At 63.5% G+C, this 115,343-nt stretch carries 98 protein-coding genes and 1 tRNA gene (2 of these 99 cut by a window edge); 51 read left to right on the top strand and 48 right to left on the bottom strand.

The genetic code is table 11. From position 1 onward, the window contains the following. Together NG898_RS11980 and glpK are read left to right on the top strand one after the other, a co-directional pair. Window positions 1-1,532: the 3' portion of an ABC transporter substrate-binding protein gene (locus tag NG898_RS11980; protein WP_252692486.1), read on the top strand. It extends 205 nt beyond the left edge of the window; the window shows 1,532 of its 1,737 coding nt (coding positions 206-1,737); its start codon lies off the left edge, out of view; its stop codon occupies window positions 1,530-1,532. Window positions 1,533-1,661: 129 nt separating this feature from the next. Continuing rightward, complete coding sequence (glpK, locus tag NG898_RS11975; RefSeq protein WP_232041217.1) at window positions 1,662-3,158, top strand: glycerol kinase GlpK; 1,497 nt, start codon at window positions 1,662-1,664, stop codon at window positions 3,156-3,158. 67 nt (window positions 3,159-3,225) lie between these two features. Here glpK and NG898_RS11970 read toward each other — a convergent pair whose 3' ends face one another. Continuing rightward, window positions 3,226-3,591 (bottom strand): hypothetical protein, encoded by a 366-nt coding sequence (locus tag NG898_RS11970; RefSeq protein ID WP_252692485.1) that lies wholly within the window; start codon window positions 3,589-3,591, stop codon window positions 3,226-3,228. A 192-nt stretch (window positions 3,592-3,783) separates the two neighbouring features. Between NG898_RS11970 and NG898_RS11965 the strand changes: the two genes are divergently transcribed. Next, the gene (locus NG898_RS11965; RefSeq protein WP_252692484.1) at window positions 3,784-4,410 is read left to right on the top strand and encodes a DUF1415 domain-containing protein; all 627 of its coding nucleotides are present in this window, start codon (window positions 3,784-3,786) and stop codon (window positions 4,408-4,410) included. A 283-nt stretch (window positions 4,411-4,693) separates the two neighbouring features. Here the strand turns inward: NG898_RS11965 and NG898_RS11960 are convergent, their stop codons facing one another. Then, on the bottom strand, window positions 4,694-6,307 hold the full coding sequence (locus NG898_RS11960) for an OpgD/OpgG family glucan biosynthesis protein (RefSeq protein WP_252692483.1): 1,614 nt from the start codon (window positions 6,305-6,307) through the stop codon (window positions 4,694-4,696). A 276-nt stretch (window positions 6,308-6,583) separates the two neighbouring features. Here NG898_RS11960 and NG898_RS11955 point away from each other — a divergent pair, with 276 nt between their 5' ends. Together NG898_RS11955 and tcuC are read left to right on the top strand one after the other, a co-directional pair. After that, the gene (locus tag NG898_RS11955) at window positions 6,584-7,822 is read left to right on the top strand and encodes an AGE family epimerase/isomerase (RefSeq protein ID WP_252692482.1); all 1,239 of its coding nucleotides are present in this window, start codon (window positions 6,584-6,586) and stop codon (window positions 7,820-7,822) included. A gap of 8 nt (window positions 7,823-7,830) precedes the next feature. Continuing rightward, window positions 7,831-9,132: an MFS transporter gene (gene tcuC / locus NG898_RS11950; RefSeq protein ID WP_092977082.1), complete on the top strand. Its 1,302-nt coding sequence runs from the start codon at window positions 7,831-7,833 to the stop codon at window positions 9,130-9,132. A gap of 664 nt (window positions 9,133-9,796) precedes the next feature. On the opposite strand, the gene NG898_RS11945 is transcribed toward tcuC, so the two are convergent. After that, complete coding sequence (locus NG898_RS11945) at window positions 9,797-10,888, bottom strand: ABC transporter substrate-binding protein (protein WP_252692481.1); 1,092 nt, start codon at window positions 10,886-10,888, stop codon at window positions 9,797-9,799. Window positions 10,889-11,171: 283 nt separating this feature from the next. Between NG898_RS11945 and NG898_RS11940 the strand changes: the two genes are divergently transcribed. Then, a complete protein-coding gene (locus NG898_RS11940; RefSeq protein ID WP_252692480.1) occupies window positions 11,172-11,969 on the top strand; it encodes an AraC family transcriptional regulator in 798 nt (265 codons plus the stop codon). A gap of 29 nt (window positions 11,970-11,998) precedes the next feature. On the opposite strand, the gene NG898_RS11935 is transcribed toward NG898_RS11940, so the two are convergent. Both NG898_RS11935 and NG898_RS11930 read right to left on the bottom strand, forming a co-directional pair. Further along, window positions 11,999-13,297: an ATP-binding protein gene (locus NG898_RS11935; RefSeq protein WP_252692479.1), complete on the bottom strand. Its 1,299-nt coding sequence runs from the start codon at window positions 13,295-13,297 to the stop codon at window positions 11,999-12,001. 3 nt (window positions 13,298-13,300) lie between these two features. Then, a complete protein-coding gene (locus NG898_RS11930; protein ID WP_252692515.1) occupies window positions 13,301-14,032 on the bottom strand; it encodes a response regulator in 732 nt (243 codons plus the stop codon). Window positions 14,033-14,234: 202 nt separating this feature from the next. Here NG898_RS11930 and NG898_RS11925 point away from each other — a divergent pair, with 202 nt between their 5' ends. Then, the gene (locus NG898_RS11925; protein WP_252692478.1) at window positions 14,235-15,032 is read left to right on the top strand and encodes a MipA/OmpV family protein; all 798 of its coding nucleotides are present in this window, start codon (window positions 14,235-14,237) and stop codon (window positions 15,030-15,032) included. Between the two features lie 12 nt (window positions 15,033-15,044). On the opposite strand, the gene NG898_RS11920 is transcribed toward NG898_RS11925, so the two are convergent. Continuing rightward, entirely contained in the window at window positions 15,045-15,965 is a 921-nt protein-coding gene (locus NG898_RS11920) for an alpha/beta hydrolase family protein (protein ID WP_252692477.1), read from the bottom strand. A 112-nt stretch (window positions 15,966-16,077) separates the two neighbouring features. On the opposite strand from NG898_RS11920, the gene NG898_RS11915 reads away from it, so the two are divergent. Together NG898_RS11915 and NG898_RS11910 are read left to right on the top strand one after the other, a co-directional pair. Further along, the gene (locus NG898_RS11915; protein ID WP_252692476.1) at window positions 16,078-17,028 is read left to right on the top strand and encodes a helix-turn-helix domain-containing protein; all 951 of its coding nucleotides are present in this window, start codon (window positions 16,078-16,080) and stop codon (window positions 17,026-17,028) included. Between the two features lie 89 nt (window positions 17,029-17,117). Then, window positions 17,118-17,894: a PepSY-associated TM helix domain-containing protein gene (locus tag NG898_RS11910; protein WP_252692475.1), complete on the top strand. Its 777-nt coding sequence runs from the start codon at window positions 17,118-17,120 to the stop codon at window positions 17,892-17,894. A gap of 71 nt (window positions 17,895-17,965) precedes the next feature. On the opposite strand, the gene NG898_RS11905 is transcribed toward NG898_RS11910, so the two are convergent. Beyond that, the gene (locus tag NG898_RS11905) at window positions 17,966-18,829 is read right to left on the bottom strand and encodes a MurR/RpiR family transcriptional regulator (RefSeq protein WP_252692474.1); all 864 of its coding nucleotides are present in this window, start codon (window positions 18,827-18,829) and stop codon (window positions 17,966-17,968) included. Window positions 18,830-19,114: 285 nt separating this feature from the next. On the opposite strand from NG898_RS11905, the gene NG898_RS11900 reads away from it, so the two are divergent. After that, entirely contained in the window at window positions 19,115-20,161 is a 1,047-nt protein-coding gene (locus tag NG898_RS11900) for a porin (RefSeq protein WP_252692473.1), read from the top strand. A gap of 272 nt (window positions 20,162-20,433) precedes the next feature. Here the strand turns inward: NG898_RS11900 and NG898_RS11895 are convergent, their stop codons facing one another. Continuing rightward, window positions 20,434-22,698 (bottom strand): mechanosensitive ion channel family protein, encoded by a 2,265-nt coding sequence (locus tag NG898_RS11895; protein WP_252692472.1) that lies wholly within the window; start codon window positions 22,696-22,698, stop codon window positions 20,434-20,436. A gap of 66 nt (window positions 22,699-22,764) precedes the next feature. After that, window positions 22,765-24,018: an MFS transporter gene (locus NG898_RS11890; protein WP_252692471.1), complete on the bottom strand. Its 1,254-nt coding sequence runs from the start codon at window positions 24,016-24,018 to the stop codon at window positions 22,765-22,767. A gap of 119 nt (window positions 24,019-24,137) precedes the next feature. On the opposite strand from NG898_RS11890, the gene NG898_RS11885 reads away from it, so the two are divergent. Then, window positions 24,138-24,854, top strand: coding sequence for a glutathione S-transferase (locus tag NG898_RS11885; protein ID WP_252692470.1), 717 nt, complete (start codon window positions 24,138-24,140; stop codon window positions 24,852-24,854). A gap of 42 nt (window positions 24,855-24,896) precedes the next feature. Here the strand turns inward: NG898_RS11885 and NG898_RS11880 are convergent, their stop codons facing one another. From NG898_RS11880 to NG898_RS11865, 4 genes are all read right to left on the bottom strand, one after another. Continuing rightward, a complete protein-coding gene (locus tag NG898_RS11880; RefSeq protein ID WP_252692469.1) occupies window positions 24,897-25,286 on the bottom strand; it encodes a hypothetical protein in 390 nt (129 codons plus the stop codon). 41 nt (window positions 25,287-25,327) lie between these two features. After that, window positions 25,328-25,750 carry a hypothetical protein gene (locus NG898_RS11875; RefSeq protein ID WP_012436616.1) on the bottom strand — a complete coding sequence of 141 codons (423 nt, stop codon included), beginning with the start codon at window positions 25,748-25,750 and terminating at the stop codon, window positions 25,328-25,330. A 336-nt stretch (window positions 25,751-26,086) separates the two neighbouring features. Next, window positions 26,087-26,314, bottom strand: coding sequence for a hypothetical protein (locus tag NG898_RS11870; RefSeq protein ID WP_252692468.1), 228 nt, complete (start codon window positions 26,312-26,314; stop codon window positions 26,087-26,089). Window positions 26,315-26,356: 42 nt separating this feature from the next. Continuing rightward, entirely contained in the window at window positions 26,357-26,566 is a 210-nt protein-coding gene (locus tag NG898_RS11865; RefSeq protein WP_252692467.1) for a hypothetical protein, read from the bottom strand. A gap of 272 nt (window positions 26,567-26,838) precedes the next feature. Here NG898_RS11865 and NG898_RS11860 point away from each other — a divergent pair, with 272 nt between their 5' ends. Beyond that, entirely contained in the window at window positions 26,839-28,053 is a 1,215-nt protein-coding gene (locus tag NG898_RS11860; protein ID WP_252692466.1) for a hypothetical protein, read from the top strand. Between the two features lie 10 nt (window positions 28,054-28,063). On the opposite strand, the gene NG898_RS11855 is transcribed toward NG898_RS11860, so the two are convergent. Then, window positions 28,064-29,212: a cation diffusion facilitator family transporter gene (locus NG898_RS11855; RefSeq protein ID WP_252692465.1), complete on the bottom strand. Its 1,149-nt coding sequence runs from the start codon at window positions 29,210-29,212 to the stop codon at window positions 28,064-28,066. 240 nt (window positions 29,213-29,452) lie between these two features. Between NG898_RS11855 and NG898_RS11850 the strand changes: the two genes are divergently transcribed. From NG898_RS11850 to NG898_RS11825, 6 genes are all read left to right on the top strand, one after another. Next, on the top strand, window positions 29,453-30,121 hold the full coding sequence (locus NG898_RS11850) for a response regulator (RefSeq protein ID WP_252692464.1): 669 nt from the start codon (window positions 29,453-29,455) through the stop codon (window positions 30,119-30,121). Between the two features lie 4 nt (window positions 30,122-30,125). Further along, entirely contained in the window at window positions 30,126-34,460 is a 4,335-nt protein-coding gene (locus NG898_RS11845; protein ID WP_252692463.1) for an ATP-binding protein, read from the top strand. A 145-nt stretch (window positions 34,461-34,605) separates the two neighbouring features. Then, window positions 34,606-36,228, top strand: coding sequence for a flavin-containing monooxygenase (locus NG898_RS11840; RefSeq protein WP_252692462.1), 1,623 nt, complete (start codon window positions 34,606-34,608; stop codon window positions 36,226-36,228). Between the two features lie 26 nt (window positions 36,229-36,254). Further along, a complete protein-coding gene (locus tag NG898_RS11835) occupies window positions 36,255-37,145 on the top strand; it encodes an SDR family NAD(P)-dependent oxidoreductase (protein ID WP_252692461.1) in 891 nt (296 codons plus the stop codon). 10 nt (window positions 37,146-37,155) lie between these two features. After that, window positions 37,156-38,178, top strand: coding sequence for an alpha/beta fold hydrolase (locus NG898_RS11830; protein ID WP_252692460.1), 1,023 nt, complete (start codon window positions 37,156-37,158; stop codon window positions 38,176-38,178). Further along, window positions 38,175-39,071, top strand: a complete 897-nt coding sequence (locus tag NG898_RS11825) for a metal-dependent hydrolase (protein WP_252692459.1) — start codon at window positions 38,175-38,177, stop codon at window positions 39,069-39,071. Before NG898_RS11830 ends, NG898_RS11825 begins: the two co-directional genes overlap by 4 nt. 91 nt (window positions 39,072-39,162) lie before the next feature. Here NG898_RS11825 and NG898_RS11820 read toward each other — a convergent pair whose 3' ends face one another. Next, window positions 39,163-39,981 carry a MerR family transcriptional regulator gene (locus NG898_RS11820; RefSeq protein ID WP_009239702.1) on the bottom strand — a complete coding sequence of 273 codons (819 nt, stop codon included), beginning with the start codon at window positions 39,979-39,981 and terminating at the stop codon, window positions 39,163-39,165. Window positions 39,982-40,067: 86 nt separating this feature from the next. Here NG898_RS11820 and NG898_RS11815 point away from each other — a divergent pair, with 86 nt between their 5' ends. Continuing rightward, on the top strand, window positions 40,068-41,225 hold the full coding sequence (locus NG898_RS11815) for a hypothetical protein (protein ID WP_252692458.1): 1,158 nt from the start codon (window positions 40,068-40,070) through the stop codon (window positions 41,223-41,225). Then, the gene (locus tag NG898_RS11810) at window positions 41,222-42,295 is read left to right on the top strand and encodes a DUF2993 domain-containing protein (RefSeq protein ID WP_252692457.1); all 1,074 of its coding nucleotides are present in this window, start codon (window positions 41,222-41,224) and stop codon (window positions 42,293-42,295) included. The genes NG898_RS11815 and NG898_RS11810 overlap by 4 nt, the downstream gene beginning before the upstream one ends. A 16-nt stretch (window positions 42,296-42,311) precedes the next feature. On the opposite strand, the gene NG898_RS11805 is transcribed toward NG898_RS11810, so the two are convergent. Together NG898_RS11805 and NG898_RS11800 are read right to left on the bottom strand one after the other, a co-directional pair. After that, window positions 42,312-42,725 (bottom strand): surface-adhesin E family protein, encoded by a 414-nt coding sequence (locus NG898_RS11805; protein ID WP_252692456.1) that lies wholly within the window; start codon window positions 42,723-42,725, stop codon window positions 42,312-42,314. A gap of 175 nt (window positions 42,726-42,900) precedes the next feature. Further along, window positions 42,901-43,794 carry a c-type cytochrome gene (locus NG898_RS11800; RefSeq protein ID WP_252692455.1) on the bottom strand — a complete coding sequence of 298 codons (894 nt, stop codon included), beginning with the start codon at window positions 43,792-43,794 and terminating at the stop codon, window positions 42,901-42,903. Window positions 43,795-44,175: 381 nt separating this feature from the next. On the opposite strand from NG898_RS11800, the gene NG898_RS11795 reads away from it, so the two are divergent. Next, window positions 44,176-44,251, top strand: a tRNA-Arg gene (locus tag NG898_RS11795). Between the two features lie 506 nt (window positions 44,252-44,757). On the opposite strand, the gene NG898_RS11790 is transcribed toward NG898_RS11795, so the two are convergent. The 7 genes from NG898_RS11790 to NG898_RS11760 form a co-directional block, all read right to left on the bottom strand. Continuing rightward, complete coding sequence (locus tag NG898_RS11790; RefSeq protein WP_252692454.1) at window positions 44,758-45,330, bottom strand: DUF4304 domain-containing protein; 573 nt, start codon at window positions 45,328-45,330, stop codon at window positions 44,758-44,760. A 121-nt stretch (window positions 45,331-45,451) separates the two neighbouring features. Then, entirely contained in the window at window positions 45,452-46,123 is a 672-nt protein-coding gene (locus tag NG898_RS11785) for a hypothetical protein (protein WP_252692453.1), read from the bottom strand. A gap of 102 nt (window positions 46,124-46,225) precedes the next feature. Next, window positions 46,226-46,834, bottom strand: a complete 609-nt coding sequence (locus NG898_RS11780; RefSeq protein WP_252692452.1) for a DUF6985 domain-containing protein — start codon at window positions 46,832-46,834, stop codon at window positions 46,226-46,228. A 45-nt stretch (window positions 46,835-46,879) separates the two neighbouring features. After that, window positions 46,880-47,476 (bottom strand): hypothetical protein, encoded by a 597-nt coding sequence (locus tag NG898_RS11775; RefSeq protein ID WP_252692451.1) that lies wholly within the window; start codon window positions 47,474-47,476, stop codon window positions 46,880-46,882. A 56-nt stretch (window positions 47,477-47,532) separates the two neighbouring features. Then, complete coding sequence (locus tag NG898_RS11770) at window positions 47,533-47,877, bottom strand: hypothetical protein (RefSeq protein WP_252692450.1); 345 nt, start codon at window positions 47,875-47,877, stop codon at window positions 47,533-47,535. A gap of 54 nt (window positions 47,878-47,931) precedes the next feature. After that, window positions 47,932-48,837, bottom strand: a complete 906-nt coding sequence (locus NG898_RS11765; protein ID WP_252692449.1) for a PDDEXK family nuclease — start codon at window positions 48,835-48,837, stop codon at window positions 47,932-47,934. A gap of 288 nt (window positions 48,838-49,125) precedes the next feature. Continuing rightward, the gene (locus NG898_RS11760; RefSeq protein ID WP_252692448.1) at window positions 49,126-50,826 is read right to left on the bottom strand and encodes a DUF4236 domain-containing protein; all 1,701 of its coding nucleotides are present in this window, start codon (window positions 50,824-50,826) and stop codon (window positions 49,126-49,128) included. A 460-nt stretch (window positions 50,827-51,286) separates the two neighbouring features. On the opposite strand from NG898_RS11760, the gene NG898_RS11755 reads away from it, so the two are divergent. The 5 genes from NG898_RS11755 to NG898_RS11735 all read left to right on the top strand — a co-directional run bounded on the left by NG898_RS11755 (window position 51,287) and on the right by NG898_RS11735 (window position 64,765). Then, window positions 51,287-61,513, top strand: a complete 10,227-nt coding sequence (locus NG898_RS11755) for a hemagglutinin repeat-containing protein (RefSeq protein WP_252692447.1) — start codon at window positions 51,287-51,289, stop codon at window positions 61,511-61,513. Beyond that, on the top strand, window positions 61,510-61,761 hold the full coding sequence (locus NG898_RS11750; RefSeq protein ID WP_252692446.1) for a hypothetical protein: 252 nt from the start codon (window positions 61,510-61,512) through the stop codon (window positions 61,759-61,761). The genes NG898_RS11755 and NG898_RS11750 overlap by 4 nt, the downstream gene beginning before the upstream one ends. Before the next feature lie 295 nt (window positions 61,762-62,056). Further along, a complete protein-coding gene (locus tag NG898_RS11745; RefSeq protein ID WP_252692445.1) occupies window positions 62,057-62,401 on the top strand; it encodes a hypothetical protein in 345 nt (114 codons plus the stop codon). 39 nt (window positions 62,402-62,440) lie between these two features. Beyond that, window positions 62,441-64,135 carry a ShlB/FhaC/HecB family hemolysin secretion/activation protein gene (locus NG898_RS11740; RefSeq protein ID WP_252692444.1) on the top strand — a complete coding sequence of 565 codons (1,695 nt, stop codon included), beginning with the start codon at window positions 62,441-62,443 and terminating at the stop codon, window positions 64,133-64,135. Window positions 64,136-64,150: 15 nt separating this feature from the next. Next, window positions 64,151-64,765 (top strand): DUF6037 family protein, encoded by a 615-nt coding sequence (locus tag NG898_RS11735; protein ID WP_252692443.1) that lies wholly within the window; start codon window positions 64,151-64,153, stop codon window positions 64,763-64,765. Window positions 64,766-64,963: 198 nt separating this feature from the next. Here NG898_RS11735 and NG898_RS11730 read toward each other — a convergent pair whose 3' ends face one another. The 13 genes from NG898_RS11730 to NG898_RS11670 form a co-directional block, all read right to left on the bottom strand. Then, window positions 64,964-65,629, bottom strand: a complete 666-nt coding sequence (locus NG898_RS11730) for a DUF5677 domain-containing protein (protein ID WP_252692442.1) — start codon at window positions 65,627-65,629, stop codon at window positions 64,964-64,966. 82 nt (window positions 65,630-65,711) lie between these two features. Further along, window positions 65,712-66,092: a PHA-granule associated protein 4 gene (locus tag NG898_RS11725; RefSeq protein WP_252692441.1), complete on the bottom strand. Its 381-nt coding sequence runs from the start codon at window positions 66,090-66,092 to the stop codon at window positions 65,712-65,714. Window positions 66,093-66,735: 643 nt separating this feature from the next. Then, the gene (locus NG898_RS11720; protein WP_252692440.1) at window positions 66,736-66,951 is read right to left on the bottom strand and encodes a hypothetical protein; all 216 of its coding nucleotides are present in this window, start codon (window positions 66,949-66,951) and stop codon (window positions 66,736-66,738) included. Further along, a complete protein-coding gene (locus NG898_RS11715) occupies window positions 66,948-68,450 on the bottom strand; it encodes a S8 family serine peptidase (RefSeq protein ID WP_252692439.1) in 1,503 nt (500 codons plus the stop codon). Before NG898_RS11715 ends, NG898_RS11720 begins: the two co-directional genes overlap by 4 nt. 26 nt (window positions 68,451-68,476) lie before the next feature. Beyond that, window positions 68,477-71,086 carry a S8 family peptidase gene (locus NG898_RS11710; RefSeq protein WP_252692438.1) on the bottom strand — a complete coding sequence of 870 codons (2,610 nt, stop codon included), beginning with the start codon at window positions 71,084-71,086 and terminating at the stop codon, window positions 68,477-68,479. 18 nt (window positions 71,087-71,104) lie between these two features. Then, the gene (locus tag NG898_RS26185) at window positions 71,105-72,265 is read right to left on the bottom strand and encodes an AAA family ATPase (RefSeq protein WP_252692437.1); all 1,161 of its coding nucleotides are present in this window, start codon (window positions 72,263-72,265) and stop codon (window positions 71,105-71,107) included. 100 nt (window positions 72,266-72,365) lie between these two features. After that, a complete protein-coding gene (locus tag NG898_RS11700; RefSeq protein WP_252692436.1) occupies window positions 72,366-73,112 on the bottom strand; it encodes a hypothetical protein in 747 nt (248 codons plus the stop codon). A gap of 49 nt (window positions 73,113-73,161) precedes the next feature. Further along, on the bottom strand, window positions 73,162-74,523 hold the full coding sequence (locus NG898_RS11695; protein WP_252692435.1) for a ThiF family adenylyltransferase: 1,362 nt from the start codon (window positions 74,521-74,523) through the stop codon (window positions 73,162-73,164). 9 nt (window positions 74,524-74,532) lie between these two features. Further along, on the bottom strand, window positions 74,533-75,048 hold the full coding sequence (locus NG898_RS11690) for a Mov34/MPN/PAD-1 family protein (RefSeq protein WP_252692434.1): 516 nt from the start codon (window positions 75,046-75,048) through the stop codon (window positions 74,533-74,535). Further along, complete coding sequence (locus NG898_RS11685; protein ID WP_252692433.1) at window positions 74,996-75,484, bottom strand: DUF7665 family protein; 489 nt, start codon at window positions 75,482-75,484, stop codon at window positions 74,996-74,998. The genes NG898_RS11690 and NG898_RS11685 overlap by 53 nt, the downstream gene beginning before the upstream one ends. Before the next feature lie 3 nt (window positions 75,485-75,487). Beyond that, window positions 75,488-75,961: a hypothetical protein gene (locus NG898_RS11680; RefSeq protein ID WP_252692432.1), complete on the bottom strand. Its 474-nt coding sequence runs from the start codon at window positions 75,959-75,961 to the stop codon at window positions 75,488-75,490. Between the two features lie 451 nt (window positions 75,962-76,412). Beyond that, entirely contained in the window at window positions 76,413-77,039 is a 627-nt protein-coding gene (locus NG898_RS11675) for a hypothetical protein (protein ID WP_252692431.1), read from the bottom strand. Window positions 77,040-77,043: 4 nt separating this feature from the next. After that, a complete protein-coding gene (locus NG898_RS11670; protein WP_252692430.1) occupies window positions 77,044-77,805 on the bottom strand; it encodes a hypothetical protein in 762 nt (253 codons plus the stop codon). 530 nt (window positions 77,806-78,335) lie between these two features. On the opposite strand from NG898_RS11670, the gene hisC reads away from it, so the two are divergent. From hisC to kdpE, 3 genes are all read left to right on the top strand, one after another. Then, window positions 78,336-79,403 carry a histidinol-phosphate transaminase gene (hisC, locus tag NG898_RS11665; protein ID WP_252692429.1) on the top strand — a complete coding sequence of 356 codons (1,068 nt, stop codon included), beginning with the start codon at window positions 78,336-78,338 and terminating at the stop codon, window positions 79,401-79,403. 324 nt (window positions 79,404-79,727) lie between these two features. Continuing rightward, complete coding sequence (locus NG898_RS11660; RefSeq protein ID WP_027680422.1) at window positions 79,728-80,039, top strand: high-potential iron-sulfur protein; 312 nt, start codon at window positions 79,728-79,730, stop codon at window positions 80,037-80,039. Between the two features lie 70 nt (window positions 80,040-80,109). Further along, complete coding sequence (kdpE, locus tag NG898_RS11655) at window positions 80,110-80,814, top strand: two-component system response regulator KdpE (protein ID WP_024977386.1); 705 nt, start codon at window positions 80,110-80,112, stop codon at window positions 80,812-80,814. 6 nt (window positions 80,815-80,820) lie between these two features. On the opposite strand, the gene NG898_RS11650 is transcribed toward kdpE, so the two are convergent. Together NG898_RS11650 and NG898_RS11645 are read right to left on the bottom strand one after the other, a co-directional pair. Beyond that, window positions 80,821-81,819, bottom strand: coding sequence for a Bug family tripartite tricarboxylate transporter substrate binding protein (locus NG898_RS11650; RefSeq protein ID WP_252692428.1), 999 nt, complete (start codon window positions 81,817-81,819; stop codon window positions 80,821-80,823). 144 nt (window positions 81,820-81,963) lie between these two features. Further along, complete coding sequence (locus tag NG898_RS11645; protein WP_045206630.1) at window positions 81,964-83,094, bottom strand: porin; 1,131 nt, start codon at window positions 83,092-83,094, stop codon at window positions 81,964-81,966. A gap of 498 nt (window positions 83,095-83,592) precedes the next feature. Here NG898_RS11645 and NG898_RS11640 point away from each other — a divergent pair, with 498 nt between their 5' ends. Further along, a complete protein-coding gene (locus tag NG898_RS11640) occupies window positions 83,593-83,877 on the top strand; it encodes a hypothetical protein (protein ID WP_024977383.1) in 285 nt (94 codons plus the stop codon). A 135-nt stretch (window positions 83,878-84,012) separates the two neighbouring features. Here NG898_RS11640 and NG898_RS11635 read toward each other — a convergent pair whose 3' ends face one another. The 4 genes from NG898_RS11635 to NG898_RS11620 all read right to left on the bottom strand — a co-directional run bounded on the left by NG898_RS11635 (window position 84,013) and on the right by NG898_RS11620 (window position 89,445). Then, entirely contained in the window at window positions 84,013-86,211 is a 2,199-nt protein-coding gene (locus tag NG898_RS11635) for a xanthine dehydrogenase family protein molybdopterin-binding subunit (RefSeq protein WP_252692427.1), read from the bottom strand. Then, complete coding sequence (locus NG898_RS11630; protein WP_252692426.1) at window positions 86,208-87,221, bottom strand: FAD binding domain-containing protein; 1,014 nt, start codon at window positions 87,219-87,221, stop codon at window positions 86,208-86,210. The genes NG898_RS11635 and NG898_RS11630 overlap by 4 nt, the downstream gene beginning before the upstream one ends. A gap of 9 nt (window positions 87,222-87,230) precedes the next feature. After that, window positions 87,231-87,971, bottom strand: a complete 741-nt coding sequence (locus NG898_RS11625) for a 2Fe-2S iron-sulfur cluster-binding protein (RefSeq protein WP_252692425.1) — start codon at window positions 87,969-87,971, stop codon at window positions 87,231-87,233. A gap of 163 nt (window positions 87,972-88,134) precedes the next feature. Then, entirely contained in the window at window positions 88,135-89,445 is a 1,311-nt protein-coding gene (locus NG898_RS11620; RefSeq protein WP_252692424.1) for a M20/M25/M40 family metallo-hydrolase, read from the bottom strand. 183 nt (window positions 89,446-89,628) lie between these two features. On the opposite strand from NG898_RS11620, the gene NG898_RS11615 reads away from it, so the two are divergent. Beyond that, window positions 89,629-90,423 carry a DUF1835 domain-containing protein gene (locus NG898_RS11615; protein ID WP_252692423.1) on the top strand — a complete coding sequence of 265 codons (795 nt, stop codon included), beginning with the start codon at window positions 89,629-89,631 and terminating at the stop codon, window positions 90,421-90,423. A gap of 99 nt (window positions 90,424-90,522) precedes the next feature. Here the strand turns inward: NG898_RS11615 and kefC are convergent, their stop codons facing one another. Together kefC and kefF are read right to left on the bottom strand one after the other, a co-directional pair. Further along, window positions 90,523-92,463, bottom strand: coding sequence for a glutathione-regulated potassium-efflux system protein KefC (gene kefC / locus NG898_RS11610; RefSeq protein ID WP_252692422.1), 1,941 nt, complete (start codon window positions 92,461-92,463; stop codon window positions 90,523-90,525). A gap of 23 nt (window positions 92,464-92,486) precedes the next feature. Continuing rightward, window positions 92,487-93,044 carry a glutathione-regulated potassium-efflux system oxidoreductase KefF gene (kefF, locus tag NG898_RS11605; protein ID WP_252692421.1) on the bottom strand — a complete coding sequence of 186 codons (558 nt, stop codon included), beginning with the start codon at window positions 93,042-93,044 and terminating at the stop codon, window positions 92,487-92,489. Between the two features lie 399 nt (window positions 93,045-93,443). On the opposite strand from kefF, the gene NG898_RS11600 reads away from it, so the two are divergent. The 8 genes from NG898_RS11600 (at window position 93,444) to NG898_RS11565 (ending at window position 99,970) form a co-directional block, all read left to right on the top strand. Next, a complete protein-coding gene (locus tag NG898_RS11600) occupies window positions 93,444-94,139 on the top strand; it encodes a GNAT family N-acetyltransferase (protein ID WP_027680412.1) in 696 nt (231 codons plus the stop codon). A gap of 257 nt (window positions 94,140-94,396) precedes the next feature. Continuing rightward, window positions 94,397-96,031: a methyl-accepting chemotaxis protein gene (locus tag NG898_RS11595; protein ID WP_252692420.1), complete on the top strand. Its 1,635-nt coding sequence runs from the start codon at window positions 94,397-94,399 to the stop codon at window positions 96,029-96,031. A gap of 16 nt (window positions 96,032-96,047) precedes the next feature. Further along, window positions 96,048-96,692 carry an adenylyl-sulfate kinase gene (cysC, locus tag NG898_RS11590; RefSeq protein WP_252692419.1) on the top strand — a complete coding sequence of 215 codons (645 nt, stop codon included), beginning with the start codon at window positions 96,048-96,050 and terminating at the stop codon, window positions 96,690-96,692. Continuing rightward, window positions 96,689-97,795, top strand: a complete 1,107-nt coding sequence (locus NG898_RS11585; protein ID WP_252692418.1) for a sulfotransferase family protein — start codon at window positions 96,689-96,691, stop codon at window positions 97,793-97,795. The genes cysC and NG898_RS11585 overlap by 4 nt, the downstream gene beginning before the upstream one ends. Before the next feature lie 141 nt (window positions 97,796-97,936). Further along, window positions 97,937-98,680 carry a LysM peptidoglycan-binding domain-containing protein gene (locus NG898_RS11580; protein ID WP_252692417.1) on the top strand — a complete coding sequence of 248 codons (744 nt, stop codon included), beginning with the start codon at window positions 97,937-97,939 and terminating at the stop codon, window positions 98,678-98,680. Then, complete coding sequence (locus NG898_RS11575; protein ID WP_252692416.1) at window positions 98,671-99,084, top strand: hypothetical protein; 414 nt, start codon at window positions 98,671-98,673, stop codon at window positions 99,082-99,084. The genes NG898_RS11580 and NG898_RS11575 overlap by 10 nt, the downstream gene beginning before the upstream one ends. Before the next feature lie 21 nt (window positions 99,085-99,105). Continuing rightward, a complete protein-coding gene (locus tag NG898_RS11570) occupies window positions 99,106-99,543 on the top strand; it encodes a hypothetical protein (protein ID WP_252692415.1) in 438 nt (145 codons plus the stop codon). A 37-nt stretch (window positions 99,544-99,580) separates the two neighbouring features. Beyond that, window positions 99,581-99,970 (top strand): SgcJ/EcaC family oxidoreductase, encoded by a 390-nt coding sequence (locus tag NG898_RS11565; RefSeq protein ID WP_252692414.1) that lies wholly within the window; start codon window positions 99,581-99,583, stop codon window positions 99,968-99,970. Window positions 99,971-100,448: 478 nt separating this feature from the next. On the opposite strand, the gene NG898_RS11560 is transcribed toward NG898_RS11565, so the two are convergent. Then, window positions 100,449-100,937, bottom strand: a complete 489-nt coding sequence (locus tag NG898_RS11560; protein WP_027680403.1) for an Lrp/AsnC family transcriptional regulator — start codon at window positions 100,935-100,937, stop codon at window positions 100,449-100,451. Window positions 100,938-101,092: 155 nt separating this feature from the next. Between NG898_RS11560 and hppD the strand changes: the two genes are divergently transcribed. Beyond that, window positions 101,093-102,199, top strand: coding sequence for a 4-hydroxyphenylpyruvate dioxygenase (hppD, locus tag NG898_RS11555; RefSeq protein WP_252692413.1), 1,107 nt, complete (start codon window positions 101,093-101,095; stop codon window positions 102,197-102,199). Window positions 102,200-102,418: 219 nt separating this feature from the next. Here the strand turns inward: hppD and NG898_RS11550 are convergent, their stop codons facing one another. Beyond that, window positions 102,419-103,033: an EF-hand domain-containing protein gene (locus tag NG898_RS11550; RefSeq protein ID WP_252692412.1), complete on the bottom strand. Its 615-nt coding sequence runs from the start codon at window positions 103,031-103,033 to the stop codon at window positions 102,419-102,421. A 138-nt stretch (window positions 103,034-103,171) separates the two neighbouring features. Then, window positions 103,172-103,855, bottom strand: a complete 684-nt coding sequence (locus tag NG898_RS11545) for a type II secretion system protein N (protein WP_252692411.1) — start codon at window positions 103,853-103,855, stop codon at window positions 103,172-103,174. Window positions 103,856-104,030: 175 nt separating this feature from the next. Here NG898_RS11545 and gspG point away from each other — a divergent pair, with 175 nt between their 5' ends. From gspG to gspF, 11 genes are all read left to right on the top strand, one after another. Beyond that, window positions 104,031-104,501: a type II secretion system major pseudopilin GspG gene (gspG, locus tag NG898_RS11540; protein WP_092976368.1), complete on the top strand. Its 471-nt coding sequence runs from the start codon at window positions 104,031-104,033 to the stop codon at window positions 104,499-104,501. A 32-nt stretch (window positions 104,502-104,533) separates the two neighbouring features. Continuing rightward, window positions 104,534-105,025 carry a GspH/FimT family pseudopilin gene (locus tag NG898_RS11535; protein ID WP_252692410.1) on the top strand — a complete coding sequence of 164 codons (492 nt, stop codon included), beginning with the start codon at window positions 104,534-104,536 and terminating at the stop codon, window positions 105,023-105,025. After that, on the top strand, window positions 105,022-105,420 hold the full coding sequence (gene gspI, locus NG898_RS11530; RefSeq protein ID WP_045206679.1) for a type II secretion system minor pseudopilin GspI: 399 nt from the start codon (window positions 105,022-105,024) through the stop codon (window positions 105,418-105,420). Before NG898_RS11535 ends, gspI begins: the two co-directional genes overlap by 4 nt. Then, window positions 105,401-106,132, top strand: a complete 732-nt coding sequence (locus NG898_RS11525) for a PulJ/GspJ family protein (RefSeq protein WP_252692409.1) — start codon at window positions 105,401-105,403, stop codon at window positions 106,130-106,132. The genes gspI and NG898_RS11525 overlap by 20 nt, the downstream gene beginning before the upstream one ends. Window position 106,133: 1 nt before the next feature. Further along, a complete protein-coding gene (gene gspK, locus NG898_RS11520; RefSeq protein WP_252692408.1) occupies window positions 106,134-107,222 on the top strand; it encodes a type II secretion system minor pseudopilin GspK in 1,089 nt (362 codons plus the stop codon). 161 nt (window positions 107,223-107,383) lie between these two features. Continuing rightward, window positions 107,384-108,826: a type II secretion system protein GspL gene (gspL, locus tag NG898_RS11515; protein WP_252692407.1), complete on the top strand. Its 1,443-nt coding sequence runs from the start codon at window positions 107,384-107,386 to the stop codon at window positions 108,824-108,826. A 10-nt stretch (window positions 108,827-108,836) separates the two neighbouring features. Further along, complete coding sequence (gene gspM / locus NG898_RS11510) at window positions 108,837-109,403, top strand: type II secretion system protein GspM (protein WP_252692406.1); 567 nt, start codon at window positions 108,837-108,839, stop codon at window positions 109,401-109,403. Between the two features lie 17 nt (window positions 109,404-109,420). Then, window positions 109,421-110,263: a type II secretion system protein N gene (locus NG898_RS11505; RefSeq protein WP_252692405.1), complete on the top strand. Its 843-nt coding sequence runs from the start codon at window positions 109,421-109,423 to the stop codon at window positions 110,261-110,263. 37 nt (window positions 110,264-110,300) lie between these two features. Continuing rightward, window positions 110,301-112,721, top strand: a complete 2,421-nt coding sequence (gspD, locus tag NG898_RS11500) for a type II secretion system secretin GspD (protein ID WP_252692404.1) — start codon at window positions 110,301-110,303, stop codon at window positions 112,719-112,721. 16 nt (window positions 112,722-112,737) lie between these two features. Further along, window positions 112,738-114,294, top strand: coding sequence for a type II secretion system ATPase GspE (gene gspE, locus NG898_RS11495; protein ID WP_252692403.1), 1,557 nt, complete (start codon window positions 112,738-112,740; stop codon window positions 114,292-114,294). Window positions 114,295-114,316: 22 nt separating this feature from the next. Next, window positions 114,317-115,343, top strand: the 5' portion of a protein-coding gene (gene gspF, locus NG898_RS11490; RefSeq protein WP_252692402.1) for a type II secretion system inner membrane protein GspF. It continues 185 nt past the right edge of the window; 1,027 of the gene's 1,212 nt are visible here — the first part of the coding sequence; the start codon lies at window positions 114,317-114,319; the stop codon falls past the right edge of the window.

Here is a 115,343-nt window from a genome sequence, read left to right as displayed (position 1 = left end):
TGACCGAGATCCACGTCGTGTCGGAAACGCTCGACACACACGCGTATGAATCGAAGACGCTGGCCAAGGCCTTCGAAGAAATCACCGGCATCAAGGTCAAGCACGACATCATGCAGGAAGGCGATGTCGTCGAAAAACTGCAGACCTCGATGCAGTCGGGCAAGAGCATCTATGACGGCTGGATTTCCGACTCCGACCTGATCGGCACGCACTACCGCTATGGCGTGGTGATGCCGCTGTCGGACTACATGGCCGGCGAAGGCAAGGAATTCACCAACCCGGGCCTGGACCTGAAGGATTTCATCGGCACAAGCTTCACCACCGCGTCGGACGGCAAGCTGTATCAGCTGCCCGACCAGCAGTTCGCCAACCTGTACTGGTTCCGCGCCGACTGGTTCGCCCGCAAGGACCTGCAGGACAAGTTCAAGGCCAAGTACGGCTACGACCTCGGCGTGCCCGTCAACTGGACGGCCTATGAAGACATCGCCAACTTCTTCACGAACGACGTGAAGGAACTGGACGGCAAGCGCGTCTACGGCCACATGGATTACGGCAAGAAGGATCCGTCGCTGGGCTGGCGCTTTACCGATGCGTGGCTGTCGATGGCCGGCTCCGCCGACAAGGGCATCCCGAACGGCCTGCCGGTCGACGAATGGGGCATCCGCGTGGAAGGCTGCGCTCCGGTAGGCGCCTCGATGTCGCGCGGTGGTGCCACCAACAGCCCGGCTGCGGTGTACGCCCTCACCAAGTACATTGACTGGATGAAGAAATTTGCCCCGCCCGAGGCGACCGGCATGACCTTCAACGAAGCCGGCCCGGTGCCCGCACAAGGCCACATCGCCCAGCAGGTGTTCTGGTACAGCGCCTTCACCGCGCCGATGACCAAGCCGGGCCCGGTCGTCAACGCCGACGGCTCGCCGAAGTGGCGCATGGCCCCGTCGCCGCACGGCCCGTACTGGAAGGACGGCATGCAGAACGGCTACCAGGACGTCGGCTCGTGGACGTTCTTCAAGTCCACCCCGTTTGAGCGCCGCTCGGCCGCGTGGCTGTACGCGCAGTTCGTCACGTCGAAGACCGTGTCGCTCAAGAAGTCGATCACCGGCCTCACGTTCATTCGTGACTCCGATATCCACAGCGACTACTTCACCAAGAACGCAGCCAAGTACGGCGGCCTGATCGAGTTCTACCGCAGCCCGGCTCGCGTGGCCTGGACGCCGACCGGCAACAATGTGCCCGACTATCCGAAGCTGGCACAGCTCTGGTGGAAGAACGTCGCCACGGCCGTCACGGGCGAGAAGACCCCGCAGGGCGCGATGGACAACCTGGCCAAGGAAATGGACCAGGTGATGGGTCGCCTGCAGCGCGCCGGCATGAAGAACTGCGCGCCGAAGCTGAACCCGGAAAGCGATCCGTCGAAGTGGCTGTCGACCGAACACGCCCCGTGGAAGAAGCTCGACAACGAGCGTCCGAAGGGTGAGACGGTGGCCTACGACAAGCTGCTCGCCGCATGGAAGGCTGGCAAGGTGCGCTGATCACGCGCAGCCCGCGGGGCGCCGGTCTTTGACGACGGCCACCCGCGGGCTACCATGCTTGTTTCCGTTTCATCCACTGTCGGGCAGGCCACACCCTGACCGTGTCCGACAGTCATCAGACTCTGCCTTATGGAATATCTCCTCGCGCTCGACCAGGGCACGTCCAGCTCACGCGCCATCGTCTTCAACCGCGCCGGCCAGATCGTCGCCAGCGCCCAGCAGGAGTTTCCCCAGCATTTTCCGCAGCCCGGCTGGGTCGAGCACGATCCGTTCGACATCTGGAACAGCCAGCTCGCCACCTGCCGCGCCGCACTCGAACAAGCCAAGCTCTCCGCCGCCGACATGGCGGCGCTTGGCATCACCAACCAGCGCGAAACCACGATGGTGTGGGAACGCGCCACGGGCAAACCGATCTTCAACGCCATCGTCTGGCAGGACCGCCGCACGGAAGCCATCTGCGAACGCCTGCGCGCCGAGGGCCTGGAAGACGAGGTGCGCAAGCGCACCGGCCTGATCATCGATCCGTATTTTTCAGCCACCAAGCTGCGCTGGATTCTCGACCACGTGGATGGCGCCCGCGAGCGCGCCGCACGTGGCGAACTCGCCTTCGGCACCATCGACAGCTGGCTGGTGTGGCAACTCACGCGCGGCCGCCTGCATGTGACCGACGTATCGAACGCTTCCCGCACGATGCTGTGGAACATCCACACCGGCGAGTGGGATGCTGACCTGATGCGCGCGCTCGACATCCACCCGAGCCTGTTGCCCGAGGTGCATCCGTCTGCGTATCAATTTGGGCAGACCGATGCCGACTGGCTCGGCGCCTCGCTCACCATCGGCGGCATTGCCGGTGACCAGCAATCCGCCCTCTTCGGCCAAGCGTGCTTCAAGCCCGGCATGGCCAAGAACACCTACGGCACCGGCTGCTTCATGCTGCTCAACACGGGCGACAAGGCGGTCCAGTCGCACAACGGGCTGATCAGCACGGCGGCCTGTCAGAGCGGCCCGAAACGCAGCTACGCGCTCGAAGGCAGCGTGTTCGTGGGCGGCGCGGTGGTGCAGTGGCTGCGCGACGGGCTGCGCGCCATCCAGCGCTCCGCCGACGTCGAAGGCCTGGCCGCCTCGGTGCCCGATTCTGGCGGCGTGGTGTTCGTGCCGTCGTTCACGGGCCTCGGTGCGCCGTACTGGGATCCAACCGCACAAGGCGCCATCGTGGGCCTCTCGCGCGGCACGACCATCGGCCACATCGCCCGAGCCGCACTGGAGTCGATTGCCTTCCAAAGCACCGCGCTGCTGCAAGCCATGACGCGCGATGCCGTTTCCACCATCTCGGAACTGCGCGTCGATGGCGGCGCATCGGCCAACAACCTGCTGCTGCAGTTCCAGGCGGATTTGCTCGGCATTCCGGTCGTGCGCCCCGAGATCATCGAAACCACTGCGCTCGGCGCGGCTTACCTGGCTGGCATCGCCACCGGCTTCTATCAGGGGGAGGACGAAGTCGCCCAGCAATGGCGTGCTTCGCGTACCTTCCACCCCGTGATCAGCCGCGACGAGGCGGCGCATCGCATCGCCCAGTGGGAAATGGCCGTCGCGCAGGTCCGTCTTCCGACAACACGCGGGCACTGACGGCGGACGCAACAGGCAGAAAAAAAGGCGACCCTCGGATCGCCTTTTTTCATGTTCGGCCGGCGGCTTACTTGCCTTCGCTGCTCGGCGTCTGGGCAGGGCCGCCTTGTTCGCTCATGGCTTCCTTGCGCTTGGCGCGGGCTTCCTTCTTCTCGGCCTTGCGGTTGGCCTTGGCGGCCTTCTTCTCTTCCCTGTACGCGGCCTTGGCGTCGGACTTGCGGGCCTTGTATTCGTCGCTGGCAGCCTTGTCGTCAATGCGCTTCTGCACCAGCGGGTCAGACGACGAGGTGGCCGGCCCGCCTTGTGGGGCGGCCTGCACGGTGCCGGTGGTCTGCGGAGAAGTCTGCGGTGCCGGCGTCATCTGTGCGAAAGCAGCCGACGCAGCAAACGTGGCGGCCACGGCGAGGGCGGTTTTCAGGCGCAGTTCAATCATGGTTGAGCTCCTTCTTTTACAAAAACACGGAATGGACTGACCACATAAGCGGCGCGCAAAGCACCCGAAGTGATCTCGGCGCACATCAAGGGCGCGCGCCGGACGTTGCAAATCACAACACCCATTCCGTCGCAAGAAGCGCTCCCACACCATCGACTACACTGCGCGCTGGCTCATCCCTCCCCGCACGCCGTGTCCAATCACGCCCTCGATTTCGTCTTGCTCGATCCACCCGCCGATGTCCTCAACTTGGACGCGGATGCCGCCGCCCGTCATGTCGCGACCGTGCAGCGCTGGCTGGAAGATGCCGTCATCGGCCTGAACCTGTGCCCCTTCGCCAAGGCCGTGCACGTCAAGCGGCAGGTTCGATACGCCGTCAGCCGCGCCACGATGGACGGCGACGTGCTCGACCACCTGCGTGCCGAAGCCGACCTGCTGCACGCCACGCCCGCCGCACAGATCGACACCACGCTGCTGATCGTCCCCGCCCTGACCGACTTCCTCGATTTCCACTCGCTCACGGAACGCGCCGAATCGCTGCTCGCTAAAGCCGGCTACGAAGGCGAATTGCAACTGGCCAGCTTCCACCCCCACTTCGTCTTCGCCGATGCCGACCCAGACGACATCGCCAACGCCACCAACCGCGCGCCCGTCCCCATCCTGCACCTGCTGCGCGAAGACAGCATCGCCCGCGCCGCCGCAGCCGTACCCGACGCAGCGGACATCTACGAACGCAATATCGCGACGATGGAAAAGCTGGGCCCGGAAGGCTGGGCAGAAATGGCAAAGAAGTTCGGCAAGATAGCGCCCCGCGACTAACCAACTGACCAAAGGCAGCGACGGTTTGGCCGTTGATGCCCTAGATGGCGCCTTGAATTTCTGTTGCAGGGAGGAAAAAGAAGGGAGGCCTGTCTGAGCGCAGCGAGTTTGCCTCCCTTCCCTCCCTGCGACATAAATTCAAGGAATCTTTCGCCATCTCGGGCGCGCCTTTCTTTGCTTACTTTCTTTGGCAAGACAAAGAAAGTGAGTCGCCCCCGGCAGGGGGTGAAACAAGGGATAGACCGGCACCAGCCATAAAAGCCGACGCCCCAAGAAACCAGTCTCACACGCCCCGATCCACCGGCGGCGTCCACTGATACGCCCAAGTCTCAGACAGCAACCTCTCCCCCGACTGCAACGTCAGCAACAACTCGATCGGCGCATTGCTGGCATCCGGCACCACATCAAACATCGCCCGGACACCGTCAATGCTCGCCAGCGGCCGCGCCGATGCAATCTCTACCCGTCCACGCGAGGCTCGGATGACCGGCTCCACGGTGGAGCCCGCGGTGCTGCGCCCCAGCCGCGACAGCTCGCCGCCCGCAAAATCCACCACGAACCGCCAGGAGAAGTATTTGCGCGCCTGCCCCACCACGCCGCCAATGCCCGTGCGCGTGGCTACCACCCGCGCCAGCGGTGAGGCCGCTGCAGGCTGCGCGCCCCACGTCAGCCGATAGCCGAACGCCAGCTCCTGCCCCGCATGCGGCGCCACGGCCGGTCTCCAGAACGCGACGATGTTGTCGAAGGTTTCATCGTTGGCCGACAGTTCCACCAATTCGACCGCGCCCTCACCCCAGTCGTGCGTGGGCTCCACCCACACACTTGGGCGCTTCTCGTAGAACACGCCGTCATCCTGGTAATGATCGGGATTGCGGTCACGCTGCAGCAGGCCGAAGCCGCGCGGGCTGTCGTCGGCAAAGCGCTGGCTGCGCAGCATCGGCGGATTGGCCAGCGGCCGCCAGACCCACTCGCCGGAGCCGCGCCAGATGGCCAGACCGTCGGAATCATGGATTTCCGGGCGCCAGTCTGATGCCCGCCATCGGCGCGCGGCGCTGTGGCGATCCCCGGCACGGTCGGTGCGGTCGTTTTCGCCGTAGAGGAACATGCTGGTCAGTGGCGCGATGCCAAGGCGCTCGATGGGCTTGCGCACGTAAAGCGTGGCGGCCACGTCCATCACCAGCGTGTCGCCGGGGCGGATGTCGAAGCGGTAAATGCCGGCCACGCTGGGGGAATCGAGCAACGCGTAGACGCGCAACGTATCGGCGTCGGCGGCCGGGCGCACCAGCCAGAATTCGGTGAAGTCCGGAAACTCTTCTGCGCGGGGCAGGCCGGTATCGATCGCCAGCCCCCGCGCTGACATGCCGTACTGCCACTGCCCCCCGACGGCACGAAAGTAGCTTGCCCCCAGGAAGGCGGCCACATCGCGCGTCGGGTCCGCCTTGGTGGTCAGCCGAAAGCCGGCAAAGCCGAGACCGGCCGGCAACGCCTGGTGATCCAGCCCGCTCTTGCCGTAATCGAACATGGCGGGGTCGTAGGCAATTAAGCGAGCTTGGCCGTCGACCACCTCGTGCATCTGCACGGCCGATTTGAAGAACAGCCCCAGATGGAAGAACTTGGCCTCGAACGGCAAGTGCTGTCCGGCCCACAAGGCGTGGTCAGGGCGATAGCCGATGGACTGGTAGCCGTCCCAGTCCAGTGCGGCCAGCGGCTTGGGCAACTGCGTGCTTCGGGGCCGGTACGGCCCTGCAGCCAAGGCTCGGGCACGCGCCAGCAGGCGCGCTTCGTCGAAGGGTTCGGCAGCGCCAGCGGCGGAGCCGGGCGCGGCACTGCGAGACAAACCAGGAGCCAGGGCAAGCAGCCCGGCGGCCAACTGCTTGAGCAGGTCGCGACGGTGCATGGATCGGGGCAGGACCAGGGGGTGAGCCAGGGATGATTCATCTTCGCACAACCCACGCCCGGGCAGCATCCGGTAAAAACCTTTCATTGGACCCACAACCCTGCGCCATGACCGGGATTGCGCCCGTTGTGCGTGGCGCAGGGCAGCTAGTTGGAGCACAATCCCGGGTCTGTTCACATGTACAACGCAAGTACGTCGCCTATGGTGAACAGAACAGATCCGAGCAATCGGCCTGGTTGAAACGGGTCGACGCCCGCCACGATCATCACGGCGCACATGCTTTCACAATCCTCCACGCCCCCGCTGCCCGATACGGCCACCGAACTGTCCGCTGACATTGCGGCTGCCCTGGAATCATTCGGCCGCTATTACGACGACGTTCTGCTGCCCATGTGGCTCGGCCCGGGCTGGAACGCGCAGGCCGGTCTCTGCTATGAGGCGCTCGTCGTCGACAACGGCGCGCTGGTGCCGGCGTCAACCGCGCGCTATCGGGCGATGGCATGTGCGCGGCAGCTGTATACCTTCGCGCGCGCCACACAGCTCTCCAAGCGCCACCGCGATCTCTGCGCCGAACGTGCCGCCGCGCTGTGCCATGCACTGGACACGCGCTTTCGCGACACGATTCACGGCGGCTGGCTGTTTGCGATCGACAGCGCGCTGGCCCCGCACGACGCGACCAAGGATCTGTACACACACGCCTTCGTGCTGTTTGCCGCTGCACATTGGCTGGCCTTGAGCGAAGACCCGCGTGCCGCCGCGCTGATGCACGACGCGCACGACGTGATCGCGCGCAGCTTCGCGCGGGCCGGGGCCAAACCGCTGCCGGTCGCATCCATGGACGGCACGTTCAGCACCACGCTGACCGGTGTCGCGCAGAACCCCGTGATGCATCTGACCGAGGCCTACCTGGCCGCCGCCGCGCTGGACGAACCGCCCGCCTGGGCCGAGGCCGGCGTGCACACGCTGGCTGAAGGCATCCTCGCGCGCTTCATCGACACGCGCACGGGCAGCATCGCCGAGTTGCCGGTTGACGAGGCCAGCACCGACAACCGCATCGAACCCGGTCACCAGTTCGAATGGTTTTATCTCGTACGCGCACACGCCGACGTCTTTATGCGCTCCGAAGCCGGCCGCCATCTGGCCGAAAGCCTCGCCCGCGCGGTGGACGCGGCCTGCGCCGACGGCGTGGATGCCGACACCCAGGGCGTGTGCCTGTCACTCAATCTGGACGGCACGATGCGCGACGCCAGCCAGCGCATCTGGGCACAGACCGAATACGGCCGCGCCCTCGCGCTGTGCACGGAAACGCAAGGTGCCATGCTCGCGCGCCTGCTGCCGGCGTGGTCGGCGCGCTTCCTGCACGCACAAGGCTGGAACGAGGTGATCGACCCCGCCGGCCAGCGCCTGCGCGCCGACATGCCGTCGAGCACGCCGTACCACATCACCACCTTTTACGAGGCGGCCTGCAGTTCGCTGTCCGGCTCGCCCGCACGTTGTACCCAAGCTGTTGAGTGAGACCCATCATGCATACCTCCAACCCCAACGAATCCAAGGCCCGCACCGTCTTCCGGGTGGTCAGCGGCAACTTCCTGGAGATGTACGACTTCATGGTCTACGGCTATTACGCCAAGGCCATTGCCGACACCTTCTTCCCCGCCGGCAACGAGTTCCTCTCGCTGATGCTGTCGCTGGTGACTTTTGGCGCCGGCTTCCTGATGCGCCCGCTGGGCGCGATCTTCCTGGGCGCGTACATCGACCGTCACGGCCGCCGCACGGGCCTGATCGTCACGCTCGCGCTCATGGCCTGCGGCACGCTGCTGATCGCGCTGGTGCCCGGCTACGCCACCATCGGGCTGGCGGCGCCGCTGCTGGTGCTGATCGGCCGGTTGCTGCAGGGCTTCTCGGCCGGCGTGGAGCTGGGCGGCGTATCGGTTTACCTGGCCGAAATCGCCACCCCGGGCAAGAAGGGCTTCTTTGTGAGCTGGCAATCGGCCAGTCAACAAGTGGCCGTCATGTTTGCCGCGCTCTTGGGCGTGCTGATGTCGTACCTGCTGCCGCCGTCTGAGATGAGCGCATGGGGCTGGCGCGTGCCGTTCCTGATCGGCTGCCTGATCGTGCCGTTCCTGTTCATCATCCGCCGCTCGCTGCAAGAAACGGAAGAGTTCCAGAAGCGCAAGCACCGTCCGGACCTGGCCGCCGTGTTCCGCTCGATGGGCCAGAACTGGCGCCTGGTGGGCGCGGGCACGCTGATGGTCGTGATGACCACGGTGTCGTTCTACCTGATCACCGCCTACACGCCGACCTTCGGCAAGAGCGTGCTGCATCTGTCGGACATGGACAGCCTGATCGTCACGCTGTGCGTGGGCGCCTCGAACTTCTTCTGGCTGCCGGTGATGGGCGCCGTGTCTGACCGCGTCGGCCGCCGCCCGCTGTTGATCCTCTTTACCGTCCTGATGCTGGTGACGGCGTACCCGGCCATGCAGTGGCTGGTTGCCGCACCGTCGTTCGCCCGCATGCTGACCGTGCTGCTGTGGCTGTCGTTCCTGTATGGCAGCTACAACGGCGCGATGGTCGTCACGCTGACCGAGATCATGCCGCCGGAAGTCCGCACCACGGGCTTCTCGCTGGCGTACAGCCTGGCCACGGCCATCTTCGGCGGCTTCACTCCCGCGATTGCCACATGGCTGATCCACGAGACGGGCAACAAGGCCATGCCTGGCGTGTGGGTGTCGTTTGCCGCGCTGTGCGGGTTGATTGCCACGCTGGCGATCGTCAAGCCGGCGGGCAGGCATGAGCATGGGGCGGGCACGGCGCCTGTGGCCTGACCGACATCGTGGATGAATGAACGCCTCTCGGAGTGGAATCTCTGAGAGGCGTTTTGCTTTGTGCTTTTTGGCTTTCTGCGGGGATTTTTTTGTTGGTGGTCCATCCCCCTTTCGTTCCCTGCCGGGACCGACTCACTTTTCTTTGTCTTGCCAAAGAAAAGTAAGCAAAAGAAAGGCGCGCCCGAGATGGCGACTTCCCCTTGAATTTGTGTGACCGTGCGGGGAAGGAGGCAAACTCGCTGCGCTCAGACAAGCCTCCTTCCTTGATCCGCCCGCTCACAAAAATTCAAAGCGCCATCAAGGGCTCAACGTCAAAAGAGAAAGGCCAACCCATCGCGCGGTTGGCCTTTGTCGTTCTGCGAGTGCTCAGACGGTTTGGCTGTTGTCCTTTGACTTTCCTGCCCTAGATGGCGCCTTGAATTTCTGTTGCAGGGAGGAAAAAGGAAGGGAAACTGTCTGAGCGAAGCGAGTTTTTCCCTTCCCCTCCCTGCGACATAAATTCAAGGAATCTTTCGCCATCTCGGGCGCGCCTTTCTTTGCTTACTTTTCTTTGGCAAGACAAAGAAAGTGAGTCAGCCCCGGCAGGGGATGAAACAAGGGATGCACCACCAACAAAGACCCCCCGCTCCTTCCCACTTCCAACCCCATCATCGCAGCGCGGGCGTTACTGAATCACCAGCCCATTCGGCCCCACCACGCCCAGCTCCACATAGTGCGAGCCCGGCCGCGTGCGGTCGGAAAAGTCCACCATAAAGCCGCCACCCACATCGAAATTGCGCAAGTGGGCCAGCTCGCGGCGCACTTGGTCGCGCGTGGGCTTGGGGCCGGCACGGCGCACGGCTTCGGCCAGCACCTTGGCTGCCACAAAGCCTTCCACCGCCCGGAATGAAAGTTCGACATCTCTGGCACCCACGGCGGCGCGTGCGCGGTTGAACTCTCGGATGACGGGGTTGACGCTCTTGCCCGGGTTCGGCATGACAAGCGCGAGGGAATAGCCGCGCACCGCATCGATGCCGGCCACCTTGAGCAGGATGCCCGGATCGATGGACGACAGCCCCAGGATCTGCGCACCACCACCGCGCGCGCGGTATTGCTTGATGAACTGTGCGGCGGGCTCTGCCGTGGCGCCCAGGAAAATGGCTTGCACATCGGTGCCGAGCAGCTTGTCGACAGCGGCGCTCACCGAGGCCGTATTGCGCGGGTACGAGGCGGTGGCTGCAATCGTCAGCTTGTGGGGCTTGAGCGTGCGCTCCACGCCCGCCAGCACTTCCCTGCCCAGCGCATCGTCCTGATACAACACCCCGATACGCGTAACGCCGATGGTGACGAGCGCGCCTACCATCTTGTCCATCTCCTGCTGGTAGCTGGCCTTGATGGGGAAGACCAGCGGATCGCCGGTCATGCTGGAGGCACCCGTGGCGGGCCCGACCAGCGGCAGATTGGCTTCGGCCAGCACGCCGCTGCGCATGAGCGCTTCCACATTGGCAGTGCCGACCACGGTGAGCGCCGCCACGGGGTTGTCGATCTTGGCCATGTCGCGCACGTTGCGCAGGGTCTGCTCGACCTTCTGCTCGTCGTCGCGGGCGACCAGGCGGATGGTCTCGCCATTGATGCCGCCGTCGAGATTGAGCCAGTCGAAATACAGCCGTGCCCCGGCATTGAGCGCCCGCCCCGTCGCGGCTTGCGTGCCCGACAGCGGCAATGATTGGATGATGCTGATGTCGGCGCGGGCGGCCGGCGCTGTCAGCGCAGCCATGCATGCCACACACGTGGCAAGCGCGGCCCACGGCCGCAACCATCCCATCGCCCCGCGCGCCCCCCGGCTACGCGTGTGATTTCCCGTTTGCATTGTTCGCACCCATGTCGCCGCGTGCCTCGTGGGCAACGGCGTTTTTTGTCGAGACCGCTTGAGCGATCCGCTTTGTTGTGTGGCGCCAGATATCTCCAGCGCCGGGCGATAGCCTGCCATCGACATCTGGCTTCGACAAGTCCTGTCGGCGCATTTACACTGGCCCGACCATTTCTGTCGCAAACCCGCCATGCCACAGCGCATCCTGCCCACCGATATCGAAGGCCGCACACCGCCCTCAGCGGCGCATCCGGTGCGGCTCTACACGCGGCAGATGGAAGCCAATACGCGGTTCCCGCGCCACACGCATCCATGGGCGCAGGTGGCGTATAGCCACAACAGTGTGCTGCGCGTGCAGGCCGGCGACACCGCCTGGGTGGTACCGCCCTCGCGAGCGATCTGGATTCCGCCCGGCATCGAGCATGAGGTGTGGGTGGTCGAGGCCGCTTTCCTGCGTACGCTGTATGCCGACCCGTCCGTGGTGACGGGCACGCTCGCGCAGTGCCGCGTGATGGAGGTGTCGCCGCTGCTGCGCGAGCTGATTGCCGCGATGGACGTGCGCCAGCCGCTGCCGGCCGCGCGCGAGCAGGCGCTGGCCATGCTCATCCTCGACGAGCTGCGCCGCAGCGCCCCGCTGCCGCTCGATCTGCCCATGCCCGCCGACAAGCGCCTGCGCGCCCTGTGCGAACGCGTGATGGCCGACCCTGGCACCTCTCTCACCTTCGACGCACTCGCCAGCGATGTCGGCGCCAGCGCCCGCACGCTGGCGCGGCGCTTCCGGGACGAGCTGGGCGTGAGCTTTTCGCAGTGGCGCCAGCAGGCCGTGCTCGCCAGCGCCATCCCGATGATGTCGCAGGGGATGCCGTTATCGCGCGTGGCACAGGAGCTGGGCTACAACAGCCAGAGCGCGTTCTCGGCGATGTTCCGCCGGGCGTTCGGCAGCAGCCCGAGCGCGTTTCTGCATCGACCGGGCGGCGACGACGCCTAGCCCCCAAAGTGGAGGCGATCCTGCCGCACCTACAGCGGCGGAATTTCCATCGCAGGCAGCAGCACCGCAAAGCGCGCACCGCCGGCCGTTGCGGCATCCAGACGGACGTCGCCGCCATGCACCAGCGCAATACGCCGCACGATCGCCAGCCCTAGGCCGAAGCCTCCGGTGTGGCGGTCACGGCTGGCGTCCAGGCGCAGGAACGGCTCGAACACGCGCGCGCGGTCCGGCTCGGGAATGCCAGGGCCATCGTCTTCCACCGTCAGGCGCAGCGCACCGGCGGGGCCCGCTTCGGCGCGGATGGTGATCGTGTTGCTGGCATAGCGCGCGGCATTGCGGATCAGGTTGAGCAGCGCACGCGCCAGCAGTCGCGGGTCGCACACGTGATGCGCGGGGGCGGCATCGGCATGCACGGCCAGGGTGAGCTGGCGATCGGCCACGTCGTTGGCGACGCTGGCGACCACGCTGTCGAGCCATTCACCCACGGCCACGCGCATCAGCACGAGGTGCATGGCGCCCTGCTCCAGGCGGCTCAACGCCAGCAGCTCGCTCACCAGTTCATCAAGTTCGCGCACATCGCGGCGCAGCGCATCGAGCCGCACGTTGCGCTGTGCTTCCGACACCGGCGACTGCAGCAGCGCAATGCCGAATTCCAGCCGTGCAATCGGCGTCTTCAGCTCGTGCGAGATGCCGTTCATCATCTCGCGCTGGTGCTGGATCGAGCCCTGGATGCGCTCGGCCATCTCGTCGAACTGGCGCGCCAGCGCATACACGTTCGAGCGCTTGCGCAAATTGGCGCGTGTCGCCAGCTTGCCAGCGCCGAAGCCGCGCGCGGCGTCTTCCAGCACGCGCAGGTCGCGCCAATGCATCCAGACCCAGAGCAGCAGCGGCAGGAGCGCGGCAATGGCGATCAGCGAATAGGCGATCAACTGGATACCGAGGTAGTCCATGTCCTCGCTGTGGGCGTGCAACACGCTGCCGTCGCGCAGTGGCAGGTAGTAATCCTTGCCGTTGGTCATCAGCACGAGCTTGTGCTCAGCCAGATCACGCCGCTGCTGCGCCGAGAAATCCGGCACGGTATCCGCGTCGATGATGTCGAATTTCTCCCACGCATTCTTGTTCAAACGCGCGATGGCGGCATCGCGCCCGTCGGAGCCCGCGTGATCCAGGTAGTCCTGCAGCACGAAGGCGTAACCCTTGCGCACCTCGCGCTCGCCGTGGGTGAGTGTGTCGTGGAACAGCCAGACGAACGACTTATTGACGCCGATAAGCGCCAGCGCCGCGGCCACCACGACCATTGCGTACAGCTTCAGTAACGACTTGAGCACGGCTCAGTCCTCCCACGCCGACGGGCTGAACAGATAGCCGCGTCCCCAGATCGTCTTGATCTTGTGCGGCTCGGGCGAGGCATCGCCAAAGCGGCGGCGCAGGCGTGAGATGCCGGAGTCGACGGTACGGTCCAGTCCGTCGAACTCGATGCCGCGCAACTGCTTGAGGATGTCGTCGCGGCTGAGCACGGTGCCGGCCGCACGCGCCAGGATCAGCAACAGGTTGAACTCCGCCGTCTTGAGGTCGACCGGCTGGCCGCGCCACGTGACGGTGCGGTTGGGCGGCGAGATGGCAAGTTCGCCAAAGACGAGCGTGTCGTCGCGCGGCGCCACCGGCTCGGAGGTCGACATGACCGGCGTCGAACGGCGCAGCAGCGCGCGGGCCCGGGCGACGAGCAGGCGCGGCTCGATGGGCTTGAGCACGTAGTCGTCGGCGCCGATTTCCAGCCCGGCCACCTGGTCGTACGTGTCGACACGCGCGGTCAGGATCAGCACCGGCACGCGCGAGAACGCGCGGATGCGCCGGCACACTTCCATGCCGTCCATGTGCGGCAGCATCAGGTCGAGGATCACCAGCGCGGGCTGGTGTTCACGCACGGCGGCCACGGCAATGTCGCCGCGGCGCACGACTTCAACTGCAAATTCATAGTTGCCCAGGTATTCGCTAACGAGCTGTGCGAGACGGTCGTCGTCTTCGATCAGCAACACCTTGGTCTTGAGCGGCGCGTCGGTCATCGCGTTCATCGCCCGTACCCCCGTTTCTTCTTGTGTTGGCGCGCAGTGTACGGCGCCCGCCTTGCGAGCGGATGGGCCGGAGAAACTTGCAGACACTCGCGCACAATTGCGCACAACTTCCCGGCAATTTCCAGACAGACGTGCGTGTGGCACCTCGCCAGACTGCGGGCTCTCTCTCAAGAGGTCCAACAAGAGGTCCTACATGCTCAATCGTCTCTCCCCGCGGTTTTCCTTCGTTTATCTGGCCGTGCTCTCTGGCATGTGGCTGCCGCCGTCTTCGGTGTATGCCGATGAATCGTCGTATTCGCTGTCGCTCAACGCGGGCGTGGCGCCACGCTATCAGGGCAGCAAGGAGTACACCGTAACGGCCGGCCCGGGCTTCCGGGCAGATTTCGGCAACGGCTGGTTCATCGACCCGACCCAGGGCGGCGCGGGTTATGCCATCCGCTTCCTGAACGGCATGTTCGCTTCGGCCGCGCTGTCGTACGACCCGGGCCGCTCCGACACCAACCGTTACGGCCGCCCCGGCTCGGATCACCTCAAGGGCATGGGCACCGTCAAGGGCTCGCTGCTGGGCGTGTTCACGGTGGGCGGCAAACTCATCGGCGACACCACGGGCAGCGCCACGCTGGAAGTGCCCATCACCCACCGCGAGCGCGGCTGGTCGGGCCACATTGACGTGGCGGCGCCGGTCGTGAGCTGGGGCAGCGACAAGATCACCGTGAGCCCCAGCCTGCATTTCGGCTCCAGCAAGTACATGCAGACGTACTTCGGGGTGACGCCGCAGCAGTCGGCCAACAGCGGCTTCGCCGAGTACAGCGCGAGCAGCGGCCTGCAAGCGGCCACGCTCACGGTGGCCTGGACGCATACGTTCTCCCGCCACTGGGCGGTGCAGACGGCGGTGGGCACCTCACGCCTGCTGGGCAACGCGGCCAAGAGCCCCATCGTGCAGAACAAGCAGAGCTACTTTGGCGGCACGGGCCTCGTCTACACCTTCTGAGCGGGCCCTCAATCAAGCGAGAGCATCGAGCCACGCCACGGTTTCGCGCCACCACGGCGCGCCGGACGATGCCCGGAAGAAGCCCATGTGGCCGACACCCTTGGCGCCCAGCGCAGCGCCGCTCACCTGGCGGCGCGTGACGCGGGTGGCAGGAAACTGCGCGATGAGCGCGTCGACGGCGCTGGCCGGCGCCATCGGATCATCGTCAAACCCCCAGGCGAGGAGCGGCACGGCAAGCCTCGGATAGCGCGAGGTATCCAGCCCGGCACGCGGCCCGAAGATGTAGCCGCGCCAGCGGGCAAAGCGCGCCCAATCACCCAGGATGGCAGCCGGAATCGACATCGGCCCCATGCCGACGGCCGCCAGCGGCAGCATGCCGCCGCGCACGCGCGCCACCGCCAAGGGAATCCGCACACGCAGCAGCCAGGCAAAGTGCGGACGGGCCAGCGGCCCGCGCCACGGCCACAACCGCGCATCTGCCAGCGGGACCGCCACGTGCACCAATGCATCGGCATGCACGATGTGTGGCGCCAACCCCGCCAGTTGCCCGCCCGCGCTGTGACCGAGCACCACCAGCCTGCGGCCGCCGCAGCCCTCGGGGACGAGCGTGTCGTGCACCCATTTCAGCACGGCGTCGATGTCCTGCCGGCCCCAATCGGCAAAGCGCGGCGTGCCCGGGCCGGTCGCCACTGCCTCACCAATGCCGCGGTAGTCGAACGTCACCACACGCCAGCCCGCCAGGCACAGCCCGCGCGCAAAGGCCGCGTAGAACTGGCGTGGCACGCCCAGCGCCGAGCAGATCACCACCGTGCCGTGCGCGCCTAGCCCAGGGCTGGTGACCGTCACGGGCAGCGTCCAGCCGTCGGCTGTGCGAACGTGGTCGTCGCGGGTGGGAAGGGCATCGGCGGGGTAGTCGATCGGTTCGCGCTGCATGGGCACTCCGCTCGGGGGGTCGGGATGGAGCCAGTATTGGCGCCGCCGGAGACGGTCACAATTACGCGGCAGGTAATCGCCGCAGCTACCCGACTCTGCTTCAATAGGTGACATGACGCCCACCAAGCCCGCCTCCGCCTCGTCCATCGACGACACCCTCATGCTTGAAGACGCCCATGCCTCCCATGGCGCCCAAGTGGCGATCGAGCCGCCTGAAGCGGCGCTCTCGCGCTTCCCGCAGTTGCTGCGCTTCTGGCGCACGCGGCGCGGCTATAGCCAGCTGGCGTTGGCCCTGGCGGCGGGTGTGTCACAACGGCACGTGAGCTTTCTGGAATCGGCCCGCGCGGCGCCCAGCCGGAACATGATCCTGCAACTGGCCGAGGAGCTGAACGTGCCGCTGCGCCATCGCAACCAGATGCTGCTGGCGGCCGGTTTCGCGCCCGCCTATTCCGAGCAGGGCCTCGCGACGCCGGCCGATGAGGCCTCGCCGATGATGCAGGCGGTGCGCCAGGCGGTGAAGCTGATCCTTGATAAGCAGGCGCCATATCCAGCCATCGTGCTCGACCGCTTCTGGCATGTGCTCGACGCCAATGCCGCGCATCGCCGCCTGATGCGCTGGGCCATCGGCGACGACCGATCCGAAGGCGCGCCGGGCGCCGTGAACATGATGAAACTGGTATTCGACCCGACCGCGCTGTGGTCGGCCATCGCCAACCGCGATGTCGTCGGCCGCTACCTGGCCCGGCGCGTGCGGCAGGAACTGGCGCTGCAAGCCATCGACCCTGCCACGCAGCGGCTGCTGCACGACATCCGCGCGATGCAGCCGGCGCTGTTCGATGCGGCCGATGCGCCGGCAGCCCACGCTGCGCCCGCGCACGATGCCGGCGATCCGCCGCCGTTCCTGCCCATTTCGCTGCAGCGCGACGGCGTGACGATCTCGCTGTTCTCCACGCTCACCACGCTGGGCACACCGCGCGATGCGGGGCTGCAGGAGATGCGCATCGAGTGTTTCTATCCCGCGGACGAAGCGTCGCGGCGGGCGTTGGAGCGTATTACGCTGTAATTGCACCTGATTGCAACGAGAATCATTCTCATCTATATTGGCCGGTCGATTTGCCTCCGTCCGGCGACCCTTGCGCCGCCTTGTGCTTCATGACCGACCTGTCCCATCCCCCGCTTTCGGCTGAGCCGGCCGCCAAACCGGCCGCCCATGCTCGCCCGGCCAAGGCCAAATCCGAACACCCCGCCAACCGTCGCGCCACGATCGTCCGGTGGCTACGCAAGACGCACGGCTGGTTCGGTCTGTGGGGCGCGGTGATGGGGCTGATCTTTGGCGTGTCGGGCATCTGGCTGAACCACCGCGCGGTGTTGAAGCTGCCCGTGGCGCAACAGCGCATCAATACGCAGATCGCCCTGCCCGACCCCGTGCCCGCAACGCCTGAAGCGATGGCCGCGTGGCTGCAGCAGACGCTGAACACACCGGAGCCGGCCACTCGCACACGCGTGGAAAAGGCCAAGCCGGTGGCCTGGGCCGAGCGCCCGGCCAAGGGCGAAGGCGCCAAGGACGACAAGAACACCGACGCACCGCGCGAACCCGCTGCCAAGCCGCTGATGCAGCCCGAGCAATGGACCTTCAACTTTGGCAGCGCCACCACGCAAATCCAAGCTGAATACTGGGCCGGCAACCGCTCGGTATCGATCCGCCAGACTGACAACGGCTTCCTCGGCACGCTGATGAGCCTGCACAAGGGCGTCGGCATGACGGTGCCATGGATTCTGCTGGTGGATACGCTGGCCGGCTGTCTGATCTTCCTGTCGATCTCGGGCCTGTGGCTGTGGGTGATGATCACCAAGCGCCGCACGGTCGGCTGGACGATCTTCGGGCTGGGGAGTCTGCTGGCGATCGGGCTGGCGATCTCGCGGCTTTGAGTGCCGCATGTGTGGTGGATGGCGCCCGCGTGGCGCCATTTTTTTCGCCTTCGCGGCTTCGTTGCCGTCGCTTACGGGCGGTCGACGCTGCGCTCGGTGAGCAGCCGCTGGATTGCCCGCATGCGCGAGCGCACCATCTCATCGCGGCGCTGCGCCACGCAGGTCATCAGGATCTCGATGACGGTCAGATGCACGAGATACGCCTCGGTGCCGACCCGCATCACCGCATCTTCCGGCACGTCCACCGTCAGCGCGATCTGCGCGCGCTCGGCCAGCGGCGTGCCCGCCTGGGTGATGGCGATCACGCACGCGCCCTGCTCGGCCGCATAGGCGATCGACTCGAGCAGATACGGCATGCGCCCCACGTGCGAGAACGCCACCACGACATCGGACGCGCCCAGCATAGCGGCCGACACGAGCTGCAGATGCGCATCAAAGTAAGCATTGGATGGCAGCCCCAGCCGCATCAGCCGCGCTTGCATGTCGTTCGCCATGAACGATGAGGCCGCGCCGGCCGCATAGCAATCGACGCGGCGGGCGCGGGCGATGCGCTCGGCGGCGGCGTCGACTTGTGTGGTGGACAGCGATTCACGCAGCATGGCCAGCGCACGCGTGGCGCCATCGATGACCTTGCTGGCGACCAGCGCCGGCGGATCCGCCCGGCCGACATGACCCGGTAGCGTCGGCTGCGCGTGCGCCAGTTCAGCGGCCAGCGTGGCCTTGAACTCGCGCAAGCCTTCGAAGCCGAGCGCCTGGCACATCCGCACAATGGTCGGCATCGACACGCCGGCGCGCACGGCCAGCGTCTCGACGGATTGCTCGAGCGACAGCTCCGGCGCCTCCAGAATCAACCGCGCTACGGCCTGCTGCGCCGGCGAGAGCGCGGGCAGCTTGTCACGCAGGGCGTTGAGCAGGGGAACGGAGAACGAGGGCATGAGTACGTGGGCGGCAAACGGAAATCAGCGTCGCCAGTGTAGCGGCAGCCCTGCACCACGCCGCCTGCCCGAGGGAAAACCCCCAAGAATCTGTAAGCCGGCGGTTTACGCTCAATGCCCCTTCAGCGGGCAACGCCCCACCCGGCGCGACGTGTGCGGCGCTTTGCCGGTGCATGCGTAACTTCAACCCTTACAGCGCAGACTTGCCTGAGAGTCGGCCCCCGAGCCAGGCCGGAAATCCCATTCCGGCCGACACAACAGTCGTCACGACAACAAGGGAGCCACATGACCATTTCGATCCGTTCCATTCCGCTATCGGCCGTTGCACTGTCGGCGCTGCTTGCCTGCGGCGCGGCGCACGCCCAATCGAGCGTCACGCTGTACGGCGTGATGGAAACCGGCCTGCGCTACAGCACCAACAACGACGCCGACGGCCACGGCAAGGCCGAGATGGCGGGCGGTTACTACAGCGGCAGCCGCTTCGGCATTCGCGGCTCGGAAGACCTGGGTAACGGGCTGAAGGCCGTGTTCCACCTGGTCAGCGGTTTCGCGCCGGACACGGGCGTGGGCTCCACCAACGACATGGGCTTGGGCGGCTACAAACCCACCACGCCCGCAACGTCGCGCCTGTTCGGGCGCCAGGCGTATGTCGGCTTGGAAGGCGGATTCGGCTCGCTGACGTTCGGCCGGCAAGAGAACCTCGTCTTCAACACGGCCGGCCAGTACGACGCACTCTCCATCGGCAACCTCGGCGCAACGGCGTGGCACGTGACCGCCACCGGCGTGCGCATCGACAACTCGGTCAAGTACGTGGGTGATTTCAACGGCTGGCGCCCGGGCGTGATGGTTGGCATGGGCGAGCAGGCGGGCGCGTTCTCCGCAGGCAACTACAGCGCGCTGTCACTCAACTACGCCAGCGGCCCGTTCGCCTTCGGCGGCGCGTGGGAGCAGCAAAAAGACCTGCAATCGGTCGGCACCCGCACGTGGACGACCGGCGGCAGCGTACAGGTCGGCCCCGCCAAACTGATGCTCGGCTACATCAACTACCGCGACGGCACGCCCACCAAGAACGACCTTATCCTCGGCGGCGTGAAATACGACTTCAGCGGCCAGTACAACCTGGTGGTGGGCGGCATGGCCACACGCCAGCGCGACCCCGGCGGCCTGCGCTACACCGCATACGCGATCATGAATTACGTGGTCAGCAAGCGCACGTGGCTGTACGTCGGCATGGACTACACCCACCAGAAGGACGCCGGTACCGTGCTCGCAGCCGCGCTACCCAAAGCCTCGCAGACCGGCGTCATGGTCGGCATGCGCCACGGCTTCTAAAACGAAGCACAAGGCCTGGGCGCCAACACCGGCGCCCAGACGGTTTGGCCGTACCCTGCCCTAGATGGCGCCTTGGATTTGTGTCGCGGGGAGGAAAAAGAGGGGAGGCCTGTCTGAGCGCAGCGAGTTTGCCTCTCCTCCCTCCCGTGACACAAATCCAAGGAGTCTTTCGCCATCTCGGGCGCGCCTTTCTTTGCTTACTTTCTTTGGCAAGACAAAGAAAGTGAGTCGGTCCCAGCAGGGGACGAAACAGCAGCAAACCACCAACGCCCTTACGCTGGCGCCGCGGCAGGTGGTTCATTGGAAGCCGACGCCCCTTTCTCCTGCCCACCCCGCGTCATCCACGCCTCAAACGCCGCAGAAGTCCGCAACACCGTCCCCGGCGCCGCCAGCGGCACGTGCGCCTTGTCGAACGCATCCTTCAGCACAACGTTGAACGCCCGCAGCACATCCGCCTGCTTCTGCGGACGCGTCTTGAACCGCCCCTTGACGATCATCGCGCCACCTTCGAAGCGGTCCAGCCCGAAAATCTCCGCACCGCCGAGCAGCGTGTAAGCAAAGCGCGGCTCACCAGCAATCTGATCAGCCGCCGTGCGCACGAGATCGATCGCCTGCTGCGGCTCTGCCTCCATCGACACGCGCACTTCAAAATCGGCAAACGAGTAATCGCGCGAGAGATTGCGCACGGTCTTGATCTGGCTGAACGGAATCGACAGCACCGCGCCTGTGCCATCGCGCAGCCGCACCGTGCGGATGGTCAGGTTGATGACAGAGCCCGTGGCCACCCCCACGTCCACCGTATCGCCCACGCTGATGGTGTCTTCCATCAGGATGAAGATGCCGGTGATGAAATCCTGCGCCAGCGACTGCGCACCAAAGCCCACCGCCAGGCCGATCACGCCGGCGCCGGCCACCAGCGGCGTCACGTTGACGCCCAGGTTGGCCAGCACGCCAATGCTGGCCGTCACCACCAGCGTCACCTTCAGGCCATTGCGCAGCAGCGGCAGGATGGTCAGCGCGCGCGTACTGGGCTGCGCCCGCGCCGAGGCCGGCGACAGCGCCCGCAAGATCGCCGTGTCGAGCAGGATCCAGACGAGCCAGGTGGCAAAGACGGTGCCGATCAGGCCCACCATGGCATCGGCGATGCGCTTGCCGTTGACGGAGCTATGCGCAACCTCCACCAGCGTGTGGCCCCACACGCGCAGCACCAGTTCCAGGAAGGCGATCCAGATGACGAGCTTGATCAGCGCGCCAACGAAATGCTTGAGCCTCTCCACATAAGGCGAGCTGCGCGCCAGGCGCAGTTGCGAGCGCCAGTTCGCGCGGGGGCGAATCAGCGCCGACAGAAAAAACGCCGCCACCAGCAGCAGCGACGTCATCACCGCGCGGCGCGCAACGGCGTCAACGTTGTCGGGCGTCGTCAGCGTGGCCACAACGGTGGCGCTCGCCAGCACCACCACCGGCACCGGCCAGAACGCAGCCAGCAGACGGCGGACCTGGTTGCCCGCGTGTTCGCCGCTGCGCAGTTCCAACGGGCGATTGGCGATCAACTGCCCGATCGGCCGGCGCGCCCACAACGCGCCCACCGCCAGCATCAATGACGCCACCACGTTGCACACCGTGGCCAACAGCAGACTGAGCGAGCCGCCCAGCACCAACGCAACGCGCGGATCGACCAGCGCATCGCCGCAAGCACCCAGACTGGCGGTCAGAAAGATTGGCCACATGCCGTGCTTGAACAGGTATTCCACTGCCACGCGCCGGTGCGCGCTGCCGGAAAAGAGCGAGAACAGCATCGCCACGCCCGCCGTGATGATCGCGCCCCAGACGATGGCGTAGGCCAGCACCAGCGCCAGGACAAAGCCGGGCGAGGCATCGCGCTCCAGCCGCATGATGACGGCAAAGGAGATGGCCCATGGCCCGATCTTGCGCAGCGCGTCGATCAACAGCGCGCGCGTGGTCGGATGCGGCCCGAGGCCCGCGGTGAGGCCAAACACACGGCGGATCAACCAGCCCAGGCCGAGCAGGCCACCGGCAATGGCGGCCCAGATGCCAACGGTGCTGGCAAAGTCGGCGGCCAGCGGCATGCGTTTGTCGGGCGAGAAAAGCAGGCTCGCATTGCCGCTGGCGGCCTCGATGCGGCGCAGCCAGTAGCGCGGCGCCCCGGCTTCCACATCGGCCTGCAAGGAGCCGTTCTCGATGAGGGACGCCACCGCACCCAACAGACCAGGCGCCTGTTCGGCCTGCACCTTCTGCTGCGCGCTCATGCCGTCGCGCAACTGCTTCAGTTCATTGACGAGGGCCGTGCGCTGCTGGTCGTTGTTGAGCAGCGTGATGACGGTGTCGAGCGACTGGCGCGTCTGCGCGGGGTCCGCCGCAGGCGCCGATGCGCTGGCGGTGGAGGTTGGCAGCCCGGCCAGCTTGGAAAACGACATCGGGGCCGCGTCGGCCAGGTTGGCGACGCACGCCATCAGCAAAAGCAGTACCGATGCAAGCGGCCACAGTCGCCGCGTCAGGAAGAGAGAGTGAGTACGCATGACAGGAAAAGCGATCGTCCGGACATCGACCACGGCACGATACGCGAATTCCCCGGGCGCACAACCTCAGCGCTTGGCGCCCGGTGGCAGCGGCGCCCGCTGCCAGAGCCAGGCGGCCGTGCCGAGCGCACATGCCATGCATGCCATCACCAGGGCCACCACCCCGGGCCAGCCCCACGGTGCGTAGAGCTTGCCGCCTGTCGTGCCGATCAGGCTGGAGCCCAGGTAATACGCGAGCAGATACAGCGCAGCAGCTTGCCCCTTGGCACGCTGCGCACGGCGCCCAACCCAGCCGCTGGCGACCGCATGCGCGCCGAAAAAGCCGAAGGTCAGCAACGCGATGCCGCCAATCACCAGCGCCAGCGGCCTCGCCAAGGTCAGCAGCACGCCCACCGACATCAGCACCGTGCCCGCCAGCAGCATGCGGCCCCGGCCATGGCGATCCGCCCATCGCCCAAACCATGCCGAAGCGCCAATACCCAGCAGGTACACCATAAAGATGCCGCCCACCGCCGTCTGGCTGAGGGCATACGGCGCATCGAGCAAGTGGAAGCTGGCGTAGTTGTAAATGGTGACGAAGCCGCCCATCAGCAGAAAGCCCATGGCGAATAGCGCGCGCAGGCCCGGCTCGCGCAGATGCGCGCCCAGCGTGTCGAACAGATCGCCCAGCGCCACGCCCTTGCGCGGCACAAAACGGCGCGACGGCGGCAGCAGCCACAGGAAGGCCAGCGCCGCGAGCAAACCCAGCATGCCGGTAAAGCCCATGGCGGCACGCCAGCCGAAGTGGTCGGCCACGGCGCCGGTCAGCACCCGCCCGGCCATGCCGCCAAAGGCCGTCCCACCGATGTACAAGCCCATGGCCATGCCGAGCCCTTGCGGATGCACCTCTTCGGCCAGATACGCCATCGCCACCGCCGGCACACCGCCCAGCACCACACCCAGCAAGGCCCGCGTGGCCAGCAACCCGTGCCAGCCCGGCAGCACCGCCGCCGCCAGCGTAAGCACCGACGAGAGCACCAGCGACACGCCCATCAGCGTCTTGCGATGAATCGACTCCGACAGCAGGCCTGCAAACAGGATCGCGAAGGCCAGCAGCAGCGTCGATGCGGACAGCACGAGGCTTGTCTGCGCGGGCGTGAGGCCAAAGTCGTGCGCCAGCATCGGCATGAGCGGCTGCACACAATACAGCAGCGAGAACGTGGAGAAGCCCGCCGCGAACAGCGCCAGATTGGCGCGCAGATAACCGGGGTGGCCGCGGAGCAGCCAGCGCGAAGGATCAGCGGGTTCGATGGCGGGCGGGGAAGAAAGCGGAGCGTTCACGGCGGGCGGGTTGAAACAAGCGCAGGGGCAAGCGCCTATTATCGTTCGCAGGCACTGTTCCCGCTGCGCTGCGGCATTGCTCTTGCTGCGCAGCCCCCACCACGTTTATCCGCCCGACCATGGAAACCACGCTCTACTACTGGCCCGAAATCCAGGGCCGCGGCGAATTCGTCCGGCTGGCGCTGGAGCAGGCCGCCGTGCCTTATACCGACCTCGGCCGCGAAGATGAATCCGCCATCGAAGCGTTTCTCGACGATGCCGGCATTCCGACGCCGCCGTTCGCGCCGCCGTTCCTGCTGGCCGGCCAGTTGGTGATCGCCCAGACGGCCAACATCCTGCTCTACCTTGGTCAGCATTACGGCCTGGCTCCGCACGACGAAGCCGGCGGCCTGTGGACGCACGGCCTGCAACTGACGATTGCCGATTTCGTGGTGGAGATTCATGACACGCACCACCCCATCGCGTCGTGCGAGTACTACGAAGACCAGCGGCCCGAAGCAAAGCGCCGAACACAGGATTTTTTGGACAATCGCGCGCCCAAGTTCCTGCATTACTTCGAGCGCGTGCTCGACCGCAATCCCGCTGGCCCGACATGGGCCGTGCGCGATGCACTGACGTATGTAGATTTGTCGCTATTCCAGATCGTGGCGGGGCTGCGCTACGCGTTTCCGCACCACATGCAGCGATATGAGCGCGAGCTGCCGCATCTGGCGGCGCTGCATGATCGTGTGGCCGCGCAGCCGAACATCGCGGCGTATCTGGAATCGCCGCGGCGCATTCCGTTCAACACGATGGGCATCTTCCGCCACTACCCCGAGCTCGATGCGCTGAAATGACAAAACCCGGCACAGGCCGGGTTCGCATGGAGGTTCAATCGTTCAGGCCGCTAACGGCGTATCGGGCAACCGGCGGCGAATGTCTTCCAACGCCGCGGGCCAGCTTTCGATGGCCGCCAAGTCGTGGATGTCCTGCAGATCGATCAGCAGATCCACCACCTGATCGTCGTCGACATTCACGCCGGAGCAGCGCAGCGCACACGCCAGCGGATCGTCGCTCGGCACACGCAGCAGGCTCACGCCTAGGCGCTCGATGGCGCTGCAATAGAACGCATCGTCGATGAGAATGCCGACCCCGCACCGGCGGTTGTCGAGGCCGCGGTAGCGCGGCTCGCCGTCGGCGTCTTCAGAGCGGCATTGCTGTGCGAGCAGGTGTGCGCGCACGCGTTCAAAAATGTCCTCGATGGCGAGGAACGTCCCCTTCCCTTTCATGGCGTCACCTTCTTTAGGGTGATCTGTGACCGGCCGGTCGGTCAGAATGTATCGACAAGAGCGCCGCTCAGGCCGAATTGGCGTGCGATCGACTGCAGGCGCTCCTTCCACTCCCACGTGCCGAACACGTCATGCGCGTTCTGCAGCTTGGAGAGCAGCTCGACGGTGTCGCGGTCGTCCACGTCGATGCGTGCGCGCTTGAGCGCACGGCGCAAAGCGATGACACCAGCGTCCATGTAACGCGGGATCTCGTTGGTGGGCTTGAGGATGTAGCGCACCGGCACGCTTTCCATCGACGTCGTGTAGTCGCGCACGCCGATCAGGTTGCCGATCGGGCAGCAACGGCCGCCCTGGCCGTGGTACGCCGCACCGCCGCGCGGCAGGATGGCAGCACCGCCCTGACCGAACAGATGGCGGACTGCGCCGTCGTAGATTTCTTGTTTGCTGAGATATTGCGTTTTCATGTTGTTTCCCCTGACCCCAGAGTGCAGGCGTCGCCGATTCGATTCACTTCCGACTTCCGGCCTGACGTTGCGTCCGACGTCGCACAATCTGCCATCCGTGCGATCTATCTTGATTCAGGATGCACCAGAACCATGGGCCGAAAAAGGACCGGAATGTAAGTCATTTTTACCGTTTGCTTTTTGGCAACGGATTGCCCGCAAAGGTGCGTCAGTCAACGCTTTGCGGGTGCTCCAGACACCACGCGATCGGGCCGTTTTGGCATGCCCTGATGCGCGTTCGCAACAGCATGTGCGCATGACTGCGCGCACGTGGTGCATGCGTCGTAGGCGCGGCGCTTACATCCCGATGATCTGGTCTGCGTGGCCGAGACAGAAGCCGCGTCGGTCATGGTGCCCGCAGGTGGGCATCACCTCGTAGCCGGCGGCGCGAAGCAATACAGCGCGCGCGGCCACTTCCACCGGAGGCAGCGGTTGCCCCGAGTCTTCATCGCGCAACAGCCGGCCGAGTTGGGCAAACGGCTGGCGCAGCAGATGGTCCAGATCAAGCGATCCGCAGTACCGCATCACATCACCTTCTTGAAAACAGCGGCGGCACCGGGCACACCGTTACATCGATTCGTCTGCCAGCTCAGGACACGCAACCAGCGTCCGGCGCACACGCGCATAAGCGGCACGCTGAGCCCAGATCGCGTCGGTCAGGGCCGCGATCAGCGCGTCGCGCGGCAGGCCTTGCGGTGCCACGCCGAACTGCGCCTCCACGGTACGTAGAGCCTCCGTCACTTCGCTTCGCCATCGGGCGTCGAGTCGCTGGGTCATGTTGTTCTCTTGGGTCGGTTCTGGCGCGGTGGGCGGCGGGCTTGTGCCCACTCTGGCCGCGCTGGGAAGGGATTGGCGGAATGGGTTCCGCTCTTGTTTGTGAAGAACGGCACACGGGACTGAAACTTGATCGCCTCGGCGGGGGGTAAACCAGCGCCTCCGCCATGCTTGGCGACATCCGGCGACTCCGCCAAACGGGCTCCCCCATTCGCGCAGCAACTTCGGCGGGCGCCCGTGGCCCAATCGGTTCTAAAACCGCCACCGAGCCACCAATGAAGATGGAGCGTCACGTGTCCCGACTGTCTTTCCTGCGCCGTACCGTGCTGGCCGTTGCCTGCGTGCTGGCCGTGCCCGCCGTTGCGACGGCCGGCGCGTCCGACCCACGTCAATACATGCATGGCATCAGCGCGGTGCCTGGCGCAACAGCCAACACTTTCAACGTGTTCTTCAGCAGCTCGGGGCTGCCCCCGCGCGGCGCCGATCGCAGCGGCAGCTGGCCGCATGATGTCTATGTCGCGCAATGGCATGCCGACACGGGCGTGCTCGATGCCCCACGCATCTTCATCCAGAAGCCCGAAGCGCAGGAGCCCGTGACGGTGGCCCGCAACCGCGCGGGCCAGGTGATGGTGTCGTTTGAAGACGGGTGGAATGCGCCGGAAAACGTCAACCAGCGCTTCGGCATCTACGACACCGCGCTGCGGCCCATCAAGCCGTATCCGCAACTGGTGGAATCCGGTAGCCACTCGGGCCATATCACGGCCGTGGGCGACCGCTTCGTGGTGTTCTATTCCGACGGCTGGATCACCGGCGGCGGCGTCGACAACCTCGGCAGCGGCAACGGCGTCTACCTGAAGGTCTACGACGGGCGAGGCCGTCGCCTGCACAACGTCGATGTTGCCGATGGCCGGCGCGAATGGTGGCCCATGGTGGCAGGCGGCAGCACCAATGCGCTGCTGGCGTGGCAGCAGTTCGTGCCAGGCCAGACCGAAGCCAATCTGAAGATCGCCGTGTTCGATCCCGTCAGCGGACGCGTGACGGGCGAGCAGCTTCTGCACAAGCATCTGCAGTACTACACCTACAGCGTCACGTGGATGCCGGCGATCGAGCGGTACTTGCTGGTGGGCGTGGCCAAGGGCAACGGCTTTGCCGACCTGATCGACGCCACGGGCAAGGTGCGTGCGTCCATTCCGTGCATGCCGGCAACGGTGCGCGAAGCGGGCATCACCGTGAACCAGAACACCGCCTACACGCCCGCCGTCGATGGCCGCCTGCTGCAGTTGCAGGCGGGGCCGGATTCGCTCACGCTATCTGCCACGCTGATGAACACCGACGGCAAGCGCGTGCAATGGCGCCCGGTGGGCAGCACCGGTTTGCTGCGCACGTCGGGCGCAATCGATTGGATGTCGTTGACGGAAAAGGGGCTGGAGCAGCTGCATTTCGACCCCGCCAAGACGCAGCCGGCCAACGCGGTCGATCAGTGCCGCTAGCGCGACCGACTCAGACGTCGGTCACGAGCACGCGCAGGCGTACCAGACCATCCCACCTGGTGTGGATGGCATCGGCAATGCGGGCGATTTCGGCAGCCAGTGCCGGCGGCAGGACTAGGTCGACCTCCACTGCGCCATCGACGTAATGCAGCACGCAGTGGCGCGCGTCCAGCGGCGTGCCGGTCGGCAGCAGCTGTACCAGCGCGGCATGCAGCGCATCGCGGTCGGGCAGCGGCACGGGGTCGGTCGCAATGTGCTCGCGCGGGTCGACGTGAATCTGCACGTCGAGCACGGCCATGGCCGTATGCGCCGTCAGCACGTTGGTGCGAGCCCGCACGGCAATCGCATGGCCCTCGCTCACGGAGACACGCGGGTCGACCTCGATATGCGCATCCACCAATGCCTGGTCGCCTGTCACACGCGTACGCAGATCGTGCACGTTGATCACGCCCGGCGTGGCTTCCAGGCTGGCGCGAATGGCCTCCACCTGCACGGGCGGCAAGGCCCGGTCCATCAGGTCATTGAGCGCTTCCCACCCAAAGCGCACGCCCACACGGCCGATCATCAATCCGACGACGCACGCCGCCACCGGGTCGAGCCAGTGATAGCCCATCAGGTTGCCCGCCACGCCAATCGCCGCCACCAACGACGACACCGCATCGGAACGCGCATGCCACGCATTCGCAATCAGCATGCGTGAGTTGATGCGCTTGGCCACGGCCAGCATGTAGCGGAAAAGCCCTTCTTTGGCCGCCAGCGCGATCAACGCCACCACCAGCGCCAGACCATGCACCGGCGTCGGCCCCTGCGGCGAGCGCAGGCTCTCCACGGCGGCCCAGATCATGCCCGCGCCCGCCCCGATCAGCAGCAGCCCGAGCCCCAGCGACGCGGCGTTCTCATAGCGCGCGTGGCCGTATTGGTGGTCTTCGTCCGGCCCCTTGTGGCTGTTGCGGTTGGCAATGAAAACAATGCCATCGGCGATCAGGTCGGACAGCGTATGCAGCCCGTCGGCCACCAGACCCTGCGAATGCGACCACAACCCCGCCGCAATCTGCCCCGCCGAGAGCAGGCAATTGACGCCTGCACTCACCAAGGTTGAGCGTTCGGCGCTCTGCTGGCGCGCGGCCGCTGAAGGTGCTGTCGAGGATGTTGGCGTCATGGGAAATCGGTGCGATCAAGCGTGCGAGGCAATCGCGAGCATTGTGCCACGCAGCGGCGCACCGCCCTGGTCCGAAATCATGGCTGCGATGACAACACGCAGCCACAAATCTGCACCAGAAAAGCGCAGATCGGGGTGTGCGAATAGGACTTTTCCGATGTTCCGCCCTAGAGGCTTCGGCGATTCTCAGCAATGCGGCAAACACATTGCCACACGTTACACGCTCGGAGACACGTCGACATGCAGACCCCAGTCCAACTCGTCATTGCAGATGATCACCCTGGCGTGGTGGCGGCCCTGCGGCGCCTCGTCTCGGCGGTCGACGGTTTCGAGGTCGTGGGCGAAGCCACCAACGCCGATGAGCTGCTCGCCGTGCTTGGCCGCGTGCGCTGCGACCTCGTCATCACCGACTACGCCATGCCCGGCAGCCGTTATGGCGACGGCATCATCCTGCTCGAATTCCTCGTGCGCCGTCACCCGGACCTGCGCGTGATGGTGCTCACGATGCTCGAGACCCGTGCGTTGATGAGCAACATCCTGCGCGCGGGCATCAAGGTCATCGTGAGCAAATCCGACGAGCCGCAGCACATCCTCGAAGGCATGCACGCAGCGGTGGCTGGTCGCATCTATCTCTCGCCGCTGCTCAATGCCAAGCTGCTTTGCCGCAACGGCGAGCCGCAGCCCGCCGAGGACGACCCCGTCACCAAGCTCGGCAAGCGCGAGCTGGAAGTGCTGCGCATGTACGTGACCGGCAAGACGGTCAGCGAGATCGCCGTGCAGCTCAACCGCAGCGTCAAGACCATCAGCTCGCAGAAGCAGACGGCCATGCGCAAGCTCGAGCTTGGCACCGAGGCAGCGCTGTTCGACTTTGCCGTGCGCCACGGACTGCTTGGCAGCGGTGAGGCCTGAGACGATGGCCCGCGCCACACGCTCGGCCTCTGCCCGCCTGCGCCTCGGTATCGGCGCAGGGTTGCTTGCTTGCGCGGTCGCGCTGGGCTGGGCGAGTGGCACGCGCGATGCCGACGCGGAGGATGCGGCGCAGGCCGTTCAGCGCCTCACACAGTTTCCATCCAAGGTGACCGTGGGCGTCATCAGCGATGCCATGGCGCCGCTGGAAGGCGTCGAAGCCGACCGGCTCAGCGGCTTCTCCGGCGATCTGCTCATGCATCTGATTCCGCAGGATCAGGTACGCGTCATCCCGCACGTCTTCGCGCGGCGTGACGACCTGCTCAAGGCGGCTTGCCGGGGCGAGGTCGACATCATCATGAGCGTGGCACCACGCTCGCAATACGACGAGTGCCTCATCTATTCGGCGCCATACCTGGAACGCCCCACCGCTGTGGTCGCGCGCGTCGACAACACACAGGTCGCGCAGAATCCTTTCGCTGCTGGCATGCGCATCGCCGTCGAGCAAGGCTCTTCGCTCGAAGAAGAGCTGGCGGGGCAATACCCCAGCATCCGGCTCATCAGCACGCCCACGGCGGCCGACGCCCTCGACGCCGTGCTGCATGACTTGGCAGACGCTTACGTGGGCGTGACCTATCCGACGCGTGAGTTGATGTCGCAGCCGCGCTACCGGCGGCTGTCGATCGTGCAGCTTGTGAACCAGCAGGTCGATGCATTGCACTTTGCAGCGCCGCGCGCCCAGGCGATGTTGATCCGTTATCTGGACCGCCATCTTGCCCAGTTGCCCGACGCGACGATGAGCGAGCTGCGCGCGCGGTGGATCACGCAAGGGGGCGGGTGGTCCGTGGGCCTGCAGTTGTCGGACGACGAGCGGGCCATGCTGGCGTCGCTGCCGCCGCTGCGCTACGCCGCCGACCCCGACTACATGCCGTACACCTTCAACGGGTCGGGCGGCGGGATGCTCGGCATCTTTCCCGAATACCAGAACTTCCTGTCACGCACGCTCGGACTGCGCTTCGAACGCGTGACGGTGCGCGACTGGGCCGACGCGCTCGCCAAGGCACGCAGCGGCCAGATCGACATCCTGCTGGGCATGTCCGACCAGGATTCCCGCCCGCCCGGCTTTACGCTCACGCAGCCGATCGACGCCACGCCGATGGTGATCGTCGGGCGCAGCGACGCGCTCACGGTGGCGGCGCTGCCCGAACTTTCCGGCAAGACGGTCGCGCTGCCCGCGAGCGATACGCTGACCACCCTGCTGCACGAAAACGTGCCGAAGATCCGCATCCTGCCCGCCGGGTCCGTCAACGACGCGTTGTCCATGGTGGCGGCGGGCGAGGCCAATTTCACCATCGTCAATCTGCCGGTGGCCGACGCGCTGATCCGCCACCACTTTCCGGGCGAACTGAAGGTCACGGGCTCAGCCAACACGATCGAGAGCCTTGGTGTGGGCGTGTCGGCGCGGTATGCAGCGCTGGTGCCGCTCATCAATCGCGCGCTCTTTGCCATGCCAGAAGGTGAGCAGGTGAGCATCCGCAACAAGTGGCTGTCGGTCAGCTACCAGCTCGGTCCATCGGCGTCGGCGGTGCTCGGCAAGTTTGGTCCGGTTGCCGCGCTGGTGCTGGCGGCGCTCGTAGCGCTATTCATCAAGCAGATGCAACTGCGCCGCGAAAACCATCAGCGCCGCCGCGCCGAAGAAACCCTTGCCCGCCAGCTGAGCTTTCAGCGCGCGCTGATGGAAGCCGTGCCGTTCCCGCTCGTCGCCAAAGACGCCGCGCAACGTTACGTTGCCGTGAATGCGGCGTTCTGCAACATGTTTGGCCAAACACGCGCGTCGCTGCTCGGGCGCACGCCGCAGGAGCTGGGGCTGTATTCGGTCAGTAATACGTTGCCGCTGTCCGATATCAACCAACGCGCGGTGGAGATCAGCGAAAGCACGCGCGAAGAACTCGTCATCGACACGCCAGACGGGCAATCACGCAACGTGCTGTACTGGATCGAGCCGTTCCATCTGCCGGATGGGCAACCTGCGGGCACCGTCGCCTCGCTGGTCGACATCAGTGAGATCCGCGAAGCGCAGGCGCGGGCCGAACGCCTTGAGCAGCGCCTGCGCGAAGTCAATGAATCGCTGCCGGCGCTCGTCTATCAGTTCGAGCTGCGGACAGGCCAAGCAGCGGGACGCATGACCTACGTGGCTGGCAAGGCGCACGAAACGCTAGGCGTCGAGCCCGAGGATTTGCTGGGTTACCTGTCAACGCCCGAGCTGCTTATTTTCCAGGACGACCGGGAACGCATTCTCGAGAGCGTGCTGACCTCCGCGCGAGAGCTGACGCCGTTCGATCAGCGCTTTCGCCATGTCAGCCCAGACGGTTCGGTGCGCTGGCTGCACGCGCGCTCGATTCCGCACCGCGAAGCTGACGGCCGCACGGTCTGGAACGGTTACCTGAGCGATGTCACCACGGAGCGCGAGCAGGCCGATGCGCTGGAAGCTGCCAAGAACGCAGCGGAATCGGCGTTGCACGCGAAAGACCGTTTCCTGGCCATGATGAGCCACGAAATCCGCACGCCCATGAACGGCGTGCTCGGGCTGGTCGAGCTGCTGCAGCAGACGAAGCTCGAAGGCGAGCAGAAACAGATGGTCTCGATGGTGCAGGATTCGGGGCGCGCCCTGCTGCACATCCTCGATGACATCCTCGATTACGCAAAGGTCGAGGCCGGCCGGCTGGACATCTCGCCGTCGCCCACAGACTTGCGCGAGGTCTTTGACGGCACGGTCGGCCTGCTGGCAAGCCGCGCCCACGAGAAGGCGCTCGCCGTGCACGTGGACGTGGCCGCCAACGTACCGGCCAGCGTCTCGGTCGACAGCATTCGTCTACGGCAAATCCTGTTCAACCTGCTTTCCAACGCCATCAAGTTCACCGATACGGGCAGCGTGCAGCTTTCGGCAGAATGCACGCGCGTGACGGACGACACGGCGCACCTCGCCATCTGCGTCTCCGATACGGGCATCGGCATCTCGCCGGAGGTTCAGGCCACGCTGTTTGCGCCGTTCGTGCAGGCCGAGCGCTCGACCACGCGGCGCTACGGCGGCACCGGCTTGGGCCTGGCGATCTCTCGCCAGCTTGCCGGCCTGATGGGCGGCAAGCTCGTCATGGAGAGTGTTCCGGGGCACGGCACGGCGGTCACGCTGCATTTGGCCGTGCCGATGCTTAAGGCGCGGTATGCGTTGCCGCAACTGGCGGGCTGCAGCGTTGCCATTGTTGTGGATGACCCGGCCGTGCGGCACAGCCTCACGCAATTCGCGATCGCGGCCGGGCTGCAAGCGGGCCCCGCCGCCAACGCCGACATCCTCTTGGGCTCGACCGCCCAGGCGGATGCGCGCGCCATCCGCATCACCCCGGAAACGTGTTATTCCGGACCCGGCAACACGCTGAGCATCAATCCGCTGAACTGGCACGCATTTGTGCAGGCGTGCGAGCGCGCGCTCCCCCCATCTGATCATGTGCAGGCGACCAGCGTGGCTGTACATGCGCTGCCGGCAGCAACACCCTGTGATGCGCCGGGCGCGCACATCCTCGTGGCGGAAGACCATCCAATCAACCGCGAACTGATCGCCAAGCAGCTCCGCCTGCTGGGTTATCGAGTCACGCTCGCCGAAGATGGCGTCGTCGCGCTCGAGCGCCTGCACGAACACCGGTTCGACGCGTTGCTCACGGACTGCCATATGCCGCGCATGGACGGCTTCGATTTGGCGCGGCACATCCGCCAGGAGGAGCGCGCGGGCGGCCCGCGCCTGCCCATCATCGCCATCACGGCAACCACGCTCGCCGAGGAGCACGCGCGATGCCGCGCCGTGGGCATGGACGCGAGCCTGCTGAAGCCCACCACGCTTGTCACGCTGCAGGAAGCGCTGGCTGCGCTGTGGAGCCACGAAGCCGCCGCAAGCGCAGATGCGCCCCCGGAGGCGCCCTTCGCCCTGTCGCTCGACGATCTGCACGCCGCGCTGGGGGCCGACCCCGCAGCAGCCGGGCTGGCGCAGGTCTTCCTGTCGTCGCTGGCCGACGACGCGCTGCGGCTCCAGCCGCTGCTGGACGCGATGGACCGCCCTGGGCTGCGCCAGTGGGCCCATCGCACTGGAGGCGCGTTGGCGCTGCTTCACAACCCGAGCGTCGACGCCACGTTGGAAGCCTTCCGCCGTGCCGTGCAAGACGGCAGTGAGCGCGACGTCCGCACGGTCGCAGGAAGCGCTATGCGGCTCCTTGTGCACATTAATACGCTGCTGAATGCCTTTACCCCGGCGCCGGCATCCGTTGTGCAGTGCACGCAAGTGACGGATTCATAAGGGAAAACCGTTTCAAGCGATCGATGCATCGCTTTTAGATGAACCGTTCCAATCGGCCGATTGACTCGGTCTAGGCAGCCTCCTACGATGACATCGACCAATGTCACATTAAGAGGCGCCCAAGTGGTGCCCACGGAGACACCACGTGAACGCACGGACCGACTTTCCGCGCGCCGACGCCTTTGCATCGGCACCACACAGCGCTGACACCCCGCTCCTGATCGATGCCGCCATCATCGGGACGGGCTTTGCTGGCCTGGGCATGGCGATCCAGCTCAAGCAGCACGGCATCGACAACTTCCTCGTCTTCGAAAAGGCGGGCTCCGTCGGGGGCACGTGGCGCGACAATCATTACCCCGGCTGCGCGTGCGATGTGCAATCGCACCTGTATTCGTTTTCGTTCGCGCCCAATCCGGACTGGTCGCGCATGTATTCGCCGCAGCCGGAAATTCGCGCGTATCTGGAGCGCTGCACCGATGAATTTGGCGTGCGCCCGCACGTGCGCTTCCATCACGAACTGACGCGCGCCACGTTTGACGAAGCCGCCGGTGCGTGGAATCTGGAAATGGCCGATGGCCGCCGCTACCGCACCCGCACGCTGATCTCCGGCATGGGCGGCCTGAGCCGTCCGGCCTGGCCGAACATTCCCGGCATCGAAAACTTCCAGGGCAAGGCTTTCCACTCGCAACTGTGGGAGCACGACTACGACCTGCGCGGCAAGCGCGTGGCCGTGATCGGCACGGGTGCCTCGGCCATCCAATTCGTGCCGCAGATTGCGCCGAAGGTCGGCCGCCTCGACCTGTATCAGCGCACGCCGCCGTGGATCCTGCCCAAGCCCGACCGCAAGGTGTCGCGCGCGGAGCATTGGCTGTTCCGCCACCTGCCGTTCACGCAAAAGCTGATGCGTACCGGCATCTACTGGATGCTGGAGTCGCGCGTGCTGGGCTTTGTGATCCACCCGAAGCTGATGAAGGCGGTGGAGCGCATGGCGCGCGGCCACATCAAGCGCCGCATTGCCGACCCCGTGCTGCGCGAGAAGGTCACGCCGAACTACACCATCGGCTGCAAGCGCATCCTGATCTCGAACGACTACTACCCCGCGCTCACGCGCGAGAACGTCGACGTCATCACCACCGGCATCGCACGCGTCGAATCCAACGCCATCGTCACCACCGACGGCACGCGGCGCGAAGTCGATTGCCTGATCTTCGGCACGGGCTTTCATGCAACGGACCCGTTCCCGCGTGGCGTGCTGCTGGGCAGCCAAGGCGTGGACATTGTCGACGCGTGGGACAAGCACGGCGCTGAGGCCTACCTGGGCACCACCGTGTCGGGCTTTCCGAATTTCTTCATGGTGGTGGGCCCGAACACGGGGCTCGGCCACTCGTCGATGGTGTTCATGATCGAGTCGCAGGTGGCGTACATCGTCGATGCGCTGAAGTCGATGCGTGCGCACAACGTGGCGGCCATCGACGTACGCCCCGACGTGCAGCGCCGCTTCAACGACAGCATCCAGAAACGGCTGTCGAATGCGATCTGGTCTGCCGGCGGCTGCGTGAGCTGGTACCTCGACCCGAAGACCGGCAAGAACACGACGCTGTGGCCGGGATTCACGTGGCAGTTCCGCCGCGCGACCGCGCATTTCCGGCTGGCGGATTACCGCACGCGCCCAATGACCGTACCGAAGGGCGTGCCGTTGCGCGTGCCCGCCCGCACGGTGCCCGCCGCTCAGAACACCCCCAACGAAGAAGCGCTCGACCGCGTCTGACGCGCTCGCCCCACGGAGACCACGCCATGAAGTCATTCAATAACCAGGTTGCCGCCATCACGGGTGCCGCGTCGGGCATGGGCCGCTCGCTGGCGCTGCAGCTGGCACGCGAAGGCTGCCACCTCGCGCTGGCCGATCGCAATGAAGCTGCGCTCGCGCAGACGCTGCAACTGGTGCGCGCGCATGAAGGCGACCGCATCCGCGTGACCACGCATGCCGTGGACGTAGCCGATCGCGCCGCCGTGTACCGCTGGGCCGAAGAAGCGGCCGCCGCGCACGGCAAGGTCAACCTGATCTTCAACAACGCGGGTGTGGCGCTGTCCAGCACGATCGAAGGCATGGAAGACGACGAGCTGGCCTGGATCATGAACATCAACTTCTGGGGCGTCGTGCACGGCACCAAGGCGTTTCTGCCGCTGCTCAAGGCAACGGGCAACGGCCACATCATCAATACGTCGAGCATCTTCGGCATCTTCGCGCAGCCCGGCATGGGTGCCTACAACGCCAGCAAGTACGCCGTGCGCGGCTACACCGAGGCACTGCGGCAAGAACTGGATCTGATGAACTGCGGCGTGTCGGCCACATGCGTCCATCCGGGCGGCATCAAGACCAACATTGCCAAGTCGAGTCGCGTCTCGCCGAGCATGAACGGCTTCCTGGTGCGCGACGAACAGCAGGGCAAGGCGGAGTTCGAGAAGTTCTTCATCACCTCGGCCGACAAGGCTGCGGAGGTGATTCTGGACGGCGTGCGCAAGAACAAGCGTCGTGTGCTGATCGGCCCCGACGCCCACGCCGCCGATGTGATGGCCCGCTTGCTGCCCGCCGCATACCAGGCGCTGGTCGTGCGCGAAGCCCGCCGCACGCGCAAAAAGGCGCTGCGCGACAATACGGCGCCGGCCACCGCCCGCGCAAAGTAGGAGGCAGCCGATGAACACGGCCACCACCGGAGAACTGTTCGCCAGCCCCCCGCGCGCGAACCTGCTCAACGTTGCACGCGCCATGCTGCGCCCGGGCCGCATCGGCCTGCGCAGCATCGGGCGCGACGTGCTGATCGCGCGCTACGCCAAGCCCCAATCGCGCTACCTGCCGCTGATGGGCACGCGCGTGCATTACACCGACGAAGGCGCCGCCAACTCGGAAGGGACGTTGCTGCTGATCCACGGCTTTGGCGCATCGCTGCATACGTGGGACGGCGTGTTGCCGCAGCTCACGCGGCGCTATCGCGTGATCCGGCTCGACCTGCCGCCGTTCGGCATCACCGGCCCGCTGCGCGACGCACAAGGCCGCCCGCGCACGATGGAGCTGCCGCTGTACCGCGACTTCATCGACGCGTTTGTCGATACGTTGGGCTTGTCGAAACTCACGCTGATCGGCAACTCGCTCGGCGGCATGGTGTCGTGGGACTTTGCCGTGCGGCACCCCGGCCGCGTCGAGAAGCTCGTGCTGATCGACTCGGCAGGCTTTCCGATGAAGCTGCCGATCTACATCGATCTGTTCAATCACCTGGGCGTGCGGCTGACGTCGCCGTGGATGCTGCCCGAGGGGATCATCCGCGCCGCCACGCGCGATGTGTATGGCGACCCGTCGCGCGTGTCCGAACCCACGCTGCGCCGCTACGCCGATTTCTTCTATGCCGACGGTGCACGACAGGCCATCGGCAAGATGGTGCCGAAGTTCCGCTTTGACGATGTCGATACCAGCGGGCTGGCCTCGATCCGAGTGCCCACGCTCATCCTCTGGGGCCAGCGCGACCGGTGGATCCCGCCCGCGCACGCCGGCGAATTCGCCCGCCGTATTCCCGGCGCCACGCTGCGCATGTATCCGGCACTCGGCCATATCCCGATGGAGGAAGACCCCGTACGCGTGGGGACCGACCTCTGTGCATTCCTAGATCAAGGGCGCGCATCGACGCGCCTTTCAGAAACCACATTCCAGGAGAACCGTCCATGATGCCAGTCCGCCGCGACGTGCATCCTCACCTGCCGGCTGATCGCATCAGCAACTGGCACGAGCGAGGCCCGCACGTGACCCACTTCCTGAACGCGCTGTCGATCTTCTTCCCGACCGGCGAGCGCTTCTTCATGGACAGCGTGCGCAACTACCGCCATCTGGTGACCGACCCCGAACTCAAGCAGGCCGTGGCCGGTTTCATTGGCCAGGAAGCCATGCACACGCGCGAGCACGTGCTGTACAACGACCTGCTCGACCGGGCCGGCCTGCCTGCCACGCGCATCGACCGCTTTATTGGCAAGTTCCTGAACGTGCTGCGCAAGTACACGCCCAAGTCGCACCAGCTGGCCGTGACCGTGGCGCTCGAGCATTACACCGCCATGCTGGCCGGCCAGGTGCTTTCACATGAAGACGGCCTGGGCCGCAATTCGGAACCCGGCTACCGGCAGGTCTGGCTGTGGCACGCCATGGAAGAGACCGAGCACAAGGCCGTCAGCTACGACGTATGGAACCTGGCCATCAAGCCGGGCGTGGGCCGCTACCTCACACGCACGCTGACGATGTTGGTGACGACCGTTACCTTCTGGGCGATGGTCTTCTACGTGCACTTGCGGCTGATCTTTGCGGATCGCACCTGCAAGAACAAGTTCTTCGGTCTGGGCAAGGCGTTCCACTTCCTGTGGATTCACCCGGCGCCGCTGCGCAAGATCATCCCGGAGTTCTTCGACTTCTTCCGGCCCTCATTCCACCCGTGGGATGAAGACAACCGTGACGCACTTGCACGCCTGCCCAAGCTGATCTCGGAAATCGAAGCCTATGCGGCAGCGAATGGCGAAGCACCGTCGCCGTCGATCCGCCGCAAGCTCTCGACGGCCGGTGCAGCAGGATCTTGAGCAGGCATTCAAAACGCCTGCAGCACCCATCGTATCGGGATCAAACTAGAAATAGATAAGGCGCGCCCCACGCAAGGGCGCGCCGGAGACACTAGCCTTTGTCCGGCCCGGGCGCGCTGCCCGGCGGTTCATGCATGTGCTCGATGACCTGCGCCACGCGGTCGCCCAGGTATTTGTTGGCGGCCGTCTCAAGCGCACGCATCAGTTCGGCTTCGACCGCCACCAGCGCCAGCGGACGGATGCGCCAGATCACGTCGACCAGACGCGGCACGTCTTCGACCGGCGGCAGATCGCTGCCGTACTTGTCGAGTTCGCGCACGACCATGGAGACGAGATCGTCGGCCACCGCCTGCGTATGCGGCCGAGCACGCTCGATGATGTCGAGCACTTCGACGAGCGGGAAACCGGCCTTTGCCATCTGCGCGCCGGCCAGCAGTGCTTTGGGGCTGCGCGCCAGATAGCCGAGGCCATCGGGTTCAAGCAGGCCAAGCGAGATGGCCCGTGCCAGCGCCTGACGCGACATGGCGCGGCCAAACAGCTTGGCAAGCGCCAGAAGCGAGTAATGCTTGGGCGACTCGTCCGACCACGGGCTGGCGATGGCCGATTCGAGCCCGAGGATGGAGCGCAGGTCATGGCCTTCGACGATGGCCTTGAGCAGCTCCTGGATGTTGGAGAGCGTGTAGCCGCGCCCGAGCAGGTGGTTGATGAGCTTGAGCCGCCCCAGATGCGCCTGCGTGTAGATGCCCACGCGGCCGCGCCGCTCGGGCGGATCGATGAGGCCGCGGTCCTGATACGAGCGAACGTTGCGGACAGTGGTTTCAGCCGCGCGCGCCAGTTCGTCGATAGTGAACTCGCGGGCGGGCGGAGTGGCAGGCGGACCGGCGTCGCCGGTTGGTTTGCGGGCAGGCATGCAAAAAATTCTACACGAGCGCGGCGACAGACCGCGTCGGTGACCGGAACGTTTCCGGTGCGTTTCTCACGACGAGGAGACCGTCGATGTGGGACTTGACCTTGCGTCATCGTAATAGCGCGCTCCGGGCTGCGGGGGCGGTGGTTGCAGCGCTGCTGCTGCAAAGCTGCGCCACCGCCGGCGATGGCCACGGCGCCATCGAAGCCGAAAAAGCGAAACAGCTTGAAGACGCCCGGGCCCAGGCGCGCGCGCCGTTCCAGTCAGGCAACCTCGCCACACGCGAGGTGCGGCCCGCCACGCTGCGCGATTCCGGCCAGCCCGACGCGATCTCGTATCTGCGTCATGTCGATTTTCGTTTCGATGGCGGCGTGGGCTTCCTGGTCGATCAGCTCGCACTGCGCATGGTGCCGCGTGCACCGGGCGACCCGGTGTGGCTCGACGATGTGTCGTCGTACACGCTGCAACCGGTGAATGGTTTGGTGCGCGTCACGGCCGAGAGCATGGCTGCGCTGTTCAATACCGTGGTCTTTGCGCGCGGACCGGGCGAAGACCCTCCGCTGCGCAACTTCAGCTTCGCGCTCGACGACGGCACGCTCGACATGCGCGCCGAGATGCGCCGTCGCGGCGCCTGGGTGCCGATCGAACTACGCGGCCCGCTCGTGCTTCGCGATCCGCAGACCATCGTGTTTCGCCCCAACGTGGTCAAGGTGCGCGGGCAGGACGCCGGCGCGCTGATGGGCGCGGCGCATATCGAACTGGCCGATCTGCTGCCGGTGTCGACGCCGGCCGTGCAATTGGCCGGCAGCGAAATCGTCATGCAGGTGCCCAAGCTGTTTCCGCCGCCCGCGCTGGAGTTGAAGCTCTCCGCCATCCGCGTCGCGCGCGACGGGCTCCTCATGCAGATCGGCGATGGCAACCCGCAGATGCCGCCGCTGGCCAACGCCGCTGACGCGCAGCGCCCGTACATCCTCTTTCGCGGCGGTGACATCCGGTTCATGCGCTCGATGCCGATGAATGCGCGCATCGATATTGTCGTGGCCGACCCGGCCAAGCCTTTCGTATTCAACCTGTACCGCTATCGCGATCAGCTTGTGGCAGGGTCGCTGCGCTTCTCGCCCGACGGCGGCATCCGCGTGCTGATGCCCTCGTTCGACTCGATCGCCGCTGCCAAGCCCGCGAAAGCAACTGCCGTCGCCAAAGCGGGCAAGCCTGCCCTGCAACTCGCCAAGAGGACCGCGCCATGATCGCCCCCGCCTTCGCTCTCGCCGCTCTGATGTTGCGCCTGGCGTTGGTGGCGCTCGGCTTGGCCGGCCTCGTGGCCAGCGCGCTCGCCCGCGCGGCCGAGCCGCCGATGGCCAGCGCGCAACGCAAGGAATTGACCACGGTGCGCCAGCAATGGGCGCAGCGCTGCGATCCGTCCTCGGGCGCGCCCAACGCCAGCGGCCCGGCCGCGGCGCGCGACTCCGGCACCGCACCGCCCGTCGTGCAGATGCGCGATGTGGATTTCCGCATCACCGGCGACATCGGTTTCCACGTGCATCAACTGACCGCGCAGCTCGTGGCGCACAAGCCGGGGCAGCCCGTCGACATGGACGATCCGGGCCAGTTCGACATCCGCATCCTCGGCGGCGAAGTGACGGTGCCCAAGGAGTCGCTCGACGCGCTGTTCAACCGGTATCTGCTCGACTATTCGCCGCGCTCGCTCAATGCGCTATCGCTCACGCCGGGCGACGGCGTGCTCGACGTCTCGGGCGGGCTCAAGCTGCGCAACCATTTTCCCGGCGTGTGGCTGCCGTTCGGCATGCGCGGCACATTGGCGCTCAAGGAATCGCGCTACCTCGTCTATACGCCCACCGAGGCCCGCGTGATGGGCATCCAGACGCTGGCGCTGCTCAAGGGAATGGGGCTGGAGTTGTCGCAGCTTGCGCCGCTCAATCGCGACGGGGCCAAGCTGGACGGCAATGACATGGTGCTGGATCAATACACGGTCTTCCCGCCGCCGCGACTGATCGGTCAGATGAAAACGGCGCGCGTCACGCCCGAAGGGCTGGTGCTCGGGTTCGGCCCCGCGCCCGCGATGTGTGGGTCTGCACCAACCGACGCGGCCAGCCGCATCTGGATCCAGTCCGGCGACTTGAAGATGTACAACGTGCTGGTCACCAACAGCCGCATTCTCGTGACCGATACATCAACCCGCGGGCCGCTGCGCTTCGACCTGTACCACTACCGCGAGGCCGCCGCACGTGGCACCACGCGCATGGACACGGACGGCACGCTGCGTGTCGACCTGGCGCCGGCAGCAACCGTCCAGTAACGCCATCGTCAGCGCGCTATTTTTGGCAAACGGCGTGCAGAATCGCCTCACCCTCTGAGCGCGGCACGACGGCTTCCCAGCGGGGGCCGTCGATGTTCTTGGTGAGCACCGTGGCGTGCTGGCCATCCTGGATCAGCGCGCTGACCGGCAGGATGCGCCCCTCCTTGCAGTCATAGACGGACGTGCGCGTGTCGTACTGGTACGCCCTACCGTCGGAGAGCTTGCGCGGGGCGTCATAAGCGTCGCGCGTCGTGGCGCGCACGGTCCCATCCTTGTTGTGCTCGATGGAGTCTTTGTCCAGATAGAGCGAGCCGCCGTTGTCGGCCAGCGGGGCCAGCTTGACCCAGTTGTCGGCCGCCATGGCCGTCGAGCTACCGATTGCCAGCACGGCAGCCACCCAGTAGATCAGCGTCGTTCGTTCCATTCGCATCGCAACCTCCGTTTGCCTCATCGCACAGACGTACGCGGAGCGAAGCAGCAGGGCTGCCTCGTTCTCCGCACATTCGAACTAGGCGTAGCAAACGGCATGCCCCAAGTGTGACGCTGCCGCGGCAGGCAACAAAAAAGCCCGCACGGGGCGGGCTTCTTCGGGAAGGCAGGACGGCTTACTTGGCGGCAGCGGCCATGTAGTCGACGGCGGCTTTCACGTCGTCATCGGAGCCGGCATAAGTGCCCTTGGGCGGCATCGCGCCCTTGCCGTGCAGCGCGATGTCATACATCTTGGCCTTGCCTTCGGCAATGCGCGGCGCCCAGGCGGCCTTGTCGCCAAATTTGGGCGCGCCGGCCACACCGGCGGCGTGGCACATCTGGCAAGTCGAATCGTAGACCTTCTTGCCGACCTCGCCTGCGGAGGCTTGCGGTGCCGCAGCAGCAGCCGGCACGGCCGGAGCTGCTGCAGGTGCCGGCGCAGCAGCGGCCGGAGGAGGAGCAGCAGCCGGTGCCGATGCTTCCGGTGCCGATGCAGCAGCCGGTGCCGCAGCCGCGCCCGCCGGAGCAGGCGGCTCCTGCAGCTTGCCGCCAGCGGAGTTGGCCATGTAGACGATGGCGCGTTCAATTTCGTAGTCGCTAACGTCATCCGGCGACGTGCCGCCGCGCGCGGGCATGCCGCCCTTGCCGGCCAGCGCCACCTTCGTCAGGCCATCCAGGCCCTGCGGCAGGCGCGGACCCCAGCTTGCCGCGTCGCCAAATTTGGGCGCGCCAGCCACGCCTGCTGCGTGACAAGTCGCGCAGACTTCCTTGTAGAGCTGCTCGCCCGTCTTGAAAACGTGCGGTGCGTTCGGGTCTTTCAGTTCGAGCTGCGCAACGGGCTTGATGCGATCGTTGACGGCCTCTTCCGACATGCCGGAACCGCCCGCGCCTTCCCTGGCGCCAAGGCCAACGTAATTGGCCAGCAGGATGATGATGAGAATGGGAACGACAAAGGCGGCGATCACCGCGATGATCAGCTGCTTGGGGGTCTTGATCAGAGGCTCGTGTTCGTCGTGTTGCGCGTCGCTCATGCTCAACTCTCAGGATGGTGGAACCGCTCTTGGAGCCCTCAGAGCGCCGCCGGCAAGGTCACGAGCATCGCCGGCAGGGCGTGGGGGCCGCATTGGATCGCGATGAGGGCAGGAAGACCATGGCGATTCAATCGCCGCGTCGGCCCAGACAGACCTGTCCCCGTCTTTCTTCTGGCAAATAACGCGCGATTATATCCGTAATGCTTTGGCCTTTGACACGCGGGACAGCCCTAGGCGCCGCTTTTCGACCTGCGTCAAAAACCCAACGAAACGTTGCAGCAGCAGGCCTCGTACCCAGGGGTTCACGGGCGTGCGATGGACGCTTGGGCCCAAATGCGCTATCCTGCGGGGCTTCTCTTTCGGTGCGTTCTGTGCCGATATGCGCCCGTAGCTCAATGGATAGAGTACTGCCCTCCGAAGGCAGGGGTTGCTGGTTCGATCCCAGCCGGGCGCGCCAAAAATCAAAGATTTACGCAACTTGTACGGTTTTGTGGAGTTACCCTACTGTTGTCGCAAACGACACGAGTAGGTACTCCTAGGCTGGAATCCCCTCGTTTGGACAGAGCCGCAAAGCAAGACGCCGCGCGGTGGACCCGGCGCGGCGCCTGTTTTGGCGTTTAAGTCCTAGCGGCCGGCCTCCCGCCCCCGCGCTTCAGGACGCCAACTACCTCCATCGTCTTGTGCTGGGCTCGCTGAAGGTCTCCGTAGCGGTATGAACCGGCACCCCTAGCAGCCATGGCCCTAGCAACCTTCCGGCGGGAAGGATAGATGCCCCGGTCAAGTAGCACGGAGCTTTCCTCACGGTAGGCCTGGTCAAAGGCATCTCGCTTAGCCTTCAAAGCGAGTTGCCTCGATTGAATGCCTCGCGCGACAATTTCCTCGCAAACCTCCGGGGCGACCCGCCTAACGAATTTCTCCGAAACATCCAGGAGAGTCGCAAATTCGCGGACTGTCGTAATCCAGCTACACGCAGCAAGTGCCTGCAGACGCGGGAACAGTACATCGCTCGGTAGCTGCGATGGCGGCCTTCAGCCTGTTGGCAGCCTCTTCTCGACTGCCAGTGACCCAGGCCGAGCAAACGGACAGCAGTGACGGCGTGTCTTTAAGAGCAGCTGAAATTTGCCAGTTCTCTGTATGAGCATTCAGCCACGGCAGACCGAACAACTGCATCTTCTCCATGACGTCTGCAGAGATGGCGTTCAAATCCGAGTCCGGTGTGACGCTCCACCAGCGGTCTTCACCGTGGGCGAGCACACCAAGCCGTTTACGAACCGTTGACTCGTATTCCTTGGGCTTCCCCTCAAGGGGCTTCTGGCCAGCCAGAGCGGCAATAGCTGTCGCGTAGACACCAAGATTGATGGCGAACTTCCCTTCGTTCCCCATATTCCCTTGACTGGCTTGCACGTTGACGATTAGCCAATTGTCACCTTGGCTCTTGTGCCAGTTACGCCCACTCTTCTTGAAGCCGTGCGCCTTCATCCAATCGGCCAGGCCAAGCCGAATTACCTCATCGATGCTTTGAGCAATCTGACTCATATGGCGGGTGTGTAACTCTGAGATAGCGAGCAATGGTGCTGGGCGACCGCTGCTGGCCGGGAGCAGCCGCCTAGTCGCTCCGTTGGTGCAACCGTAGCTGCCGCAATCGCTGCTTGTGGATTTAGCCCTGCCGAGTCTGAATGGCGGCGAGCGCCATCTTTCCGGCTCTGGATGCCTGCGGATGCCTATGCTGAGCGCACAGTTCGGCAATCTCCGTAAGCTGAAGGGTTGGACGAGCAGAGATTTCCAGCGCGACTGATTCGGCAATAAAGAAGTCTTCGTCACCGGCCAATTCGCGGAGCAACAGGCTATCACTCAGGTCAAGTGAAGGCACGAATGGCGGCACAAGCTCGTCCCTGTTTTCTAAGGTGAGCAGTTGCCGTATCCACGTACTGAGGCCGGCTTGGTCAGCAGCAATGGGTGAACGCGGTGGATGTTCCTCTTCAAGCCATTGCCCCTCGCTTCTGGCGCGAATCGCAGCCGAAAGAAACTCCGCAAGCGACGCATAGACGATGCGACTGTCGCCATTGTGGCAAAGGAAAAACACAGCGCCCTTCAATGGGCCCGCATTCACATAGATGTGATGGTTGCTTGTTTCTACGTCGTCCAGGACAACGCCATCAAGGGCGTCCACAATGGGATGGCCTCTGACCGACCTGGTCCACTGCACCGCCTGTTCCGCAGTCAGCACGTACTGCGAACGCAGCGGGGGCGTATGCATGCCGCCCTCCGCCGCTTGTTCAAAGAAACGCACGAGTTCATCTGGAAGAGACTGGAGTTCAGGTTCCGCCATTTGTGGCTGTGCTGCGCGCGCGGCCGGCTTTATTCCCAGTGACGCTATCACCCAGGAGAATAGCTTTCGCATAATCGTACGCATGGCCTCACTGTGGCTCAATTATTGACGGCTATCCTCGTACTTCCGCACGTCAACGTCGTAGTGTCCAAGGCCAACAGGTTCGCCGTTGCGGATGACCACTGTGACACCGTGTTCCTCTTCCCACGCGGGCAGGCAATCGAGAAGAGCAAACCGACCTTCCACACAACCATTCTCAATCTCGTTGATGCGAATGCCCACCCATTCAATCTTCCGTTCTACGTCTTCTACGCCATTCTCAAAATAGCACGGGTGCCTGGGGTCATCTGCGGCAAATGGTACAAAGCGGAATGGTTCACGTCGTTTGAACAGCCGAGCGAAGAGTCCAGAAGAAGTGGCCGGCGTCGATGCGGCCGGGTCCCCAAATTCGACCTCATCGCGCGCACGCAAAGCGTCTCCATAAAGCATAGACCTGATGCGCTCACGGGCGCTGTGAGGCAAGGTGGCCAAGTCATTGAGTGTGGTGACCGTCTTGTCCGAAATAGCGGCACGACCGTCTGCCAGCCAGATTTCAACCGGTAACGTGTGCCCGTAGCATGGAACGGCAAGCTCCATGCGTCCATGTAGTTCCCCTTGCTCACTGGCCAAAGTCAGTGTGGCTTCGATTTTGTCTCGCCCCAAGGTGTTCATCGGTCTTGCTCCAAAGCAGTCATTCGGTGCGGCCGCAACGCGAGGTCAAACAACACGGCCGGCACGCGGCTTCCAGATGTTCGTACGTGGCACGTATTTCTCATATCCCGTTCCGTCATCAACGCCGACGACTCGATGGCCGAAACACTCAACCAGCGCAACAAGACTGCCGGTACCGCCAAATGGGTAACCATGCGGGTTGAACTCTAACGCATGCTGTGTTGCTCGCGGTCGGATTGCAATGAGGTCGTAGTCCCCATTCCAGAATGCATCAAGCATGGAAGCGAAGTCCCACTGCGGCGTCAGCATCTCAGGGGAATGTCGCTTCGGAAGCGGAGTGGAGAACCAATATTCGTTCCACTCGGCTATTTCTTCCGCAGTCAGGTTCGAAAAATAGGAACGTTCACCATCGGTCAGATAAGCCGATAGTTGTGACTCGTCGGCGGGCTCATCGCTATCCTTCGCGGCCTTCACGAGGTCAAAGAATTCCGTCAGCCGCTGTAAAGCCTTCTCGCCATTCGATTCGAATACAACGCAGCAGTAAACCTGGCTGCCTGGAGCGGCCGCAGCCTCTACGACCTTTTCTGAGGGTGGGGCGGGGTGTGCTGGCGAGGCCGCCGCGCGCTTTTTGAAGGGCCACATATATGGTTCGAATCAGTTGAATGACAGGCGCACGGACCGGTCGTGGCCGAACTGAGTCAAAGCTCGCCCCGCTGGCGGGCCGCCTCCAAAAGCGCGTCAACGTCCACGATGGCATCTTCAGCCTTGACCTGTTCCCAAGGGGGAATCGGGCAGCCGGGCTCTTGTACTAAGATGAACAGTCGACCACCTTCACACAAGCAGTCGACGTAGAAGCCTTCGGCGACGCAGGCGGCAATCTCGGCCTCGACCTCTCTGGCGTCAACGTCCTTGGCGTTCGGCTTGTCGACGCCCGCGTAGTGCACAAGCCGGCACGACGATGTGGAAGGGGCCGAAGACCTGAACGTCGCAATCGCTTGCTGGCAATTTCCATCCGGTTCGATGTGCTCAAGGTCGTCTGGCATCAGCATCCGGCAAAGGTTGATGAATGTCTGGTCGTGGCCGGAAACCGACTGCGGCTAGCCCCCGACCAGGAACGATTTCAGCGTAGTGTCATCCACGTCTCGGTCATAGGCAATTTCGACAAGGCGAACGCCGTTCTTTTGGCACAGCTCCCGCTTACGGTTGTCTCGCTCTTGTCCGTTCTTGAATGCCGCTTCTCCGCCGAAATAGTCAACCGCTCGGTAGTGTTGGACACCGTGGTACTCGACGGCGACATTGAGGCCGGGAATCCAGATATCGAGGTGCTGGCGCCCCAGCCACCTCGGTTGCCCGTGAGCGATGACTTCCATGTTCGGAAGCAGCTGTCGAACTCGATACAGTAACTCCGTTTCGGAGACCCAGGCCTCGCCGATGGCAGGTACCCCCACGGACTGCCGTACATCATTCTCAGCTTGCCGAACAAGAGAGAACAACGTCTTGCTGAAATCGGGCGTGGCATCTAGTCGCCGCAACCAAGCACGAGCTTGAGCCTTTTCTTGGCCGAATTTTCGAAGCCGGTCGGGCAGTAGCTCCCGGATGAACTTCTCGTAGCCTGCCAGCGTCTGCAAGCGCTTCTCGCTAGGGTCTTTGGTAGCCGCGTCCTTGTAGCGTTGGAGGGTCTTAGCGACCTTCGCCTCCAGCTCTTCCTTCGCTTCAAGCAACCCCTCTCGAATGCGTTCCCGTCCGTCAAACCATCGTATGGCGGGAACCTCAATGGGGCTCCAAATGCCACGTTCGGCGTCGAAGTATTGGGTTTTGCCGGGGTAGCCGTGACGTCTACAGTCTTCCTTCGACATCCCGGCTTCCAGCTCCAGTTTGGGAAGGGCATGTCGCCGGAGAAGCTCCCAACGAGCGTGAGGTTGTAGCGCCTCTTGAATCTCAGTTGCGTGCTTCGCGTAGAAGTCGGTAGAAGGCATGCTGTACAGCGCGGGAATTCGATACATTTCCCACGCCTCAGGAGGCCGTTCGCATGCGTACGCCACGGACCAGTGAGCTTCAAGTTGATGGCTTCCCAGAGGGGCAGTACCAGGTGCGCTCGCTTGCCGCCGCATTGCGGCTAGGAACTCAAGTAGGTCACTTTTAGTCATCGAGGCTCTTGAGGCGGACATGCCGCGGGGATGCACATCGGCGGAGATATTGGTTACGACCCCGGGGCAGCCTGTTGCGGCCTGACTTCAGGCTCACACCAAAAGGCATTGCAATCTAGGTGCGGGCCCCGCGGTCCCAACAGATTACTGCGCGGCGGTATCCCCCGTATTTGCAATTTCGGAAAGAACCACCCTTTGGTCCGCGTACCAACGGGCCACGCACTCTCGGTCGTGACATTGCCGTTCCCGGTAGTTCCATTGGGCCCGCGTCCGCTCTTTGAACGCGATGGGGTCTGTGGCAGCAGCCTTGGCTTTGGTGTAGATGCCCGCGAGCTGCACATCAGCCGCGGCCAGTTCCGGGTCGCTGCAGATGATGTGCTCCGCATCCGAGCGAGCCTTTGTGCAGTCGAAGCTCGTCTGTTGGAAAGATGCAGGTGGTGCCGTGACCTGGGTGTCGATATTCGCTCCGCTCTGTCGCGCCCAATTGGCCAGCGGGGTCTTGTCAATCGGAAGACCCGGCCATTGGTACGTTCTGACGACTGCGCTGCTTGATGAGCCAGGCGTCTCGATGATGACGAAATCCCCCTTGCCCGTCGCCTCGCTGATTGCAAATGCCGCTTTTTCCGAACTGCACGCGTGGGCCATGCAGCCAGACCCAACCAGATACCCATCCTTTGATTGGATGCCGGCGGCATCGGTCACCGTCAGACGCTCTGAGATTTTTGCCCAATCTGCGCGTGAGATGCTCTTAAAGGCCGCCCGGAAACGGCGGTCATTGACGACGTCTGACGGATACTTGCCTACGAGCCAACTGAATGCCCCATCTGACCGACCAGTGCTGAGAGTAGGTGCGGTTGCCGCCGTCGGCGCGTCCGAGGATGCCACTGACTGGACGGATGCTCCACTCTGGTTGGTCGATTGGTGTGAGGGCACGAGTAGAGCGTAGGCACTGGCGACCAGAATCGCTGCTGCAGCTCCAATGACTTTTAGGGGCACAAAGTCGTTTCTGACCTTGAGGGCGGGCCGCGGTGTGACTTCAACCTTGAGCAAGGAATCAAACCATTGATTGGCATTGTCAATCGCCGCCGCGATGACCTCTTTCCTTCGTGTGAACGTCACGGCGTTGTAGCCGCCATACACGAGCGCCGCAGCCACAAGAAGCAACCCAGCGGGCACGCTGTGCGCGAGGATGAAACACCCAACCAGCCCCACCACAAGCGGCGCCATCAATGCCGGCGGTTTCGGCCAAGTGCGAACGGTACTCAGGAGCGTGGTTGATGCAGTTCCTAGGTCGCCAAGCGCGCCCTGATGCTCAGCGCACTTGCGCTCTATTTCGTACACGGCGGGCATGGCTTTCTCTTTCTCCGCGAGCGAAATCGAGCCGATGTCGAGCGCCAGTCTGATGGCCTTTGTGGTGACCTCAAACTCTCGCGATAGGGTCTCGAGAAAGGGTTGGTGCTCCTCCAGGGTGACGGCTTCGCCGAGGTCGTCTGCCACCACATGCACACCGTGGGAGATGAAATACCGAACCAATGCGGAGGACGTCCGGTTCTGGACCATCAAAACGAAGTCCAGGGTGGCCTGCTCCCGTTTCGACAAGCGCTCCGTGTTTGCGGAGTCGATACGGCTGCTACCGGCAACGACGGAACTAATGGGGCGAGAGGTCCTTTGAGAATGGAGTTGCTGTGTAAAGCGAATTCCCGTGCCAGGAATGCTAGCCGTGACGCGTCCACGCGTGTTGTAGGTAAGCCCCTTTACGCCAATTGATGTGCTTATTCCGCTTTTGCTGAAATTCACACGAATTCCGGGCGCTATCTTGACGCTTCTTCTAAAACTCCAGCCCATTGTCCCGCCCCTTTTTAGATTTTGGTCGTGAATTATCTATATCCGCTTTTTTACGGAAATCACGCCAAATCCCTTTGCTCTGGTATTCAACGAGCATAGCGTAGCCGAACGGCACCGATATGCGCCTCACCCCCTACGAAAGAGGGGGCATGGTTGCTTGCGCACCAAGCGTAGGTCAGCGCCACAACTCTTGCGCGGGAAGGTGCGGGTCAATGACAGTTTTCTTTTCTTAACAAGTCCACGACCAGCTCACCCATCAACTGAATCGCACCAATTTGGAGCACCAATTAGTTCGACGGGATTACCCCTTCGGTAGGGATTTGTTATGAAATAAGATATTCTTAATTCTGATTAAAAAATAGCGATTCTCAAATATTGAAAATGTGGGCCGTTACAACACATTGTGAGGAAGTTGCCGCCTAAAATCCGGCCTTCGTAAAAATTACAACGCCGGATTGTCATGAACGCGAAGTGCTACCGAACCGTCTTCAATGCCGCACGCGGCATGTTGGTTGCAGTTGAGGAATCGGCGAGGAGCACAGGCAAGGGGCGCAGTTCGGGAAGCCGAGCCAGTCGCCGGGCATCCGCGCTGGCGTTGACCACCGTGGCAGCACTGGCTGCGCCGGGTCTGAACGCGCAATCACTGACGCCCGACCGCAATGTTCCCGGCCCGCACCCCGTGGTGGGTGTCGCGGCGAATGGCACACCGGTGGTCAATATCAACGCCCCCTCTGCCGGTGGCGTCAGCTCCAACTCATTCACGAATTACAACGTTGGCCAGGCCGGCGTTGTGCTCAACAACAGCGGGCAGAACTCGCAGACACAGATTGCCGGTTGGGTGCAGGGCAACCCGTTCCTGGGCAATACCGCTGCGCGCGTCATCCTGAACCAGGTCACCAGCGGCAATCCTTCGACGTTGGCTGGCCCCACGGAAATCGCGGGCAACCAAGCCAGCCTTATCGTCGCCAACCCTGCGGGCATTACGTGTGCCGGTTGTTCGTTCATTCAGGCGCCTCGGGTGACGCTGACCACCGGCACGCCGAACTTCGATGCGCTGGGTAACATCTCCAGCATCTCGGTCCAGCAAGGGCAAATCACGGTCAATGGCGCAGGGCTCGATGCACGCGGCGCGCAGCTCGACCTGTTGTCCCGTGCGATGGCCATCAACGGTCAAGTGTGGGCTGAGCGTCTCAATGCGGTGGCAGGTGCCAACAACGTTGACTATGGCAGCGTCACGCCCACAGCGATTGCAGGCGTCGGCCCGGCGCCGCAAGTCGCTATCGACGTCGGCCAATTGGGCAGCATGTATGGCGGTGGTGCCACACGGCTGATTGGCACAGAGCAAGGGCTGGGCGTCAACATTAGCGGCAACCTGGCTGCGCTCACCGGCAGCCTGAGTCTTGCCGCCAACGGCGATGTCACCATCACGCCGACAGGGCGCGTGCAGAGTGCAGCGGATGCCAGCATTTCTGCACCGAATGTCAGCAACCAGGGCGTCATCACCAGCCCTGGCAACGTGACCGTGTCGGGTAGTACGACCAACACCGGCACCTTGGTTGCCGGCGGCAATGCAACCATCACCGGGCCGCAAATCGCCAACAGCGGCACGATTGGTGCGGGCGTCGATACGAACGGTAATGTCACTCAGCCTGGCGCAGTGGCACTGAACGCAACGGGTGCGGTGCGCAACAGCGGCAATCTGCTGGCGGGTCAGAGCATTGGCGTGACCGGCGCCAGCATTGACGCGAGCAACGGCAATGTCGCGACACAAGGTACGGTCTCGCTGTCCGCCACGGGCGATGTGGCCACGCGTAGTGCGACCATCTCCGGGGGCAGCGTGACGGTCCAAGCCGCCGGCATGCTGGACAACACAGCGGGCAGCCTCTCGTCGAATGGCACGCTGCAGGTTAGTGCTCAGCGCGTCGTCAACCAGAATGGCCTGCTGGCTTCCGCCGGCAACACGAGCATCACCACTGGTTCGCTCGACAACACCTCCGGTGCACTCGGCTCCAATAGCGGCAGCCTCACCGTCAACAGCATCGGTGACATCACCAACGCCAAGGGCAAGCTGGTCGCTGCGCAAGATGTCTCCATCATTGGCGGCAGCTTAGGCAACCAGGGCGGCATGGTGTCGGCCCAGAACCTCTCGTTGAACACAGGGACCGGCGCAGTCGACAACACCGGCGGTACGGTTTCCGCCACGGGCACGGCAAACGTCGCGGCCGGTCGCCTCGTCAACCAAGGCGGCACGCTTGCCGCAGCCGGAAACGTTTCTGCTCACGTGGCCAGCCTGGACAACACCTCGGGCGTACTCGGCTCCAGCAGCGGCGCCTTGAGCGTTAACAGCAGTGGCGCCATCACGAACGCGGGCGGCAAGTTGGTGGCTGCGCAGGATGTGACGCTCGCGGGTGCGAGCCTTGGCAATCAGGGCGGCGCGGTTTCAGCACGCAATCTGACGCTCAACACGGGTACGGGTGCCGTAGACAATACGGGCGGCTCGATGGCGGCCTCCGGTACGGTCAACGTCCAGGCTGGGAGCCTCGTCAACCGGGGCGGCACACTTGCGTCTGCGGCGGACTTGAACGCGACGGTCGCCAGCGCGGACAACACCGGCGGTGCGCTGGGCTCCAATACTGGCAACCTGACCATCAACAGCACGGGTTCGATTGCGAACGCGAGCGGTGGCAAGCTCGTCGCTGCGCAGGATGTCACCCTGAATACAGCTGCCATTGGCAACCAGACGGGCATCGTCTCTGGCCGCAATCTGTCACTCAACGCCGGAACCGGAACCGTCGACAACACCAACGGCACGGTATCGGCATCGGGCGTGGCCAACGTTCAGGCTGGCAACCTGGTCAACCAGGGCGGCACACTTGCCGCCAATGGCAACGTGCACGCCACCGTCGCGAGCCTGGACAACACCTCGGGCGTGCTTGGCTCCAGCACGGGCAATCTGAAGGTCGACAGCAGCGGCGCCATTACGAGCACGAACGGCAAACTGATTGCCGCACAGGACGCGACATTCAACGCCGCCAGCCTGAGCAACCAAGGTGGCGCCATCTCGGCACGCAACCTGTCGGTGAACACAGGTTCTGGCACCGTCGACAACACCAATGGTCAAGTCTCCGCCTCCGGCGCGGCAGACCTGACGGCGGGCAGCCTCATCAACCGGGGCGGTACGCTCGCTTCTGCCGGGGACATGACGGCTACGGTGGCGAGTGTGGCCAATACCGGTGGCGCACTCGGCTCCAGCGGCAACAACCTCGTCATCAACAGCGCAGGCAACATCGCCAGCGCGAACGGCAAGCTCATTGCCGGCCAGGATGCGACCCTCAACGCGACGGCGCTGGGTAACCAAGGCGGCACCGTCTCCGCACGCAATCTCACGGTCAATATCGGTACGGGAACGGTCGATAACACCAGCGGTACGGTGTCTGCGTCTGGTGTGACCAATGTGACAGCCGGCAGCTTGGTGAATCAGTTGGGTACGCTGGCTGGTGCAGGCAATGTCACCGCAAATGTGGCGAGCCTTGATAACACCTCCGGCGTACTGGGTTCCAGCGCTGGCACCCTGAGCGTGACCAGCACGGGCAACATCGGTAACGCGGGCGGCAAGCTGCTCGCAGCCCAAGATGCTACGCTCGCGGCAGCCAGCATGGGCAACCAGGCCGGTACGGTGTCTGGTCAGAGCGTCACCCTTAACACGGGTACGGGCGCACTCGATAACACGGCAGGCAAGGTTTCCGCCGCGAACGCGTTGCAATTGACCGCCGGCGCGGTAACCAACCAAGGCGGTACGCTGGCCGCGACTGGCGATGTGCACGCCACGGTGGCGAGTCTTGATAACACCGCCGGTGGCATCCTCGGTTCCGGTCAGGGTGGGCTGACCCTCACCAGCACTGGCAACGTCGCCAATGCCGGCGGCAAGCTCCTTGCCACGCAAGATATTCAGCTTCAGGCGGCAAGCCTGGGCAATCAGGCCGGCACGGTGTCGGGGCGCAATGTGACCGTCAACACAGGCACCGGAGCGCTGGAAAACACCGGTGGCGCCATCGCCTCCACGGCTGCGCTCGATACAACGGCGGGCGACATCACGAACGCCAACGGCGGCGTGATGCAAGCCGGCACGACGCTGACGACCCATAGCCAATCGCTGGCCAATGCCAAGGGCGCGGTGATTGGCAATGCCGTCTCGGTCAACGCCAATACGTTGACGAACCAGCAGGGCACGATTTCGTCGAACACCACGCTGGACGTGCAAAGCCAGACCTTGACCAACGACCAAGGCAAGCTGGTTTCCAACGGTGCGCTGACGGTCAATACCGGCACGCTCACCAATGCCGGAGGTCAGGTCGCCTCCAACAGCGATGTGACGGTGAATGGCACGACCGTCGACAACTCCGCCGGCCTGATGCATGCCGGCGGCACGCTGACCGTGTCCGGTGCCAACCTGCTCAACAAGAACACCAATACGGCCACGACCGGCCTGGAGGGCGCAAATGTTGCGCTCACCGCCACAACGTCGCTCGACAACACAGCCGGTGTCATCCGCTCGGACCTCAACACACAGCTCACGGCACCGTCCATCAACAACACGCAGGGCTCGATTCAGTCGGCGGGGACAGTGGGTGCCAAGGCTGCCGCAGCGCTGACGAACACTCAGGGCAACCTGAACGGCACCAAGAGCGTGGGCGTGACGGCCGGCCGGATGAGCGGTGACGGTACCGTGCAGTCGCAAGGCAGCGTCTCTCTGAACCTGCAGTCGGACTACAACAACAGCGGCACGCTCGCTGCCGGACAAGACGTTTCCGTGACGACCACGGGTAACGTCACCAACTCGGGCACGATGTCCGCTGGTCGCAACCTGGCGGTGTCGGCCAACAACATCACCAACACGCAGAGCGGCCAGCTGACTGGCACGGTATCCAACACGCTGACCGCGCAGGGCACGCTGTCCAACGATGGCCTTATCGACGGTGGCGCGACCGTCGTGCGTGCGAACAATGTTGTCAACACAGGCCGCCTGTATGGGGATTCGGTTTCGATTGCTGCCAACACGCTGACGAACACCGTCAACGGCAGTGGCGTGGCGGGCGTCATCGCCAGCCGGGGTGACATGGACCTGGGCGTGCAGACGCTCAACAACCAGGAGCATGCGCTTATCTACGCGATAGGCAACATGCGTATTGGCGGTGCGCTCGATGCCGCCAACCACGCGACCGGCTCGGCTCAGAACGTGACCAATGGCTCGGCGACCATCAACGCGGATGGCAATCTGACCATTGCCGCCAGCCAAATCAACAACCAGAACAATCACTTCAGTACGACCGACCAGACGTCGCCGGGCACGCACGTCATCTCGTATCGGCTGAATGGTTCGACGCAGGACATCGACCCGACCACGGTCATGTTCATGCAGACAGGCAACGGCAACAGCGTGCCTGGCACGGATTGGCAGTGGCTAGGCGACTCGCGTTTAGGTGTCATGGTGTTGCCGTCCACACAATATCCGTTCACCCGCTTCGGCCCGCCGTTCACCTACAGCAACGGCACGGGCGGTGGCGGTGTCGGTATGGCCTACGTGCCAGAAATGCCCTGCAGTGCGGATTCCTGCACGGTGTCGAGCTATCCGGAACAGTTCCTTTATCAAACGACGGATGCCATCTGGGGCGTGTTCGGTATCACGCCGCCGCAAGCCATTGGGACGCAACCAGACCCAAGCACGTACCAGCCCAGTCAGTATCCGCAGTATCAAGCGGACCAGGCCGCGTGGCAGCAGCGGCATGACGCCGCCGTTGCGCAATACCAAGTGCTGAACAACGCCATCACGGCGTTCAATACCGACCTTCGCAACCGCCAGGTCGATACCTTCACCATCTACGACGGCACGCAGCAGACTACCCGCACGGTGGTCACGCAAAGCGACCCGGGGATGATTACGTCCGGCGGCAACATGACGTTGAATGCCGGCGTGGTGAACAACGTAGCCAGCCAGATGGTGGCGGGCGGCGACCTGACCGGCAGCAACGTGATTGGCACTCGGCCGGTCAACGTGGGGATGCAAGGCACGCAAACCGTCACGACAACCGGAACCGCGCTATATACCTCTGTCGGCGGGGGCGGCTCCTTCTCGTCCGACCACCGCCAGTACAACAGTTCGCCGTGGCAAGGGCAGACCATCCAGACCAACTACCAACTGGATGTGAGCCCCACCAACGGCACGGGTCCGAACAGCCAGTCCACCGTCAAATCCGTTGCAGTGACGACCAAGGCGGGCGTCGGCAACGGCAATGGCACCGCCGTTGCCGACCACATGACCATCGCAACCGACCCGGTCCAGCCTGGTGCCGCATCGGTGACGGTGCCAAACAGCGGCATCCTGCATATCCAGACATCGTCCGTTGCCACACCCGCTGGCGGCTCCGTCAGTGCCGCGCCGACTTCCGTGACGCTGCCCGGCAACGTGGTCATCCGTACCGTGATGCCGAACCTGACGCTGCCGAACAATGCCCTCTACCGCATCATCAGCGACCCGGGCAGCAGCGTGCTGGTGGAAACCGACCCGCGTTTCACCAACTTCCGCCAGTGGACGTCGAGCGACACCATGCTGTCGCAGTTCCGCAATGACCCGGGTGCCACGCTCAAGCGCATTGGTGACGGCTTCTACGAGCAGCAACTGATTCAGCAGCAAATCATCCGCGCCACGGGGCAGCGCTTCATTGGCGACTACACCAGCAATGAAGACGAGTACAAGGCACTGCTGGCCAATGGTGCTGCCGCAGGCAAGGCGTTTGGCCTGAACGTTGGCACGGCACTGACCGAAGCCCAGATGGCGCAGCTCACGAGCGACATCGTCTGGATGGTCAAGCAGACCGTGACGCTTGCAGATGGAAGCAAGCAGGATGTGCTGGTGCCCCAGGTCTACCTGCGTGCCAAGGACACCGACATCACCGGTGGCGGTACGTTGATGGCGGGTAACAACGTCAGCTTTAACGCCAAGGGTGACGCCACCAATAGCGGCACCATCGCCAGCCGCAACGTAACTGTGGTGACAGCGGACAACATCGTCAACACCGGCACGCTGGCGGGCAGCACGCTGCTCGCGCAAGCCACGCAGGACATCAACAACCTCGGTGGCCATATTCAGGGCGACCAAGTGTTGCTGGCGGCTGGCCGTGACGTGAACCTGACCAGCACGACGGTCCAAACGAAGAACATCACGACCACGGGTACGAACATCAACCAGGTGGCGAGCATTGATGCAGGTGCACTGTCCATCCAGGCCGGTCGCGACGCCAACTTGGCGGCCGTCGCCATCAATACGGCGGGCAATGCCACCATTACCGCGAACCGCGATGTCAACCTGACTGCGGTGCGACAGTCGAACGAAGAACACGTCGTCTGGGGGGATAAGAACCGTTCGGACCGTTCGTCGTATGCCGATGCGGGTGCGCAAATCCAGACCGGCGGCAATCTCGCCATTGGTGCGGGCCAGGATGTGAACGCTACGGCCACGTACGCCAACGCTACCGGCGGTATCCAGGTGGCAGCAGGGCGTGATGTGAACCTCAATGCGGGCCAGAGCCACCAGGACGTCCGCGACGAGCACTATCAGAAGGAAACTGGGTTCCTGTCGTCCAAAACGACACACACCATTGATTCAGCGGGGCAGACAAACGCCGTTGGCACAACGCTCTCCGGCGATACGGTGACTGTGGCTGCAGGCCGTGACATTACTGCGAAGGCCGCGACTGTTGCAGGTACGGGCGACGTGAATCTGGCCGCAGGCCGTGACCTGACCATTACCACGGCAGACACCGCCACCAGCGAATCTCACTTCAAGGACGTGAAGAAGAGCGGTCTGGGCAGCGCTGGCGCTGGCATTTCGTATGGGACGAACCAGACGACCGATACCACCAACGACACCGTGCGCGGGTCGCAAGGCAGCCTCATCGGCAGCACAGACGGCAGCGTGAATATGCAGGCCGGCCGTAATCTGCACATCACGGGTTCGGACGTGGTTGCTGGCCAGAACGTGACTGGCATTGGTCAGAACGTGACCATCGACGCGGCGACCACAGACCGTCACCACGACGAGACGCATGAAACCAAGAGCTCGGGCTTTACGCTGGCAGTGAAGTCGCCGATTCTCGACGCCATCCAGAACGTCCAGCAGCAAGCTGAGGCGGCGGGCAACAGCCAGGACAAGCGAGCAGCGGCACTACATGGAATTGCAGCAGCAAGTGCGGTTGCTGATGTCGGCGCAGCCGCTGGCGCCATGGCGGCCAAGCCCGAAGCCAAGATTGAGTTGAGCTGGGGCTCGCAGTCGAGCAAGACCACCCAGACCGAAGACAGCACCCAGCACAACGGCAGCACCATCAAGGCGGGCGGCACGGCAGCCTTTGTGGCGACCGGTGACGGCACGCCGGGCAGCGGTAACGTCAACATCGTCGGCTCCGACGTCAACGCAAAGAATGTGCTGCTGCAGGCCAACAATCAGGTCAACCTGACGGGTAGCACTGACACCGACAGCACGCGCAGTACCAACGAATCCAAGAGCGCGAGCTTTGGTGTGTCGTACGGTACGGGCGGCTTTGGGGTGTCAGCCTCGATGTCGAAGGCACACGGTGATGCGAACTCGGATGCACAGACGCAGAACAACACCCACATCAACGCGAGCGACACCGTCACCATCGTGAGTGGTGGCGACACCAACATCGTTGGCGCCAACGTCAACGCCAACAAGGTGCTGGCCGACATTGGGGGCAATCTCAACATCGCCAGCACGCAGGACACCAGCCACAGCACGTCACACCAAGAGAGCACGAGCGGCGGCTTCAGCATCAGCCAGGGCGGCGGGAGCGCCAGCTTCAGCCACAGCAGCGGCAGCGCCAATGGCAGCTATGCGGGCGTGAACGAGCAGTCGGGCATCCAGGCCGGCTCGGGCGGCTTCGACATCAACGTCAAGGGCAACACGGACCTTAAGGGTGCGGTCATTGCTAGCACGGCAACGCCTGACAAGAACCAACTGACCACGGGCACGCTGACTTTCTCGGACCTCCAGAACCACTCGGACTACAACGCGAGCAGCAGTGGCTTCAGTTTGAGCGGGTCACTGGGCAACGGTGGCGAGAACTACAAGCGGGCGGAAGATAGAAAAACCAGCAACGTCGGCGGTGGTGCGCCGATGCTGAGTCAGAACGACAGCGGCAGCGAGAGCGCCACGACACGCAGTGCTATCTCGCAAGGCACACTCACCATTACCGACAAGGCGACCCAGAAGCAGGACGTCGCCAGCCTGAGCCGCGATACAACCAATGCAAATGGCACGGTCAGCAAGACACCGGACCTGCAGAACCTCCTGAACAACCAGGCCGACATGATGTCGGCCGCGCAGGCGGCGGGCCAGGCAGTGGCACAGCGCATTGGCGACTATGCGGACGGCAAGAAGAAGGAAGCCGAGGGTCGTCTGGTTCAGGCTCAGGATGCCTATAAGAACGACCCATCTGATGCGAATCAGGCGGCAATCAACGCAGCGCAAGCGGACATCAACGGTTGGAAGGAGGGCGGCCTAACTCGTGCAGGCATGCAGGCTGCAGGCGCTGCTGCTGTGGCTGGGTTGGGCGGGGGCAACGCACTCGCTGCTGGTGCGGGCGCTGGGCTGAGCTCACTCGCGGCGGGCAAGCTCAATGAGTTGTCGAGCGCCATTGCTGGCTCCAGCCCGACTGGCAACAAGAACGTGGACGAGGCACTGGGCAACATTGTGTCCAATGCTTTGGCGACTACGGTGGGTGGTGTGGTAGGCGGTAACGCAGGTGCGTTTTCTGGCTACAACGTGGACCGCTACAACCGCCAATTGCATCAGCAAGATAAGGACCTCGCCAAGAAGGTGGTGGCTGCCAGCGGTGGCAGGTACACCCTTGCCCAAGTTGAGGACCAGATGCGGCTGTCTGATTTGGTCGACATGAACGGTCAAGTAGTAGAGTCGGGCAAAGGAGACCTAATAAATACCGCAACGACAAAGATTAAAGATGATGGTGCCAAGTGGGAGCCTGTGCCGGGTACCACGTACATCGTTCAGAAGCTTCCCCAAGCTGACCCAGACATCATCTCGTTGATTGCGACCGTTCAGAAGCAGACGACGGGAGATGTGCCTTACTCAGCGCGGCAAGACTATGGAAGCGTTCCTGGTGCTACGGCGGCAGTCACGCCAACGGTCACGGCTCGCTGCGGCGGGCTGCAAGCGGATTGCCTAGCGGGGTTGCCACCGCAAATGACGGATGCTGAGTTGAGCGCGCGCCGTACAGGTATTGCCGACGTTGCGAACAACTTTGGTACGCAGGCCGGTCGCGTAAGCGCAACTGCAGGTGCAGTAGCCTATGCAAATTCTGCGAATCCTATAATCGGTCTCCCTGCAGGAGCCATATCGTTGGGCTTCGGTGCCGTCAACGTTGTAGCTGGTGGTATCGAGCAAATCGCACGACCCGACATTGGGCAGTATAGCTATGAGAATGCTTTGGGCCTTGGCGTTAAGGTTGTAAGTGACCGATTCCCAGTATTCTCGCCGGCCATTAATGAGGCTGGGGAGGCGATTAAATCATCGCAAACCTCTTCGGACATCAAGAGCTGGATAAATAATCAGTGGAATTCGATGTTTGGTGATAGCAGGAAGGGAGCAAGGCAATGAAGCTAATTCGTGACGGAAATTTTTCTGGAACCGTCAGGGTTCTGTTGTTTCTTCTCGGTATCGGTATCGGCTATGTGGCGCTTGCTTGGGAAGTAGCACCAAGTGCCATCCGAATCATTCTTTTCATGAGTGCTGTAGTGCTGTGCGCCCTAGGCGGATACAGCTCTTGGGCACATATGCTTGGGGTGCAACCATTTGGGGAATCCTCTTGGCGAAAGGCCAAGAAGACATATAAAGACGATGCGTAAAGCCCACCGGCGCTAACGATATTTTCATCATCTTGGTCTCCTCACTGTGTAGCGGTGAGACCTGAGCAAAACACATATGCACGCCAGATTTCACCTCATGGTTTGGGCAACACTCCTAACCACCGCCTGCACCGTTCTCCCGCAGCCGACTCACGATGTCACTGTCGAGAACCCAACCTACGACCCTGCCGCCTCCGCCCGCGTCCGTTTTCTGTCTAGTAACGGTGGCGCTGGCGCATCGTTCCGTCCGGGCGAGGGTTGCTACAAGGAGGTCTATGTCGAGGACGACAAGCGTGTGAGCGTCATCGACGGTTTTTGGGCCGCCTGGAAATATTCATCCCGCAGCGTGACGATTGGCATGCCCGAAAGCCCGCGCCCAAACATGCGCGTAGAGGGCTTGCAGTTCAAGGATTTCATCAAGGAATACGTCGTCCCCGCAGCGAGACCGTTCACGGTGACGCTGCTGGCTTCTTCATGCACGCCACCTGCGGTCACGTTCGTGCCGGAGCCTGGTAAGGACTACGACATCTTCATGCAATCCGACAGCAGGCGCTGCTGGGTTTCCGTTAAGCGTATTGACGACAAGGGCACGGACGAACCCGTACCTTTGGACCGTGCGCCGAAATGCACGGCATCTTGAAGCGGCCCCCTCGTTTAGACATTCGTTCGCTGGTCTTCCATGTTGCATCATCGTCTGCGCGTAGTCGCGCTCCTGCTTGGGGCGGCTTCTACAACTGCGCTTGCCCAAGTTTCCCCGCCGCCCATTACTGGCCCAGGCCCCGAAGTTCAGCGCTTGCAAGAACAGCAGGCCGAGCAAGCGCGTGAGCGTGCCAATGCCCGTCCAGACGTTTTCACGCCACCCGCGCCCGCGCAGGCCATCTCTCTGTCCGCGCTGCCGAAGGAAACGCCATGCTTCCAAATCCAGGGAGTGGTGCTGGAGGACAACGTGTTCCCGTGGCTGGCGGACCTGCTCAAACCGGTCAGTGGCCAGTGTGTTGGCAAGCAAGGGCTTGAAGCCATCGAACTGCAGGCGAACAACGCCTTGATTGAGCGCGGCTATGTCACCTCGCGCGTGCTTGTCCCGAAGCAGAACTTGGCCAGCGGTACGTTTCAGCTCAAAGTGCTGCCGGGGCGCATCGGGGCCATCCGCAATGCCTCGGATGACAACATCGGGTGGGCACGGATGGTGTTGCTCGTCGGCCCCGGAGACTTGCTGAACCAGCGCGACTTGGACCAGGCGCTGGAGAGCATTCGTCGCCTGCCAGGTCAGTCGCAGACGAGCTTCGACATCGTTCCTGGTGAACGTGTTGGCGAATCGGACATCGTGCTCAAGCCGGGTACGGACAAGCGCTGGCACGCGTCGCTGTCAGCGGACAACACGGGTCTGAAGTCTACCGGCAAGTACCAGATGAGTGGCTCGCTGGTCATCGACTCGCCGCTGCACCTCTACGACCAACTGTCGATTTCGGCGACTTCCAATACGGACCGAGGTTCGACCGCTGCGGGTACGCGCTCCTACTCCATCAACTGGAGCGTGCCGGTCGGCTATGCCACGCTCTTCGTCGGCGCCAATCGCTCGCGCTACAACCAAACGGTGGCGGGGTTCGAAGAGCCCATCGTCTACAGCGGCAGTAGCTCCGAGGTGAACGCCGGCATCAGCGGTGTCTTGCACCGTGATGCGACGTCTCGTACTGGAGCGCAGTTCAAGCTCTTCCGAAAAATCAACCGCAACTACCTGGAAGACACTGAGATTGCCGTCCAGCGTCGCGACGTGGTTGGCTACGAAGCCTCGATGTCGCACCGCCACTATCTTGGCCCGGTGGTGCTCGATGGCAGCTTTGCGTGGCGAGAAACACTGCCTGACCATTCCAACGTGCCGGGGGTGGTCGTGGGTGACCCTGGCTACGGCGGGCGTTCACAAGTTGAGACGGCCAACGCGAGCCTGTACTGGCCGTTCAAGCTGGCCAGCCAGGTGTTCGAGTACACGAGCAACTGGTCTATTCAGCATGCCCGCACGCGCGTGCTGCCCAGTGACTATTTCACCATCGGCAACCGCTACACCGTGCGCGGTTTCGATGGCCAACTGACGCTGGCGGCTGAGGACGGATGGTTCTGGCGAAATGAATTGGCTTGGCGTGTAGCTGGCCAAGCAGTCTATGCGGGGGTCGATATGGGTAAGGTGCACGGCCCCAGCGCGGAGTTCTTGCTGGGCGACAAGTTGGTCGGGGCTGTGGTTGGCGTACGCGGTCGTGTGCCGTCTGGAGCATACATGGCGTTCAACTACGACGTGTCGTTCGGCTGGCCGCTGTACAAACCGGCCGGTTTCCGCAGTCAGCAGCCAGCGGTGATGGCACAGGTCGGCGTGGAGTTCTAAGGTGCACCTATGTTCATGAGAAACCTTAAAAGCCTGCGCGAAAGCATGCTCAACACTCAAACTGAGCAAGGCGGCCCAATTGAGCTCCAGCGCTTCCGTAGCACTCATGGTGCAGTGACGTTTGAGTGTATTTTTTCCACGGGGGAAACCCCATACAAGCTCTCGCTGACCTCGAGGGGGACGGAGACACATCCCACGCCCGGATTTTTTCTCTTTGAGGTCTCTGAGACGTACGAAATCGTCGCGTATCTCGGTGAAATGTACGGACGCCTCGTGGCCACGCTCAGCACCAAGGACGGCGCATCCGGGAACAAGCTCAAGCCTCTCGAGTTCCTAAGTGAACTGGACGCTCACGTTCCAGCGAGAGCAACAGTCGCAGCTATTCCGAGCCCGGCTGAAGTCCTGAACGATAGGCAAGATATTACTTACGAGCGGGACAAGCCATATTGGAGCCACTGGTCGAACCCTCGCAGCAAAGCAGATGGTTCTCCAGGAGAAGTCTCAGAGCAGAATCGACAAAAAACCGCCGCCCTAATGGGTTCCGCTGCGTTGGCGTATAGCGACGAATTGCGCATTTCATCTTGCTGGAGTGCCGTGCCGACGCGGGCGGACTGGCGCCCCAAAGCCTAGTGCCTGGCGGGCGGGGCTAAGCGGCCTGGATAGCCAATGCTTTCCTCGTGGCTAATCACAATTCGCGTGTTGCCGCATTGGAGGCAGAAGGTCATCAAGATGTCGACGAGCTAGGAATTTCACGCACCGTCATCACCATCGTGCTTTATACCGCACCAGTCAATATTGGCTTGCGAACATCCCTATCGGAGGCAACCTTTAGGGGTTGCGTATATCGGCGGGAATCGCCAGTGAGTCACAGGCTCGCTCGAACGCATCCCATCCGTACAACTGCGCCTGGATTTGCAAAATTAATCGCTTCTCATATGAACCAGCGTCGCTCGGACGATTGACAAGGTAAGAGCTCGGGTGAACCAACTTAGAATATAATTTAAAAAATGCCTGATGCTCGTCCTCTTGGCCAACCACCTTTGCGACGTCCACGGGGCCACTGGGGCGCTTCACCTCTGGTAATTGATGCCTTGAGCGCATCTGGGACAACCGTTCCATCTCGCCTAGCAGGATAACTCTCTGCTTGCGCGCATCGCCCTCCGTGTCAAGAGCAAGCATTCCTTCCAGAACTTGGATATTGTCCGTAATAGCTTCTGATAGCCAAAGCATAAGCTTGTCTTCGCCCATCAGAACATATCGAATATGCAAGTTGTTTTCGTATAAGGACCGAGCGCAGAGAGCGAGAACCGAAATATCCGCCTCGAGGTTGTCCGCGAGTAATTTCAGATAGCTGCCCGATGATTTTACTAAGTTCAATAGCGCGTCAGATAGGTTTGACCTCACCCCATGCAAACTATGCCAACCGCACACCGAATGGAAGTGCGACGACATGGAAATCAGTTTGTCGCGAACACTCTCGATAGAGTCGTTCACCAATTTATCGCCAAGCCTAGTCATATATCTGAGTATGAGTTTCAATGATGGGACCAAAGCCCCCATCGCTAAGGGCATTGAGCTACTCGCACCAGACCGCATCGACCTCTCGCTGCAGGTGCCCACCCAGAATGTAGTCGCCAAGCTTTGCAGCCTTGACCTCGAGCTGTTCCAGTTGGCCCGCGGGCAATAAGTCCAAGTCGAACTGGCAGTAAAGGTTCCGCTGCCGAAAAGTGGCTTTTGCACGCCCAAGACCCGCAACCAGTGCGGCGGGTGATTTGACGGCGATGCTTTCGTGGCCGCGGTACTCCACGCGGACTCCGACTGCTCGGCCGAGCCGGCCAAGCTCAACAGCGTCTTGCCAACCAGACTCGTAGTCCAACTCGACGACTGCGACACCTCCCGACCCCACCAGCCGTAGCGCCTCCTCCTTGCTAGCGGCACGCGCAGTGGCTGTCGCCATGTGGTCGTTCCCCGGGATTCGCGACGGCATGCGTACCACCTGTCCTGTTTGCATCATCTTGGTCCGAGCGAGCTCATGTGGGCGCTCCCTGCTAAACGTGGTTGAGTTGACCAATGCCGGCCGCCACCTGGACGGGAAGTCATCAGCGCTTGTCAGGCCTTCCTGGAGGCGTAGCCGCCACATCGAGACGGCTCTCATTGCCGGGATACCTCCGGACGCAAATACTGGATAAATATACAGTAGTTTTCGGCATGACAATACGTGACTTTCCCTCCTCAGTAACGCAGCGAAAGAAGCTCTCCTCGGCGGAGCTTCGTGCCATATGGCAACGCAACCTACAGAGGATGTGCGCGATTTGTTGGGGGAAATCTATCGCCTGCAGGACATCGCTAGGCAAGCGAACGACGTTGTCACGTTAGCCCGCATGTGGGGTATCGATAAGCCGTTTCTGGCTAGGCTGGACGCGTTCGACGCAGCATTCCTTGCCGAACCATGTTTGTGGGAGCGACCACTGGCTGGTCGACAGAAGAAGAGCAGGCGCTGAAGCGCCTGTCGCGCAACCGCACGAACCCTCACCGGGTCCAGTCCGGGAACAAGAAAGCCCGCCAATACGCGCGGCGGGCTTCCATTCATGTATTTCGAATCAGGCGAGCCTGTAGGTTCGTTGCTCGCTCGCCACCCAATGCTTCAATTTCCTGACGTCTGCCAGCAAATCGCCAGCCGGCCCGTCCACCTCAAGCACTACTGCTTTCGACGGACGTGTATCGACAATCCGCACACCGGCGTGCTCGCAAATCAAGCGAAGCTCGTCCTGCGGAATCTCTCCGACACCTCTGAACACCAGAACAAAGCGACTCATGACGTTCCTCCACCCATGTGAGGCAACCCCTTACCAACGTCAGGCGCCCCGAAACCAAGCAATTTGCACTGCTTGTATAGCAACGCCTTCAAAACTGCCAAGCGCTCGGGGCCACGAGGCCGACCCTTCAATTCTGGTGACATAGCCAGCAACCTAGCAGCCAAGCCCGAGACTACAGGGCACGCCATTGAGGTGCCATCTTGCGCAGCATATCCCGCTGTTCCGACAGTCGAAATGACGGCGACGCCCGGAGCCGCAAGGTCAACTTTTCCCCAGTTCGAGAAGTCGGGAACATAGTCAGCGTTATCGTCGCCAACCGCACGAGGTTTGTGCTCCGCATGGACAGAAGACGCAGGAAACGTTCCACGGCGCCCCAGAGCAGCAACCGCGACAACGCTGGGGTAGACAGCGGGGTATTGAGGGACGTCGCTTCCATCGTTTCCTGAAGCAGCTACAACCAATATACCTGCTGCCTCAGCATCTTCAATGGCAACCTGCAGGACCGCATCTTCGTACTCTTGCCCGAGGCTGAGGTTAATGACGTCGACGCCTGCATCGATAGCCGCCTTGATTCCGTCGTATACGTACGTGGTGTCGGTTAAGCCGGAGTTGCGTTCGAAGACGCGGAAGCTTAGGATTTCTGCGTTCGGTGCCAATCCTCTCGCCACTCCGTTGGCGCCGATAATCCCGGCAACGTGCGTCCCGTGCCCTGTACCGTTGTCGCCTAGGTCATCATCTTCGTCAGCCTGCGTGAAAGATGTGCGCTCGGTCACATTGGCTAGGTCACGGTGCTCGTCTATGCCGGTATCGATGACGGCGACTTTGATTTTCAGTGGTTCCGGCTGGCCGCTGTCAGGGCAAAGGGCTTGCGAGCAGTGATACTTCAAACAATCGGCCGTGGCCGGCGTCAAGCTCTGCAGCGAAAAACTGACCGCGCCCCTTGCTGAGGTAATGCCTCTTCGCAGTTCCGCCCAATAGTCAGAGAACGGGGCGACACGGATGTACTCTGCCTGCCCAGTTGCTGAGGCAATCGTCGTGCGCCCTCGGCTGTTCGTCTCAGCTACGCGAAGGTCGTCAATGCCCGGTTCCTTCAGCGTGACTGGCACGCCAGCTATCGGCCTCCCGTTCGAATCGCATACCTTGATTTTGAACGGTCTACCGGATGTCCCGGTGACACCCCCAAAATCAAACGGCGCACCTGCTGCGAGGACCCTGTCCAAGTCGACAGCGGCAAGGCGATAGGTGCGGACAGGATGGAGGGGAACGCTGACGTTCGCTGCCTCGAAGGCGCTAACCTGTTTATCGGTCAACTCCAGCACCGCCATGCCTTCATCGACGGGCGAAGACGTCACAGCAATCTGCGCCCCCATCGGGAAGGCCTTGTGCAGCAAAGATTGCAAGACACCTTGCTTGCGCGCTGATTGCGCAAAAGGCCCCACAAATTCTGTCTCCTCGACGGTCCGCGTCAAAACGATATATCGATTGCGTTGTTCGGGCATTTCTACTTGCTTTTTTTAAATTCCTATTACTGCGCTTGCGCGCGAATACGCATCGCAGCGCGAATATCGCTCATCCTTACCGCCGAAGTGGCTACCAGTTCTTGCGCGAGGTCTCCGTAAACGTTGGCTGCTCCCTCCGGGTCAGCAATTGTCAATACGACCGCGAAGGGAATGCCATCTTTGGGATACTCGACCTGGTCTCTCATAACGTAGTTCACGCTCAGCCGCCATTCCGGTGAACGCCCAATACCTTTGAAATTACCTTCGAGAACCTTCACTGGACTCCACTTCAACCCGTCCACAAGCAATGCCGCCTCTCTAGAGGTTCGCTTGATTCCGTGCGCGTGAACCGGCTTCGCCCGGCCAATCCAGCCGACCTTGTCCCCGTCTTCGTCATAGTCGAAATCGTCATCCTCCTCGTCTTCAGAGGTGGCTTTGATATTACGCTGACGGAGCGCTGGGTCGAGATTGATGCGCGCAACTTCTGCGCCATACTTGAAATCGAGCGGAGGCGAATAGACGAGCGTGAGCCTTGCGTTACCGCGGCAGCGTCCCTCTAAATCAACAAGCTCTTTCGGCCATCTGAAATCGATGATTGTGTTCTCGTTGACATGTAAGTTGTCGTGAACGACAACGCCGAACGTATGCCTATCGAATGTGAGCGATTGATGGCTTGCTCGGGGATAATCGAAGCCAATCAAGCTTCGGCCAATACGCCGAGCTTGCTGACTTAGGAACGGTTTTTCGAAATAGGTATTGTGCAAAAAGAGCGCTTGCACAACTTCACGAGGGGCCACGCCTCCAAGTTCCATATCCAGCGTGGCGAGAGTTTTTGCAACCAAGGGGACGGCCATACTGGTGCCCTTCACCGATGCCAACATCCCATGCTCCGAGACACTAGAAAGGCCCGAGAGCTCATCCTTCCCATCGGCACCACCGATGTGGCAGACGTCCGGCTTCACTGAACCGCGTACACCGGGGCCACGCCTACTGTACCGCGCTGGCACATCCGGGATGCAGTCTTTGACCCCTGCACCATTCATGGCGCCGACGGCGATATTCAACAATGAGTCGGCTGGCCCCCACAGGGTATCCGACTTGCTCTCAATCAACTGAGATGCTGCGACTGTTATGCGCTTGTCCCATTCCGGTCGTTTTTCCTCATCGCCGATATTCCCAGCCGAGATGACAAAGAACACATCGTGGTCACGGGCAATTTTGTCCAGTCGCGTCGCTTCCTCGCTGAAACCGCTGTGTATCACCTCGTCCCTGTTGTTGAGGCTGAAATTGAATACGCGCACTCCATACTTCTTTCTACAGTCCTCAACAATCCGCTCCAGCTCATCCATGAACTTAGCGGACCCGTTGCCGTAATACTTTGCGAAGTATGCGTCCTTCGCGTGAAGCGCGACGTCAATCAACCAGCACCCGTTCTCCTCAAGCCGCGGGCCGTATTCAGGATTAAAACTTCTCGCTCCGACGAGCAGCCCTGCGATATTGGTTGCGTGGTCAAGGTCTCGATGACCGGCAGGTATATTTCCGTACCGCGCTTTGACCCAAGCGTTGAACTTGTCCGAAATTCCTCCATCAACGACCGCGACCATCGGATACGCAACGTGCGCATCCGGTTCGGGAATACTCGCTGGCGTGACCGAGATGACAGTCGACTTGCGCTGAACCCGTTGCGCAACGGCTGACGCATTCAGGATTGGTGTCCGGTCGGATGAAAGGATGCGGGGCACTGCGACCGTGCGGACATTGGGATGCGCCCCAAGCAACGATAGTAATTTGCGGTGAGAGTCGTCCGAGTAATCACCATCCGCCGCCAACTGGTCCCCAAGCGCAGAGAGTTCGGAAACGCTGCGGATGACGGCAAAGCCAGGTGAATCCGTTAGCCCTATATAGGCAAGGTGAATCATCGGGAGCATTTCGTCGAGGACAACATATATCCCCAGCGTCTTCGACAGCTCCTTCAGCGAGTGAACAAAAGAATCAGCTAAGTTATCCCTAAAAACCTCGCCCTTTTTTTGGGCATTCAATTTTTCTAGAGAGGTGGCAATTGGCTCGAAGAGGCGCACCGCGTACATCGGTGCCAGACCTGTTTCGGCGAACGTCACCACAGCGTACTCGGCGTCCGGAAGGCGCCGGTCAGCGGCGGACCACAACCGCAGGCTTTCAAGGGCACCGACTTCGGAACGCTCGCGATTCGGATTTACAACCCACTTCCCATGCTTGTCACGTCGCCAAGTAGTAGTATCGTCGGCACGTCCAACGCTTTCGATAACTCGCCCCAGTCCAAGGGCAGTGGTCTGGACGATAAGCTCACCAATATCATCCCCCCCAACAACAGGCGCGCTCTCTTGTGTGAAGAGCTTCTTCACGGGCCGATGAGTTTTCGCCCAAGCCTTTTCTTGAAGTCGAACCTTGACGAACCCTGAGGAACAGAAACGAGCGGCATTCTGCCGCAGTTGCCCCTGGATTGCCTTCAGACTTGAGGTCACCTCCGCCCGAAGCTCTGCGAATGCAGCATCGCGGTCAGCGAAGAAGTCCGTCTTATTGTTACCTGGATTAACCTTACGGGGTTGCCGCAGGACCGTCGGATTTTGTACGTATAAAAGCGGATAATCCCCAGACATCACTCTCCCCAAACCGGGTCAAGTGACCCAGCGACTTATGGTCGTTCTGTTGACGCCAAAAACTTCCCCAAGCTCTGCAGACGTAAACGCATAACGCCCCACAAATTCGCGGGCAAGCTCTCGCAACGGCAAATTAAGTATGCCACTGGCGTCAGCGGGCACCCGAGCAGCGTGGATGCCCAAGACGGTTTGTAATCTTTCAGCAAAGGATAGCTTCGGACCATCCAAAATCCAACTCTTTTTCAGTGATTTGACGACGTCCTGAATTTCTGCACCCGATGCTCCCTCAAGAAGCACGGCCAATAATTTTGCTTGGCTGCAACCAAATTTGAGTGGCTCTGCGTAGCGCTCGATTATCTCGATTCTCGCATTCAGCTCGGGCTTCGGTAGCTCGACTTGCAGTTCAAATCGCCGCCAGACCGCCGGGTCAAGCAGTTGCGGGTGGTTGGTAATCCCTATCGTGAGCCCTCGCTCGGCCCGCTCGTCGAGCTTCTGAAGCAGTGTGTTAACCACGCGCTTAATCTCGCCGACCTCGTTTGGGTCGTCGCGTAATTTTGCAATTGCATCGAACTCATCTAGGACAAGCAGTGCCCGATGGCGATTCGCGAAATCAAAGAGGTTGCCGATGTTTCTCGACGTCGTCCCGAGGAACGAAGACATCAGTCCGTCCAGGCGCGCAAGAATGACGGGTAGTCCTAGCTGCCCTGAGAGCCAGAGCGCGAGCTGGGTCTTTCCCGTGCCCGGTTCGCCGAACAAAACGCAACTCCGGGCGGGCTCGATGCCTACCTTGATGAGTTCCTCAGCGCGTCGCCACTCGGCAATCCATGAGTCGATGCTCGCGGCAAGCCTCGATGGGAGGATTGGACCCTCAATAGGTAGGGACTTGCTAACGACAATGCTCGCCAGCGGTGCCGATGTTTCCCTGTCGACAGGAATGCGAGAGTTCCGCGTCAGTTCGTCTCCTGACAGGTGCACTATGCGGTTGGAGGCTGGTCTCCCTTTTTCCGAGCGCGGCAGGGTGGAAACCAGGTCTCGAATTGCCTGTGCGCCGGCTGCGTCACCGGATTGCCCCAACGCATCAGCAGCCTGGAGCACAAGCTCCGGGTCTGCGGCCTTTCGGAGTGCGAACTCACATAGCTGCACAAAAGTGCTAGAAAGGTGCAACTTTGAAGGCTTCACGTGCAGTCTTCCGCAAAAATGTGCGTATGAGACTATATCGCGAACAGCCAGTCAACCTGTCTGCGGGGTCGGCCTTCGCGCCGACCCGCAGTACAGACAATTAGACGACGGCCGCCCGAATCGACTCTTGGAGCCATGCCCAAGCCGCAATAGCCTTCCCGGAGGCAAAGAACGCTGCACCGCCCAAGAGCAGCACTTGTGTGACAACGTGCCGGCGGGGGGAATTGCGCCACGTCAGTTTCCACAGCCACTCGAACCAGCCGTAGTTCGTCGTGGCGAAGGTCCGGAGCCCGGCCAGTGCGTTGGAGACAGTTGCCATCAACACCAACACAATCGCAACGCTGCTCTGCAAGACAACTTGGTGGCCATATTGGGTCAGGCTCCGCCAGAACTGAATGGCCGGACCGGACGCAGCAAGAGTCTCGATTTCCTTCGGAATGTTGTCCCCAATCACTAGGAGCATCAGGTAACCCGCAAGGGCGAAAACAACCGCGGGAAACGTCGACATCGCTGCCGGCTGTGCATCCTCGTCCCTGATGAATGCGATGAGCGCCGCGACAAGGCTGGGTACCACGGCCAACGCGGTTGCGTGCTGCATCGCGGACATCAACTGCTCGTAGTGCCGAAAGAACTGCCAGACCGCCAGAGCGCCGAAGAGCGCGGCAGCCGGCAACGCGCTGTCCGTGCCGCCTCCGTTACGCGGAGGCTCACGATACATGTTCGTGACCTGATTGTAGTTATGGTTATGACTATTGTTGTTCGTGACCTTGTTAGTGACGCTTACCTTGTCACCGACGTGATTCCCCTTGCCGGTGACGCTCACCATCGTATTGTTGAAGTTACTCATGATTCGATTCTTTCCTATGTTTTGCAGCTTGGAGACTAAGAGTGGGTTATCAGACCGCGATAAACCCGGGGTTGAGTGCGGTGAAGTCGTGTTCATTGACGACCACGCTGCGGAACTTGAGAGCGAACATGTCGACATCGAGCATCTCGCACGGGGGGCTCGCGTGGAGGACGCGTAGCGCCTCAGAAACGCAAAGGGCAGCGGCAAACGCACCGACGAATGCGGCGCCAACAGCCTTTCCAGCAAGCTCCACGACGCCGCAACGGCCAAGCTCGCCCTTTTCGAGGAGGTCGGCGTAGAGACCCTCAATAGCAGGCTCCCCCTGCAGCTTTTGCGGCCATGTTTGAACCGCTGTGCGCCGCGCAGGGAAGGTGTGGATGCGCACGCTCTGGAAGTCATCGTGACGGCTTCCTAAGCCTGCTTCAATGATGAAGCTGGCGCCCGCGCTATCGAGTGCTCGGCGTGCCTCCAGGTTATCAACACCACAGAACAACAACGACGGCTCATCTCGCCCTGTGCGCGTCTCGCCATCGAAATAGCGCTCGACGATGGCGGTCGAGAACCCGCGTTTTTCGAGCCACTCTGCTACCACGCGCGTCTTCTTTCGCCTGTTGTCGTTTTTTGTGGTTAGCACGGATGTGCTCTCCGTCGACACGCCGACGCGGTCGACGTCCTGCAGCAGAACATGAGGGGGTTCGAGCGCATCCTTTGGGTATGGCAGCAGGCTCAAGCACCATGCGAATGCTTGTCCGAGATGGCCTAAACCGAGCAGCCAGACGGACGACGGCAGCACTTGCAGAGCCGGCCCGTCGCAATCGCGAGACTCCCAGGCAGCCTGCGCCGGAGCCCACAACGAGATGCCCACGGGCTCATAGCCGGTCAGCGCGGCGTCGCTCACATGATGGAACGCCTGGCTAACAGCAAGGGCCGCTGCAGCGACGGCGGTCAGCGGCATCACGTATCCATCGGCCTCTTCGTCGCAGCTGTGGCGCTCGTCAACAGGTGCCGTTCCGGCTCGCCATCCCGACATGAGCAGACGCACGTGGAAGGGCGCATTGCGCTCGCGGACCCCGCCGACTGTAATCGTAGGACGTCCCGGCACCGCATCGGCGAGTGTCGCACCCGCTTCGCGCAGCGCATCGGCTAGCGATTGGCTGCTACCCAGCATCGGATGCAAAGTTGCGTCGCCGCACCCTGACACCGATACGCCACCGAGAAATGAACGCCGGCCGAGTATGACGACAGCAAAGGCTGCAACCTGCTCGTGAAAATCTTCTGGCTCCGTCAGCTCGAGTTGGAGGTGATACCTCTCGGCAATCTCGTGCGCTTCTGCGAAGGACTTCGCCTGACCACTGTCGATTAGCCGTTTGACGGTTCGATGCAGCGCGTCGGCATCATATTGAGATGACATACGTTCCTCTCACAGACCAATGAAAAAGAAGCTCGGCTTGCGGGCTTTACCAATCGTTTCCCATTCGTGGGCACCGTGATAAACGTAGATGCCCATGTTCGAGCGCGAGAACTTGCGAGCAGCGAAGTACGGCAGGATGAGTCCGATATGTCCCCTTACGGCGACCATCGGGTTCTTCCTGTCGATATCGCTTTGGCCGTAGCCGCCAGGATGGGTATGGATATCTGCGACGACGGTCAACTTCTGTTCGCGGCATATTTCCCACAGTCGTCCCATGTGCCGTCCGTCGACGTGCACATAGCCGGACTTGAGCGCGTTAGGGTCCAGGTCGTCGTAAAGAACGTACGCCGTAATCGTACGAACGTCCTCCACGCAACACCCCAGCAGAAATGCACCGCTTTCGCGGACGCCGGCACTCCGCACGCGCAGTTCCTCCACTAGCTCACGCCACAGTTGCGCCGAGCAAGCCAACTTATGCTGGGGTGACAAGAGCCGGCGCAAAGTCTTGCGAATTGAGAAGGACATGAATTTCCTCGAGATACTGGACAATTGAGCCGCCCGGTTTCCACAACCTGGCGGGCATCTGCGTTACCCAATTCTGGTGTCCCTGGATGGTGAGCCGGTCGCACGCCAAATAGAGCGCAGAACCACCCATCCAGTCAGTACGGAAGACGTCTTTGACCCGGCCGCCTCTGCTCCGCGGCCACTTGTCGTGAACGAGAGGGCCATTCAGAGCTGCGTCCCAAGGCTGCGCAGTGGGAGACTGGGCAGGAAAGCCGGAGAGTTCGAAGCGAAACGCGAACGCACCGACAGCCGCCGAGACCTCGATGACCGCATGCGGCCAATCGAGCGCCAGGAGGCGCCACTTGCCGTCGGCCACCCCCATCTGAAACAGCGGACCTTCGATATCTGCTTGAAAAGCACGAGCGTCGGGGGTCGCCAGTTGTTGAGCGGCGCTCATGGTTCAGCCCTGGAAGCGTTCGTTGGGCACGAGGTCGAAAGACACGTGACATTCGTGCTTCTGCGTAAGCGTGCCTAGGTGAACCGAGCCGGCTGGACGCTCAGTCGTACCACTCAACTGCAGCACATGCTCCGGCGCATGGGCGGCATCGATATCGAACTTGTCGTCTGCCCACTGCTTCAGACGGTGAATCGTCATGGAGGGCGGTGCTGTACGGCTAATCTCGCGGCCGTTGAAGTGCACCGTCACCTTGAGTTCGTGATGACGGTGGAAGTGCAGCTTCGGGTGCGGCTTGGACCGCAGAACCTCGACGAGCATCTCCTCGGTGAGCGCGATATCCCCGTCCTCCTCGAAGACCTTGATATCTACGTCCACACCGCCAGCGACCAAGCGAACAATCTCAACAAGAGCAATGTGCCCAGTGGCTTCCAAGGTATGAACTTGGCGCGAATCTTCTTTCTGATAAAAAATCGGCATGATGATTTGCATTCCTAGTTGGCCCTCGCAGCGGATGCAGCTCGCGGCCCTATTTACATATGGCAGGCTCAGTCAAAAACCGGCAATGCATTCGCAATCTTTTTTCCGTACTACACGCACCAGCGGATAGCAGCATCGACGAGCCCTTCAATAGAGATATGGCAGCGACCGCGAGAAACCGGCAATGTTCGCAAAAAAAAATTCTGAAGCGGTAAGACACGGCCGCCGAAATATGATGACCGCGAGGACTCTTGGAGAGAGGTGGAAGGGGGGGCGGATGTAATGAGTAGCTGAGTCAGCCAGCCCAAAAAAAAGGCCACTGAAACGTTGTGCACCAACGCGTCAGCGGCCGACATCACGTGCAAATTATTGGGAACGACAAAAATTCCAAGGGGAGCGTGATAGCTTCATCGGATTGGGACCGAATACTCAAACTCGGTCTAATTAAATTTCACTCCGAAAATCGCTTTATCGTTTCAGACACCTGCTCTGGAGAAAGATGTGCTGACGTCAATGCCTCCTCGAAAGACTCTTGTCGAATCTCCCCCGACTCCCCCGGGCTCAACGATGACGTTGTCAGTCTTGCCATCTGAGGTTTCGCCATTAGATGCATGACGACAACCTCTCTCGCCACCCCCAGAATAGAGGCCAACGCATCTATTAGGCGCGTCGGCACTGACGCAAATCGAATTTTCCTGTCTCGGATTTTTGCCACAACCCTCTTGGGCAACTGCAATTTTTCGGCAAGCTGCCCGAACTCTCCTTTGGAAAGTCGAGAGATAGGGTTATCAGCCTTCGCTGATGCAGCAGGAATTCCGCGTTTTGCGTACTCGTAACGCAAATTCTGAAACTGGCTGATGCCGCGTTGTGCCGCTGCCTCGCTAGTCTCAGTTTCCACTGGTTCACCGTGAAACTGGTCCTCGACGAGAGAGGCCGCAAATTCAATAAGTTCTGCTTTGAACTCGGGGAATTCCGTGATGTAACGCTGCAGTTGGCCCGGCGTGGGAATATCTTGCTCAACAGCAAATTGCATGAGGACTTCGTCAACTTCCGGCCTATTCTGCTTAGTATTGGACATTCTGCTACTCCTTGAAGTTTGCGAGCTTCTGCACGAGTTCGTCTTGGCGATACTGAATCGCGCGGCGCTTGATTTGACATATCGTGGCAATCGTCGTCTCGCTTGGGTCAGTCGATTCCTTTGGCACGCCTAGCGCAAGTAGCACGGCTACGTCCCGCAATGGCTTCGGTAACTCACTCAGCGCCGAGAGAAGCTGCCCGGTGAAGGCTTCACGCTCGGGGGCCGACAAGTGCTGGGACAGACTGTCGACATCGACGAATGCATCGGTATCGTCTGCGCCCGAGTCCTCGACGTCCTCCGCCGGGGTCGTTGAGACATATCGACGACGCCTGCTAATCTCTCGCCGCACCTCGCTGTGGATGAAACCACCAACAGCGTTCGAGAAAGATGCCTCGAAGAAATCAAGGCTTTCGCTGTGCGTCGCAATATCCTCGGCAAGTGCGCCGCTAAACGCGCTCACTACGTTGTCCAACGCCTCTTCCGAAAAAGCGTTGCGGCTCCTGAGCTTGTGCGCAGCAACACTGGAGAAACGGCTGATGATTCGAGCAATAAGCTCGTTCAGCACGCGGTCAGGCTGACCGTCACGAAGAAGAGCCACCATTGCCTCGGGGCTGCAGCGCCCCTTCCCCCGCCCCGAAGAACCACGAATACGTTGAATCAGCTCTGCCTGTCCCAGCCTGCGCAGCTCAGCCAGTTCTTCTTCTACCTGCGGACGCCGCACCATGGATGGGCCCGCAAGCGTTTTTTTCGTCAACTTTCGGGCCATGTGGCCTCCCCTGGAACGCCTGATACTTACTAATGGCAGTGACTTCGGAAAACCGGCAAAAAATTTTTCGGAAATTTGTAACAAGGGGCACCCGCTCGAGTGCATCGATTTCACAAGTTCGGAGCCCACACGGCCTGAGCGGTTGCCTTTCGCAGGGCCAGCCATGCCCCACGATGCCGGTAATTCCAAATAAAATCAGTCGGTTAGAAGAGTTCCGGCTAGGATGAAGGTCAGTCCAACTTGCGACATCTGTAGGGTGCACTGAACCGGAATGTGACACGAGTAGGGTGAACTCGCGGGATAATGCGAGCCCCCCGCTGAGGCAAAAAGCGGGAAAAACGACAAGGGTGGGGTGCACTACGCGACATCGGTAGGGTAACGCCACAGGTTTTCCGACGCCAGAACCGCGCTTCTGCCGCAACGTGCAGGCCTGCCTATTCCCGAACCTTTTCAGCTTCTCTGCCTTTTTCGATTCGTCGATCGCGCTGCGAGCACGCTTAGAAAATAGTCACCTCATCAGGAGTCGAGTCGTGAGCCGTTACTGGAGCGATATCGTTCAGCAACTCGTGCCCTATGTCCCGGGCGAACAGCCGGCCATCGCGCGGCCCATCAAGCTGAACACCAACGAAAACCCGTACCCGCCGTCGCCGCGCGTGGTGGCCGCGATCTCTGCAGAGCTGGGAGAGACGGGAGAGAACCTGCGCCGCTACCCCGATCCGCTGTCGCGCCGGCTGCGCGAGACGGTGGCCGCGCAGGTGGGCCTCCAGCCCGAGCAGGTTTTTGCGGGCAACGGGTCGGACGAAGTCTTGGCGCACGTCTTCCAGGCACTGCTCAAACACGACAAGCCGCTGCGCTTTCCGGACATCTCGTACAGCTTCTATCCGACCTACGCGCGGCTTTACGGCGTGCAGTGCGAAGTGGTGCCGCTGGCGGACGACTTCTCCATCCGCGCCGATGACTATCTGGGCGACGCAGGCGGCGTGCTGTTCCCAAACCCCAACGCGCCGACCGGCCACGCGTTGCCGCTGGCGGAGATCGAACGGATCGTCGCAGCGAACCCGTCGTCGGTCGTCGTCGTGGATGAGGCCTATGTGGATTTCGGGGCCGAGTCCGCCATTGCGCTCATTGACCGCTATCCGAATCTGCTGGTTGTGCACACGACGTCGAAGTCGCGCTCGCTGGCGGGCATGCGCGTGGGCTTCGCGTTTGGGCACGCGGCGCTCATCGAAGCACTCAATCGCGTGAAGGACAGCTTCAATTCGTATCCGCTGGATCGCCTCGCGCAGGCGGCCGCCCAGGCGGCATACGAAGACGATGCGTACTTTCGCGCCACGTGCGCACGCGTGATGGCAAGCCGCGCGCGGCTGACGCAATCGCTGCAGTCGCTGGGGTTCGAGGTCGTGCCATCGATGGCGAACTTCGTGTTCGCGCGGCATCCGGCCCACGATGCCGCAACGCTGACAGCACGGCTGAAGGAGCAAGCCATCTTCGTGCGCCACTTCAAGCTTGCGCGCATCGACCAGCATCTGCGCATCACGGTCGGCTCCGATGATGAATGCGACGCATTCTTAAAGGCGCTGCGGGGTCTGCTGGCGTAAGCACGTACGCGTCTGCGGCAAATTGCCACCGGGGTGGACCGGCCATTTGGAGGACTGCGCCCGCGCAGGCAACCGCAACCCTCGACCACACGGTGCATCCACGACATTGCGCAGTGTGGATCGAAGGCCACGAAAGCAACCCATTGCTGCGCTCAGGTATGTGGAACATTGACCGTACGCAGATGCTGACGGCCGATTGCTGTGCCAGAATGCACGAGCGGGTAAACGGCGCGCCGACGCCGTCCGCTGTCCCCTAGGGCGAGCCTGAGCACTGCGCGGGCGGCACGGGGCGCCACACAACACACTCCCACAAAAGGAATCAGCATGTCCAATCGTCGTCAATTCCTGAAGAGCATCCCCATCGTGGCCGCCGCGGGCGCCGTCATGTCGATGTCGGACCTGGCACTGGCTGCACCGATGGTGGCGGAAAGCGACCCGCAAGCCAAGGCGCTGGGCTACGTGGCTGACACCACCAAGGCCGACAAGGCCAAGTTCCCGAAGCACACGCCGGATCAGCACTGCGGCAACTGCGCCCTGTACCAGGGTGGTGCGGCTGCGCAAGGCGGTTGCCCGCTGTTCGCCGGCAAGGACGTCGCCAACAAGGGCTGGTGCAGCGCCTGGGCAAAGAAGGCTTGAGCGAAGCGGTATCGCGCGCAAGCAAAACGGACCCTGTGGGGTCCGTTTTTTTATGGGCGCGCCCTCTACAATGCGTGCCATGCCGTTCACATTCACACCCACCGTCCTCGTCATCGACGACGAGCCGCACATCCGACGCTTCGTCCGCGCTGCATTGGAAGAGGAAGGCTGCGAAGTTCATGAAGCCGACCGCGTCGAGCGCGGCTTGATCGAAGCCGGCACGCGTCAGCCGGATGCGGTGATCCTCGATCTCGGCCTGCCCGATGGCGATGGCATGCAGTTGATTCGCGAATTGCGCACCTGGACGGAAGTGCCGGTGCTCGTGCTTTCGGCTCGCGTGGATGAGCGCGACAAGATCGACGCGCTCGATGCCGGCGCAGATGATTACCTGACGAAACCCTTCGGCGTGGGCGAACTGGTCGCGCGCTTGCGCGTGCTACTGCGGCGACATGCCAAGCGCGGCGAAGACGGCGGCAGCATCATCCGCTTCGGCGAGGTGGAAGTCGACCTGGCGCGCCGCCTGGTCAGCCGCAATGGCCAAGCCGTGCATCTCACGCCGATCGAATACCGGCTGCTGGCGGTGCTGCTTGGCCGCCGCGGCACCGTGATGACGCACCGCGAACTGCTGCGCGAAGTCTGGGGCCCCGCGCATTCCGACAGCAGCCACTATCTGCGCATCTACATGGGCCACCTGCGCCACAAGCTTGAGCGCGATCCGGCGCGGCCCGAGCACCTGCTGACCGAAGTCGGCGTCGGGTACCGCTTCACGGCGTAAGCCGGTTCACTGCTCCTTGATGCCGGCGGCGCGCACGATGCGGCCGTTGCTGTCGTATTCCGCGCGGATGGCCGCAGCAAACTGCTCTGCCGTGCCGCCGGCCGGCACCACGGCGGCCTGCGTGAGGCGCTCGCGCAGATCAGGCGCAGCCAGCGCCTTGTTGATCTCGGCGTTCAATCGGGCAATCACGGGGGCAGGCGTCTTGGCAGGCGCAAACACGCCGAAGGTCGATGCCATGTTCGCCTTGGCATAACCCAGCTCGGTGAAGGTCGGCACATTCGGCAGCGCATCGAGCCGGTGCGGCGCACCCACCGCGAGCGGGCGCAGCTTGCCGCTGGTGATGTGTTGCATCAGGGTCGGGCCGACGTTGGTCGACATGACTTCCACCTGGCCGCCCAGCGCATCCGTCAATTGCTGGCCACCGCCCTTGTACGGAATGAGCGTGATATCCACGCGCGCCTGCGACTTGATCTGCTCCAGCGCGAGATGTCCCACCGTACCCAGGCCCGATGTCGACCAGCGGATCGAGCCCGGCTTGGTGCGCGACTGGCTCAGCATGTCGGCAAAGCTCTTGCCCGTGAACGACGGCGTACCGAGCAGGATCATCGGCGCGTACATGACATTCGCCACGGGCGCGATGTCTTTCTGCGGGTCATACGGCAGCTTGCCGAAATGCGGATTGAGCGTAAGCGGACTGACCGACGAGAAACCCAGCGTGTAGCCATCTGGCGCCGCCTTGGCCACGGCGTCCATGCCGATGCTGCCGCCGGCACCGGCGCGGTTTTCCACCACCACCGGCTGGCCCAGTTGCGCCGACAGCTTCTCGCCCAGCGCACGCGCCACGTTGTCCGAAATGCCACCGGTCGGGTACGCGACGATGATGCGGATCGTTTTGGCCGGATAGTCCTGCGCTTGCGCAGGCACAGTGGCAAGCAGCGGCAGGCCGGCGCACAGCAGCACGGCAGAGGCAATCAGACGGCGGCGGGCAGTACGTGCGGAAGTCATGGCGCAATGTCAGATGAACGAAACAGGAATCAACATTGTAGGCGGATGCCCAGGCAGCCTTGTCCGACGACATACAAAAACTGCAGGCAAAAGAAAAGGCGCCCGAAGGCGCCTTTTCCGTTCCCAATCGAGTGACAGCGTCGATTAGAAGATGTGGCGGATACCCACGCCAACGCTGGTCTGGTTCGACTTGCCAGTGCCGGTTGCGTTGCCGCCACCCGACAGTTCCGGCAGAGCTGCGTCCTTGACCTTGTTGTAGTCGACCGTGCCATACACTTGCGTGCGCTTGGACAGGGCGTACTCAGCCAGCAGAACGCCGGTGTAGCGCTTGCCGTCGTTGCCGGCGGTCAGAGCAGCGTTCTTGATGCTGTCGTAGTAGAACGCGCCCGTCAGAGCCAGCGCCGGGGTGATGTTGTACGTCACGCCCAGGATGCCGACGTGGTCACGACGCTTCGTGGCGCCCGGGGTCAGGCCAGCGCCCGAGGTGGCGTTGCCGTAGATGTTCAGGCCGAAAGCGCTGCCGCCGACGCAGTTTGCCGAGCTGTTCACGCAACCCGTGGCGTCGCTGCTGTCGATGTAGCCTGCGAACAGCTTGGCTGCAGCGATCGTGTAGTTACCGCCGATACCCCACACGGTTTGCTTGTTGCCAGCAACGTCCTTGTGCTGTTGAGCGAAGGCGCCGATGTAGGCCGGGCCGAATTCATAGGCCACCGTGCCGCCAACGTACGAGTTCTGGCTTGCAGCGCCAGCCACTTCGCCAAAGCCGTAGGCCAGGCCGACCGACAGGCCGTTCCACTTGCCTTCGTACTTCAGCATGTTGGATTCACGCAGACCGGTCAGGCCGTAGTACATCCACGAGTTGCCGTCGTAGTTACCCACGCCCAGCGGGTCGAAGTTGCCACCGGTCGTGAAGCCGAAGTTGTATTGACGGCCCAGCGTGATGGTGCCCAGGTCCTTGTTGGACAGGCCCACGAACGATTGACGGTTGAACAGCGTACCCGAGCTGCTCATCTTGCCCGAGTCCGAGTTGAAGCCGCTTTCCAGCACGAACAGTGCCTTGTTGCCGCCACCCAGGTCTTCCGAGCCCTTCAGGCCCCAGCGGCTGTTCGACACAGCACCGCTTTCCATCTGGGTCACGCTGTTGCCAGCTTGGTTGGCGTTGTTGATGTAGTGAATGCTGGTATCGACAATACCGTACAGCGTCACGCTCGATTGGGCGTAGGCAGAACCTGCGAACAGGGCGCCAACTGCAACCAGAATGGCAGACTTTTTCATGTGGGCTCGTAATAAAAGAGTTGTCTCAAACCGCCCGACCCCGTGTGCATGAGGTTGGGCTCCTCCGTTTCCTTAACTTCCGTGTCGGAAGTGCCGCGCAAATTTAACAAAAGCCCATATGCCCGGCAAAGTAATTCACGGAATCGTTCTACCAAGTGTGGTACGCGCGCATCGCTCTTAATGCGCCGCACCAAATCGGCCTACGACAAGGCTTGCCAGCGCGTTGTGCCCTGCTGTGGTGCACCAAGGCGGACCGCAGTCTTTGAACCGCTCTCTTGATTAGACAAAAAGGTTGGGAGATTGCCTGGCGCGTTACGCCATTGGCGCGCTTTTCAGCGCGGTTCACGCTGACTTGCATCATTTCAGCGCCGACAACAAACCGTTCGTCGCACCACCGTGGATAGGGCATGCCCCCTGACCTAGGCTGTAGACCGTGGCAGGACATCAAATGACCACGCCTAAAACAGCACCGAAAATCAGTTGAAGAAGGAGTTCGCCATGCGACTCAAGCAAATGGGGTTGGCCGCCATGCTGGCGGTCGGGGCCCTCGCGGCTGGCAGCGCTTGGGCACAAGCCAGCCGCGTGGAAGTGTTCGGCCAGAATGCACGGGCCGAACGGTTTGACGTCTACAGCGACGGTGCCCGCACCGGACGCTTCGACACGTATACAGAAGGCGCGCGCAGCGGCCGCTTCGATCCGTATTCGGACGGCATGCGCAGCGACCCGGCCGGCCGCTCCCGCGACGGCGGCGGTACGGTCTACGGGTACCCGGTTCCGAATTGATGCGCTGATCGGCATTCACCGCGTTCATCGCGCATTGATCAATTACGGGCCGGTCTCCAGGCATCCTCCGTTTTCCGCCTCTTGGCCCACTCTGGCCCCGCTGGTGATGCGCCAGCGGGGCTTTTTCATGGGCGCTCAGATGAGCTTGTCGAGCGTGATCGGGAGTTCGCGCACGCGCCGGCCGGTGGCGTGATAGACGGCGTTGGCAATGGCCGCCGGCACGCCGGTGATGCCGATCTCGCCGATGCCCTTGGCGCCCAGCGGGTTGATGTGTGGGTCTGCCTCGTCGAGCACCAGGATGTCGATGTCGGGCACATCGGCGTTCACGGGCACGTGGTACTCCGCCAGGTTGTTATTGACGATGCGACCGTAACGCGGGTCGAACAGGCTCTCTTCGAACAGCGCCATGCCCATGCCCCAGACGATGCCGCCCATGAGCTGGCTGCGACCGGTCTTGGCGTTGAGCAACCGCCCCACGCCGTAGCTCCCTACGATGCGCGAGACCCGGATCACACCCAGATCCGCATCAACGTGCACCTCGGCAAACACTGCGCCGAACGAATGCATTGAGTACTTCTGCTTTTCTTCGCCCGGCTGCACCTTGGCGGTCACCTCGATGGGGCGGCCGTGGCGCGCGACCACGGCGGCCACGGGCTCACGCGCCCCGCTGCGAGCGCTCAAGAAGCCGTCGGCCACGGTGATCTCGCTTGCGGCCACGCCATGCAGCGGCGAGCTGGCATCGGCAATGGCCGCGGCAATCAGCGCATCGCGGGCCTGCGCGCCGGCGGCCTGCACGGCGGGCGATACGCTAGCCACACTCTGCGAGCCGCCCGACACCGGCGCCTCAGGCATGCGCGTATCGCCCAGGCTGAAATGCACGCGGTCGACGGGCATGCCCATGGCATCCGCCGCCACCTGCGTCATCACCGTGTAGGTGCCGGTGCCAAGATCCTGCGAGCCGGATTCGACCTGCGCCGTGCCGTCGGGCAGATAGCGCGCGGTGGCGCCGGCCGCGCTGCGGTTGGCGGGGTACGTGGCCGTGGCCATGCCCCAGCCGATGCGGGTGTTGCCCTCGCGCATGCTGCCCGGCTGCGGGTTGCGGTGCGCCCAGCCGAAGCGCTCAGCACCAGAGCGGTAGCACGCCGCCAGCGATTTGCTTGACCACGGGATGCGTTTTTCCGGGTCCTGCGCGGCGTCGTTGCGCAGACGCAGCTCCACCGGATCGATGCCGAGCGCGTAGGCCATCTCATCCAGCGCCACTTCCAAAGCGAACGTGCCGGTGGCTTCGCCCGGTGCGCGCATGAACGTCGGCGTGCCAACGTTCAGCCGCGCGAGCCGATGCGTGGTCCGCTGGTTGGGCGTCTCGTAAAGCATGCGGGTGACGATGGCGCAAGGCTCGGTCCAGTCTTCGATCATCGACGTGGTGGTCAGCGAGTCATGCGAGATGGCGGTGAAGCGGCCGTCGCTGGCGGCGCCCAAGGCGATGCGCTGCTCGGTGCGCGGGCGCCCGCCGACCGGGCCGAACATCTGCGGGCGCTCCAGTACCAGCTTGACGGGCCGCCCCGCCTGGCGCGCGGCCATCGCCGCCAGCACCACGTGCGACCACACCGAGCCCTTGCAGCCGAATCCGCCGCCCACGAACGGGCACACCACACGCAGCTTGTCGGGCGACAAGCCAAGCGTTTTGGCGACAGTGCGACGCACGCCCGAGACGTATTGCGTGCTGTCGTACAGCGTGAGCGAATCGCCCTCCCACACGGCGATGGTGGCGTGCGGCTCCATGGGGTTGTGCGTCTCCATGGGCGTCCCGTAGACGGCCTCGATGCGCTGCGCCGCCTGCGCCATACCGGCCGCCATATCGCCACGCGTGGTGTCGGCCGATTGCGTCTGCACCTTGCCGGGCGAGTGCGCATCGGCGCGGGCGGTTTCGAAATCGAGCCGCGCGGGCTGCTGGGCAACCTCCACGCGCACCATGCGCGCTGCGGCCTGAGCGTGTTCCAGCGTGTCGCCCACCACGAGCGCCACGGGCTGGCCGTTGTAGTGCACCTGATCGTCCTGCAGCAAAGAGAGCGCGCGTCCTGCCGGGGGTTCGAGCGCGGGCTTGCCGCCGTTGGGCAGGCGAGGTGCGTTCTCGTGCGTCATCACCAGCAGCACGCCGGGCATGGCCTGCGCGACATGAGTATCGAGCCGCGTGATCCGACCCGCAGGCACGGTGCTTTGCACCAGCACCGCATGCACCAGACGCGGCACCTGGAACTCTGCTGAATAGCGCGCCTGACCCGTGACTTTGAGCAGACCGTCTGTCCGGTCCAGCGGTTGGCCGACGTTGCTCATGCCACACCTCCTGTCGGATTGGCGGGATTGCCCGCGATGGCGAGCGCCCGGGCCACCGCCCGCTGTGCAAGCGGCACCTTGAAGCCGTTGTCACGCAGCGGCTGCGCACCCTGCACGGCCAAGGCACCGGCCTGGGCAAACAACTGCGCGTCCAACACCTGCCCCGCCAGCATCTGCTCGGCCGCATGCGCCCGCCACGGTTTGTGCGCGACGCCACCGAGCACAATGCGCGCCTCCCGGATCGTCCGCCCATCGGTCTGCAATGCCAGCGCCGCAGCCACCGACACCAGCGCAAACGCATAACTGGCGCGGTCGCGCACCTTCAGGTAGTGCACCTGCGAGCCGAACACGGGCGGCGGCAGATCGATGGCGACGATCAACTCACCGGGCCCGAGTATCGTGTCGATTTCAGGATGCGCTTCCGGCAATCGATGGAAGGCTTCGATAGGAATACGCCGCTCACCGTGCGTGCCATGCACCACCACCGTGGCATCCAGCGCGGCCAGCGCGACGGCCATGTCGGATGGATGCGTCGCCACGCATGCCTCGCTCGCACCGAGGATGGCGTGCATGCGGTTGAAGCCCTCGCGTGCGGCGCAGCCGGAGCCGGGCTGCCGCTTGTTGCACGCCGGGTACGCCGTGTCGTAGAAGTAATGGCAGCGTGTGCGCTGCATCAGGTTGCCGCCGTTGGTAGCCATGTTTCGCAGCTGCCCCGACGCACCCGACACAATCGCTTCGCTCAGGAGCGGATACCGCGAGCGCACCAGCGGATGCGCCGCCGTATCGGCATTGCGCGCCATCGCGCCCAGGCGCAGGCCACCGTCGGGCAACGCGCGAATCTGCGCGAGCGGCAGGCGGCTTACGTCCACCAGCCGCTGGGGCTGCTCGACGCCGCCTTTCATCAGGTCCAGCAGGTTCGTGCCGCCGCCGATATAGCGCGCGCCCGGCTCATGGCCCAGGCGCACGGCAGCTTCGACGGAAGACGCACGGTCATAGGCAATCGATTGCATGGCGGCTCCTCAGACAGCGTTGCCAGACTTGGCAGCCACCACGCGAATCGCCGCCACGATGTTGGGATACGCGCCGCAGCGGCAGATGTTGCCGCTCATGCGCTCGCGTATTTCGTCTTCGGTCAGCGCCACAGGGCCGTCATTGCCCAGTGCCGCGGGCGACGTGACCGTGCTGGGCATACCGCGGCGCGCCTCGTCCAGCACCGCCACCGCCGAGCAGATCTGCCCTGGCGTGCAATATCCGCATTGAAAGGCGTCGTGTTCGAGAAACGCGGCCTGCACCGGATGCAGCGCCGTGCGGTCGACCACGCCGTCATGCGCGTGTGCCAATCCTTCGACGGTGGTGATGGCCTCGCCCTCGTGCATGATCGCCAGCGTCAGGCAACTGTTGATGCGCCGCCCGTTCACGAGGACGGTGCATGCGCCACACTGGCCGCGATCGCAGCCTTTCTTGGTGCCGGTCAGACCGAGCACTTCACGCAGCGCATCGAGCAACGTCACACGCGGCTCCAGTGACAGCGCATACGGCTTGCCGTTGATATTGAGCGATACCGGCCGCGCAGGCGCCAACGCAGCGGGACGTGCCGGGGCCGATGCAGAAGTGCCCGCGCCGGCCGACTCGTGCGGCAACGCAAACGCCGAGGCTGCGGCTGCGGCGCTCTGCAGAAAGCCGCGCCGGCTCGGGCGTGCGGGTGCCCCATCCGGTTCGTGGGCAGGGTCATTCGATGCTGCTAAGGGGTGATCAGACATGGCGCGCGCTCCACCGGCCGAGGCGGCCGTAGCTGGGGACATGCGTCAGGGGAAAGCAAGCGGAATACCCGGCACCCGGGCGTCGGGAAGCCGCTGAACAGTGGCTTCGCGAAGGGAAATTGCTGCGGCGCGTGTAAGGCTTACGCGCCGCGTTGCAGTGCGGTTACCTGGCCGGGCCGACGCGGTCGCGCGACACGTCCATGACCATGCGGGTCAACAGATACAGGCGCGGCACGATGGAGTTCAGGTCGACATATTCGGCGTCATTTGAGTGCGCGCCAAAGCTCGCCAGACCGAAGCGCTCGATCACAGGCGCCTTGGTCTTCGACGCGGCAAACGCGGCATCGGTGCCACCGCCTTCGGCCTTGTCGTCAATCTCCAGCGTCTTGCCCAGTTCGCCGTAGATCTTCTGGGCGTGTTCGGCCAGCGCGCGCGACGCCGGAGTCGCTTCCAGCGGCGGGCGGCGGCGCTCAAACTTGGCCGTGACCTGCGTATCCGGAATCAGCTTGTTCTTGATGCGCTCGTTGACGGTGTCTTCCAGCTTGTCGGCATCGGCCGTGCGCAGCAGGCGCACATCAGCCTGGGCGCTGGCCACGGCCGGGATCACGTTGCGGTTGGTGCCCGCCTGCGCCACCGTCCAGTTCACCTTCAGGCCCGTTTCCGGCTTGGACAGATCGCGCATCTGCAGCACCTGGTGCGACAGCTCATACAGCGCGTTGCGGCCCTGCTCCGGCGCACCACCCGCGTGCGAGGCCTTGCCCTTCACATCCAGCAGGATCGCGCCGATGCCGCTGGTGGCCAGCGACAGCTTGTCCGACGTCACGCGCGTGCCTTCGCACGAGAACACGGCGTCCTGCTCGGCGCCCAGCTTGGCCTGCATGGCCCGCGCGCCCGGCGAGCTGATCTCTTCGTCACCGTTGATCAGCACCGTAAGCGTGCCGTATTGCTTGAAGTTGACGGCCTGCAGAATCGACACCGTGTGCAGGATGACCGCCACGCCGTTCTTGTCGTCGGCAATGCCCAGGCCGTAGGCACGCTCACCGTCGATGCGGAATGGCTGCTGCGCGAGCATGCCCTTCAGGTAGACGGTGTCCATGTGCGCAATCAGCATGATGTTGCGCTTGCCCTCGCCCTTGAAGCGCGCAAGTACCATCTTGCCGATCTTCTCGGGCGTGTCGGCCATGCGATAGGCATGGTCGCTGGGGTCGATCAGCTTGACGTCGCCGCCCATGCCACGCAGGCGCTCGGCAATCACGCCGGCAATCTTGTCCAGGCCTTCGATGTCCTTGCTGCCCGATTCAATCGAGACCAGAGTCTTCATGGTGTCGATCAGCGCAGGTTTTTCCTGCTGGGCACGCTTGTAGATTTCAGCCGGCGGCACGGCGGCGGCCTGGCCGGCAGCCAGCGCACCCACCATTGCGACGACGGCGAGCACTGCAGGGCGCATGCCCTTGGGCAACAACGGGGCTCTCATGAATGTTTCCTCACCTGTTCTTAGTTATGGTCTGCAACAAAACGGCGATTTTCGCACGCCCATCTGACGATTGCCCGAGGGCCATCCCCCCTTTGGCTAGACGCATGACACCGCGCAAAGGAATACTGATAGAGATGCGCAAAACGAAAGCGCTGGGCTGACACTCTCGCTACAATTGCTGCCATGCAATACATCCATGTCGTCAACGGCGATGTTGCCGGCGCCACGCTCAAGCAGGCGCTCGCACAGGCTGGCCGCCCCGATTCCGTAGTCGTACTGCGCGACGATCTCGCCGTCGGGCCGCTGGTCGACGTCGACAGCGTCGCCATGGCGCGCTCCGGCTTCTGGCAGCGCGTGGCGCCCAATAGCAATATCGATTTCGCCTCCGAGATGCGCGACGCACTTGCGTCGCTCGCCGACCTGCGCGATGCCACCACGGAAGTCGCCATCTGGCACGGCCAAAGTGCCTCGGACCAGCTCATGCTGCGCCGGGTGGCGTTCCATCTGCACCAATCGCCCCAGCGCATCAATGAAGTCGGCATGGATGTGCGCGAACTTGAGGCCCCCAACGGTCAGGGCCCGCTGACGACCATCGGCATGTATTCGGGCGCCCGGCTGGCGCGGCGGTTTTCGACCATCGCGCCGGTCTCGGTGCTGCGCATCGGCCGCCTGGCCTACGAATGGCAGCAAACCGTGCGCGAGAACGCCGATACGCGGCTGTGGAAGGGCAACACCCTGGTGCCGGTGTCGTACGGCACCGTCGATGAAGTGATCCTGGAGCACGTTCCCACCGACTGGGCCAGCGCCCGCGACGTGGTCGGCAGCATCATGGGCGCCATCGACGGGCTGCTCGCCAGCGACTGGTTTGTCTTCTGGCGCTGCCGCGAACTGGTCGGCAACGGTCAGTTGCTGCTGCGCGGCGAGGCCGATTCGCTCAGCACCTGCGAACTGCGTCGCAATGTGAGCGTGGCCGTGTAAGCGCCGCCCGAAACCTGGATCCCCCGAGGAGCGCCGAAAGCGCTCCTTTTTATTTGTTCGCGCTGCTTACGCCTAAAACGCGGTCGTAACCCGCGCGGGTCAGCCGTCTCGGCGGAGGCCCGCGCGCGCGGGGCAATCGATCGGCGCCTCGGGGTCGCCGCCGTCGACTTCGTTGGCGAGATCGCTATCGGGCTGTGTGCCTTTCACGTCGCTATGGACGTCGCCCTCGCCCCAGGGCATGCCGGATTCGCGCAGGCGCTTGCGCTGGGTGCGGTCGCGCTGGAACATTTCGGCCAGCTCGTCGCGCCCTTGCTGCGCCAGTGACACAAGCTTCTTTTGATCGCGGTAAACGGGGTAGACCTGCTCCATTGAATTGAGCGTGTGCCGGCGGAACGTCTGGGCGATGCGGTGCGCCTCGTACGGTTCCTTGCCCAGCCCTTCCAGCACGCGGCGACTGAGCATGAGCGAGCCTTCGAACATCTCCCGCTCGATCACTTCCACACCGCGGTCGCGCAACTGGTAGACGTGCGACACGTTGCGCGCCCGCACATACAGCTTCAGGTGGGGAAAGCGCTCGCGCACGCGGTCGACCACCTCCAGATTGGTCTCCATGTCGTCGATCGCGACGACCATCATGCTGGCCTTGTCGGCGCCGGCGGTTTCCAGCAGATCCATGCGCGTGGCGTCGCCGTAAAAGACCTTGAAGCCGAAGCGGCGCAGCATGTCGATCTGGTCCGGGTCATGATCGAGCACGGTGGCGCTGTAGCCCTGGCTGTAGAGCATGCGGCCGACAATCTGCCCGAAACGGCCGAAGCCCGCGATGATGACCTGGTTATCCTGAGGCTCGATGGCGTCGGGCGCGCGCTTCTTGCCATCCATCAGGCGCGGTACCAGCATCTTGTCGTGCAGGAGCAGCAGCAATGGCGTCGCGGCCATCGACAGCGCCACCACGAGGTTGAGCGCAGCGGCCGTCTCCGCCCCGAGCACGTTGCCAGCTACACCGGGGCCGAATACAACAAACGCGAATTCACCGCCTTGCGAGAGCAGGAATGCAAACAGCCATGCCTGCCCACGCGCAATGCCAAAGCGGGTGGCCAGCAGGCGCAGCGCGCCAATCTTCACCGCCAGGAACACCGCAACCAGCCCGATCACGGCCAACGGCTGGCGCATCAGCACGCCAAAGTCGATCGACATGCCGACCGCCAGGAAAAACAGGCCGAGCAGCAGTCCCTTGAACGGCTCGATGTCGGTTTCGAGCGCGTGACGGTATTCGGAATCGGCCAGCAGCACGCCGGCAATGAAAGCGCCCAACGCCATCGACAAGCCCACGCTGTGCATCAGCAGCGCAATGCCCACCACCAGGAGCAACGAAAACGAGGTGAACATCTCGCGCATGTTGGTACGGGCAATGGCGCGCAGCACCGGCCGCAACACCGTGCGTCCGCCGAAAATGACTGCCGCCACCACGCCCACCGCCTTGGCCGCAGCCACCCAGCTATGGCCGCCGGATGCGTCGCTTGCATCGGTCGCCAGCAGCGGTAGCAGCGCGATCATCGGGATGGCCGCGATGTCCTGGAACAGCAGAATGCCGAAGCTGGCCGTGCCGGCCGGCGTGCGCATGAGGTTGCGCTCAGAAAGCGTGGCCAGCGCAATCGCCGTGGACGACAGCGCCAGCCCCAGCCCCGCCACCACGGCCGCGCGCCACGGATGGCCCACCGCCATGACCGCCAGCCCCACGGCCAGCGCGCACACCACAATCTGCAACCCGCCGTAACCGAAGATGCTGCGCCGCAGCGACCACAGCCGCGCCGGCTCAAGTTCCAGGCCAATCACGAACATCATCAGCACGACACCGAATTCTGAGAAATCCAGAATCGACTGCACGTTGGTGATGAGCCGCAAGCCCCACGGCCCGACGATCACCCCAGCCAGCAGATAGCCGAGCACCGAGCCCAGCCCCAGCCGGCGCGCCAGCGGCACCGCCGCCACGGCCGCAGCCAGGTAGATGACGAAATTGACGAGCAGATCGTGCGATTGCATGGGCAAGGAAGAGATCGGAAACGTCAGACGACGGAATCGCCGTCGGCTGGGAGCCAGGGTTGCAGCGCGGCGCGCACCTGTGCGATATGGGCGTCGATGACATCGGCAGACACATCGTCGGCATCGTGCAGCACATGCGGTGGCTGCCATTGCATGCCGCAGAGCGCCGCGGTCTGCTGCAGCGGCAGCAGGAACATGTCGAACGTGTGGCCGTGAACGCCATCCGGGTTGTAGGAATGCGCGCGGCCGCCGGTGGTGGCCAGCACCATCAGATGCTTGCCGCGCAAGGCGGTGCCGCCGGGCCCGTAGGCCCAGCCCATCTCCAGAACCACGTCGATCCACTCCTTGAGCAGCGACGGCGTGGCGTACCACTGCACCGGAAACTGGAAAACGATCAGCTCCGCAGCTTCCACCGCTTCTTGCTCGACACGTACGTCGATGTCGAAATCGGGGTAATGCCAGTAAAGGTCGTGCATGGCCACGCCAGGCAAGCTGGCCAGCGCACGCGCGAGCGGCTTGTTGGCGCGCGAACGGCGCGGCGCGGGATGCGCGTAGATCACAAGAATGCGCGAGGGCGTCATGGAAAATCAGGAGGCGGGGGCGTCTTGATGGCGCATCTTCGCACGGCTATTGTTGAGCGGCGTTACGAACCGGGCGGGAGATCTGGCAGTGATCCTTCGTGGGTAGCGCTTTTAAATGCGCTTCTTTCCTCGCTTTTGCGCGACGCAGCATTTTCGTTGTTGCCGCACCACACCGCTGGAAGCCGTGCTCGGATGCGCTAAATCAATGATTTATCGGGAAATCCTGTGGAAAGTCTGACGCCAGACTTACGGGGAAACCCTGATTGCACTACAATAGCATGGTGCATTGCACAACACTCAGTTGCATCCGATTGAGTGCCCCGGAGGTGCCATCCGCGCCTCCGACTCATCACCTCGCTGCCTTGCACTGAAAGGCGCGATCAGAACAGGAACCGTGTCGTGAACCCGCTCGAACTGAGCAAGGCCATCGGCGTCGTCACCCAGGACGACATCGACAAAACGGAAGCAGCGCAAGGCGCGCCGCGTTCCACCGTGCTGGTGCGCGAGCTTGCTGCGCACCACCGGTCGCGCCTGCTCAAACACCTGCTCGCCCTGGGCGAGGAAGACCGCCTGCTGCGATTCGGCCAGGTGGTACGGGATCACGTCATCGAGGCATACGTCGACAGCATCGATTTTGACCACGACAAGGTCTTTGGCGTCTACAACGAGCGCCTGGAGCTGACCGGCGTGGGCCACCTCGCCTACCTGCGCGATAACCCGCAAGGGCGCGTGGCGGAGTTCGGCGTGTCGGTGTCGGAATCGGCGCGCGGCAAGGGCGTAGGCAGTGCGCTGTTCCAGCGTGCCGCCATGCATGGCCAGAACACCAAGGTGCGCACGCTGTACATGCACTGCCTATCGCGCAACGCGGCCATGATGCACATCGCCAAGAAGGCCGGCATGCGCGTGCAGTACGCCTATGGCGAGGCTGACGCCTACCTGGAACTGCCGCCTGCGGACACGATGAGCTTGCTGACGGAGGCCATCGACGAACAAGTGGCCGATCTCGACTACATGCTCAAGCGCAACCTGCGCGACGTGCGCCGTTTTGGCCAACGCTTCTGGCGCTCCCTGGTGCCGCAAAAGCGCACCGTGTGATGGCTTCGCTCCGCAACAAACGCCCGGCTTCCACCGGGCGTTTTTGTTTTGCGTGACGCGCTTTGATTGTTCGCAATTTAATGCAAGCCATTTCAATAAAATAAACTCAGTAAAAAGCGTCACCATTATCTAGGCGCATATTTTGTGATGCCAATTCGACGCGGCATTACGCATATTGAGTAATTTGAATTAAATCCCTCAAGCTCCCGCCATTCGGCTCGATAGAGCAGCCGTTATCGATTATGACGGGGACAATCATGCGCTTCTCGAAAATGAAGGTGGCCACCCAACTCGCGTGGGGGTTCGGCTTGACGATGGGGCTGCTTGTTCTGCTCATGGCATTCAGCCTGCAGCGCATGTCGGATTTTCGACAGCTGCTGGAAGACTCCACGGAGGTCAACGCCGTGGAAGCCAAGCTCGCCGCAAAAATGTATTCGAGCGTTACCGAGCGGGCATTGGCTTATCGGAATATTGTGTTGCTGGAGCAGCATGACGAAATCCAGACCGAACTGACCCGCGTTGAAAAACAGGAAGGCACCTACGCCGAAGCCGACCGCAAGCTCGGCCGCATGTTCGACACGTTGCCGGACACCACCACCGAAGAAAAAACGCTGCTTGCGCAAATCCGGCAGCAGGCAGAACTGGCCGCACCGTTCGCAACGCGCGTCAAGGGGCTGATTGCCTCCGGCCACAAGGAAGACGCGTACAAGGTGCTGCGCTTCGAATTCCGCCCCGTGCAGCGCGCTTGGTGGGATCTGCTCAGCAAGCTGCAGGCGTTTGAAGAAAAGCTCAACGAGGGAAACACCGCCAAGGCCAAGGCGAGCTATGTCGACAGTCGTAACTGGCTGGTCGCCCTGAGCGTGGTGGCGCTCCTGGTGAGCCTCGCGGCCAGCGCGCTCATCACGCGCGGGTTGCTGCGCAAGCTCGGCGGCGAGCCGGGCACCGTGGCCGATATTGCCAGCCAGATCGCCGGCGGCAACCTGGCCGTGGTCATCGACACGCGTCCGGACAATCCGGCAAGCCTCATGCACGCCATGAAGCGCATGCGCGACAGCCTCGCGACGATTGCCGAACAGGTGCACACCAGCACCGACACGCTGGCCACGGCATCGGAGCAGATCGCCACCGGCAACTTCGATCTGTCCACCCGCACGCAGGAACAGGCCTCCGCGCTGGAGGAATGCGCTGCGTCGATGGAAGAACTCAACGCCACCGTCAAACAGAATGCCGAGCATGCGCGGCACGCCAACCAGCTCGCCGCCACAGCCGCCGAGGTCGCCACGCAAGGTGGCACGGTGGTGGCACGCGTGGTGGACACCATGGGCGCAATCAGCGAATCGGCACGCAAGGTGAGCGAAATCATCGGCGTGATCGACAGCATTGCATTCCAGACCAACATCCTTGCGCTCAATGCGGCGGTGGAAGCAGCGCGCGCCGGCGAGCAGGGGCGCGGCTTTGCCGTCGTCGCCAGTGAGGTGCGCGGGCTGGCGCAGCGCTCTGCCGCGGCAGCCAAGGAAATCAAGGTGCTGATCAACGACTCTGCCAACCATGTGGACGCCGGCAGCGCGCTGGTGGAGCAAGCCGGCACCACCATGCACGACGTGGTGAGCAGCATCCACCGCGTGACCGCCATCGTGACCGAAATCATGGGCGCGACCGACGAACAGGCCGGCGGCATCGACCAGATTCACCGCGCCATCACGCAGATGGACGAAGTCACCCAGCAGAACGCCGCGCTGGTTGAAGAAGCAGCGGCGGCGGCGGAATCGATGCGCGAGCAATCGAACCGACTGGTGGGTGTGGTGAGCGTGTTCAAGCTGGCAAACCACGCGATTGCATCCGCTCCCGCGCCGCGTATCGGCTACCACCAGCCAGCCCTGTTGCCGGCCTGAGCCGGAGGACGCCGCGATGAAATCTGCCCTCTCCTCCTGCGCAGGCCCCGCACGGAATGTCTACTGGCATACCGGCGCGGTGGCTGACGAAGCCCGCGCACACCAGTTCGGCCATGCGCCGCTCACGTTGTGGCTCACGGGCCTGAGCGGCGCGGGCAAGTCCACCCTCGCCTACGCGCTGGAAAAACGCTTGTATGAAACGTGCCAGCGCTGCGCCGTGCTCGACCGCGACAACCTGCGCCATCACCTGAACCACGATCTCGGCTTTACCGAAGCCGACCGCACGGAAAACCTGCGCCGCGCCGCCGAGGTGGCGCGGCTCATGAACGACGTCGGTCTGATCGTGGTGACGGCGTTCATCTCGCCGCTGCGCTCCGATCGCGAGATGGCGCGCGAAATCATCGGCGCAGACCGGTTTGTGGAAGTGCACGTCTGTACGGCGCTCGATGTGTGCGAGGCACGCGACCCGAAAGGGCTGTACGCGCGGGCACGCGGCGGACAGATCCCGCAGTTCACCGGCGTGTCGTCGCCGTATGAGGCGCCGGTGGCGCCCTCGCTGCAGCTCGATACCGGCGCAATGGCACTGCCGGTGGCCACCGCCGCGCTGCACGCGCACATGTCCGCCTGGCTGGACACCCGTCAACCGGAGACCGTTCGATGACCGCCCTTCCCCGTCCCGTCCTGATGATTCCGCTGCGTCGCTGCGGCAGCCACGCGCTGCGCCTGCGCCTGAACTTCAATCCGGCGTTCTACGCGCCGTATCCGCTGCACATCGTCGACTTCATGCCGCTGGTGCCGCTGTACGGCAATCTGCAGGACGATCGCGCGTACTTCCGCCTCGTGACCGACGTGATCGGCCTGCAGGCTGCGAGCATGGTGAAATGGCCCGGCATGGTGTTCGATCCGGTGGAGGTATTCGAAACCCTGCGCGACCAACCGCGCAGCGTGCATCGCGTGGTGTGGGAACTGCTGCTGCGGGCGGGCGCGCAGCATGGCGCCCGGGTGGTCATGGACAAGTCGCTCGACAGCGTGCACTACGCCGCAGAGCTGATGACGCTATTCCCCGACATGCGTTTCCTGAACGTGGTGCGAGACCCGCGCGCGCAGGTCGCGTCAATGAACCGCGCGATCATCCACGACTTCGACACGCTGCTGAACACGCAGACCTGGGTGGCCGCGCACCGCGCCGCCAATGCACTCATCGCCCGGTATCCGGAGCGCACGTGCACCATCCGCTATGAAGATTTCCTAGTCGATCAGGAAAGCACGTTGCGCCGCGTATGCAGTTTCCTGGAGATCGATTTCCTGCCGCAGATGCTGGATGTTTCACGCTCGGCCGAAGCGCGGCAGATTTCGCGATTGTCCGCGTTGTGGACGTCCAATTGTTTCGCGCCCATCACGGCCAATATCGACAAATTCCACCAGCAGTTGTCGATGGACGAAATCACGATCATCGAAACCCTGGCACGCGACGACATGGCGCGCTATGGCTATGCCCCGTTGACCGCCGCCAACGCGCATATCGAAACGCGCGAACTGGAGGCTGCGCGCATGCGCTCCGAAGCCGCCCGCCAGACGGCGTGGCGCGCGCTGGAAGCCGACAACTACCGCGATTTCGTCTTGCGCCGCCACCGTGCCGATTTTCTGAGCGGCGTGCGCGAGCGGCTCATGTTGCAAGCGATGACGGCGGCGGCCGCCAGACCCACGGCACCGCATCGACTCGAGGCGCTCGCTGACCCGGCTGCGTTTGAAGTCGCGGACTAGCCGACGCCCCCGCTTGGGTGCCGAAGCGTTGCCGTTGCTGATCGCCAGCCACCGGCAAGGTACATAAACAGCCGTTAACACGCGGCTGGCGTGCGCTGGCTACCATGCCCCTCCACAGGTCTCGCAACCACGGAGGGGCACATGGTCACCAAGGCCCAGGTCAAACCGAAAACCGATTTCGAGCGCTGGCAGGATTACATCAACACCTCCACCCAGCACCCCGACCGCTGGAACGGCTACGACTGCGATATCCAGTCTGCCGTGGGGGAATACAACCGCTACCTGATGGGCAATGCGGGTTATCTGCCGCTGGACTGGCAGATCGTCAAGGCGATGGTGTGGGTTGAAACCGGGGCAGATTCAGAAGCGTGGCAGACCAAGCCGATGCAGATCGGCAACTTGGGGGACCCTGGGTTGAATACCCTGCTGCGCGGCGAAGAGGGCAGCGACCTGATCGTCCCTCCGGCCATCCGCACACGGTTGAACGCGGGCCTGGCCCGAACGGTGCCAGCTTGGAACATTCGCGCCGGCATCGGCTACCTGCTCACGCGCATGGCGAAATTCGACGTCCGGAGCGTGCGTGACACCGACGACAAGGTCTATGAGGTCGCCGTCAAGGCGGGCGACAGCCTCGACAAGATCGCCCGCGCGCAAGGTTCAACCCTGACGGAGATGCGCGCGCTCAACCCGAATGCCGCAACACTCAAGCCCGGACAAATGGTCAAATACCGCAAAGCCGCCATGCGCAAGGTGATTACCGGCTGGCGGCCGGTGACGACGCAAAACATTGCCGTGCTTTACAACCACGGCGACGCCGCGTACATCCGGAAACTCGATTACGTGCTCACGCTCATCCCGAAGATCGGAACCGCCGCATGCAAGTAGGTCGCCTCCTCATCGCCGTGTCGCTGCTGGCAGCGCAATCGGCCATGGCTGCAGATACCCTGACCGGAACCTTCCGTGGCGATGGCCGTGCGTGCTACGGCGCCTTGTTCGTCCGGCCGAAGACCATCGAGTGGAACGCCAGCTTCTTCAAGTGCGGCCCAACCCGCTACAAGGTGATCGAGCAGGACTTGTCGGGCGAGCATCCGCACGCGGCGTTCAAGATTGAAGACCACCGCAAGCGCTGCGGCCTGGCCGTCATCGAGGTCTCGCGCTACAGCGAGTTCTCGTGGAGCGTAAAGGGCTACCCAACGATGGAGGCGTATCAGAAGCGCGAAGAACCCGGCTGGAAGGATTCCGCCGACCCCGCGCGGCAGGTCGCCCTGTGCGGCATGCGCAAGGAATAGCGCAGCCAACGCGCCGCCGCCATGCAGCCGCTCCAACGCTTCGCCCTGGAGAAACACAGCGGCCCGTATGAGCGGTGGCCCATGCGCACGCGCGTGATCATCGACGGCGTGCCGCACCCCACGCTCACCATCCCCGGCTACGAACTGCTACGGCAGTACCAGACCGATCTCGGCTTCGTCCTCATCACCAGCTACGACTGCCCGTTTGAAGAGGCGGTCTCCGTCACGCTCGTTGCTCCGGACCTCTCACGCGCCATCAGCACCGGCACCATCGGTGCGGCGTATTACACGTTCTGGCTGGATGACGTCGAATGGCTCGACGCGAACCACTTTCGCCTCACTTGCGAAGACGCCGTGGGCGATTGGCTGGTCACGCTGCGCGCCCGGCATATCCCGGTGTTATCTCCAGCCGTCTTCATCAAGCGCCGCGTGGCACCGCCGGTCGAACCTGCGGTGTAGAGTGAAACGCCACCCTTTCACCGACACCCGCACCGCCATGACCGACGACGAACGCGCCGTCCGCAACGTAGTGGACACCTGGCTCGCCGCCAGCAGAAGCGGCGATCTGGCCACCGTGCTCAGCCTCATGACCGACGACGTGCTGTTTCTCACGCCCGGCCAAGCGCCCTTCGGCAAGGAAGCCTTCGCCAAGATGTCTGAAGGCATGAAGGACGTGCACGTCGACGGCACGAGCGATATTCAAGAGGTGCAGGTGTTTGGCGACATCGCCTATCTGCGAAATGCGCTGCACATCGTCATCACGATGCCGGATGGAAAGGTGGCGCGGCGCTCAGGGCAGACGTTGACGATTCTGCGCAAAGAGGCGGATGGGAAGTGGCGGCTTTTGCGGGATGCGAATTTGGTGATGGCGGATTCAAACACCTGACCGGAAACGTCCGATGAACCTTTCCCTGCAATTGCGTTCGTGCCTTGGCTCGGCAGATTTGGCTCTTTGCTTCTCGCGGTTACCCAATAGACCGCCGAGCGCCGCGGTTTTGGCCTCATGTGTCGCGCTCAAACACCTGAATTCGCTTGCATGAGAGCGACACCTCGCCGTCAAACAGTGGCGCGCGGGGCTCAAAGGGCCGCACTCCGCCCAAAAACATCCGACCCATCGGCCCTCCGAAACCCACGCCTCGCTATCGAAGATACGAAGTCACCGGGTTAAGGCTGACGTTCCGCCGTCAGAGGGTCGAAGACGTCTGTCGGAGCTCGAAAATTTCGACCTCCGACTGCGGAATGCGAGTGTTTGAGGCTCGCGTGTCGCCCGCAGCGATTCAGGTTCGAACAAGGAAGGCCCGCGATCTAACCGCTGAGGTGCGTGATCGGCGGTTTAAGCCTTGATGACGCGACTAGCCAAACCCTCAAACCACTACCGGCAACGCCGTCGTATCTTTAATCCGCTCCAGCGCAAAACTGCTCTTCACATCAATCACCGCCGGGTGTGCAAGCAACTGGTCGCGGATGAAGCGCGCGAAGTGCTCCATGTCTTCCACGAACACCTTGAGCAGGTAGTCCATCTCGCCGGTCATGGCGTAGCACGTGACCACCTCCGGCCACGTCGCCACAGCCGCGCGAAAGATGTCAGATGGGCCTTTCCCTTTGGGCGCACCGCCCTGCTTTTCCAATCGCACGTTGATGTAGGCCGACAGCCCCAGCCCAATCTTGGTCGGGTCGAGCAGCGCAGCGTACTGGCGGATGACGCCGGACTCCTCCAGGCGGCGGATGCGTCGCAAACACGGGCTGGGCGATAGATTCACCCGCTCGGCGACTTCCAGATTGGTGAGGCGGCCGTTGTTCTGCAGGACTTCCAGGATCTTGCGGTCGATCTTGTCGAGTTCCACTTTATTCATTTTTGTTGCTCCGCACCAATTAATTCGGCAATTTTCTTGCGCAAATTTAGCAAGGTGGGCACAACTTCGCAATTTTTGCTTGGACCGACACTTCTACACTGCGAGGATCGTCAAAGACCTGAGCGCTCCAAGCGCGCCCCCACAGGAGACTCACCATGCAATTCACGCCTTGGGAAAACCCGATGGGCACCGCCGGTTTCGAATTCATTGAATACGCCGCGCCGGACCCCGTTGCCATGGGCAAGCTGTTCGAGAACATGGGATTTACCGCCATCGCGAAGCACCGCCACAAAAACGTGACGCTGTACCGCCAGGGCGAGATCAACTTCATCATCAACGCCGAGCCGGATTCGTTCGCGCAGCGCTTTGCGCGTCTGCATGGTCCGTCGATCTGCGCGATCGCGTTTCGCGTGCAGGATGCAGCGTTCGCCTACAAGCGCGCGCTGGAACTGGGCGCCTGGGGCTTCGATACCCACAGCGGCCCGATGGAGCTGAACATTCCGGCCATCAAGGGCATCGGCGATTCGCTGATCTACCTGGTGGACCGCTGGACCGGCAAGAACGATGCGAAGGCCGGCGACATCGGCAACATCAGCATCTACGACGTCGATTTCGTGCCCATCGCGGGCGCCAACCCGAACCCCACCGGGCACGGCCTGACCTACATCGACCACCTGACGCACAACGTCTACCGTGGCCGGATGAAGGAATGGGCCGAGTTTTACGAACGCTTCTTCAACTTCCGTGAAGTGCGCTACTTCGACATCGAAGGCCAGGTCACGGGCGTGAAGAGCAAGGCGATGACGAGCCCGTGCGGCAACATCCGCATCCCCATTAACGAGGAAGGAACGGAGAAGGCCGGTCAGATCCAGGAGTATCTGGACATGTACCACGGCGAGGGCATCCAGCACATCGCGCTGGGCTCGACCAACCTGGCCAACACGGTGGATGCACTGCGCAGCAACGGCATCACGCTGCTCGACACCATCGACACGTATTACGAACTGGTCGACAAGCGCATCCCCGGCCATGGCGAAAACGTGGCGGAACTGAAGAAGCGCAAGATCCTGATCGACGGCGCGCCGGGCGACCTGCTGCTGCAGATCTTCTCCGAGAACCAACTCGGCCCGATCTTCTTCGAGTTCATCCAGCGCAAGGGCAACCAAGGTTTTGGCGAGGGCAACTTCAAGGCGCTGTTCGAGTCGATCGAGCTCGACCAGATGCGCCGCGGCGTGCTCAAGGCCGACGATCAGCCGGCCTGAAGACCCTCAAACTTCAGGCGTGCTGTACCCGCACCCCGATGGTTCGCCATCGGGGTGTTTTTTTATGGGCATAAGCTGCAGCAGCGCATGCGGCGCTGACATGGCCCGGTAGCCAAATCCACCCACACCCGCCTTGCGCCTCATTGAGGATGCGGATTGGCGTGGCAATAAAAACGGCGCCCGAAGGCGCCGCTTGCGTGCGGAGATTTAGACGAAGCGTCACTCGCCCTTGGTGGCCGACGGGCCGCCCGGCATGGCCGCCCCTGCAGGCGTGTTCTTCTGTGCCTTGCGAGCATCGTGACGGGCCTTCATGTAGGCGCGGATTTCGTCTTCGGTGATCTTGCCGTCGTGGTTGGCGTCGATCTGGTCAAAGCTCTTGGCAAGGCGCGGCATGCCGGCCTGCAGTTCGTCCTTGCTCAGGGAGCCGTCGTTGTCCTTGTCGGCAGCCTTGAACTTGGCGTCGAAGCGTTGCGCCATCTTTTCGTGCATCTCGCCCTTGTGGGCCTTGTGCCAGGCGGCCAGCTCGTCCTTGCTGAGTTGGCCGTCGTGGTTGGTATCGATCTGGTCGAAGTTCTTCTCAAGCCAGGTGTGGCCCTTGGCCTCGTCGCGCGAGATCTGGCCGTCGCCGTTGGTGTCGAGCGCCTTCAGGCCGCCGCCGTGCCGGCCCGGCTTGCCGGCAGGGACATTGGCTTGCGGCGCAGCCTGCGCCGCGGCCGGTGCTTGTGCGCTGGCGGCTGGGGCGCTGGCATCCTGGGCGCGGGCGTTCATGCCCGACATGGCCAGGAACAGGGCCGAGGTGGCGAGGAAGGCTTGGACAGCACGTTTGTTGGTCATGGTCAGCTCCTTTTCACATGGACTGTGTAGCGGATTAGAACCCGACAATGCCGACGCGTTGCCGGCTTTTACACGCTGTTACCCCGATGACATGCGCTGTAATATGCGCCCGCCACCGCCTGGCCGGCCGCTAGACGCCTACTGATCGGCGCCCGGCTGAGGGGTATCGCCTTTGCGTGCGGCGGCCGCCGCGCGGTGGCGCGGGCCGACGATACCGCCGCCTTGGCTGGCAGGCTCGTCCCCCGTGTTGCTCTGCGCGGGCGCAATGGGCAGCATGGCGCCCGGCATAGCGGTGTTGGCCGGATTGTTGGGAACCGGCGGCGCGGGTGGTGTGCCGGGCGTGGATAGCGGGGCTGCGGCGCCCGCGGGCGGCAGCGGCATTGCCGGCGCATTGCGATTGGCCGACGACACGCCCGCCACGGCGCTGGCCGGCAGCGGAATCTCCTGGCGCGCGCCATTGCGCTCGATCACCACCGAGCGCGCCTTGATTTCAACCAGCTTGAGGTTGGACGACAGCGACTTGCCGGCCCGCACGGCCTGCGGTGCGCCACCGTCCACCGACACGATGGCCGCGCCTGAACCATCTGCCAGATCGGCCACCACGCCCATTACCTGCACATCGCGCGGGCCATTCTGCGGGCCGCCGCCAAAGAGCGTGACGGCCGCGCCAGTCTCCAGTGCATCGGTCTGGGCCACACGCGCCTCACGCGGCGCGCCCAGCGAGCGCAGCGACGACAGCGTCAGCACCCAATGCGTCAGGAGCGCACACAGGGCAGCAAACAGTACAAGACTGAGCAGGCGGGACGACTGTCGAGCGTTCATGAAATGGGGCAAGGCACCGTAGGAATACGCCGATTCTATCCGCCCTTCATGCCGGTTCGGTGAACAGCTTGGAGGTGCGGCTCTAGAGCCATCGCAGCATGACCCTGCCGTGCAATATATGGTCATATGTCACGGATATACTGTGTCTCTTCCCCTTATTGCCAACTCTGTCGCCATGATGCAAGGCCAACTTCGCTCTTCCTTCCGCCAGCGCGCCCTCGCCCGCCAAGCAGCGCGTGGCTTCACCCTGATCGAAATCATGGTGGTGGTGGTGATTCTGGGCATCCTCGCCGCGCTGGTGGTGCCGAAGATCATGAGCCGTCCTGACGAGGCGCGCATCATCGCCGCCAAACAGGACATCGCGTCCATTTCGCAGGCGCTCAAGCTCTATCGTCTGGACAACGGCCGCTATCCGACCACCGAGCAGGGCATTGGGGCGCTGGTCGCCAAGCCGACCACCGAGCCGATTCCCAACAACTGGAAAGGCGGCGGCTATCTGGAACGCCTGCCCAAAGACCCGTGGGGCCACCCGTATCAATATCTGAACCCGGGCGTGCGCGGTGAAGTGGACATCTTCAGCTTCGGCGCAGACGGCCAAGCCGGCGGCACGGGCAACGACGCCGACATCGGCAACTGGGACAACTAAGCCAGCGCAGCGCCCTCAGCCGCCCGCTCACCATGCTCGGTCATCCACGCCGCCGGCATCCTCACGGCTTTACGCTGCTGGAGTTGCTGGTGGTGGTGGTCATCATCGGCATCGTGCTGGCCGTCGTGGCCGTCAACGCCACGCCCAACCCGCGCTCGCAACTGGCCGATGACGCGCAGAAGCTGGCTCGCCTGATCGAACTGGCACAGGAAGAGGCGCAGCTCACCTCGCGCCCCGTGGCGTGGGAGGGCGATGCGCAAGGCTGGCGCTTCTACGAATCGACTCCGAATGGCTGGCGCTTGCTCAACCGGGACGTGCTCGCACCGGGCCACTGGCGCCAAGGCATGGACAACGTACAGATCGTCGCCGGTGCCGCTGCGGTGCCAGGCGCGCCGCAGCGCCTCGTGTTCGGCCGTGAGGCGATCGGCCTGCCGTGGCGCGTGGCACTGACCTCGCAGGGCTCGCGCGTGGATGTCGTGTCCGACGGCGGCCCGCGCGTGCTGACGGAGACGCAAACGCAATGACGCGCAGCCACCGCCCCACGCGCACGCGCGGTTTCACCCTGCTCGAAGTGCTGGTGGCGCTGACCATCGTGGCCGTGGCACTTACCGCCACCATGCGGGCCATGGGCAGCATGACCACCGCAAGCGATTCTTTGCAGACGCGCATGATCGCTACCTGGAGCGCTGAAAACCACCTCGCCAACCTGCGCCTGGCACGCGTCTTCCCAGACCCTGGCGCGCGCGGCTTTGCGTGCCCGCAAGGCGATACGCAACTGTGGTGCGAAGAGACCATCGCCACCACGCCCAACCCGGTGTTCCGCCGCGTGGAGGTGTCCGTCTATCCGGACGCGTCCAAATCCGTGCGACTGGCCTGGCTCGTGACTCTATTGCCGAACGATGCACGCAATGTCTTCTAATCGTTCAGCGCGCGGCTTCACCCTGCTCGAGCTGCTGGTGGCGATCACGCTGCTGGCCATCCTGGCCGTGATCGCCTGGCGCGGGCTGGACAGCATGACCCGCACGCACGAGGCGCTGGCCCAGCGCGACGAACGCATCGAAGCACTCAAAACGGCCTACGCCCAGTTCGACGCCGATTGCACCCAACTGGCCGATCCGAACACGTTGTCACGCTCACCGGTGGAGGTGGACGCCAACCGCGTGCTGATGGTGCGCGACCGCCGCGACGACGGCCAGCCCCCCGCGTGGCAGGTGGTGCTCTACCGCATCGTCGACGGCCGGCTCGAACGCCTCCAGACCCAACCGATCACCAACCGCGGCGACCTGCGCAATGCGATGGACAACCTGCGCCAGGGCGGCGCGGGCGCGGCGCGCTACCTGCTCGCCGCCAACGTCGACAGCATCAGCGCGCGCGCGTGGATCGAACCCGGCGGCTGGATGGACAACACGGGCGCGCTGTCTGCGGCGCTGTTCCCGGCCGGCAGCAATACCACCACCCTCACCGGCTTGCCGTCGGCGTCCACACCCAGCGCGTCGGCGCCGTCGGCCAACAGCCCGGGCGTGGTCGTGCCGGCCGCCTCGGTGCGCGCGGTGGAACTGGCATTGCTCGTGCGCATGACGCCGCAGGGCGCGCCGCAGCGCTTCACACGCATCTGCATGACGGGGCTTTGACATGGCGCGATGCTCTCGTCGACCTGCCCAACGTAACGCGCGTGCCCGGCGCCAGCGCGGCGCGGCCATCATCACGGCCCTGCTTGTCGTCACGCTGGCCGTGGTCATCGTGTCGGGCATGCTGTGGCGCCAGCAGGTAGAGATCCGCGCGGTGGAAAACCAGCGCCTGAAAGCGCAGGCCACGTGGATCGCGCGGGCAGGCATCGACTGGGCGCGCCTCATCTTGCGCGATGACCAGCGCCGCACCGGCGCCGTCGACCACCTGGGCGAAATCTGGGCAGTGCCGATCCAGGAAACGAAGCTGTCGGACTTTCTTGGCAGCTCGCTGCGCACGGACACCGCCGGTGAGGAGTCGTACCTGTCGGGCCGCATCTTCGATGCCCAGGCACGCTTCAACCTGATGAATCTGCTGACAGCGCAGACGCTGGGCGCCCGCACGCTCATTACCGGCCGCGACAAAGACGCCATCAAGGCGTACGGCCTGCTCCTGCAATCGCTCAACATCGACCCGAGCCTGGCCAATATCACGGCGACGTACCTGGCGCAGATGCTGGGCGGCTTCCAGTCGATCGAAGGCATGCAGGGCGGCCAGCAAGGCGGCGAAGACAGCGGCGGCGGCGGCGGCGGCGGCAGCAACAGCAACGGCCCACGGCCGCTCGATGACGTGGCCAGCCTGTTGACGATTCCCGGCTACACGGCCGACATGATCGCCAAGCTGCGCCCCTACGTGATCGTGTTGCCCACCCGCACGCAGATCAATGCCAACACGGCCAGCGCTGAAGTGCTGGCCGCCGTCATCCCGAACCTGAGCCTGGACCGCGCCCGCTCGCTGGTGCAGGCGCGCGACCGCGCTTACTTCCGCAACATCGGCGATGTCACGAACCAGTTGCGCGGCATCGCGCCCGGGGTCGACACCACCGCCGCAGCCAATCTGCTGGACGTGCAGACCCACTATTTTCTGGTCTACGGCATGGCCCGCCACGAGCGCGCCCGAATCGGGGAAGTGGCGCTTGTTTCACGTGGCGATCCGATCAACAATAACGCGACCCGCATCGTCTGGATCCGCCGCATCGACGAGATTCCGTCATGACGGCGGCGCAACACCCCTCCACGTGCGTACGCGCCGCTTGTAGACAGACCCTAGCCTTCGCCGTATTGTCATCCGCATCGTTCAGCATCGCGGGTTTTGCGCAATCCGGCGCTTCCGTTGGCAGTTCGCATTCACACTCTCAAGATCAATAGAGGAGCGGTTTGACGACCTCCCTGTACGTGCGCCTGCCGCACCGGCCCATTCAATCGCCCGAACGCTGGTCGGCGGGCGCGCTTGCCTCCGTGCCCTTCGCGCTGGTGCGTGAAGAGGGCGCGCTTGGGGCCCAACGTGTTCAGCGCGAAGGCACGTCGCGCACCGACGAACTGCCCGCCGCCGATCGCCTGATCCTTTTGCTGCCCGCCGCCGACGTGCTGCTGGTACCGGCCAACGTGCCGCCGCTGGCGCTGCCCAAGCTGCGCCTGGCCTTGCCCAACCTGGTGGAAGAGCGCCTTGTTCAGGACGCGCAGCAATGCCATATCGCCCTCGGGCCCCGCTTGGGCGACGCCCCCGCGCGTGGCTGGCGCGCGCCCCGCGAGCCGCAGTCGCGCGCGTTGATGATTGCCGACCGCGCGTGGGTCCGCTTCATTCTTGATACCTTTGCCGGTCACAAACACCGCACCTGCCACCTGCTGCCTGCGCAGCTTTGCGTGCCGTTTGAAACACCTGCCGCAGCGGCAGCGCTGATTGCAGAATCGGCAAACGCCGTCGAACGTGCGGAACCGTCGCTCGACGCCTCCTCTGCCGCAGCCGCTGAACCCGCAGTCGAAGCGCCTGCTGCTGAAACCGTTGCCGCGGTCACCCCGGCAACCATCGCGCTCGATGCGGCGCCGCCGTCCGACCCAGACGCGCCCGTCGCCATCGACATCACCGTACGCACCGGCCGCGCCGAGGGCTACGGCCTGCGCGTGCTGCCGGCCAACCTCGGCAACTGGCTGGGCATTGCGCCCACGCCGGCCACGCTGATGGTCTCGCCCGCATTGCGCGAGCTGGCGCCCGGCTTGTCAGCCGACCCAGCCACCGCCACGCTGGACTGGTCCACCTGGGCCGCCGGCGCCCGCGACGCCCTCGCCTCCGGCGAAGCCGATCTCTGCCAATTCGACTTTGCGCGCGGCGGCGTGGCCGGCATGGACTGGAGCCTCTGGCGCCTGCCGATCGCGCTCGCCGTGCTGCTGGTGGTCGTGCAGCTCATCGGCATGAACGCGCGCTGGCTCACGCTGCGTGCCGAACAGAAGCGGCTCGATACCGCCATGCGCGCGCAGTTGCAGACGGCATTCCCGAATACGCCGGTGATCCTCGATCCGCCCGCGCAGATGCGCCGCCAGGTCGAGCAACTGCGCTTGGCCGCCGGCAAATCGGCGCCGGAAGACTTCCTGCCGCTGGCCGATCGCTTTGCCCAAGCTGCGACCGGCCTCGCGCCGGATGCGCTGCTCGCGCTCGATTACCACGGCCGCGCGCTCACGGTCACGCTCAAGGACGGCACCGACACCGCCAGCCTGCGCACCGCGGCCCGCAATGTCGGCCTGAACATGGACACCGCCGAGGCCCCGCGCGGCGCAGAAGCCACCGTACCCGGCTCGCGCTGGACGGTCTCCATCGCCCAATAACGATTCCTCCATGGCGACTTCCTCCCCCTCTTCTCGATCGTCATCCCGCCGCCTGCCGCGCATTGGCGTGCCGGACTCGGTGCGCGATGCGGCCACGACCTTCTGGATGCAGCGCGAACCGCGCGAGCGCCGCATCCTGGCTGGCGGCGGTGTGGTGCTGTTACTCGTGATCGTCTACCTGGTGCTGTGGGAGCCGGCCTTTGAAGGCCAGCGCCGCATCGAGAAAGCGCTGCCGCAGATGCGTACCCAACTCGCCGAGATGGAAACGCTCGGTCAGGAAGCGCGCAGCCTGTCGGCCATTGCCGCTGCACCCGTGCCGCGCGGCGCGGAACTGCAGCAGGCACTCAACACGAGCCTGACCAACCACGGATTGAAGGCAACGCGGATGGCGATGTCGGGCGAGAGCGTGCAGGTGCAACTGGACAAGGTGCCCTTTGGCGCCGTCGCCGAATGGCTGCAGGAGGTGCGGCAGGCGCAGCGCATGAAGGTGATCGATACGAACATCAAATACGTGGGCGCGACGGCCCTGGTCAACGTGACGGCGACGCTGCAAGGCCCCGCCGCCGCGGGCCACTGACGGGTCCGATCGTGCCGATGGGGATTGAATCGCTACCGCCGCTGCGCCTGCGCCGCCGTGCCGAGTCCGACGAGCGCACGAGCCTCGGCTGGCGCGTGCTGTGGTGTGGCGTGGCGCTGCTGGCCGTGGGCTTGACCGTGGTGGCGCAGTATCCGGCCGCGTGGGCGGCCGAGCGCGTGGCCGCAGCCACGGGGCACCGTGTGTTGCTGGCTGACAGCCAGGGCAGTATCTGGCACGGCAGCGCAACGCTGGCGCTGACCGCCGGCAACGGGGGCGCCGATGCGACCGTGCTGCCGGGCCGCCTGTCGTGGTCGATCGACATGCTGCCGCTGCTAACCGGCACGCTGCGGGCGCACCTGACGCACGATCGCGCGCTGGAGAAGCCGGTCACGCTGACGGTCACGCCAGGGCACTGGGGCGCAGAGGCTGGCACGGTTGCATTGCCGGCATCGTTGCTGGAAGGCATTGGCGCGCCGTTCAACACGCTCAAGCTGGATGGCCGGCTGCGGGCGCAGTGGACGCCGCTCTCAGGCCAATTCGGTCGTGGAAAAGGCCAGCCGGACACCGCCCAGGGCGCGCTGACTGTCACGCTTGAGCAGGTATCATCCAGCCTCAGCCGGGTGCGGCCGCTGGGCAGTTACCAGGCCGTGGTGTCGTTTGGCGGCGTGAGCGGTGCGCCGATGCAGTTGTCGCTATCGACGCTGGCCGGGCCGCTCACTCTGCAGGGCCAGGGCACCCTGGGGCCCAGCGCGCATTTTGACGGGGTGGCCAGTGCCACGCCGGAGTCGGAACCGCAATTGATTGGCCTGTTGAGTCTGCTGGGCCCGCGCGACGGGTCGCATCATCGACTCCGCTTTTGATCCTCAAGCCGGCGCGCGAGCCAGCGTGCCGACAACCATGAACGAGACCATGTACAACGCCTCTTCCCGACTCACCGTTCGCGCCATCGTCCTGGCATGCTGCGCAACAATGGTGGCCGGCTCGATGCCAGTCTTCGCCGCCCCGCCGAGCGCGGCATCCGCCCAAAATGGCGCCGTCGGCAACCCCGGGGATGAGGTCTCGCTGAATTTCGTCAACGCGGATCTGGACTCGGTGGTCAAGGCCGTGGGCCAGGCCACGGGCAAGAACTTCATCGTCGACCCGCGCGTGAAGGGCACCGTCAACCTCGTCACCGAAAAGCCGGTGACGCGCTCGCAGGCGCTCGAATCGCTGGGCTCGATCCTGCGCATGCAGGGCTACGCGATTGTCGAAGGCAACGGTTTCACCAAGGTCGTGCCGGAAGCCGATGCCAAGCTGCAGGGCTCGCCCACGAGCGTGGGCGCGGCAGGCTCGCGCGGCGGCGAACAGGTCGTCACGCAGGTCTTCCGCCTGCAGCATGAATCGGCCAACAACCTGGTGCCGGTGCTGCGCCCGATGATCGCGCCCAACAACACGATCACCGCATACCCGGCCAACAACACGCTGGTCATTACCGATTACGCCGACAACCTGCGCCGCATCGGCCGCATCATCGCGTCGATCGACACGCCCGTGGCTGGCGAGACCGAACTGATTCCGCTGAGGAACGCCGTGGCCATCGATGTGGCGGCCACACTGCAGAAGCTGCTGGACCCGTCGGCTGGCGGCGCAGCTGGTGCCGGTGCCGGCGCGGCGCTGTCGGACCCAAGCCTGCGCACGTCAGTCGTGGCAGAGCCGCGTTCGAACAGCGTGATGGTGCGTGCGTCGAGTGCGGCACGCCTTGCGCAAGCCAAACAACTGATCGCCAAGCTGGACGTGCCGAATGCGCGCCCGGGCAACATCTGGGTGGTGCCGCTCAAGAACGCCAACGCGGTGCAGCTGGCCACCACGCTGCGCGCGATCGTGGCGGCCGATGCCACGCTGTCGGCCTCGGCATCGACCGGGCCGGGCGGACAGAGCGCCGCCCAAGGCGCGACCTCGCAGCCGGCCGGCGGTGTGAACACTTCGCAGAACCAGAACACACAGAACACCAACTACGGCAGCGGCTCGGGTTCGGGCAGCGGCTCGGGCAGCGGCAGCTCTTCGTTCCGCGCCTCGTTTGGGCAGAACAACACGCCGACCACCGGCGGCATCATCCAGGCCGATCCGGCCACCAACGCGCTCATCATCACCGCCAGCGAGCCGGTCTATCGCAACCTGCGCGCCGTGATCGACGACCTCGACGCGCGACGCGCCCAGGTCTATATCGAATCGATGATCGTGGAAGTGACGGCCACCAAGGCGTCGCAGTTGGGCATCCAATGGATGGCCGGCGCGGGTGGCCCGACCACCTTTTTTGGCGGTGGCACCAACTTCGGCTCCGGCGCCAACAACCTGATCAACCTCGCGGGCACGATTGCCACCATCACCAGTGGCGGCATCGGCAGTACGGCCGCGCAGACTGCCATCGGCACGCTCTCAAACAGCGTTGGCCAACTCAACGGCGGCAACTTCGGGGTGTTCAACAGGGGCAGCGGTTTGGGCGCCATCCTCAGCGCGCTGGGTTCGGATGGTTCGGTCAACGTGCTGTCCACGCCCAACCTGATTACGCTCGACAACGAAGAAGCCAAGATCCTGATCGGCCAGAACGTGCCAATCACGACCGGTTCATATGCGCAGACCGGCGGCGCGGCTTCAGTCACGCCTTTCCAGACGTTCGACCGCAAGGACGTCGGCATCACGCTGCGCGTCAAGCCGCAGATCACGGACGGCGGGCTGGTGAAGATGCAGATCTTCCAGGAATCGTCGGCCGTGGTGCCGGGCACGCAGAATGCGACGCAGGGCCCGACCACCAACGTGCGCTCGATCGAGACCAATGTGCTGGCCAACGACGGCCAGGTCGTCGTGCTGGGCGGCCTGCTGGAAGACAACTACCAGGACGGCGAGCAGAAAGTGCCGGGCCTGGGCGACATCCCGCTGCTTGGCGCGCTGTTCCGCTCGGAGAACAAGACGCGCGTGAAGACCAACCTGCTGGTGTTCCTGCGCCCGATCATCTTGCGCACGGCCGATGCCACGGGCGCGTTGTCGGACAACCGCTACAACTACATGCGTGATACGCAGCAGGGCTTTGTCTCGCCGAACATGCTGCCGACCACCTCGGACAAGGACACACCGGTGCTGCCCACGCCCAACGCCATGCGCCCGGCTGACAATTACGGCGATGTGTCGATCGTGCCGAAGGGCCCGGCCGGCACGCAGGTGCCCCCGGGCGCCCCCATGCCGATGCCGCAGGGCACCACGCGCAGCCAGCCGCGCCTACAGAACTTCGCGGCGCCCACCTCGGGCGGCTACGACGGCAACGCGCCGCGCAATGGTGGCTGACAACGGACAACGAACCATGGCAACGCAAGCTCCCACCACCGACGCCAGCACGCTCGAGCCGCCCTCGCAGTCCGCCGTGCGGCTGGTGCCGTATGCGTTTGCGCGCGACGCCAAGCTGCTCGTCGCACGCCAGGACGTCGATACGCTGGAGGTGTGGGTCTGCCCCGAAACCTCGCGCACGGCGCTGGCTGAACTCGGCCGCGTGTTCGGCGCGCTGCAGTTGGTGACGCTTAGCACGGCGGCGCTGTCCATCGCCACACAAACGGCCTACAACGCGCAAGACGGCAGCGCAGCCCAGGTGGTGGGCGAAGTGGAAGGCGAAGTCGATCTCTCGCGTCTGATGCAGGACATCCCTGCCGTGGAAGACCTGCTCGAATCCGAAGACGACGCGCCGATCATCCGCATGATCAACGCGCTGCTCACGCAGGCCGCGCGCGAAGGCGCATCCGACATTCACATCGAGCCGTTCGAGAATGCCTCCGTGGTGCGCTTCCGGGTGGACGGCACGCTGCGCGACGTGGTGCGCCCGAAGAAAGCGCTGCACGGCGCGCTGATTTCGCGCATCAAGATCATGGCGCAGCTCGACATTGCCGAGAAGCGCCTGCCGCAGGACGGCCGCATCACGCTGCGCGTGGGCGGTCGCCCGGTGGACGTGCGCGTGAGCACCTTGCCCACCGGACACGGCGAGCGCGCGGTGCTGCGTCTGCTCGACAAGGAAGCCGGCCGGCTCGACCTCGGCAAGCTCGGCATGGGCGCCGGCACGCTGGCGCGCTTTGACCACCTGATCAACCAGCCGCACGGCATCGTGCTCGTCACCGGCCCGACGGGTTCGGGCAAGACGACCACGCTGTACGCGGCGCTGTCGCGGCTCGATTCGGCTTCCACCAACATCATGACGGTGGAAGACCCGATCGAATACGACCTCGACGGCATTGGCCAGACGCAGGTCAACCCGAAGATCGACATGACGTTCGCCAAGGCCCTGCGCGCCATCCTGCGCCAGGACCCGGACGTGGTGATGATCGGGGAAATCCGCGATTTGGAAACGGCGCAGATTGCCGTGCAGGCCTCACTTACGGGCCACCTGGTGCTGGCGACGCTGCACACGAACGATTCGGCCTCAGCCGTGACGCGCCTGATCGACATGGGGATCGAGCCGTTCCTGCTGTCTTCATCGTTGCTGGGTGTGCTGGCGCAGCGGCTGGTACGCCGCCTGTGCGTGCATTGCCGCCGCGAAGAAGTGCTCGAACTCACGCCTGCGGAAGTAGAAGCCGTGGCCGGCACGCCGATTGCCGATGGTGTGGCGCCTGCCGCACCGGCACGCAAATCGGTGTGGCATCACGTGGGCTGCGACCGTTGTAGCAACTCGGGCTACCAGGGCCGGACCGGCGTGTACGAACTGCTGACCGTTACGCCCGAAATCCAGACCATGATCCATCGCCAGGCCGCTGAATCCGAGATCAAGGCGTTCGCCATCGGCCAGGGCATGCAGACCATGCGCATGGATGCACAGCGCTGGATCGACACCGGCGCCACGTCGCTGGAAGAAGTGCTGCGCGTCACGCGCGACTAAGACGCGAATCAACGAATAGCGCATGCCAGCCTTCCGCTACGAAGCCGCCGACGCCACCGGCAAGACCGACAAGGGTGTCATCGAAGCCGACAGCGCACGTCAGGCGCGCACGCTGCTGCGCGCACGCGGGCTGACACCGCTGGTGGTCGACGCGCTGGGCGCGCAGGCCACAAAGCGCGGGGGATCGAGCTTCGGCAAGCGGCTCTCGGCGCAGGAAAATGCGCTCGTCACGCGCCAGCTTGCGAGCCTGCTGGTGGCGGGTCTGCCGCTCGATGAAGCACTCGCCGCGCTGTCCGATCAGGCTGAACGTGCATACGTTGGTGAACTGCTCGCGGCCATCCGCGCGGAAGTGGTGGGCGGAAGCTCGTTGTCGGTGGCGCTGGCGCAGCATCCGAAGGATTTTCCCGACATCTACCGCGCCCTCGTTTCCGCGGGCGAGCACTCGGGCAACCTCGGACTCGTCCTCTCGCGCCTGGCCGACTACATCGAGAGCCGAAACGCGCTGACCTCCAAGATCAAGCTGGCATTCACGTATCCGGCGATCGTCACGGTGGTGGCGTTTGCCATCGTAATCTTCCTGCTGTCATACGTGGTGCCGCAGGTGGTGAGCGTGTTTGCCAACACCAAGCAGAAGCTGCCGACGCTCACGATCATCATGCTGTGGCTGTCCGATTTTGTACGGAACTGGGGCTGGCTGGCAGCGATCGTGCTGGTGGTGATCGGCGCGCTGATCCGCAATCTGCTCAAGCAGCCGGCATTGCGGCTGTCGTGGCACAAGTGGCTGCTGACAGCGCCGCTGTTCGGCAAGCTCGTTCGCGGCTATAACACCGCGCGGTTTGCTAGCACGCTGGCCATTCTCACCAGTGCCGGCGTGCCGATCCTACGGGGCCTGCAGGCTGCGGGGGAGACGCTGAACAACGTTGCGCTCAAGACCAATGTGGAGGATGCGTCCACGCGCGTGCGGGAAGGGACTTCGCTGGCGCGGGCGTTGGCGGCGCAGAATCAGTTTCCGCCTGTGCTGGTGCACTTGATTCGTTCTGGTGAGGCGA

The sequence above is a fragment of the Ralstonia mojiangensis genome, from assembly GCF_023955645.1.
Lineage (GTDB): Bacteria > Pseudomonadota > Gammaproteobacteria > Burkholderiales > Burkholderiaceae > Ralstonia > Ralstonia mojiangensis.
The sequence above is the reverse complement of the archived record's forward strand: the minus strand, read 5'-3'. Positions and strand labels throughout refer to the sequence as shown.

Bases quoted from the DNA above. Each gene is read 5' to 3' on its own strand.
- glpK (WP_232041217.1), top strand. From the start codon at position 1,662: ATGGAATATCTCCTCGCGCTCGACCAGGGCACGTCCAGCTCACGCGCC.
- NG898_RS11970 (WP_252692485.1), bottom strand. From the start codon at position 3,591: ATGATTGAACTGCGCCTGAAAACCGCCCTCGCCGTGGCCGCCACGTTT.
- NG898_RS11960 (WP_252692483.1), bottom strand. From the start codon at position 6,307: ATGCACCGTCGCGACCTGCTCAAGCAGTTGGCCGCCGGGCTGCTTGCC.
- NG898_RS11955 (WP_252692482.1), top strand. From the start codon at position 6,584: ATGCTTTCACAATCCTCCACGCCCCCGCTGCCCGATACGGCCACCGAA.
- tcuC (WP_092977082.1), top strand. From the start codon at position 7,831: ATGCATACCTCCAACCCCAACGAATCCAAGGCCCGCACCGTCTTCCGG.
- NG898_RS11945 (WP_252692481.1), bottom strand. From the start codon at position 10,888: ATGGCTGCGCTGACAGCGCCGGCCGCCCGCGCCGACATCAGCATCATC.
- NG898_RS11940 (WP_252692480.1), top strand. From the start codon at position 11,172: ATGCCACAGCGCATCCTGCCCACCGATATCGAAGGCCGCACACCGCCC.
- NG898_RS11930 (WP_252692515.1), bottom strand. From the start codon at position 14,032: ATGACCGACGCGCCGCTCAAGACCAAGGTGTTGCTGATCGAAGACGAC.
- NG898_RS11925 (WP_252692478.1), top strand. From the start codon at position 14,235: ATGCTCAATCGTCTCTCCCCGCGGTTTTCCTTCGTTTATCTGGCCGTG.
- NG898_RS11920 (WP_252692477.1), bottom strand. From the start codon at position 15,965: ATGCAGCGCGAACCGATCGACTACCCCGCCGATGCCCTTCCCACCCGC.
- NG898_RS11915 (WP_252692476.1), top strand. From the start codon at position 16,078: ATGACGCCCACCAAGCCCGCCTCCGCCTCGTCCATCGACGACACCCTC.
- NG898_RS11910 (WP_252692475.1), top strand. From the start codon at position 17,118: ATGACCGACCTGTCCCATCCCCCGCTTTCGGCTGAGCCGGCCGCCAAA.
- NG898_RS11905 (WP_252692474.1), bottom strand. From the start codon at position 18,829: ATGCCCTCGTTCTCCGTTCCCCTGCTCAACGCCCTGCGTGACAAGCTG.
- NG898_RS11900 (WP_252692473.1), top strand. From the start codon at position 19,115: ATGACCATTTCGATCCGTTCCATTCCGCTATCGGCCGTTGCACTGTCG.
- NG898_RS11895 (WP_252692472.1), bottom strand. From the start codon at position 22,698: ATGCGTACTCACTCTCTCTTCCTGACGCGGCGACTGTGGCCGCTTGCA.
- NG898_RS11885 (WP_252692470.1), top strand. From the start codon at position 24,138: ATGGAAACCACGCTCTACTACTGGCCCGAAATCCAGGGCCGCGGCGAA.
- NG898_RS11880 (WP_252692469.1), bottom strand. From the start codon at position 25,286: ATGAAAGGGAAGGGGACGTTCCTCGCCATCGAGGACATTTTTGAACGC.
- NG898_RS11875 (WP_012436616.1), bottom strand. From the start codon at position 25,750: ATGAAAACGCAATATCTCAGCAAACAAGAAATCTACGACGGCGCAGTC.
- NG898_RS11870 (WP_252692468.1), bottom strand. From the start codon at position 26,314: ATGCGGTACTGCGGATCGCTTGATCTGGACCATCTGCTGCGCCAGCCG.
- NG898_RS11865 (WP_252692467.1), bottom strand. From the start codon at position 26,566: ATGACCCAGCGACTCGACGCCCGATGGCGAAGCGAAGTGACGGAGGCT.
- NG898_RS11860 (WP_252692466.1), top strand. From the start codon at position 26,839: ATGAAGATGGAGCGTCACGTGTCCCGACTGTCTTTCCTGCGCCGTACC.
- NG898_RS11855 (WP_252692465.1), bottom strand. From the start codon at position 29,212: ATGACGCCAACATCCTCGACAGCACCTTCAGCGGCCGCGCGCCAGCAG.
- NG898_RS11850 (WP_252692464.1), top strand. From the start codon at position 29,453: ATGCAGACCCCAGTCCAACTCGTCATTGCAGATGATCACCCTGGCGTG.
- NG898_RS11845 (WP_252692463.1), top strand. From the start codon at position 30,126: ATGGCCCGCGCCACACGCTCGGCCTCTGCCCGCCTGCGCCTCGGTATC.
- NG898_RS11835 (WP_252692461.1), top strand. From the start codon at position 36,255: ATGAAGTCATTCAATAACCAGGTTGCCGCCATCACGGGTGCCGCGTCG.
- NG898_RS11830 (WP_252692460.1), top strand. From the start codon at position 37,156: ATGAACACGGCCACCACCGGAGAACTGTTCGCCAGCCCCCCGCGCGCG.
- NG898_RS11825 (WP_252692459.1), top strand. From the start codon at position 38,175: ATGATGCCAGTCCGCCGCGACGTGCATCCTCACCTGCCGGCTGATCGC.
- NG898_RS11820 (WP_009239702.1), bottom strand. From the start codon at position 39,981: ATGCCTGCCCGCAAACCAACCGGCGACGCCGGTCCGCCTGCCACTCCG.
- NG898_RS11815 (WP_252692458.1), top strand. From the start codon at position 40,068: ATGTGGGACTTGACCTTGCGTCATCGTAATAGCGCGCTCCGGGCTGCG.
- NG898_RS11810 (WP_252692457.1), top strand. From the start codon at position 41,222: ATGATCGCCCCCGCCTTCGCTCTCGCCGCTCTGATGTTGCGCCTGGCG.
- NG898_RS11805 (WP_252692456.1), bottom strand. From the start codon at position 42,725: ATGCGAATGGAACGAACGACGCTGATCTACTGGGTGGCTGCCGTGCTG.
- NG898_RS11800 (WP_252692455.1), bottom strand. From the start codon at position 43,794: ATGAGCGACGCGCAACACGACGAACACGAGCCTCTGATCAAGACCCCC.
- NG898_RS11790 (WP_252692454.1), bottom strand. From the start codon at position 45,330: ATGAGTCAGATTGCTCAAAGCATCGATGAGGTAATTCGGCTTGGCCTG.
- NG898_RS11785 (WP_252692453.1), bottom strand. From the start codon at position 46,123: ATGGCGGAACCTGAACTCCAGTCTCTTCCAGATGAACTCGTGCGTTTC.
- NG898_RS11780 (WP_252692452.1), bottom strand. From the start codon at position 46,834: ATGAACACCTTGGGGCGAGACAAAATCGAAGCCACACTGACTTTGGCC.
- NG898_RS11775 (WP_252692451.1), bottom strand. From the start codon at position 47,476: ATGTGGCCCTTCAAAAAGCGCGCGGCGGCCTCGCCAGCACACCCCGCC.
- NG898_RS11770 (WP_252692450.1), bottom strand. From the start codon at position 47,877: ATGCCAGACGACCTTGAGCACATCGAACCGGATGGAAATTGCCAGCAA.
- NG898_RS11765 (WP_252692449.1), bottom strand. From the start codon at position 48,837: ATGTATCGAATTCCCGCGCTGTACAGCATGCCTTCTACCGACTTCTAC.
- NG898_RS11760 (WP_252692448.1), bottom strand. From the start codon at position 50,826: ATGGGCTGGAGTTTTAGAAGAAGCGTCAAGATAGCGCCCGGAATTCGT.
- NG898_RS11755 (WP_252692447.1), top strand. From the start codon at position 51,287: ATGAACGCGAAGTGCTACCGAACCGTCTTCAATGCCGCACGCGGCATG.
- NG898_RS11750 (WP_252692446.1), top strand. From the start codon at position 61,510: ATGAAGCTAATTCGTGACGGAAATTTTTCTGGAACCGTCAGGGTTCTG.
- NG898_RS11740 (WP_252692444.1), top strand. From the start codon at position 62,441: ATGTTGCATCATCGTCTGCGCGTAGTCGCGCTCCTGCTTGGGGCGGCT.
- NG898_RS11735 (WP_252692443.1), top strand. From the start codon at position 64,151: ATGAGAAACCTTAAAAGCCTGCGCGAAAGCATGCTCAACACTCAAACT.
- NG898_RS11725 (WP_252692441.1), bottom strand. From the start codon at position 66,092: ATGGCGACAGCCACTGCGCGTGCCGCTAGCAAGGAGGAGGCGCTACGG.
- NG898_RS11720 (WP_252692440.1), bottom strand. From the start codon at position 66,951: ATGAGTCGCTTTGTTCTGGTGTTCAGAGGTGTCGGAGAGATTCCGCAG.
- NG898_RS11715 (WP_252692439.1), bottom strand. From the start codon at position 68,450: ATGCCCGAACAACGCAATCGATATATCGTTTTGACGCGGACCGTCGAG.
- NG898_RS11710 (WP_252692438.1), bottom strand. From the start codon at position 71,086: ATGTCTGGGGATTATCCGCTTTTATACGTACAAAATCCGACGGTCCTG.
- NG898_RS11700 (WP_252692436.1), bottom strand. From the start codon at position 73,112: ATGAGTAACTTCAACAATACGATGGTGAGCGTCACCGGCAAGGGGAAT.
- NG898_RS11695 (WP_252692435.1), bottom strand. From the start codon at position 74,523: ATGTCATCTCAATATGATGCCGACGCGCTGCATCGAACCGTCAAACGG.
- NG898_RS11690 (WP_252692434.1), bottom strand. From the start codon at position 75,048: ATGTCCTTCTCAATTCGCAAGACTTTGCGCCGGCTCTTGTCACCCCAG.
- NG898_RS11685 (WP_252692433.1), bottom strand. From the start codon at position 75,484: ATGAGCGCCGCTCAACAACTGGCGACCCCCGACGCTCGTGCTTTTCAA.
- NG898_RS11680 (WP_252692432.1), bottom strand. From the start codon at position 75,961: ATGCCGATTTTTTATCAGAAAGAAGATTCGCGCCAAGTTCATACCTTG.
- NG898_RS11675 (WP_252692431.1), bottom strand. From the start codon at position 77,039: ATGTCCAATACTAAGCAGAATAGGCCGGAAGTTGACGAAGTCCTCATG.
- NG898_RS11670 (WP_252692430.1), bottom strand. From the start codon at position 77,805: ATGGCCCGAAAGTTGACGAAAAAAACGCTTGCGGGCCCATCCATGGTG.
- NG898_RS11660 (WP_027680422.1), top strand. From the start codon at position 79,728: ATGTCCAATCGTCGTCAATTCCTGAAGAGCATCCCCATCGTGGCCGCC.
- kdpE (WP_024977386.1), top strand. From the start codon at position 80,110: ATGCGTGCCATGCCGTTCACATTCACACCCACCGTCCTCGTCATCGAC.
- NG898_RS11650 (WP_252692428.1), bottom strand. From the start codon at position 81,819: ATGACTTCCGCACGTACTGCCCGCCGCCGTCTGATTGCCTCTGCCGTG.
- NG898_RS11645 (WP_045206630.1), bottom strand. From the start codon at position 83,094: ATGAAAAAGTCTGCCATTCTGGTTGCAGTTGGCGCCCTGTTCGCAGGT.
- NG898_RS11640 (WP_024977383.1), top strand. From the start codon at position 83,593: ATGCGACTCAAGCAAATGGGGTTGGCCGCCATGCTGGCGGTCGGGGCC.
- NG898_RS11635 (WP_252692427.1), bottom strand. From the start codon at position 86,211: ATGAGCAACGTCGGCCAACCGCTGGACCGGACAGACGGTCTGCTCAAA.
- NG898_RS11630 (WP_252692426.1), bottom strand. From the start codon at position 87,221: ATGCAATCGATTGCCTATGACCGTGCGTCTTCCGTCGAAGCTGCCGTG.
- NG898_RS11625 (WP_252692425.1), bottom strand. From the start codon at position 87,971: ATGTCTGATCACCCCTTAGCAGCATCGAATGACCCTGCCCACGAACCG.
- NG898_RS11620 (WP_252692424.1), bottom strand. From the start codon at position 89,445: ATGAGAGCCCCGTTGTTGCCCAAGGGCATGCGCCCTGCAGTGCTCGCC.
- NG898_RS11615 (WP_252692423.1), top strand. From the start codon at position 89,629: ATGCAATACATCCATGTCGTCAACGGCGATGTTGCCGGCGCCACGCTC.
- kefC (WP_252692422.1), bottom strand. From the start codon at position 92,463: ATGCAATCGCACGATCTGCTCGTCAATTTCGTCATCTACCTGGCTGCG.
- kefF (WP_252692421.1), bottom strand. From the start codon at position 93,044: ATGACGCCCTCGCGCATTCTTGTGATCTACGCGCATCCCGCGCCGCGC.
- NG898_RS11595 (WP_252692420.1), top strand. From the start codon at position 94,397: ATGCGCTTCTCGAAAATGAAGGTGGCCACCCAACTCGCGTGGGGGTTC.
- cysC (WP_252692419.1), top strand. From the start codon at position 96,048: ATGAAATCTGCCCTCTCCTCCTGCGCAGGCCCCGCACGGAATGTCTAC.
- NG898_RS11585 (WP_252692418.1), top strand. From the start codon at position 96,689: ATGACCGCCCTTCCCCGTCCCGTCCTGATGATTCCGCTGCGTCGCTGC.
- NG898_RS11580 (WP_252692417.1), top strand. From the start codon at position 97,937: ATGGTCACCAAGGCCCAGGTCAAACCGAAAACCGATTTCGAGCGCTGG.
- NG898_RS11575 (WP_252692416.1), top strand. From the start codon at position 98,671: ATGCAAGTAGGTCGCCTCCTCATCGCCGTGTCGCTGCTGGCAGCGCAA.
- NG898_RS11570 (WP_252692415.1), top strand. From the start codon at position 99,106: ATGCAGCCGCTCCAACGCTTCGCCCTGGAGAAACACAGCGGCCCGTAT.
- NG898_RS11565 (WP_252692414.1), top strand. From the start codon at position 99,581: ATGACCGACGACGAACGCGCCGTCCGCAACGTAGTGGACACCTGGCTC.
- NG898_RS11560 (WP_027680403.1), bottom strand. From the start codon at position 100,937: ATGAATAAAGTGGAACTCGACAAGATCGACCGCAAGATCCTGGAAGTC.
- hppD (WP_252692413.1), top strand. From the start codon at position 101,093: ATGCAATTCACGCCTTGGGAAAACCCGATGGGCACCGCCGGTTTCGAA.
- NG898_RS11550 (WP_252692412.1), bottom strand. From the start codon at position 103,033: ATGACCAACAAACGTGCTGTCCAAGCCTTCCTCGCCACCTCGGCCCTG.
- NG898_RS11545 (WP_252692411.1), bottom strand. From the start codon at position 103,855: ATGAACGCTCGACAGTCGTCCCGCCTGCTCAGTCTTGTACTGTTTGCT.
- gspG (WP_092976368.1), top strand. From the start codon at position 104,031: ATGATGCAAGGCCAACTTCGCTCTTCCTTCCGCCAGCGCGCCCTCGCC.
- NG898_RS11535 (WP_252692410.1), top strand. From the start codon at position 104,534: ATGCTCGGTCATCCACGCCGCCGGCATCCTCACGGCTTTACGCTGCTG.
- gspI (WP_045206679.1), top strand. From the start codon at position 105,022: ATGACGCGCAGCCACCGCCCCACGCGCACGCGCGGTTTCACCCTGCTC.
- NG898_RS11525 (WP_252692409.1), top strand. From the start codon at position 105,401: ATGCACGCAATGTCTTCTAATCGTTCAGCGCGCGGCTTCACCCTGCTC.
- gspK (WP_252692408.1), top strand. From the start codon at position 106,134: ATGGCGCGATGCTCTCGTCGACCTGCCCAACGTAACGCGCGTGCCCGG.
- gspM (WP_252692406.1), top strand. From the start codon at position 108,837: ATGGCGACTTCCTCCCCCTCTTCTCGATCGTCATCCCGCCGCCTGCCG.
- NG898_RS11505 (WP_252692405.1), top strand. From the start codon at position 109,421: ATGGGGATTGAATCGCTACCGCCGCTGCGCCTGCGCCGCCGTGCCGAG.
- gspD (WP_252692404.1), top strand. From the start codon at position 110,301: ATGAACGAGACCATGTACAACGCCTCTTCCCGACTCACCGTTCGCGCC.
- gspE (WP_252692403.1), top strand. From the start codon at position 112,738: ATGGCAACGCAAGCTCCCACCACCGACGCCAGCACGCTCGAGCCGCCC.